The sequence below is a fragment of the Demequina muriae genome (genome assembly GCF_030418295.1).
GTDB classification, from domain to species: Bacteria; Actinomycetota; Actinomycetes; order Actinomycetales; family Demequinaceae; genus Demequina; species Demequina muriae.
This window is the reverse complement of the sequence record NZ_JAUHQA010000001.1, coordinates 626,714-740,830: the sequence shown is the minus strand read 5'-3', so window position 1 is coordinate 740,830 and position 114,117 is coordinate 626,714. Positions and strand designations below refer to the sequence as shown.

Sequence of the window (114,117 nt, the reverse complement as noted above, 5' to 3'; positions counted from 1 at the left end):
TCGCGCTGCTCGGGCGCTCGCGCCCGCTCGGCACCGTGATGGCCGCGATCCTGTTCGGCGGCCTCCAGGCCGCAGGCCCGACCCTGCAGGTGCAGGCAGGCCTCCCGGTCGACATCGTGTTCGTCATCCAGGCGCTGATCGTGCTCTTCATCGCGGCGCCGCCGCTCGTGAGATCGATCTTCCGCCTGCCGGCACCTGCCAACGAGAAGGAGGTGGCGGCATGACCACCACCCTGGTCGGAGCCCCTACTCCGAAGCAGCCCGCGGGCCCCGCCGCGCCCATGCCGCGCACCAAGTCGTGGCGCTCGTCGATCGGCCTGGGCGTCGTCGCCCTGCTGTCGCTGCTGATCTTCGGGCTGACCACGCAGGCCGGCTCGCAGACGAACTTCGTCATCGCGACCAACTCCGACTTCGTGACCCTCCCGGGCCTCGGTCTTCCGTCCAAGCTCGCGGCGGTGTCGTTCTCGATCGTCGCGCTCCTGCTCGCAGGCTGGACCGCGTTCCGCGCGAACCAGTACCGCAAGGTGGGTCTCTGGCTGCCGATCGTGTTCGGCATGGCTGTCATGGGCGCGCTGCTCACGTGGGCCGGCGCGGGCCGCGACAACACCACGATCCAGCTCACCGGACTGCTCACGAGCGCGCTGTTTCTGGCGGTGCCGCTCGTGTTCGGTGCGCTCGCCGGCACGCTGTGCGAGCGCTCGGGCATCATCAACATCGCGATCGAGGGTCAGCTGCTTGCAGGCGCCTTCCTGGCGGCGCTGGTGGGCTCGATGGCAGGCAACGCCTACGTCGGTCTCATCGCGGCGCCCATCGCCGGAGCGCTGGTGGGTCTGTTGCTGGCGATCTTCGCCACCAAGTACTGGGTCAACCAGATCGTCGTCGGCGTGGTCCTCAACCTGCTGGTGGTGGGGCTCACGAGCTTCTTCTTCAGCACGGTCATGACGGACAATCCCAACCTCAACCAGTCGCTCGGCCTGCCACGGATCGACATCCCGATCCTCTCGGGCATCCCCGTGCTGGGCCCGGTGCTGTTCAACCAGAACCTGCTGGTATACATCATGTACGCCGTCGTGATCGTCCTGCAGATCATGCTGTTCCGGTCCCGCTGGGGCCTGCGCGTGCGCTCCGTCGGCGAGCACCCCAAGGCGGCGGACACCGTGGGCATCAAGGTGAACAGGACCCGCATCCGCAACACGGTGCTCGGCGGCGCGGTCGCCGGTCTCGGCGGTGCCTTCTTCACGGTGGCGTCCGGACTGGCATTCGGCAAGGAGATGACGGCGGGCAAGGGCTATATCGCGCTTGCTGCCATGATCCTGGGCCGGTGGAACCCCAAGGGTGCCCTCGCCGCCGCGCTGCTGTTCGGATTCGCGGACGCGCTGCGGGTCCAACTGGGCATCATCGGGTCCGACATCCCGTCGCAGTTCCTCGCGATGACGCCGTACCTCGCGACCATTCTCGCCGTCGCCGGCCTCGTGGGCCATGCGCGCCCCCCGGCCGCCGAGGGCACGCCGTACAAGAAGTAGGAGGGCCATGCCCGACATCGACTGGGAGTCTCTGCGGGCGGCGGCACGCGAGGTCTCCGCGCGTGCCTACGTGCCGTACTCGCACTTTCCCGTGGGCGCAGCTGCGCTCACGGACTCCGGCGAGGTGGTCGTCGGCGCCAACGTGGAGAACGCCAGCTACGGCCTGACGCTGTGCGCCGAGTGCGCGCTCGTCTCCAAGCTCCACACGGACTACGCCGGCGGCCGGCTCGTGGCGTTCACCTGTGTGGACGCCCACGGCAGCCTGCTCGCCCCCTGCGGCCGGTGCCGCCAGCTGCTGTTCGAGCACGGGGGCCGCGCGCTGCTGGTCGACACCGCCGAGGGCATCATGACCATGAACGAATTTCTGCCCGGCGCGTTCGGGCCCGACGACCTGGGAAGGGTGTCATGACTGAACGACACGATGCCGTCGACGTGATCCGCGTCAAGCGCGACGGAGGCACCCTGACCGACGACCAGATCGACTGGGTCGTCGACGCCTACACCCGGGGCGTGGTCGCCGACGAGCAGATGAGCTCGCTGGCCATGGCGATCCTGCAGCGTGGCATGAGCCGCGAGGAGATCGCGCGCTGGACGGCCGCCATGATCGCCACCGGCGAGCGGCTCGACTTCTCCGACCTGGGCAAGCCCACCGCGGACAAGCACTCGACCGGCGGCGTGGGCGACAAGATCACCCTCCCGCTGGCCCCGCTGGTGGCCGCGTATGGCGTCGCGGTGCCGCAGCTCTCGGGCCGCGGGCTCGGTCACACCGGAGGCACCCTCGACAAGCTCGAGTCGATTCCCGGGTGGCAGGCCTCGCTCTCCAACGAGCAGATGCACCGTCAGCTGCGCGACGTCGGCGCCGTGATCTGCGCCGCAGGCTCCGGACTCGCGCCGGCCGACAAGAAGCTGTACGCACTGCGCGACGTGACCGGCACCGTCGAGGCGATTCCGCTGATCGCCACCTCGATCATGTCCAAGAAGATCGCCGAAGGCACGGGCACCCTGGTGCTCGACGTCAAGGTCGGCTCGGGCGCCTTCATGAAGGACATCGAGCAGGCACGCGAGCTCGCACGCACCATGGTCGAGCTGGGGACCGATGCGGGGGTCTTCACCTCCGCGCTGATCACCGACATGTCGACGCCGCTGGGCCTCACGATCGGCAATGGCCTCGAAGTGACCGAATCGGTCGAGGTGCTTGCCGGCGGCGGGCCTGCCGACGTCGTCGAGCTCACGATCGCGCTGGCGCGCGAGATGCTCGCGGGCGCCGGCGTCACCGGAGTCGATCCTGCCGAGGCGCTGAAGGACGGTCGCGCGATGGACGCGTGGCGCCAGATGATCTCCGCGCAGGGAGGCGACCCGGACGCGGTCATGCCGACCGCGCCGCACATCGAGGAGGTGCGTGCCGAGGCCGATGGCGTCATCACCCGCCTCGACGCGCTCGGTGTGGGCGTCGCCGCGTGGCGCCTGGGCGCCGGGCGCGCCCGCAAGGAGGACCCGGTGCAGGCATCGGCCGGCGTCACCTTGCACCGCACCCTGGGAGACACGGTCTCCAAGGGCGACGTCATCATGACGCTGCACACCGAGACCGAGGGACGCATGCCGCGAGGCATGGCGGCGCTCACCGAGGCCTGCGACGGCGCGGGAGCCGTCGAGATCTCGGACGGCACCGAGTACTCAGACGGCGGGTTCGACAGGACCATCGTGCTCGACCGCATCGGCACGGCCACCTGAGCGTGGGCTGGACAGCCACGTCGGTGGCCGCGTCCCTCGCGGCCACTGTCGGCCTGCGCGGACGCTGGGCGACGCCGTACTCGGCGGCGCACGCCGCCGGGCGTGCCCAGCGCGGTGGTCCGGACACGGACACCGTGTTCGCGCGCGCGTATGCGCGACGGCGAGCCAGCGCATCGGCCGCCGATGCGAAGGCCCTGGACACGGCCCGCGTGACGCTGGGGGACGACTCGACGATCATCGAGCGCGCCGTGGCGGCAGGCGCTCCCATCACCGCGGTGGCCGGATTCGCCGCCGCGTGGGACACGTTCCCCCGCACCGCGCAGGAGGCCATTCGACGGCCGCAGGGTGCCGGTCTCGGTCACGTCCGGTTCGGCGCAGTGCGCGCGACCCAGGTGGACGAGACCACGTGCGGCGCCGCCGTGATGGCGATGATGCTGATGATGGGCGATCCGCTCGTGGCCGCGTGGCTCATGACGGGTCGACACTTCGGGGACTATCTCCCGCGCGAGGTTCTCGCCGTCACGCTCGACGGGCCCGGCGCGCGCACCATTGACGAGCGCTGGCACGCCCTGCAGCGAGTCCTGCATCACCAGACCACCCGCACAGGGCTGTGGGTCGCGCCGTGGCCGCGCGCCCTGGGCACGCCGCCGTGGCGGCTCGACGATGAGACGCGCTTCGCGGGCGTGAGATTTCGCGGTGCCGTGCTGGATGATTCCGACGCCGGCGCCGTGACGGCCGCCGTCGCGCACGCATCGGCCGCCTTGCGAGACGGGATCCCGGTGCCGCTGTACACGTCCGGCGACTCGGATGCGGGCCTGGCGTCAGTGGTGCCGCGGCATGTCGTGCTGCTCACCGGGCGCACCGATCACGGTTTCCAGGTCTATGAGCCCGGCTCCGGACGCATCGTGCCGCTCGCGGAGGCACGGCTGTTCGGCCCCGGGCCCAAGGAGCCCGCGTACGGGCAATGGACGCGCGCGAGCTGGCTGGTGCTGCCTCAGGTGCGCCGGGGGCATTGACTGCGACTGCGGTCGGCGAGGTCACCGGTGCCCGGCTAGCCTGGGGGACATGAGCCTCACCCACGACGACATCGTCTCCCTGCCCAAGGTCCTTCTCCACGATCACCTCGACGGAGGACTGCGACCCTCGACGCTGATCGAGCTGGCCGCCGAGATCGGCCATGAGCTGCCCTCGACCGACCCCGACGAGCTCGCCCGGATCTTCGTCAACAACGCGAACTCGGGCGACCTGGTGCGCTACCTCGAGGCCTTCGCGCACACCACCGCCGTCATGCAGACGGAAGACAACCTGCGCCGCGTCGCTCGCGAGGCCGTGGTGGACCTCGCTGAGGACGGCGTGATCTACGCCGAGCTTCGCTACGCCCCCGAGCAGCACGTCGCGGGTGGGCTGGGCCTTCAGCAGGTCGTGGAGGCCGTTCAGGCAGGGATTCAGGAGGGCATCGGCGAGGCGGCCGAGGCCGGCCGTGTGATCCGCGCCGGGGCGCTGCTGGACGCGATGCGTCACCTGGACAGGTCCGAGGAGATCGCCGCACTGGCGATCGTCAACCGCGACCGGTGCTGCGTGGGATTCGACATCGCGGGTCCCGAGCTGGGCTTCCCGGCCTCGAACCACGCCGCCGCCTTCACCGCTGCGCGAGCAGCCCACCTGCCCGTCACCATTCACGCGGGCGAGGCCGACGGGGCCGACTCGGTGGGCGAGGCCCTGTTCCAGGGTGCGCGCCGCATCGGGCACGGTGCCCGCATCCACGAGGACATCGAGGGCTTCGGCACCGAAGAGCCGGTCCTGGGCCTCATCGCGCGGCACGCACTCGATCAGCAGATTCCGCTCGAGCTGTGCCCCACGTCGAACCTTCACACGGCGGCGGCGACGTCGATCGAGGACCACCCGATCCACGACCTTCGCGACCTCGGCTTCGCCGTCACGGTCAACACGGACAACAGGCTCGTCTCCGGCGTGTCCATGTCCGGCGAGTTCGGTGCGCTGGTGGAGGCCGGCTGGACCAAGGAGGACCTGCTCGAGGCGACGCTGTCCGCCGCATGGGGCGCGTTCCTGCCGTACGAGGCGCGCGGCGACCTCGCCGAGCTGATCCTCGAGGGCTACGGCGTCGACCTCTGACCCTGTCCGGCTCTGGTTGACCCCTCTGGCACCTGGACAGCCGCTGTCCGGCGCTCACTGCCGTCTAGGCGTCAGTGAGCGAGCTTGAGGCCCACGACGCAAGCAACGATCCCGAGGATCAGCAGCACCTTGACCACCGAGAAGGTCTCCGCGCCGGTGGCCATCGCGTAGATGACGGTCAGCGCTGCGCCGATGCCGACCCAGATCGCGTATGCGGTGCCGACCGGCAGGCTGCGCAGCGCATACGCGAGCCCTCCCATGCTGAGGATCAGCGCGACCCCAAAGATCACGGACGGCCACAGGCGCGTGAACCCTTCGCTGCGGCTGAGCGCGGTGGCCCACACGGCCTCGAGCATTCCGGAGATGATGAGGACGAACCATGCCATGAGGTGCTCCCAGTGAGACGTCTTGTCGCGCTCCGGGTACGTCACCTCGTCCGGGAGCCGGGATCCGGCTCTGACTCACGAGGATCGCACGCGCCTGCGCGGGTGGCAACTCGCACGCCCGCGTAGGCTGGAGGCAGCCCAGACCACCCCTTGGAGGAACCCCATGGCCCTTTCCCGCGACGAACTCGCCCGCTACGTCGACCACACCCTGCTGAAGCCGGAGGCCACGCCGGCCGACGTCAAGGCGCTCATCGCCGAGGGTGCCGATCTGGGCGTCTTCTCCGTGTGCGTGTCCCCGTCGATGCTCCCGGTCGACGTGCCCGAGGGTCTCGCCGTCGCAGTCGTGTGCGGCTTCCCGTCGGGCAAGCACCACTCGTCCGTCAAGGCCGCCGAGGCCGCGCTGAGCATCGCTCAGGGCGCCGACGAGGTCGACATGGTGATCGACATCGCCGCCGCGAACGAGGGCCGGTTCGACGACGTGGAGGCCGACGTGGCTGCCGTGCGCGGCGCGGTCCCCGAGGGCAAGATTCTCAAGGTCATCATCGAATCCGCCGCGCTGTCGGACGAGGCGATCGTGGGAGCGTGCCGCGCCTCGGAGGCCGCGGGCGCCGACTTCGTCAAGACCTCGACCGGCTTCCACCCCGCCGGTGGCGCCTCGGTCGAGGCGGTGCGGCTGATGGCTGAGACCGTGGGCGGACGCCTGGGGGTCAAGGCCTCTGGCGGCGTCCGGACGGCCGAGGCGGCGCTCGCGATGATCGACGCCGGCGCCACCCGCTTGGGCCTGTCGGGCACGCGTGCGGTGCTGGACGGCCTCGACGGCGACTCGGTGCCGGCCACGGCGCCGGAGCCCGCCGGCTACTGACCCCAGGTCCTCCGCCCCGCACCCTTCTCCCGCCTAAGCGTCCCAGTGGGCCTTGAGCGTCGGTTCTGGCGCGCCAGCGAATCCCGGCGGACGCTCAGTGTCGGCGACGCGACCCAGGTGAGACGATGACCGGGTGACGACCGCATCGGCCCTCCCGCGCGACCCCGCCGCCCGGCTCGACGAGCTCGCGCGCCTGCGCCGTGTGCGCGACCGCATCGACCGTGAGCATGCGCAGCCGCTCGACGTCGAGGCGCTCGCACGCGGCGCCCACGTGTCCGCGGGCACGCTCAGCCGGCGCTTCAAGGCCGCCTTCGGCGAGAGCCCGTACTCGTATCTCATGACCAGGCGAGTCGAGCGGGCCATGGCGCTGCTGCGGCGCGGCGACGTCACGGTGACCGACGCGTGCTTCGCCGTGGGGTTCTCGTCGCTCGGGACGTTCTCGACCCGGTTCTCGGAGCTCGTGGGGATCTCACCGAGCGACTACCGGGCGCGCGCCGCGGACTCGCCCGTCGACCTCCCGACGTGCGTCATCAAGCACGCCGCCCGACCGGTCAGGAATCGAGAAGCGGCGACCGCGCTCCCGGCGTAGTTTGAGCGGCATGGACCTCTCGATACAGCACGCATTCATTCCCCACACCGACCCCGAGGCCTCGCTGGCGTTCTATCGCGATGCGCTGGGATTCGAGGTCACCAACGACGTCGGTTCCGGCACCATGCGCTGGATCACCGTGGGGCCGCCCGCGGGTGGCACCACGATCGTCCTCACGCCCCCTGCAGTCGATCCGGGCATCACCGACCATGAGCGCCAGACCATCGCCGAGCTGATGGCCAAGGGCGCCTACGCCGCGATCGTCCTCGCGACGCCCGACGTCGACGCCGTGTTCGCGGCCGTCGAGGCCACCGGCGCCGACGTGGTGCAGGAGCCTGCCGATCAGCCGTACGGCGTGCGCGACTGCGCGTTCCGGGACCCGGCCGGCGCGATGGTCCGTATCCAGCAGCGGAACTGAGCACTCCCTCCGTGCCTGGCACGCGCATCGGCCGCCCGTAGGCGACAGTGAGTGCCGGACAGCGTGCCGCGAGCGCGCGTAGGCGTCCACCAGTGCCGGACGGGGATCGGGTGGCACAATCGATTCGCGGCGCCAGCCGCGCCCTGGGGAGGAGCTCCATGACCGAGCATGCTGCGGACAGCCACGACTACATCACAGTCCAGGGTGCTCGCGAGAACAATCTGAAAGACGTGAGCGTGACCCTCCCCAAACGGCGGCTGACGGTGTTCACCGGGGTCTCGGGATCGGGCAAGAGCTCGCTGGTGTTCGGCACCATTGCGGCCGAGAGCCAGCGTATGATCAATGAGACCTACCCCGCGTTCGTGCAGGGCTTCATGCCCAGCATGGACCGGCCCGACGTGGATGTGCTCGAGGGCCTGACCACCGCGATCATCGTCGACCAGGAGCGCATGGGGGCGAACGCGCGCTCCACGGTGGGCACCGCCACGGACACGAACGCGTTGCTGCGGATCCTGTTCAGCCGGCTCGGCCAGCCTCACGCCGGTTCCCCCAACGCGTATTCGTTCAACGTCCCCTCGGTGAAGGCCGCCGGCGCCATCACCATCGAACGCGGCGGCAAGAAGACAGAGAAGGTCGCCTTCACGCAGACCGGCGGCATGTGTCCGCGATGCGACGGCATGGGTCACGTCAGCGACATCGACCTCACGCAACTCTTCGACGAGGACAAGTCGCTGAACGATGGTGCCATCACCGTGCCCGGGTACACCGCCGACGGTTGGTACGTCCGCATCTTCACCGCGGTAGTGCCCGCCGACAAGCCCATCAAGGACTTCACCACGAAGCAGCGGGAGGACTTCCTGTACGCCGAGCCGCGCAAGATCAAGTTCGACAACATGAACATGACGTACGAGGGCCTGGTCCCGAAGATCCAGAAGTCGATGCTGTCCAAGGACAAGGAGTCGATGCAGGCACACATCCGGGCCTTCGTCGAGCGCGCGGTGACCTTCCAGACGTGCCCGGAGTGCGAGGGAACGCGGCTGTCCGAGGGAGCGCGGGCGTCCAAGGTCGCAGGCATCTCGATCGCCGATGCGTGCGCGATGCAGATCTCGGAGCTCGCTCAGTGGGTGGCCCGGCTCGACGAGCCGTCGGTTGCGCCGCTGCTCGCCGCGCTCGGCGACACGCTCGACTCCTTCGTGGAGATAGGCCTGGGCTACCTGTCGCTCGACCGGCCCACGGGCACGCTGTCCGGCGGGGAGTCGCAGCGCACCAAGATGATCCGGCACCTGGGGTCCTCCCTCACCGACGTGACGTACGTCTTCGACGAGCCGACCATCGGCCTGCACCCGCACGACATCCAGCGCATGAACGGGCTGCTGCTCCGGCTGCGGGACAAGGGCAACACGGTGCTCGTCGTGGAGCACAAGCCTGAGGCGATCACCATCGCGGACCACGTGGTGGACCTCGGGCCCCGGGCCGGGTCCGCGGGCGGCGAGATCGTGTTCGAGGGTGCGGTGGAGGCGCTCCGTGCCGCCGACACCCTCACCGGACGCCACCTGGGGGACCGCGCGGCGCTCAAGACGACGGTGCGCGAAGCGAGGGGGGCGATCGAGGTGCGCGGGGCCGATGCGCACAACTTGCAGTCGGTCGACGTGGACATTCCCACTGGCGTGCTGACCGTCGTGACCGGCGTCGCCGGGTCGGGCAAGAGTTCCCTGATTCACGGGTCAGTAGTCGGTACACCGGGCGCCGGGCGCGACGGCGTGATCGCGATCGACCAGACCGCGATCCGGGGCTCGCGACGCTCGAGCCCTGCGACCTACACCGGGCTGCTGGAACCCATCCGCAAGGCGTTCGCGAAGGCCAACGGGGTCAAGCCGGCCCTGTTCAGCGCCAACTCGGAAGGTGCGTGCCCCACCTGCAAGGGGTGGGGCGTCATCGAGACCGACCTGGGGCCGATGTCGACGGTCACGACCACGTGCGAGGAGTGCGGCGGCAAGCAGTTCCACGCCGCGGTGCTCGAGCTCACCCTCGGGGGTCAGAACATCCACGAGGTGCTGTCGATGTCCGTCGACGAGGCGGAGGCCTTCTTTGCCGAGGGTGAGGCCCGCACGCCCGCTGCGCACAAGGTGCTCGCTCGACTCGCGGAGGTCGGGCTCGGGTACCTGACGCTCGGGCAGCCGCTGACGTCCCTGTCCGGCGGCGAGCGGCAGCGTCTCAAGCTCGCGGTGTCCATGGCCGACGACGGCGGCGTCTACATTCTCGACGAGCCCACGTCAGGCCTGCACCTGGCGGACGTCGAGCAGCTGTTGGGGCTCCTGGACCGCCTGGTGGACTCCGGGAAGACCGTCATCGTCATCGAGCATCACCAGGCGGTCATGGCGCACGCCGACTGGATCATCGACCTGGGACCGGGGGCGGGCCACGACGGCGGACTGGTGGTGTTCGAAGGCACCCCGGCGCAGCTCGTCGCCGATGCGTCCACGCTCACCGGACAGCACCTCAAGGAGTACGTGGGCGGCTGATCCGACAGTGAGTGCCGGACAGGAGGCCTCTACGTGTCGTAGGCGACAGTGAGTGCCGGACAGGGGGTGGGGTCAGACGCCGAGGGCCTCTCGAACGTCCGCCTCGAGGCTCTGCATCGCCCGTTCGGCCGATGCGCGGGCCGAGTCCACGTCTCCGTCCACCGGGGCGACGACCTCCAGGTATGCCTTGACCTTGGGCTCCGTGCCCGACGGGCGAATGATGACTCGCGCCCCGGACTCCGTGGACAGGTGCAGCCCGTTGGTGGGGAGCAGGCCCCGGAAGCCATCGTTCATGTCGTCCGTCGAGGTCACGGGGGACCCCCCGAGTGACGCCGGCGGGTCCGCGAGCAGACGGGTCATCAGCGCAGGGATCTCGGCGACGTCGGCGAACCGCGCCGAGACCTGACGAGTCAGGTAGACGCCGTGCGCACGGGCGAGGTCGTCGATGGCGTCGGCCAGCGTGCGGCCCTCGGACTTGAGCTCGGCGACCAGGTCCGCGACCATGACCGCCGCAGTGAGGCCGTCCTTGTCGCACACCAGATCCGGCGCCACGCAGTAGCCCAGGGCCTCTTCGTAGCCATAGACCAGCCCTGGCTCGCGGGCGATCCACTTGAACCCCGTGAGGGTGTTCGCGTGCGCGAGGCCGTGCCGCTCGGCGATCCGGGCGAGCTGCTGAGAGGACACGATCGAGTTGGCGAGCACCGCCGTCGTCGAGCCGCCGTCACGCTCCACGCGCTGCGCCACCCGCTCTCCCAGGAGCGAGCCGACCACGTCGCCATGAAGCATTCGCCACTGACCGTCGATGACGGTGGCGACGGCCGCGCGGTCAGCGTCGGGGTCGTTCGCGATGACCACGTCGGCGTTCAGCTTCTCCGCGAGCGCGAGCGACAGATCGATCGCTCCGGGCTCCTCGGGGTTGGGGAAGTCGACGGTGGGGAAGTCGGGGTCGGGCTCCGCCTGCTCGGCCACCGTGTGGAGGTCCGTGAAGCCCGCGGCGCGCAGCGTGGCCTCGACGGTGTCCCCGCCGACTCCGTGGAGCGGCGTGAGAACGATGCGGATGGCGGCGCGTGCTGAGGCATCCGCATCGTCGGGAGCGCCAGCGACGGCGGCAGCCGCCGCCACGTAGTCAGCGACGACGTCGTCGCCCAGGGTCGTCCATCCGGCCTCGGCCCGCGGCACCGATGCGACGGACTCGACGGCAGCGATGCGGGTGGCGATCTCCGCATCGAAGGGCGGCACGATCTGCGCGCCCTGGCCGTCGCCCGTGACGGCGCGGCCGCCCAGGTAGACCTTGTAGCCATTGTCCTGCGGCGGGTTGTGGGATGCCGTCACCATGACCCCGGCATCGGCGTCGAGGGCGCGCGTGGCGTACGCGAGCACGGGCGTGGGCAGGGTCCGGGGCAGCAGCATCGCCTCGTGACCGGCTCCGGTCATGACCGCGGCGGTGTCGACGGCGAACTGGCGCGACCCGTGGCGGGCGTCGTAGCCGATCACCACGCGGGCCGGGCCCTCGATGCCGATCTCCACCAGCGCATCGGTCAGGTACCGGGCGAGGCCGGCGGCGGCGCGGATCACGACGGCGCGGTTCATGCGGTTCGGTCCGGCCCCGATGCGGCCGCGAAGGCCAGCGGTGCCGAACTCCAGGGGGCCGCGGAAGCGGTCAGCGAGGTCGGCGCTCGCCTCAGCGTCGCCCGCCCGATGCGCGGCCACGACGGCTTCCAGCTCGGCGCGTGCGGTGGCGTCGGGATCGTCGGCGATCCAGGCCTCGGCGAGGTCGACCAGGTCGGTCATCGCATGCCCTCCACGATGTCGGCCAGCAGGCGCGAGATGCGCGGTCCCGACGAGGACCCCACGTCCAGCACCTCCTGATGATTCAGGTTCTCGCCGCCGATGCCCGCGGCGAGGTTGGTGACGAGCGAGAGTCCGAGGATCTCGAGACCGGCCTCGCGTGCGGCGATGGCCTCGAGCGCTGTCGACATCCCCACCAGGTCGGCGCCCAGCGTGGTCGCCATGCGCACCTCCGCCGGGGTCTCGTACTGCGGGCCCGAGAACTGAATGTAGACGCCGCTGGGCAGCTCGGGGTCGATCGCCAGTGCGAGGTCGCGCAGTCGCGGCGAGTACGTCTGTGTCATATCGACGAAGGTGGCGCCCTCGAGGGGCGTGGCGCCGGTCGCGTTGATGTGGTCCGCCATGAGCACCACGGAGCCCGGTCCGACCTCGGGCCGGGTCGAGCCGCAGCCGTTGGTGATGACAAGCTGCGTGCAGCCGGCGGCCGCGGCCATGCGGACCGCGTGCGCCACCTTGCCCGCGTCGCGCACCTGGTAGTAGTGCTGACGGGCGCCGAGCACCAGCACGTGACGGCCGTCCTCCGTGCGCAGGGCGCGCATCTCCGCGGAGTGGCCCGCGACGGCGTGGGCGTCGAATCCGGGGAGATCCGCAGCGGGAACGGAGGCGACCTCTTCCCCGATCAGGTCGGCGGCGCCGCCCCATCCGGAACCCAGGATCAGGGCGATGTCGAAGTGGTCGACGCCGGTCGCGGCGCGCAGGGACTCGGCGGCCTCGGAGGCTCGCGTGGATGCATCAGTCATGACTCGAGACTATCGCCGGATCGGGGCCATGACCTGCCGGTGAGTGGCCGCTGTCGGGGGCGCGAGAACGATCGCGCAGTTTGGGCCCTTCGGCGGTGTGGGTGAGAATGGGCGGATGGCGACTCGCATGGTGATCATCGGCGGCGGACCGGGCGGATACGAGGCGGCTCTCGTCGCCGTCAAGGAGGGGGCCGAGGTGGTGCTCATCGAGCGCCAGGGCCTCGGCGGCAATGCCGTCCTGACGGACGTGATGCCCTCCAAGACCGTGATCGCGACGGCGGAGTGGCGCACCATCGCTGACCGTGCACCGCAGCTGGGCATCCGCGACGCCGACGGCTCGGGCACACACGAGTTCGCCGAGCATGTCGTGGACCTGGCCGCCGTGAACGAGCGCGTCCGCAAGCTCGTGCTCAAGCAGTCGCACGACATCGCGACGCGCCTCGCCACCAACGACATCCAGGTGATCGACGGCGAGGCGCGCCTGCTGAGCCCCACGCAGGTCGAGGTCGACGGGGAGGTCATCGAGGCTGATGCGGTGCTGATCGCCACGGGCGCGCGGCCGCGCACGCTGCCCACGGCACAGCCCGACGGGAAGCGCATCCTGACCTGGACCCAGCTGTACGACATCGACGCGCTCCCGGAGCACCTCATCGTGGTCGGCTCCGGCGTGACGGGGGCGGAGTTCGCTGGCGCCTACCGCCTGCTCGGCTCGGAGGTGACGCTGATCTCCTCTGGCGACCGGGTCCTGGCGACCCAGGACCCCGAGGCGGCCGACCTGATCCAGGAGATCTTCGCGGCGCGTGGCATGACGGTGATGGGCAATTCGCGTGCTGAGTCAGTGGAGAACACCGGAGACGGCGTGCGCGTCACTCTCACGGACGGCCGTGTGGTCGAGGGATCGCATTGCCTGATGGCCGTCGGCTCCGTCCCGAACACTCACGGCATGGGGCTCGAGGAGGCTGGCGTCGAACTCGACGAGCGCGGGTACGTCCGGGTCGACCGCGTGTCACGCACCACCGCTCGCGGCGTGTACGCCGCGGGAGACTGCACGGGCGTCCTTCCGCTCGCCTCGGTCGCCGCAACCCAGGGACGCATCGCGATGGCGCACGCCCTCGGCGATGCCGTGCAGCCGCTCGACCTCAGCACCGTCGCCGCGAACGTGTTCACCGCCCCCGAGATCGCGTCGGTCGGAGCCACCGAGGCCGAGCTCATCGAGCGGGGCATCTTCTACGAGGTCTCGCGGCTCGATCTGGCCCGCAACCCGCGCGCCAAGATGCTCGGCATCGACACCGGCTTCGTGAAGATCTTCGGGCACACGGTGACCGGTCAGATCCTCGGTGCTGTGATCGTGGGCTCGCGAGCAGGCGAGCACATCTTCCCGCTGTCGATCGCCGTCGCGCACCACCTCACCGTGGACGACGTCGCCTCCGCCTTCACTGTCTACCCGTCGCTGTCGGGCACCATCTCCGAGGCGGCCCGCCGGCTGCACCACATGGAGGAGCCGGGGCAGCACTGAGTGGCGTCGCTACTCGCTCGCTGACGGGGAAGGGGTGGGCGAGGCCGATGCGCTCGGCGACACCGAGGTGGATGGGGTCGGTGCCGGCTGGAGCTCGTTCAGATCGGCCTCCGGGTCGGTGGGAGCCAGGGCTCCCGTGGCGGCCCTCGCCGTCAGTGGCCAGTGGTCCGACCACGGCAGCGCCCGCAGCTCGAACTCCGTGAACTCGACGCCGCGGCCGAACAGATAGTCGATCAGCGTCGCCTGCTCGCCGGTCATGTCGGGGCCGACGTACGTGGGGCCGGTGACGCCGAGCTGCGTTTGGGCGCTCACGAACCCGGCGTCCACCATCGCCTGGTGGGCGGCGTCTCCCGGCTCCGCGTTGAAGTCGCCGCCGACGACGGTGGGCTGGGTGCCGGCGACCCAGTCGAGGAGCGCCTGCGACTGCGCGAGCCGAGTCTCGTCCGCCTCGTCCGTGGACTGCAGGTGCGTGGACACGAAGGTCGCTCCCATGAAGTCGACGGCGAGCGCACTGCGCTCCTGAGGTCCCTCGCCGAAGGGCAGCTCCAGGGTGCGGGGCTCAGCGTGCGGGCGAGACGTGAAGATCGCGTTGCCGAACTGGCGGTCGTGCGCGGGAGCGTACGAGTACGGAAGATCCAGCTCTCCCGCGAGGTACTCGAGCATGTCGGTGCCTCCGCCGAGCAGCCATCCGCGCTGCACCTCTTGGAGCATCGCGACGTCGGTGCCGCTCAGCGCGGCGGCCAACTCATCGAGATCCACGCGCGGCCCGGCACCGGCCTCGTGGGTGACTCCGAAGTGGAGGTTCCAGGACGTGACGTACGGGGCCTGGATGAAGTCGGCCGAGTAGACACGGGGCGCCTCGTACGTCGCCTGAGTCCACGCGCCGACCGCGACCGCGGCTGCGACCCCGAGCGCTGCGCCGACCGGCACTCCGGGGGCGATCCACGATCGCGGGGTGCTCGCATCGGCCACCGTCGTGCCGTCGGTCGCGGCCGTGCCGTCGGACGTGACAGTGCGGCCCCCGGAGTCGGGTCGGTGCGCCACCCACGCGCGCCACGTTCCGTAGAGGAGCACGGCGACGCCGACGGTGACCGCGATGCTGAGGGGTGGGATGCCGAGAGGGCGCTCGTAGTCGAGCTGGATGACCAGCACGGGCGCGATGAGGGCGAGCCCGAAGACGATCGCGGCCGTCAGGCGACGCGCGGCGCTGCTGGGGGCGGGGCGCAGAGCATGGGCCGCCGCGAGCGTGGTGGCGGCGGTGGCGACGGGGAGTGCCAATGCCGCATCCATCCCAGGCCGCAGCATCACGACGGCGAGCGCCACGGCGCCGGCGACGGCGATCACCGTGCTCACCACACGTGAGATTCGGTGGGCCTGGGCCGCGAGCCCGGCGGCCAGGCACAGGGAGACCACGGTGACCGCGACGCCCGCGGACATGCGCAGCTCCGTCTGGGCATTCACCCACGCGATGTTGGCGAACGCGAATCCGAGCAGCGACCAGTGCAGTCCGAGGGCCCACCAGCCTCGCGACGTGGGCGCAGGCTCGAGAGTGCGGCACAGCGCTCCGACGAGGATGGCGAGCGCCGCCACGGTTCCGAGTGCGATCCATCCCAGCAGGTCCTCGCGCCAGACCGCGTCCCACGTGCGCAGGACTGTGTGCTCGAGCACTGCGGCGGCGGCGCCGAGGGAGGTTCCCGCGAGAGCGGTGCCGGAGCCGCCGTTGCCGATCGCGACGCGAGTGGTCATCACGACGCCTGCGATCGCGAACGCGACCAGGTAGAGGCCGGCGGCGATCAGCCAGCCCCCTGTGATGAACGGGAGACCGAGTCTCAGCACGGCCAGCACGCCGACGAGGTAGAGGACCACGACGCCGTGGCCGAAGTGCCGACCCACCATCGCGGCGAGCCACGCCAATACGCCTCCGCCCGCGAAGGTGCCGAGCGCTGCCGCGACGACCAGCGTCAGCGAGTCGTCGTAGAGCGCCGAGAGCAGAGGGCCGGCGGTGCGGACCGAGTCAAGCAGGAGCCATGACGCGACCGCCACGAGGAAGAGCGCACGACGCTGAGCGGAGACCATAGAGGACACGCTACCTGGCAGGGCGGGTGCTCACTGTGCGTCGGCGATATCGCAGATGAGGGTGCCAGAGCTGACGGAGGCGCCGACGGCGTGCTGAAGTCCCGTCACGACGCCGTCCTTGTGGGCGAGGAGGGGCTGCTCCATCTTCATCGCTTCGAGCACCACGATGAGGTCGCCTTCCGCCACGGTGTCGCCGTCCGCGACGGCGATCTTCACGATGGTGCCCTGCATGGGTGACGTGAGAGTGGAGCCCGACGCGGGGCGCGCGGAGCCGTTGCCTGATCGGCGGGCGCCACGGCGTGCAGGGGCGCCCCGGCGTGCTCCTGCGCGGCCGGCCTGGGCGAGCGATGCGGGCAGCACGACCTCGAGCCGCTTGCCTCCCACCTCGACGATCACGCGCTCCGTGGCCTCGGACTCGGGTGCATGATCCGCGCCGGCGCCGGCAGCGCCCAGCTCGGCGACCGCGTCGGCGAACTCGGATTCGATCCACGTGGTGTAGACGCCGAACGCGCCCGACGCGGCGGTGAACTCCGGCGCGTCCAGGACGGCACGGTGGAAAGGGAGCACGGTGGGAATGCCCTCGACGGCCATCTCGGCCAGGGCGCGACGCGCCCGCGCGATCGCCTGCTCGCGCGTGGAGCCGGTGACGATGACCTTCGCGATCATCGAGTCGAAGTTGCCCGACACGGTGTCGCCCTCGCGCACGCCGGCGTCGATGCGCACGCCTGGCCCGCTGGGGAACCGCAACGTGTGGAGCCGTCCGGGGGAGGGCATGAAGTTCATGGCCGGGTTCTCGCCATTGATGCGGAACTCGATCGAGTGGCCGCGCACGGTGGGCGCGAGGTCCGAGATCGCCTCGCCTGCCGCGATGCGGAACTGCTCGCGCACGAGGTCCACGCCGGTGACCTCTTCCGTCACCGGGTGCTCGACCTGCAGCCGGGTGTTGACCTCGAGGAACGAGATGGTGCCGTCCACGCCGACGAGGAACTCGCACGTGCCAGCGCCCTCGTAGCCCGCCTCGCGCAGGATCGCCTCGCTCGAGCGGACGAGGGTGGCGTTCTGCTCGTCGGTCAGAAACGGCGCCGGGGCCTCTTCGACCAGCTTCTGGTGGCGGCGCTGCAGCGAGCAGTCGCGCGTCGAGACCACGACCACGTTGCCGTGACGGTCCGCGAGGCACTGCGTCTCGACGTGACGGGGGCGGTCGAGGAATCGCTCGACGAAGCACTCGCCGCGTCCGAACGCCGCGACGGCCTCGCGCGTGGCCGAGTCGAACATCTCGGGGATCTCCTCGCGGGTGCGGGCCACCTTGAGCCCGCGCCCGCCGCCCCCGAACGCCGCCTTGATGGCGACGGGGAGGCCGAACTCATCCGCGAACGCGATGACCTCGTCCGCGTTGGCGACCGGGTCCTTGGTGCCCGGGACCAGCGGGGCGCCGGCCCGTTGGGCGATGTGACGCGCGGACACCTTGTCTCCCAGAGCGTCGATCGCATCGGGAGAGGGACCGATCCACGTGAGTCCCGCCTCGATGACCGCACGGGCGAAGCCGGCGTTCTCCGCGAGGAAGCCGTACCCGGGGTGGATCGCCTGCGCGCCTGAGCGGAGCGCGACGTCGATGAGGCGCGCGATGTCGAGGTAGGTCTCGGCGGCGGTGGAGCCACCGAGTGAGTAGGCCTCGTCGGCGAGGTGCACGTGGGGGGCGTCGCGATCGGGCTCGGCGTACACCGCGATGGAGGTCAGCCCCGCGTCCGCGCACGCGCGGATCACTCGGACGGCGATCTCGCCGCGATTGGCGATCAGGACAGAGGAGAAGGCAGACACGTCCCTCACCGTAGCGCCTGCCTGCCGGGGGTCCGGGGTCGCCGGGGCGGCGTACCGAGAACTTTGGTGTGCGGACTAAGGTCCTGGGGGCGTCATTGTGGACTATCCACAATGAACTTGGTGATTCCTTGGGTTACGGCCGCGTAGGTTGTGCCGTGTCCACAATCATCCCGAGTGTCGCAGCTCGTGAATGTCGACGCCGAGGCCTCGCAGCAGCCGGCGCAGGAGCGGCAGTGAGACACCCACCACCCCGTGGAAGTCGCCGTCGATGCGTTCGACGTAGGGGCCTCCCAGCCCGTCCACGGTGAACGCCCCGGCAACGCCCAGCGGCTCGCCGGTGGCGACGTACGCGTCGATCTCGTGATCCGACAGGTCGGCGAAGTGCACGACGGTCGACGAGGTGTCGCCTGCGAGCGTCGGCTGACCCGTCTCCTCGCGCCGCTCGAGCCGGTTATCGACCAGTGCGTGGCCGCTGTGCAGCACGCCGTTGCGCCCCCGCATCGCGCGCCACCTCTCCCGAGCCACCTCCGGCGTGCCGGGCTTGCCCAGGATCTCTCCGTCGAACTCCAGCATCGAGTCACAGCCGAGCACGATCGCGTCGGGCGCGTGGCGCGCCACCACATCGTCGGCCTTGGCGCGCGCCAGCAGGTAAGGCTGGTCGGCGAGGGCGAGAGGGAGCCCGATGCCGGCACGTGCCCGCTCCTCGAACGTCGTGCGCGCGTGTGCCAGCACGGCGTCCTCGTCGACGTTCGAGACGATGACCTGGGGCTCGATGCCCGCTGAGCGCAGCGTCGCGAGGCGAGCAGGGGACTGAGAGGCGAGGACGAAGGGGACCACCATGGAGACAGGCTAACGGCGGCTGCGCGGCGCTTGAGAAAGTTTCGCGCGAGGTGCTGGCGGATGCGCGCTCGCCGGCCCGGGCATCGGCCGTCTCGCGGCTAGCCTGTCCCCGAGAGCGCCGCAGGGCGCTCGGCACCGAGCACAGGCACGCAGGGCGAAGGAGCAACCGTGGCGCAGGCGAACCTCAGCATTCAGGCGGACGCGGGCATCGGCCCTGTGCGACGCCGCCTCTTCGGAGGGTTCGTCGAGCACCTCGGACGGCATGTCTATACCGGCATCTACGAGCCCGGGCACCCCACGGCCGATGCGGACGGGTTCCGGGCAGACGTGATCGACCTGGTGCGCGAGCTCGGCGTGAGCGCCATCCGGTACCCGGGGGGAAACTTCGTCTCCGGGTATCGGTGGGAGGACGGGGTCGGGCCGCGAGAGGAGCGTCCGCGTCGGCTCGACCTGGCGTGGCATTCGATCGAGACCAACGAGGTGGGTCTGCACGAGTTCTCCACGTGGCTCGAACACGTGGGCAGCGAACTGATGCTGGCCGTCAATCTCGGCACGCGTGGGGTGCAGGAGGCGCTGGATCTCCTCGAGTACTGCAGGATCCGGGGTGGCACGGAGCTGTCTGAGGCCAGGCGAGCACATGGCCGCGACGAGCCGTTCGACATCCGCATGTGGTGCCTGGGCAACGAGATGGACGGCCCCTGGCAGCTGGGGCACCGGGACGCGGACTCGTACGGAGAGCTGGCCGCGAGAACGGCGCGCGCGATGCGCCAGGTCGACCCCGACCTCGAGCTGGTGGTGTGCGGATCCTCCGCCCGCAGCATGCCTACCTTCGGCGCATGGGAGCGCACCGTGCTCCGCCACGCGTACGACGAGGTCGACTACATCTCGTGCCACGCGTACTACGAGGAGGTGGACGGAGATGCTGCGAGCTTCCTGGCGTCTGCCGTCGACATGGATGCCTTCATCGAGGAGGTCGCACAGATCGTCGACGAGGCGCGCGAGGCCGCCGGCTCCGATCGCACGGTCGGCATCTCATTCGACGAGTGGAACGTCTGGTACATGCGGCGGTTCATGAGCCAGGAGAAGATCACCGACATCGAGCACTGGCCCGTCGCTCCGCGCCTGCTCGAGGATCGCTACAGCGTGCTCGACGCGGTGGTGCTGGGGTCGCTGCTGATCTCTCTGGTGCGCCACGCGGACCGGGTGACGAGCGCCTCTCTCGCGCAGCTCGTCAACGTGATCGCGCCCATCATGACGGAGCCCGGCGGCCTGGCCTGGCGCCAGACCACGTTCTTCCCGTTCGCCCTCACGTCGCGGCTTGCGCAGGGAGAGGCAGTCGACGTGGCCGTGGAGTGCCCGTCGATCTCCACCGAGCGCCACGGCGACGTCCCGGCGGTGACTGCGGTGGCGACGCGGGATGGCGACTCGGCGGCGATCTTCGCCGTCAACCGGGCGCTTGACGAGTCGGTCGAGGTGACCGTCGATGTGGCGTCTCTCGGGGCCTCCCGCGTGTCCGAGGCGCACGTGCTGTCCGACCCCGACATGTACGCCGCCAACTCGCTCGAGGAACCCGAGCGCGTGACGCCGCGCCGGCTCGAGACCCGGCTGGACGGGAGCGTGCTGACGTTCACGCTCCCGCCCGTGTCGTGGGTCGCGGTCTCCCTCGAGGCCGAATGAGTCCTGACGTTCCTCCAGGTGGCCCGCAATCGCGAAGAGGAGTCCTGACCTTCCTACTGTGACGGAGTAGTCGAGTGCGAGGCGGCGGCCGATGCGGGGGCGGGTTCCTCCGCGTCGGCAGCTGAGCGGTCCTCGTGGGGTGCGCTGCCCGGCTCAGCGGACAAGGACTTGTCGCCTCGCGGCAGCGCGATCAGCATGAGGATCGCGGTGCCGATCGCGATCACGGCGGAGATGGCCATGGCGTACTGGTTGGCGTCCATGAACGCCTCCTGGGCCGCGAAGGCGATCTGGCTCGCACCATCGGCGGCCGTGCCGCCTCCCGCGCTCATCTGGTCCGTCACGGCGACCGCTCCCGCGAGCGAGTCGCCGACGGCGGCGCCGGCCTCCCCGGGCAGGTCCTCAGCGACGGGGGCGATGTTCGAGGCGTACTGGTTCGCGATCAGCGAGCCGAGCACCGCAATGCCGAGCGACGCGCCCAGCTCACGGGTGGTGTCGTTCATCGCCGACCCCATGCCGGACCGGTTGCGCGGCACCGAGGCCATCATCATGTTGGTCGCCGGGGTCATCACCAGCGCCATGCCGAACGTGATGAGCGACATCGCGATGAGGAAGTCCCAGTACGCCGGGACGGTGGGCCACGTGGTCATCAGTCCGAATCCGCCCGCGATGAGCAGGAGGCCGGGGATCACGGTCCAGCGGGTGCCGACCTTCTCGACGATGGTGGGGACGAACGGCCCCACGATCATCATGGGCAGCATCGCAGGGATGAAGGCCAGCGAGGTGATGAGCGAGTTGTAGTCCATCACCAGCTGGAAGATCTGGGTCATGCCGAAGAAGGCGCCCATCATGGCGAAGAACGTGAGCGTCACCGAGATGACGGACAGCGTGAAGCGCGAGCTGCGGAACAGGCTCAGGTCGAGCATGGGGTGCGTGGCGCGCAGCTCCCACCAGATGAAGGCGGCGAGCGAGGCCGCGCCCACGACGGCGGCGACGATGGTCATGGTGTCGTCGAAGCCGTGCGACGGCGCTTCCATGATCGTGTAGACGATGCCGGCGAGGGCCATCGTGATGAGGGCGCCGCCGGTCCAGTCCACGGGGGTGACCTTCTCGTCCACCGACTCCGGCACGATGCGCGCGGTGACCACGAGAGAGACGACGCCGAACACGGCGCCGAGCAGGAACGCCGAGTGCCAGTCGAAGAAGTGCAGGAGGACGCCCGTCAGCACGGAGCCGATCATCATGCCTACGCCGGCGACGGCCGCCCAGATCGCGATGGCCCGCGGGCGTTCCTTCGACGGGAACACGACGTTGACGAGCGACAGGGTCGTGGGCATCACGAGCGCGCCGCCGATGCCCATGACGGCGCGGGACGCGATGAGCTCCGCGCCGGTGGACGCGAAGAACGGTGCGTACAGGGACGCGAGCACGAAGATGACGAGGCCCACCATCATGGTGCGCTTGCGGCCGTAGCGGTCGGCGATCGCGGCGGCGATGAACAGCAGCGCGGCGAACACCAGCGCGAACGCCTCGACCACCCAGGTGAGCTCGAGCTGCGTGAGCGAGAAGTCCACCGCGAGATCCGGCAGAGCCAGGTTGAGGCTCATGTTCGCGATCATCGCGGTCATCAATCCCAGGCACAGCGTGGCGAGGATCGCCCAGCGGCGACGGAACGTGCGCTCGGAGATGCCTTCGGCGAGGGCGTCGTCGAGCGTGACGGGCGTGGTGGCAGGGGTGGACAAGGCGCGCCTCCAGGAGGAAAGGGGTGGGGACCCCGTCGGCGGGGACGTGGATCAGAATACTTCGTGTCAGGCGAACTATCAAGCCCCGAGTCAACACGGACGGATGCGCGGCGACTTCCTGCGTGAGCCCGTGCCCGGTAGGTTCGGTGCACGTCGCGCAGTCATGCGCAATAGGGACCGAGGGGGGGGCGGAGGTGGCGGGGATGGTGCAGCAGCACGGGGACCGCGCGGCTCTCGAGCAGCGCATCGTCGCCCTTCAGGGATCGCTCATGCGAGCGCAGATGCGCAGCCAGGCCGAGGCCCTGATCGACCAGCACCTCACGCTCGCCCAGTTCCGCGCGATCCTCTTCATCCACGCGCACCCGGGCCGCCCCACGGCCGAGGTGGGGGCGTTCGTGGGGGTGCGGCCCAACATCGCGACGGGAGTGGTGCAGCGGCTCGTCGACCGCGGGTGGGTCGCCCGCGAGCGTCACCCCGACGATGGGCGCGTGCGCCTGCTGAGGCCCACTCCCGCGGGCAGGGCGTTCGTGGACGCTGTGGTCGCCGAGGTGGAACGCGACTTCGTGACGCGACTGGCGGCGCTGTCAGTCGAGCAGCTCGCCGCGCTTGAGGGGATTCTCACGACTCTCGGCGTGGCGGCCGCGCCAGAGGATGGCGCCGCTGCGCCGGTCGCGCCTGCACCGGGGGCCGATGCGGGGGAGGCCTAGGCCTCGACCTGCGCCTCCAGGTCTGCGTCCAGGCTCGAGCACTGCTCGGCGACCTCCGTGGGGAGGAGCGCTGTCAGCAGGTGCGTCAGTGCTTCGCGATGCTCGGCGGGCACGCGATCCAGCAGGGTCGAACGGATGATCCGGGTGTACTCGCCGCGCGAGCGCTCGACCACCTCCGCACCCTTGTCCGTCAGCACCGCCCAGCTGGCGCGGCGATCGTGATCGCACGTGGTGCGCTCCACGAAGCCCGCATTCTCGAGGCGCGTGATCGAGTGCGACAGTCGTGACAGCGATGACTCGTGCGCGCGAGCGATCTGCGCGAGCTGCAGGCGCCGGCCCTCCTGGTGCGAGAGCGCATCGAGCACCGTGTACTGGAAGTGGTTGAGACCCGTGGCGGCGCGCAACTGCTCATCGAGCGATGCGGGAACGGTGGACAGCACTGCCGAGAACCGTCGCCACAGCAGCTCCTCGGCGGCAGGGAGTGCCGTCGAGGGTGCGGGCGCGACCTCGGCTGTCATGGACCGATTCTAACCGGTTGAGGCTTCAACGGATATGCCGAGCGTGGTCGGCGCCGCCATCGGGCCGGACGTCCTCGTGCTCGTCACCGGTGTCCGCGGCCTCAGTGCCCGGATCTAGGCGTCCGCGGGCGCCACCCGGTCGCGCATGATCTCGATGGCGGCCTTCCACGTCGCGGGAAGCTCGCGGGCGTAGCCGAACGCAGTGTGTCCGCGCAGCATGACGGCCGGGTGGGCGCCCTGCGCGTTCAGGCCGACGCTGCGGCACAGCCACATGGCGCGCGGGAGGTGGAACTCCTGCGAGCACACGATCACCGACTCGAGCCCCAGTCGCTCGCGCGCATTCAGCGCCGACGCGCGGGTGTCGTGTCCCGAGGGGTCGCGAATCAGATCACTGGCGGGCACGCCGAGTTCGAGCGCGGTGCGCTCCATGGCGGCTGTCTCGTCGAGTCCTTCGCGGTTCGATACGGCTCCGGTCAGGACCAGCGTCGGCACCAGCCCACGCTCGTAGAGCGTGACCCCCGCCTCGACCCGCTGACGCAGGAACAGGGACGGACGCCCGTCCTGCCAGACCCGCGCACCCAGCACGAGTGCCGCATCGGCCGTCCGAAACTCTCCCGAGGTCGCGGGCGCGCGGTCACCGATCGTCGCGGCGCGCGCGTAGAGCTGAGGTGCGGCTCCCGCGAGTGCGCCGATGGCGCCGAGCGCGAACAGCCGGCCGCTCACCGCAGCGAAGTGCGCCACGCCGCCCCGCCCCGCGCGAGGGGCAAGGAGTGGTGCTGGCCGCGCATGGTGCGCGAGCGATCCATCCAGGCCGAGGTGGGGGCGCCTGGCTCCGGCTCCTCGTCCGCTGCCGACGCGATCGCAGCCATGCCGGCGACGAGCGCCGCGACCTCCGAGTCGTCGGGCGACCCGCGCAGGACCCGCAGGCCCGCGCCCGGATTCTGGTCGTTCACAGCGGCACGTTCCCGTGCTTCTTGGGCGGCAGGGAGGCGCGCTTGGTGCGGAGCGCCCGCAGGGATCGCACGATGTGCGCGCGCGTCTGCGATGGCTCGATGACGGCGTCGACGTACCCGCGGTCGGCGGCGTCGTAGGGATTCACGATCTGGTCTTCATACTCGGCGGTCAGACGGGCGCGCTCGGCCTCGACGTCCCCGCCCTCCTCGGCCACCTTGGCAAGGGCGCGTCGCTGGAGGATGTTCACCGCTCCTCCGGCCCCCATGACCGCGATCTGCGCGGTGGGCCACGCGAGATTGACATCCGCGCCGAGCTGCTTGGAGGCCATCACGATGTACGCGCCGCCGTAGGCCTTGCGGGTGATGACGGTGACGAGCGGCACGGTCGCCTCCGCGTAGGCGTAGATGAGCTTCGCGCCGCGGCGGATGATGCCCTGGTGCTCCTGGTCCACGCCGGGAAGGAACCCGGGCACATCCACGAACGTCAGCACCGGGATGTTGAAGGCGTCGCACGTGCGCACGAACCGGGCGGCCTTCTCGGACGCGTTGATGTCGAGAGTGCCCGCCATCGACTGGGGCTGGTTCGCCACGATTCCCACCGAGTGGCCCTCGACGTGGCCGAAGCCCACGATGACGTTGGGGGCGAACAGCGGCTGGATCTCGAAGAACTCACCTTCGTCGAGGACGGTCTGCACCACCGTGGACATGTCGTACGGCTGGTTGTCGGAGTCCGGCACGATCGAGTCCAGTGCGGTGTCGTCCTCGGTGAGCTCGAGGTCCGCCTCGTGGTCCCACGACGGCGGGTCCGAGAGGTTGTTCTGGGGCAGGTACTGCAGCAGGTGCTGGACGTACTCGATCGCGTCGTCCTCGTCCGAGGCGAGGTAGTGCGCGACGCCGGACTTCGCGTTGTGGGCGTGCCCGCCGCCCAGGTCCTCGAACGTCACGTTCTCGCCGGTGACGGACTTGATGACGTCCGGACCGGTGATGAACATCTGGGACGTGCCGTCGGCCATCACGATGAAGTCCGTGAGCGCGGGGGAGTAGACCGCGCCACCCGCCGACGGGCCGAGAATGATCGAGATCTGCGGGATCACTCCCGAGCTGGCCACGTTGCGGCGGAAGATCTCGGCGAACTGGGTAAGAGCCGCGACGCCCTCCTGGATGCGGGCGCCGCCGCCATCCAGGATTCCGATCATCGGGACGCCGGTGCGCAGTGCGAAGTCCTGGATCTTGGCGATCTTGCCGCCGTGAACCTCGCCCAGCGACCCGCCGTACACGGTGAAGTCCTGCGAGTAGACCGCGACCTGGCGGCCGTCGATGGTGCCGTAGCCCGTGATCACGCCGTCGCCGTGAGGGCGGTTCGACTCGAGCCCGAAGTTGCGGCTGCGGTGGCGAGCGAGGGCATCGAGCTCGACGAACGAGCCGTCATCGAGCAGCTGCTCGACGCGCTCTCGTGCCGACTTCTTGCCACGCGCGTGCTGCTTGTCCCGCGCCGTCGCCTCGCGCTGCCCGACGGCCTCGTCGAGCTTGCCGCGCAGGTGATCGAGGGCGCCTGCCGTGGACTTGGTGGGCTGCTGGTCCGACACGTTCCTCCTTCAGGAAGTCTGCCCGTTAGCCTAGCCGGGTGATTCTCCCCTCGCCCGCAGCCGTGGCCGCATCCCGCGAGCCGCTGACGGCGACGCAGTTGGCCGGCATCGTGGGCCCCACCCGACAGCTCTCGCGGCTCGACGTCGTCGCGTCCTCACCGTCCACCAACACCGCCCTGCTGAAGGCCGTCGCGGAGTCCCCCGAGCACTGGCCGCACCTGAGCGGCATCGTCGCGGACCACCAGACTGCGGGACGGGGCCGCGCGGGACGCGAGTGGGCCACGCCCCGCGGCGCCGCGCTGACGGTGAGCCTCGTGCTGAGGCCGCAGGCGATCGCGCCAGACGCGCTGGGCTGGGCGCCGCTGGTGGCGGGTCTCGCGACCGTGCGCGCGCTGCGCGACTGCGGGGTCGGTGCCTACCTCAAGTGGCCCAACGACGTCGTCGTCGAGGCGGGCGCCAAGGACATCCCCGGATGGGGCCGGTGGCGCAAGGTCGTCGGCATCCTGTGCGAAGGAGTGCCCGGTGAGCGCGCTGTGGTCGCGGGCATCGGCATCAACGTCTCTCAGTCGCCCGCCGAGCTGCCCGTCCCGCACGCCGCCTCGCTTGCGACGCTCGGCGCGACCGAGCTCGACCGCGTGCGGCTGATGCGAGCGCTCGCGGCACACCTGCGCGATGCGGCCGCCGCGTGGGAAGGCGAGGCGGACGGCGACAGCGTCCGCGCCGAGGTCGAGCGCGTGTGCGCGACGATCGGCTGGGATGTCGCGGTGGACGTGCCAGACGGCGTGCCCATCAGCGGCACCGCGGTCGGGCTGTCAGCGGGCGGCGCGCTGCTGGTCGACACCGGTGCAGAGGTGCGCGAGGTGCTCGCCGGCGACGTGCGGGTGCGTCGCGCCTGACCCGCGTCCTGGCCACACCGCGTCGTATTCGCCACACGTACGGAGGCGGGGGAGGTGTGGCACCAGGAGACTGACCTAGGCTCGAAGCCAGGGAACGGGCCCAGCCAACTCCGGGAGGCGCGCGTGATTCACGTCATGACTGCGACGTCCCTCGTCGGCGCCGTGCTGGCGGTGATGCTCGGTACTTACCACTGGCGGCGACGGGCGAGCAACGCGCTCTCGGGGCCCCTGGCCCTCGCCATGTTCTGCGGCGCGTGGTGGGCAGTCATGCAGGCTGTGGTCGTCTGGGGCGCATGGGAGCCCGCGCGCGTGGCGGCCGCCTACGCGATCCTCCCGGGTCTGGCCGTGCTCGTGGCGTGCACCGTGGTGTTCGTGCTCGTCCTGGCCGGTCTCGAGCGCAGGGTGACGCGCCGCCTGCTGATCCTGCTCGCCATCCACCCGGTGGCGATCCTGCTCGCGATCGCCGCCGACCCGTGGCTGCGGCTGGTGTTCTCGGCGATCGGCGAGGACGCGGCCGGGCGCTTCGTCATGGAGTTCGGGCCCGTGTTCTGGATCCACTCCACCTACTCGTACGGTCTCACCCTCATGTCGGCGGCGCTCCTGGTGCGTGCGCTGCTGCGGTCGGTCCGCGGTCACCGGGCCGTGTTGGCGATCGCGCTCGCCGCGCTGCTGCTGCCGTCGTTCGGCAACACCCTGATGCTCATCGCGGCGGAACGGGGCCAGGTCGATCTTGGTCCACTGCTGTTCCTCATCACCGCTGGGCTGTGGTCGTGGGTCGCGGTCTATCGTGCCCGTCTGGGAGTCGTGCCGGTCTCGACCCGCGATGTGCTGGCCGCGCTCAGCGACGGGGTGGTGGTGGTGGACGCTGCCGGAGTGGTGATCGACGCCAACCCCCGTGGCCACGAGCTGCTGTCGCGCCTGCGACCGCGTGGCGCAGCGGTGAGCGCGGTGCTGGGACGGCCGTGGGAGCAGTTGGTCGACGACCGCTATCTGCGCCTGCTCGCGGACGGTGACCAGCACTTGCTGGTGCTCGACGATCGCACCGTGCTCGACCTCCGGCTCGAGCGCATGCGCTCGGCGGAGGGTCGCTCACGGGGCGCTGTCGTGGTCGCCCGTGACGTCACGGAGCTCGAGCGGCTCCGAGAGGAGCTTGCCGAGCTGGCGGTCCGAGACTCGCTCACCGGACTGTTCAACCGACGGTACCTGGGTCCGTCGCTGGAGGCCGGGGTCGCCGCGGCGGACGCGACGGCGACGCCGCTCAGCGTCGTGATGCTCGACGTCGATCGCTTCAAGCAGGTGAACGACACGCATGGACACGCTGTCGGGGACGCCGTACTCGAGCAGCTGGCGCGGATCCTCGCGGCCGGGATCAGGGATGGCGACGTGGTGGCGCGCTCCGGGGGCGAGGAGTTCATCCTGGTCCTGCCGGGGGCGACGAAGAAGCAGGCGGCTGTGCGCGCGGAGGAGCTGCGCGCGCGCTGCAGCACGCACGAGTTCGCGACCGAGGCGGGACCCCTGCACGTGACGGTGAGCCTGGGAGTGGCAGAGCATCGTCCCGGCGTCACCGCCGACGGCCTCCTCATTGACGCGGACAGGTCCCTGTATCGAGCCAAGGCTGGCGGTCGCGACCGCGTCGCTGTCTGAGCGCGCGGCCGCTCCGTCCCACCGCCCCGCCGCCCTGCCGCCCCTTCGGCGACTCCCGCGCTGCGTCGTCGTTGGCGCGACGGGCGGTGAGCCTCGGCGCCGCCCGTATGTCACGGAATGGTCACAGTGCTGTCACAGCGCCGAGACCTTTGGACAGAACATGCGGCCGTCCGCACAGGTTGTGCGATCCCGCAGTCGCGCTCGTCTCGTGATGGCGACACTTCCCCTGACACGTTTCCCGCTCCGCCGCTGGCGGTGGGGACACGGGGCGGGCCCGCTTACCGGGTGCCAGCCCGTCGACACAGCGTTCGCGGGCAGTCAACGATGACGAACAGGAAGGGACAGGCCAATGAAGGTCATGCCTATGAGAGGGATCGCCGCGCTCGCGGGCGTGGGTCTCGCGATCTCAGTCGCCGGGTGCAGCTCGGACGAGACGGACGATCCGCAGCCCAGCGAGACCGCGGTCGCCACCGGCGACTACACCGAGCGCGAGGTCTCCGACGGCACCACGGACTTCGTGATTGTCGAGAACCCGAACGACGGCGCCCAGCTGTCGTACAGCGCTGAGGGCGGCATGACGCTGCTCGAGGAGGAGGTCGACGGCTCCACGTACGCGTTCAAGGACATGAACGCCAACGGCGAGCTCGACGCCTTCGAGGACTGGCGCCTCGAGCCCGCTGAGCGCGCCGCCGACCTGGCCGACGACCTCACGACCGAGCAGATCTCCGGACTGATGCTGTTCAGCTCCCACGAGAGCTCGCCTGGCGACGGCCTGACCGAGCCTCAGGAGACCTACCTGTCCGACTCGCACCTGCGCAACGTCCTGAATGCCGGTGGCTCCGACACCGAGGAGAACGTCACCTGGGTCAACGAGATGCAGGCCTACGTCGAGACCCTCGCGAGTGCCGACGCCCCGTACGTCCCCGCGAATTTCTCGTCCGACCCGCGCTCTGAGGCGCAGTCGGGCTCGAGCTACGTCGAGACCGGTGCCGGAGTGTCGCTGTGGCCATCCGTCCTCGGCCTCGCCGCCACGTTCGACGCCGAGACCATGGAGGACTTCGCTCGCGTCGTCTCGAAGGAGTACCGCGCACTGGGCATCTCCAACGCGCTGAGCCCGCAGATCGACCTGGCGACCGAGCCGCGGTGGTTGCGCGTGTCCGGCACGCTGGGCGAGAACCCGGAGCTGGCCTCCGAGCTTGCGGCCGCTTACGTCAAGGGCTTCCAGGGCACGTACGACGAGAACGGCGAGCTGATCGGCTTCGGGCTTGACTCGGTGCCCACCACCATCAAGCACGCACCCGGCGATGGCGCGGGCGAGGGTGGACGCGAGTCGCACACCAACGTCGGCAAGTACGGCGTCTTCCCGGGCGGCAACCTCGACGAGCACGCGTCAGTGTTCGCGGCTGCCTCCGACTCCCTCGCGATGATGACCAACTACTCGATCATGCTCGACGGCGACGGCGAGCCCGTGCTCGGCGGCGACGCTGTGGGAACGGCGTACAGCCCGGAGATGCTCTCGCTCATCCGCGACGAGATCGGCTTCGAAGGCGCGATCGTCACCGACTGGGGCGTCATGACCGGAGCCAACGACGAGGGCGCCTTCATCGCGACCGCGTGGGGCGCCGAGGACATGGAGCCCGCCGAGCGCTTCTACCAGGTGCTGGCCAACGGCGTCGACATGTTCGGCGGCGTGAACGACTCGACGCTGATCCTCGAGGCCTACGAGCTGTGGGCTGAGCGTTTCGAGGCCGGCGAGGTCGACGTCGACGCGGACACCCGCTGGCAGGAGTCCGGGACCCGGATCCTCACCAACTACTTCGCGCCGGGCCTGTTCGACAGCCCGTTCGTGGAGCTGGAGAAGTCCCTGGAGACCGTGGGCAGCGAAGAGGCCGTTCAGGCCGGCTTCGACGCTCAGCTGAACTCGGTGGTGATGCTCAAGAACGACGGCACCATCGCCGAGGGCACCGACTGGTCGGACTCCACCGTGTACATCCCGCACACCTACGACACCGGCCACGCCGGACTGTTCGGCCCCGCGGCATACACGGAAGGCCCCACCCTGAGCATCGAGGTCGCCGACGAGCTGTTCGGCACCGTCGTCACCGACACGGTGGAGCTGGATGACGAGGGCCAGGTCACGTCGATCACGGCTCCCGATCTGTCTGACGTCGACGTGGCGCTGGTGGGACTGCGCTCCCCGAACAACGGAGAGCCCTTCTCCGCGTCCGGTCAGGACATGGAGACCGGCGAGTGGTACCCCTTCTCGCTGCAGTACGCGCCCTACACCGCTGACGGCGACACCGTGCGGCAGACCTCGATCGGTGGAGACATCCTCGAGGACGGCAGCAAGGAGAACCGCTCGTACTTCGGCAACACCTCGCGGATCTCTAACGAGGCCGACATCGACGCGTTCAACCGCACGGTCGACGCTGTCGAGGCCGCTGGCGGAGACATCCCTGTCATCACGATCGTGAAGGCCAACAACCCGGTGGTTCCCGCCGAGTTCGAGGCTGGATCGAACGCGGTGCTGGTGGGCTTCGGGGTCAGTGACCTCGCCACCCTCACGGTGGCCTCCGGCCAGCACGAGCCGCAGGGCCGTCTGCCGATCGGCTTCCCGGTCGACATGGCCACGGTCGAGGCGCAGCAGGAGGACGTCGGCGAGGACATGGACACCTACGTCGACGCCGCAGGGAACGACTGGAAGTTCGGGTTCGGCCTGAACTACTCAGGCGTGATCGCGGAGTAGTCACCCCGTGTCACCCTGGCCGTGGCCGGCAGCAGCTGCCGGCCACGGCCAGGGTCTCGGAGCACGACCAGAGTTGGGGGCCGACCCCGGCTCGACAACCCACGAAGGAGCAGTCATGAACAAGAACACGATGCGAGCCGGCGGCCTCGCCGTGCTGATCGCCGCCACCGGTGCATTCGGTCTGACCGCATGCTCCAGCGACGCCGAAGGCGACGCAGGAACCGAGACGGAAGCCACCGAGCAGACCACCGTCGACGTCGCGACCGACCTCGAGAACGCGCGCGCCGCCGTCGAGGAGGCGCTCGCCGAGGACGACAGCTGGACTCAGGTCATGCTCGCGGGCGACGTCGAAGCCCCGACGCAGAAGTACGGCCTGCTGGTCATGCCCTTCGTCGCGTCCGACGCGGCCGAGAGCGTCACCGGCACGGTCAACATCGATGGTGGCAACTACACGATCGAGGCCGAGTCCGCCGCCTCCGGCGACACCTGGCAGATCGACCAGGACGGCGAGATCACGCCGGTCACCGAGTAGCGCTGGCCCGCACGCGGCGAGCCCGCCCGGCCGATGTTCTGGCTGGGCGGGCCCCCTGGCCGCGAGGGCCTCACCGAGAGCACGACCCAGGAGCACGACCCAGGAGCAGGCGCATCAGCCCTCCACCCCGCAGACTTTTCCCCCAGCCCCACCCGCTTCACCTCACTGAAGGAGACAAGCCGTGAACGCACGAGCGCGTCAGGACAAGGCCGCCGCGAAGGCGCCGATGTCCAACAAGAAGTACCTGTCGATCTGGATCCCCCTCGTGGCGCTGGTGACCCTCCTCGTCATCGTGGCGAACGCGGCGCTCGTCGTCGCGGGCGGCTGGGTCTCCTCTCAGCTCGGCTCCGGCACGTACACCTTCACCAACTCCGAGGAGTCCGCCGACTGGGACACGGAGTACTACGAATCCGACTATGAGGACATCGACGCGGTCGACGCGGCCGCCCGCGAGCTGGTCGAGGAGATCGGCGCCGGGGGAGTGGTCCTGGCCAAGAACGAGGGCCAGGCCCTCCCGCTGGACGCGTCGTCGCAGGTCACCATGCTGGGACGCGCGGCTGCCGACCCGGTCTACGGCGGCTCCGGCTCCGGATCGGTCGACACGAACTCTGCGGTCACCGCACGCGGCGGCCTCGAGAACGCCGGCTTCACCATCAACGAGCAGGTGTACTCGGTCATCGAGGCCTTCACGGTCGACAACCCGCGCGGATACATCGAGATGGACAGGCCCGACATCTCGACCTACAACATCGGTGAGCTGCCGGTGGGCGACTACGAGGCCCAGGCCGACTCCTTCGAGCAGTACTCCGACGCCGCGGTCATCTACATCGGCCGCCCGGGCGGCGAGGGCGGCGACCTGTCGCGCGACATCTCCGACGCCGAGGAGGGCGCCGAGCCCGGGCAGCACCAGCTGGAGCTGAACCAGGACGAGAAGGACCTCATCGCGCTCGCGAAGGACAGCTTCGAGACGGTGGTCGTGGTCATCAACGCCTCGACGACCCTCGAGCTGGGCGAGATCCAGGACGACGCCGGCATCGACGCGATCCTGCTGGCAGGATCCCCGGGCGCCTCCGCGTTCAACGGGCTGGGCCGCATCCTCTCCGGCGACGTCAACCCGTCGGGCCACACCGTCGACCTGTGGGCCTCCGACTTCACGGCCGACCCGACCTTCGCCAACTTCGGCGAGTTCGTCTACGACAACGTCGAGGCGTCGTTCCCCGTCTCCGCGACGGAGAGCGCCACCTCCAACGCGACGGTCACTCCCGACGCGCCCTTCGTGAACTACGCCGAGGGCATCTACATCGGCTACCGCTACTACGAGACCGCGGCGGTCGAAGGCTTCATCGACTACGACGAGGCGGTCGTCTATCCGTTCGGCTACGGCCTCAGCTACACCGACTTCTCGTGGGAGATCGCGGGTTCGCAGATCGGTGAGACGGACGGCGAGATCTCGGTGGACGTCACGGTCACCAACACCGGGGACGTCGCGGGCAAGGACGTGGTCCAGGTCTATGTGAACGCGCCGTACACCGCGGGCGGCATCGAGAAGGCCGAGGTGGTGCTGACCGACTTCGTGAAGACCTCCACCATCGAGCCCGGCGCCTCGGAGACGGTCACCGTGTCCTTCGCAGTCGAGGACATGGCGTCCTACGACTACCTGGACGCCCAGGCCTACGTGCTCGAGCAGGGCGACTACGAGATCCGCGTTCAGACCGACTCGCACACCATCGCCGACGGCACCGAGCCCCTCGCCTACACGGTCGACGAGACCGTGGTCTACGACGAGTTGAACCCGCGCCAGAGCGACGAGGTCGCGGCGACCAACCAGTTCGACGACGTCTCGGCGGAGTTCTCCACCGAGGGCGACGAGGGCAAGATCCCCGTGATGTCCCGCGCGGACTTCGCCGGCACCTTCCCGACCGCTCCCACCGCCGATCTGTTCGTGGCGGACGAGGCCATCATCGAGGGCTTCCAGGCCTGGGACGCCGAGGCCGCGGCAGAGGCGTTCGAGGGCGACATGCCCACCACCGGTGCCGACTCCGACTTGGCGCTGATCGACATGCGCGGGCTGGCCAAGGACGACCCGCAGTGGCAGGAGCTGCTCGACTCCCTGACGGTCGGCGAGATGACGGACATGCTGCTCAACGGCGCCTACCAGACCGCGGCCATCGGCTCGATCGCCAAGCCGCAGACCCTGGAGCCGGACGGCCCCGCGGGCTTCTCGTCCTTCATCAACGCCTCGATCAACGGCGTGGCATACCCGTCAGAGGTGCTGATCGCCCAGACGTGGGACGTCGACCTCGGCAGCGAGATGGGCGTGATGCTCGGCAACGAGGCGCTTCAGAAGGGGATCAACGGCTGGTACGCCCCCGCCGTCAACCTGCACCGCTCGCCGTTCGGCGGCCGCAACTTCGAGTACTACTCGGAGGACCCGGTGCTGTCGGGCCAGATGCTCACCGCGGTGGCCAATGGCGTCGCGACCAAGGGCGTCTACACGATGGTCAAGCACTACGCGCTCAACGAGCAGGAGACGAACCGCGTCAACAACGGCATCGCGACCTGGGCGAACGAGCAGACCATCCGCGAGCTGTACCTCAAGCCGTTCGAGATGGGCGTCAAGGGCATCACGATGGACGTCACCTATCTCGCTGACGACCAGGGCACGGTCGAGGAGACGACCATCGGTGCGGGCGGAATGATGAGCTCGTTCAACCGGATCGGGTCGACCTGGGCCGGCGGTTCGGTGGCGCTCATGGACACCGTGCTGCGCGAGGAGTGGGGATTCGAGGGCTTCGCCATCTCGGACTTCAACCTGTACCCGTACATGAACCCGAATGAGGGCATCCACGCGGGAACCGACCTCACGCTGACGTTCCAGCCGTCCAAGTCGTTCGACGACACCAGCTCGGCCAAGGCGGTCACCGACATCAGGGACTCGACGCACGACATCCTGTACACCGTCGCGAACTCGAACGCCATGAACGGGCTGGCCCCTGGCGCCACCGTCGACTACACGCCGCCCACCTGGGTGTACGTCCAGATCATCGCCACGGTCGTGGTGAGCCTTGCCCTCCTCGGAGTCATCGTCATGGTGATTCGTCGCGTGCGCCGCCACCGTTCCGGCGGGCCCGCGACGTCCGGGCGGAAGAAGGCCGCGGACTCCGCTGTGTAAGCGGCCCCGCACGCCTTCGCGGTGCCGGACGGGACCCCCCGCCTCGTCCGGCACCGCACCCCGCGCATCGTCGCGGCACCCGACCCCCCGCACCTGTTCGACCAGTCCGGAGCACTCACCATGGCCCACCCGCTCACCGTCCTCGAGAAGGCCGCGCTGCTGAGCGGCGAGAACATCTGGCAGTCCCGCGCGTTCCCGCACGCTGACATCCGCTCGTTGTTCTTCGCCGACGGCCCGCACGGCGTGCGCAAGCAGACCGGCTCGGGCGACCACCTGGGGATCGCGGCGTCACAGCCGGCGACGTGCTTCCCCACGGCCGCGACGGTGGCGAACAGCTGGGACCCCGCTCTGGCGGAAGAGGTGGGCCGCGCTCTCGGCGCCGAGGCCGCCGAGCAGGGGGTCGACGTGCTGCTCGGCCCGGGACTCAACATCAAGCGCAGCCCGCTGTGCGGACGCAACTTCGAGTACTTCTCCGAGGACCCCTACCTGGCGGGGACCCTGGCGGCCGGCTACGTGCGCGGCATCCAGTCCCAGGGCGTCGCCGCGAGCCCCAAGCACTTCGCCGCCAACAGCCAGGAGCTGCGCCGCATGGCGAGCGACTCCGTGGTCGACGAGCGCACGCTGCGCGAGATCTACCTCACCGCCTTCGAGATCGTGGTGCGCGAGTCGAGCCCGCGCGTGATCATGTCGAGCTACAACCGCATCAACGGCGAGTACGCCCATGAGAACGCGCACCTGCTCACCGGCATCCTGCGCGACGAGTGGGGCTTCGACGGAGCGATCATCACCGACTGGGGCGGCGGCAACGACCCCGTCGCCGCGGTGCGCGCAGGTGGCGGACTCGAGATGCCGTCCCCCGGCCTCGACTCTGCACGACGCATCGTGGCCGCGATCGAGTCCGGTGAGCTCGACATGGCCAGCCTCGACGCTCGTGCCGACGAGCTGCAGGCGCTCGCCCACTGGGTCGAGGGCGGCGAATCCGGCGGCGCGGAGGCCAGCGACCACCACGAGCTCGCGCGCCGGGCGGCGCAGCAGTCGATCGTGCTGCTCAAGAACGATGGCGCAGTCCTGCCGCTGCGCGCGGGCGAACGCATCGCCGTCGTGGGCGACTTCGCCGCGAAGCCCCGCTACCAGGGAGCCGGCTCGTCGCTGGTCAACGCGACGCGCCGCACGACAGCCCTCGAGGCCATCGGCGCATCGGAGCTCGACGTCGTGGCCTACGCCCCGGGGTTCGTCCGCACCGGGGGTGAGGACGAGGCCCTCGCGGAGGAGGCCGTCGCGGCCGCCAGCGCCGCCGACACAGTGCTGCTGTACCTGGGCCTCGACGAGGTCAGCGAGTCCGAGGGCAAGGATCGCGATCACTTGTCGCTCAACGACAACCAGGTCGCTCTGCTGGCGCGACTGCACGAGGTGAACGAGCGCATCGTGGTGGTGCTGTCCGCCGGCGCCGTCGTGGAGATGCCGTGGATCGACGAGTGTGCGGCGCTGGTCCACGGCTACCTCGGTGGCCAGGCGGGCGCCGCCGCGATGGTCGACGTGCTCACGGGCACGGTGAACCCGTCCGGTCGCCTCGCCGAGACGTACCCGCTGCGGCTCGAGGACACCCCGACCCACGGCACGTACCCCGCCACCGGCGACGCGGCGCAGTACCGCGAGGGGCTGTTCGTCGGCTACCGCTACTACTCGACGGCCGACGTGCCCGTGCGCTTCCCGTTCGGGTTCGGCCTGAGCTACACCCGGTTCGACTACAGCGATCTCACGGTGTCCGATGCGGGGGCCACCTTCTCCCTCGAGAACACTGGCACCGGCGCGGGCGCCGAAGTCGCGCAGATGTACGTGCGGCGCCTCTCCGACGGCGCCATCCGCCCCGTCATCGAACTCAAGGGCTTCTGCAAGGTCTACCTCGAGCCCGGCGAGCGTGCACGCGTCACGATCCCGTTCGACCGCCACACGTTCCGCACCTTCGATGTGGCCGGCGACCGGTGGGTCAACGAGACGGGCGAGTACGAGATCGTGGTGGGCTCGCACGCGGACGATGCGCGGCTCACCGCCGCGCACTCGCTCACCGGCGACGCGCCGCAGCAGGTTCCCGCCGGGCTGCCTCACTACGCCACCGGCGACATCGCGTCCGTGCCCGACGAGGAGTTCGCTCGCCTGCTCGGACGCGCGCTCCCCGAGCCGCGCCCCGAGCGCAGCGATCTGGGCATGAACGATCCGCTGCGCGCCATGCACGGCGCGCGAAGCCCGCTGGCGCGGTTGGCGGCCCGTGTGCTCCGCTCGCTGATCGACCGCTCGGAGCGCAAGGGCGCCCCTGACCTGAACCTGTACTTCCTGTACAACATGCCGTTCCGCGCCACCGCCAAGATGACCGGCGGCGCCGTGAGCGCGCCCATGGCCGAGGCGATCACGGTGATCGTCAACGGCCACCTGTTCCGCGGCCTCGGGCGCCTGGTGCGCACGTTCTTCCGCAACCTGTCCGACGCCAAGCGCTTGCGGTCCGCCCTCGCGGCCGACGCCGAACGCGCACTGAACCACTAGGAGAATCCGATGCTGACACGAATGAAGAACGTTTGGGCTCGGTTCGTCGAGCGACGCCCCGGCTTCGCGCAGTTCCTGCTCTTCACGGTGTTCTCCCAGGCGGTGACGGTGCTGCAGCTCGCGCTCATGCCGCTGTTCCGCGCATGGTTCAACACCACCTCCCTGCTGGAGACGTCGTTCCAGGTCTTCCCCATCGGGTCCGATGTGGACGGCTCGCAGTACTTCATGTTCGACTACCCGGCCGGCGCGCTGCCCGAGGGCGGCGGCGGGCTCGCGTACTTCCTGGCAGTCCAGATCACGCTCGCGATCGCGCAGATCATCAACTTCTTCCTGCAGCGCAACATCACCTTCAAGTCCAACAGCTCGCCGTGGATCGCGGCCATGTGGTACTTCATCGCGTACGTCGCGATCACGTTCATCGCCGCAGCCGCCCAGGGCTTCTACAAGGCGCCTGTGTACGACTTCTTCATCGACACTCTCGAGTGGGGCTCGACGGGTGAGACGGTCGCGGACGTCCTGACCATGATCATCTACGCGATGATCTCGTTCTGGGTGTTCTTCCCGATCTTCAAGATCATCTTCAAGCGCACGCCCGAGGACGAGGGCGACGGCACCGCCGCCGCTGGTGATGCAGCCCCCGCGACGGCCGGTACGGTATCCACCGGCGCGCACGCTGATGGCATCGGCTCCGACAAGGGCGCACCAGGACAGTGAAGGAGCCGGGGATGACCACCCTGAGTGTCGTCGTGCCTGCGTACAACGCGGCCGAGTGGATGGAGCGCTGCGTCGATTCGCTGCTGGTGCTCGGCGCGAAGGACCTCGAGGTGCTCATCGTCGATGACGGCTCCACGGATGCGACGGGCGCGATCGCGGATCTCTACCAGGCGGCTCACCCCGAGGTGGTGCGAGCGATCCACAAGCCCAACGGCGGCCATGGCTCGGCCATCAACGTGGGACTGGAGCAGGCTCGCGGGGCGTACATGAAGGTCGTCGACAGCGACGACTGGGTGGACGTCGACGCCTTCGCGGCGCTGCTCGACACGCTGCGCGGCTTCCTCGCCGGCGGCGAGTCGGTGGACCTCGTGGTCAGCAACTTCGTCTACGAGAAGGTGGGCCGCCGGCGCAAGCGCGCGGTGCGCTACCGCAACGTGCTGCCGCAGGGGCGCGTGTTCTCGTGGGAGCAGGTGGGGCGGTTCCGGACCAGCCAGTTCCTCATGATGCACTCGCTCGTGTACCGCACCGCCGTGCTGCGCGAGTGCGGACTGCGACTGCCGGAGCACACCTTCTACGTCGACAACCTCTATGTCTACGAGCCCCTGCCGCACGTACGGACGCTGTTCTACCTGGATGTGGATCTGTACCGATACTTCATCGGACGGCCCGACCAGTCGGTGAACGAGCAGGTGATGATCCGGCGCATCGACCAGCAGCTCAAGGTCAATCGCATGATGATGGACGTCGAGGTGAGCCCGTACGAGGTCACGCCGTCGCTGTACCGCTACATGCTCCACCACCTGCAGATCGTGTGCGTGATCTCGTCCACGATGCTCCTTCGCTCGGGCCGGGACGAGGACTTCGCCCGTAAGGTGGAGCTGTGGCGAGCGATCCGGTACGACGACCCCGCCGTGTACCGGCGTCTGCGTCGCACCACGCTCGGTCACCTCGTGAATCTGCCGGGCCGCCCGGGCCGCAAGGCCTCCGTGGCGGTGTACCGCGGCGCCGCCTGGGCGCTCCAGCTGAACTGAGCGCTGCCGCTGTGCCTGACGCCCGCATCGGCCGCATCGCGACAAGGGGCGTGCGATGACTGACCTCGTCGTGGTGGGCGCGGGCCTGTTCGGACTCACCGTCGCCGAGCGCATGGCCGAGCGCGGCAGGCAGGTGCTGGTGGTGGACCGTCGCGACCACATCGGCGGCAACGCCCACTCCTACGACGACCCCGCGACGGGCATCGAGGTGCATCGCTACGGCGCCCACCTGTTCCACACGTCGAACGAGCGGGTGTGGGACTACGTGAACCGCTTCACCGCCTTCACCGACTACACCCACCGGGTCTACACGACGCACCGCGGCGAGGTGTTCCCGATGCCCATCAGCTTGGGCACTATCAATCAGTTCTTCCACGCCGCGCTCACGCCGGATCAGGCCCGCGGACTGATCGCGGAGCAGGCCGCGGAGATGGCGGGCCGCACCCCGGCCAACCTGGACGAGCAGGGCGTCGCGCTCATCGGACGCCCGCTCTACGAGGCCTTCATCCGGGACTACACCGCCAAGCAGTGGCAGACGGACCCGCGCGAGCTGCCCGCATCGGTGATCGCGCGGCTGCCCGTGCGCTACACGTATGACAGCCGCTACTTCAGCGACACCTACGAGGGACTGCCGGCGCAGGGCTATGCGGCCTGGTTCGCGCGCATGGTCGATCACCCGCGCATCGAGGTCCGCCTGGGCGTGGACTTCGTGCCTGGCGGCGCCGGCACGGCCGATGCGGGCGTCACCAGGGACGCAGTCGCGGGCCAGGTGCCGGTGGTCTACACCGGGGCCGTGGACCGCTACTTCGACTACGCCGAGGGCGAGCTGACGTGGCGCACGCTGGACTTCGAGCTCGAGGTCCTCGACACCGGGGACTTCCAGGGCACGCCGGTGATGAACTATGCCGACGCAGACGTGCCCTTCACGCGCATCCACGAGTTCCGACACTTCCACCCGGAGCGCGACTACGTGCGCGACCGCACCATCATCGCGCGCGAGTACTCGCGCTTCGCGGCGCGCGAGGACGAGCCGTACTACCCGGTGTCGACGCCCGACGATCGCGCGCGACTGGCGGCCTACCGCGAGCTGGTCGCGGGGGAGAGGGGCGTTCACTTCGGCGGGCGCCTGGGCACGTACCAATACCTCGACATGCACATGGCGATCGCCTCGGCGCTGTCGCTGGTCGACAACTCCCTGGCCGACGACTAGCGCGTCCGGCCCCCATGCGCCCGCGTCCGCAGCATGACCGGATCGCCACGATCGTCGCTGCCGCCTCGCCGCGCGCGCAGGCATCCCCCGTCCTAGGTTGGAGTCAGGAGCGGTGGTTCGCGCCCCGCTTCCTCTGCGCTAAAACCACACAAACGGAAGCCCGTACCGGTTGACACATGCCCGTGTCGGTGGTTTTATGTGGGAAACGGCCCTGTGCGGTGCCGACGGCCACGACAAGAGGAACCGATGTACGCGACGGAGCGACAGCAGCGAATCCTTCGGGAGGCGCGCGCCGAGGGTCGTGTCGATGTCGCGTCGCTCGCCCAGGATCTGGGCGTGGCGACCGAGACGGTTCGCCGCGACCTGACCTCTCTCGAACGCCGCGGCTCGGTCCGGCGGGTCCACGGGGGCGCGATCCCGGTCGAACGTCTCGAGGTCGAGCCCAGCCTGGCCACTCGCTCAGGTCGCCTCACGGGCACCAAGCGCCGGATGGCGGCCCTCGTCATCGACCAGATTCCGGTCGGTGCCACCGTCGTCCTCGACTCCGGCTCCTCCGCCCTGGCGGTGGTGGAGCTGCTCCCGCCCGACAGGGAGCTCGTGATCATCACCAACTCGATCGCCGCGGCGAACGTGCTCGTGACCTATCCGGGCGTCAGCCTCTACATGCTCGGCGGCCGCGTGCGGGGACTCACGGGAGCGTCCGTGGGCGAGTGGACGGCCGAGGCGCTCACGAGCGTGGTCGCCGACGTCGCCATCATCGGCACCAACGGAATGTCCGTCAACCGCGGTCTCACCACGCCCGACCAGGCGGAGGCGCAGGTCAAGAGCGCCATGATCGCCTCCGCCCGCCGCGTGGTGCTGGCTGCCGACTCGAGCAAGGTCGGTGACGACCACCTCCATTGCTTCGCTGAGCTCGGCGACGTCGACGTCATCGTGACGGACACGGATCTCCCCGACGACGTCGCCGCCGAGATGCGCGCGGCCGGACCCCAGGTGGTCACCTCATGATCGTCACCGTCACCCCCAATCCGTCGATCGACCGCGCGGTCATGATCGACGTGCTGCGTCGCGGCGAGGTTCATCGCTCGACCGCCAACCGCGTGGACCCGGGCGGCAAAGGGGTCAATGTGTCGCGGGCGCTCGCCGCCCAGGGCGCCGAGTCCGTGGCGGTCGTGCCGATCGGCGGGCCCGAGGGTCACCTGCTCGAGGAGCTGCTCGACACCGACGGCGTCACCCGTCGCAGCGTGCCCGTGCTCGGCGCGGTCCGCATGAACATCAGCATTCTCGAGCCCGACGGCACCACCACCAAGCTCAATGAGCCGGGACCGACGCTCGACGAGAACGAGGTCGCGGCGCTGCTCGACGCCACGCTCGACCTCGCCGCCGGCGCCGAGTGGATCGTCGGGTGCGGCAGTCTTCCTCCCGGCGTTCCCGCCGACTTCTACGCCTCGCTCGTCGTGGCCGCGCGTGACAGTGGAGCGCGAGTCGCCATCGACTCGTCGGGACCGTCGATGGCGGCCGCGATCGGAGCACGCCCGCACCTGATCAAGCCGAACGCTGAAGAGCTCGCGGAACTGGTGGGCGCCGACCTGACCACCCTGCAGGACGTGCGCGACGCCGCCATGACTCTGGTGGATGCCGGGATCGGGATCGTCGCCGTGAGCCTGGGTCAGGACGGTGCTCTGCTCGTCTCGCGCGAGGACACCGTCCATGCGCACGCGACCGCGTCGACACCTGTCTCCACGGTGGGCGCGGGCGACTGCATGCTCGCAGGCCTGCTCCACTCGCTCACGACCGGACTTTCGGCATCGGCCGCCCTCGCCGTCGCCGTTCGCTGGGGAACAGCCGCCGTCGCCCTTCCTGGCAGCGGCGTCCCCACACCGGAGGATCTCCGAGACATCGACGTCACTGTTGATACCTCTCCCTCCCTCACCTACCGCCTGGGTCACTGACCCGAAAGGACTTAACTCATGTCCCTCATCAATGAGAGCCAGGTCGTGCTCGACCTGACCGGAGCGGATCGCCACGCGGCGACGCGTGTCCTCGCTGAACGACTCGTCGAGTCCGGCCGCTGCACCGACCTCGACGCCTTCCTCGCCGACGTCCGGAAGCGCGAGGAGACCATGGCCACCGGACTGCCGGGCGGCATCGGCATCCCGCACGCGCGCAGCGCCGCGATCACCGAGCCGTCACTCGTCTTCGGCCGCGTCTCGGACGGCATCGACTGGGGCGCCAAGGACGGCCCCGCCACCCTCGTCTTCCTGATCGCCGCACCTGAGGCCGGGGGAGACGCGCACATGCAGATGCTGCCCAAGCTCGCTCGCGCACTGATGAAGTCCGAGTTCAAGGCGGCACTCGCAGGCGCCACCACCGAGGCGGAGGTCGTGGAGATCGTGAGCGCGGAGGTGGCGCTCGACCCCGCCCCCGCCGACGCGTCCGAGTCGACCGCCGCGTCCGCTGAGCCCACGAAGGACGCGGAGCCAGCGCCCGCATCGGCCGAGAAGAAGCCCCTCTCGATCGTCGCGGTCACCTCGTGCCCCACGGGGATCGCCCACACCTACATGGCGGCCGAGGCCCTCGAACGCGCGGCGAAGGACGCGGGCCACACGATCACGGTGGAGACGCAGGGCTCGGCGGGTTCCGACCCGCTTGACCCCGAGGTCATCGCCTCAGCAGACGCAGTGATCTTCGCGCACGATCTCGAGGTCAAGGACAAGGGCCGCTTCGCTGGCAAGCCGACGGTCGACGTCGGCGTCAAGAAGGGGATCTCCGACGCGCCGGGCCTCATCGCCCGCGCGGTCTCCATGGCAGACGAGTGGGCCAAGGATCCGTCGCTCGCGGCGAAGGCCACCGGCCCTGCCGCCGCATCGGGCGGCCTCACGACGAAGGTCGACAGCGGCATGAGCACCGGGGTCAAGATCCGCCAGTGGCTCATGACCGGCGTCTCCTACATGATCCCGTTCGTTGCGGCGGGCGGCATCATGATCGCCATGTCCTTCATGCTCGCGCAGATCGCCATCGGCGAGCAGGGCGCGATCGAGATCGTCAAGTACGGCCTCGGCGCCGAGGGCGAGTACGACATCACTCAGAACTTCGACGTCCTGAGCCTCACCTCCTGGGCGGCCCTGCTCTTCGTGATCGGCGGGGCATCGTTCGGGTTCCTGGTCCCGATCCTGTCCGCCTTCATCGCCTTCGCGATCGCCGACCGGCCCGGGCTCGTCCCCGGACTCGTGGGCGGGTCGATCGCCTTCACCATGGGCGCCGGGTTCCTCGGCGGGATCGCCACCGGATTCCTGGGCGGCTTCCTTGCGAAGTGGGTCTCGAGCTGGAAGGTCCACAAGGGTGTGCGTGGCGTGATGCCTGTCGTGGTGATCCCGCTCATCTCGACGTTCCTGACCGCGGGCCTCTTCATCACGCTGCTGGGACGCCCGATCGTTGCGCTCACGGAGGCGCTCAGCGACGCGCTGGGCAGCATGGGCGGCACGAGCGCCGTCATCCTGGGAGCCATCCTGGGAGCCATGATGGGCTTCGACCTCGGCGGCCCCGTGAACAAGGTCGCGTACACGTTCGCCACCACCGGTCTGGTCGCTGCCGGCGCCGTGACCGATGCGCCGGAGCTCAAGATCATGGCCGCCGTCATGGCGGCCGGCATGGTCGCCCCCCTCGCGATGGCCCTCGCCACCACCCTGCGCCCGCGGCTCTTCTCCGAGCCCGAGCGCGAGAATGGCAAGGCTGCGTGGCTCCTCGGAGCGTCCTTCATCTCGGAGGGCGCGATTCCGTTCGCGGCCTCCGACCCGGTGCGCGTGATCGCGTCCTCGGTGGTCGGCTCGTCCCTCACCGGTGGCCTCGCGATGCTGTTCGGAACGACGCTGCGCGCACCGCACGGAGGGATCTGGGTGCTGCCGCTCATCGGCAACTTCCTGCTCTTCCTCGTCGCGCTCGCGGCTGGTGTGCTGGTGACGACCGCGATCGTCCTCGCACTCAAGTCCCGCGACCGCAAGGGCGTTCACGACCCGCTGCTGTCCGAGACCGCGCCCGCGGTCGCCTGACCCCCACCTCAACGAAGGAGCACCACCATGTCGCAGAAGACCGTCACCATCGCCTCATCCGTCGGACTGCACGCGCGTCCCGCGTCCCTGTTCGTCGAGGCGGCATCCGCCACGGGCCTCGATGTCGAGATCGGCCGCCCGGGCGAGGACCCTGTCGACGCCACCAGCATCCTCGGTGTGATGGCTCTCGGCGCCAAGCACGGCGAAGAGGTCGTGCTGACCGCCGAGGGCGAAGGCGCCGACGAGGCGCTCGACTCACTCGTCGCGCTGCTGTCGCGCGACCTCGACGCGGAATAGGAGCCACGGTCATGGTCAGCCCGGAGAGTCGTCACGGCATCGGCGTCAGCCCCGGCACCGCGTCTGGTCCGGTGGTGCAGGTCGCGCCACCGGTGCGGCCGCCCGCCGACGAGCCCGCCCCCGCGGATGCCGAGGCGGCGGTCGCCGAGATCCGTGCTGCCCTGGAGTCCGTGGCCGTGTCGCTCGAGGAGCGGGCCGCCACGGCCGATGCGCACGCGCAGCAGATCCTCAAGGCCACCGCGCTCATCGCGCGGGACAAGGGGCTGATGAAGATCGCGACCGCGCAGGTGGGCGATGGGCTCGGACCTGCGCATGCCATCAGCGCGGCCGTCGAATCGTATGCGGCGCAGTTCGAGAAGCTCGGCGGATACTTCGCGGAGCGCGTGACGGACCTGCGTGACGTCGGCGCCCGCGCCATCGCGGCGGTCCTGGGGATGCCCGCACCCGGGGTGCCGGTCTTCACCACCCCCAGCGTCATCGTCGCCCACGACCTCGCACCGGCCGACACTGCGGTGCTCGACCCGGCGCTCGTGGTGGGCATCGTCACCGAGGGAGGCGGCCGCACCAGCCACACCGCGATCCTCGCGGCGCAGATGGGCATCCCTGCCGTGGTGCAGGTGCCACGAGCCTCGGACATCGCGACCGGAACCCTGGTCGCGCTTGACGGGGACTCCGGCGCCGTGACCCTCGACCCGGATGAGGGCTTTCTCGCCGCACAGGCGCAGAAGCGGGAGCGCCGGGCCGAGGCGTTCAGCCACGCGACCGGGCCGGGCGCGACCCGCGATGGCCATCCCGTGGCGCTGCTCGCGAACATCGGCGGCGTCGACGACGCCGACCGTGCGGGGGAGCTGGATCTCGAGGGCGTCGGTCTGTTCAGGACGGAGTTCGTCTTCCTCTCGGCCTCGACCGCGCCCACGGTCGAGGAGCAGACCGAGATCTACCGCCGCGTGTTCGCCCCGTTCGAGGGCCGCCGTGTGGTGGTGCGCACGCTCGATGCGGGCGCTGACAAGCCGCTCGCGTTCGCGGACCTCGGCGAGGAGGAGAACCCCGCTCTCGGCAGGCGCGGGCTTCGCATGTCTGCGGAGCGGCCCGACCTGCTGGATGCGCAGATCGAGGCGCTGGCGATCGCCGCCCGCGAGACCACGGCGGACGTGCGCGTCATGGCGCCCATGGTCGCGACGGCGGAGGAGGCGGCGTGGTTCGCCCGTCGCGTCCACGAGAATGGGCTTCCGAAGGCCGGCGTGATGATCGAGGTGCCGGCGGCCGCCATGCGCGCCGAGCATGTGCTCGGCGAGGTCGAGTTCGGCAGCCTCGGCACCAACGATCTGGCGCAGTACACGATGGCCGCGGACCGCATGCAGGGAGAGCTGGCGGACCTGCTGGACCCGTGGCAGCCCGCGGTGCTCGACATGATCGCCGTCGCCGGCGAGGGCGCAAATCGCGCGGGACGCCCGCTCGGGGTGTGCGGGGAGTCGGCAGGAGACCCCTTGCTCGCTCTCGTGCTGGTGGGACTGGGCATCAGCAGCCTGTCCATGGCGCCCAGCAAGGTCCCTGCCGTGCGGGTGGCGCTCAGCATGCACGACCTCGCTGACTGTCAGCGCCTGGCCCACGTCGCTCGCACGGCTCGCGAGGCGGGCGAGGCCCTCGAGGCGGTGCGTGAGGCGGCCAACGCGGAGTTCACGCAGATCCTGTAGCCCGGCGGCTCAGGGAGTGCTGGCCGCGCTCGACCCTGCCACCGCATCGTCCTTCACGGGGATGAGCGCGCGGAGCGAGAACCACCGGTCCTCGGCCCGCGCGGTGAGCGAGCCGCCGTACTTCTCTGCCGTCTCGCGCATGTTCTTGAGCCCGTAGCCGTGATGCGACGCCTGCGCCTTGGTGGTCTGCGGCAGGCCGTCGACGAACGTCACGGGGCCCTCGAAGTAGTTCTCGATCTTGATCATCGTCAGCAGGTCGTGGCGGTAGATCGCGACGCGGATGAGTCGCTGCTCCGGGTCCTCCAGACGGCCGGTCGCCTCGATCGCGTTGTCGAGCGCGTTGCCGACCAGCGTGACGAGGTCCATGGGGTCCATGCTGTTGACCGCGGTGCCGTCCGCCACGCACGTGAGGGTGATCCCGGAGCGATCGCACTGCTGCTGCTTGGCGGTGAGGATCGTGTCCAGCACCGTCGAGCCGGTGTCGAGCATCGAGCGCTCGTAGCCGCGGATCGAGTCCTCCAGCTGGTCCACGAAGTCCGCCCGGCGCGTGGGGTCCGCCTCGGCACGGATCGCATGGATGTAGTGCTTGAGGTCGTGGTATTTGCGGTTCACCGCGTCGATGTCGTGCTTGGACTGCAGGTAGTGCTCGCGCTGGTGGCGCAGCATCATCCCGACGGCGCTGACCTCCGCAGCGCGCTGGAGCGCGAGACGCTGGCCGCGCAGCGCGAACAGGATCACGAAGCCGCAGAGGTCCACGAGGGTGCGGATGTAGAAGATCTCGGGGTCCAGCCGGCCCGAGAACGGCGTCGACGTGGTGAAGAAGCTCAGGTTCGACATCAGGAACGTGACGATCGCGACGGCGGCGGCGCCCACGAGGCCACGGGTGTCGATCGGCAGGCGCTGGTCGCGCGGGAAGTGCCGGGTCTCCGCCCAGTACGCCCCCGCGAACCCTGCGGCGTAGACGAGGCCGAGGAGGATCAGCCAGCCTGCCCCCTCGGTGCGCTCGCCGTAGAAGAACACGTGCAGCTGCCACTCGAGGGACGCCACCAGTTCCGCAAGCACGAAGGCCCGGGCCAGCAGGTCGCCTCCTTCGCGCGGGCTGGCGTCGGCGCACAGCATGATGAGTCCGTACATGGCCGCCACCGCGAGAGCCATGCCCAGCGTCCACAGCTCGATGGGCAGCTGGCCCGCGATCCATTGCACCCCCAGCAGCACGGCGAGCCCGCCGGCGAGAGCGCCGACGAGAGGCACGCGCGACAGCCGCTTGCGCATCAGCATGATGTAGACCACGCACGCGGACCACTCCGCGAGAGCCGTGACGGCGCGCGGGATGTCGGGAAGGGCGTCCTCGATCACTGGGTCCCCTCACCTGCGCGCGGCACCGTCACAGGACTCGCCCGCCGACGTGGTCAGCCAGAGCGTCGAGGAATGCGCGCCTGCGGGGGCGGCTCACCGTGAGCACGTCGCCATCGACCATGGTGCAGGAGGTGGAGTCGACGCTGGTGACATGGCTCATGTTGACCAGGTAGCAGTTGTTCGAGCGGAAAAATGCCTTGCCGTCGAGCTCGGCCTCCATCGCCTTCAGCGTGCCGCTGAACGTGTACTCGCCGTTCAGCGTGTGAATGGTGATGCGGTGCTTGATGGACTCGACGTAGACGATCTGGCTGGTGTCGAGCCGCGTGAGAGTGCCGGCCACGTTCACCACCACCGTCTCCGGCATCGACTGGCGCACGCGGCCAAGGGACCGGCGCAGCTCCTGGGCGAACGCGAAGTAGGGCACCGGCTTCACGAGGTAGCTGAGGGCGTCCACCTCGTAGCCCTTGATGGCGTACTGCGCCATGTTGGTCACGAAGATGATGACCACGTTCGGGTCCGCCTGACGCACGCGGCGCGCGGCCTCGAACCCGTCCATCCGCGGCATCTCGACGTCGAGGAGCAGGATGTCGAACTCCGGGCGGTACGCCTGGACCAGGTCCGCGCCGTCCGCGAACTCCTGAGTGGAGAACTCGACGCCCTCCTCCTCCGAGTACCGCGCCAGGTGGGTGAGCAGGTCCTCGCGATTGGACCGCTGGTCCTCGACGATGCCTACGCGGATCACGTCGCCCTCCGGCTCGATAAGTACGCTCGGGACGATTGCCCTCGGTGCTTCGCGGCAGGCGCGGCACCCCTGCGATGCTATCAACGCGCACGCGGCTCCCCGCGCATGAGTGGGGCGCTCGACCCGCCGGTCAGATGCTCGGTGAGCGTGCGCTGGGGGCGGACTGGGGTCCGCGGCCGCGGACCGGTGCTTGCGGTCAGTCGCCGCTCATCGCGAGGCGGGGATCGAGCGCCGGGTGGGAGGTGACGGACACGGCCTCGAGGTCGCGCGGCCCCGGGACGGCCGAGCCCGGCAGGGCCACCGCGGCGCTGCCCCAGCGCACCGCTCTCTCGATGGCATCGCGCGCAGTCGCACCCTCGCTCACGGCGTGGAGCCAGCCTGCGAGGAGGCAGTCGCCGGCGCCCACCGTCGACAGCGGGGAGGCCACATGCGCGACGGCGTGCGCGGCACCGTCGCGGGACACTGCCACCGCCCCCTGGGCGCCGAGGCTGACCACCACCGTGGCGACTCCCGCGTCGACGATCTCGCGGGCGGCCTCCACCACGTCGGTCAGGAGGGGCAGCGGACGTCCCGCGTGCTCGGCGAGCTCGTGGTGGTTGGGCTTGATCAGATCGGGGCCCGCACCGATGACTGCGGTGAGCGCGACGCCCGACGTGTCGATCGCGACTGCCACACCGCGGCGGCGCGCGCGGGCGATCAGCTCGACGTAGACCTCGCCGCCGAGGCCGGGCGGCAGGGATCCGCAGCCCACCACCCAGGAGGCCCCCTCCAGGTGGGACTCGGCGGCATCGAGCATGAGCGCGGCGTCGGCCGCAGTGGAGTCGCGGCCGAGCTCGTTGACTTTGGTCGTGGTGCCGTCGTCCTCGACGAGCGTGATGTTGGTGCGGACCGCGCCCGGCAGGTTCACCAGGTCATGGGTGACGTGCGCGTCGTCCAGCAGCGCGGAGAAGCGGGGCGCGATCTCCCCTCCTGCGGGCACCACGGCGATGGTCGCCGCGCCGTTGGCCGCGAGCGCACGGGAGACGTTGACGCCCTTGCCGCCCGGGTCCTCGCGCAGGCTGAGAGCGCGATGGACCCCGCCGGGGCGCAGCTGCTCGAGCGCGATCGTGCGATCCAGGCTCGGGTTGGGCGTGAGGGTGACGATCACGTGCGTGCCACTTCGACGCCCACGTCCTCGAAGTCCTGCACCGTGTCGTCGTCGAGCGAGTCGTCGCTGATGATGAGCGCGACGTCCTCGGTGGAGGCGAAGCGGTGCAGGTGGACCTGGCCGGCCTTGGACGCATCGGACACGCACACCAGGCGCCGCGCCGCCGTCGCCATGGCGCGCTTGGCCGCGGACTCTGCCTGGTCGGGAGTGGTGAGACCGTGCTTCACCGTGAAGCCGTTGGTGCCCAGGAAGGCGACGTCGACGGTCACATCGGTGAGCGCGCGCGTGAGCCATTCGCCCACCGCGGCTCCCGTGCGCTGACGGACGCGGCCGCCGAGCATCATCAGCTCGGTGCGCTCGCGGTTCGCGAGGTGCGCCGCGACGTCGATCGAGTTGGTGATCACGGTGAGCCGCATGCCCGGGGGGAGCGCGTGCGCGATTGCGAGCGTGGTGGTGCCGGAGTCGAGCAGCACGGTGTCGCCCTCGTGGAGCTCCATCACCGCGCGCGAGCCGATGCGACGCTTGCGGTCGGCGAACTGGGTCTGGCGGGCCTCGAGGCTGGGCTCGAGAGTGAGCCTCTCGACGGGCAGCGCGCCGCCGTGCACCCGCCGCAGCACCCCCAGTCGCTCCAGCGCCGTGAGGTCACGGCGCACCGTCTCGACCGTCACGCCCAGCTCCTCCGCGAGCAGTCCCACCTCGACTCGCCCGCGCGAGCGCGCGGTGGCGAGGATGGACTGCTGGCGTTCCTGGGCGTACATGACGGGGCTCTCCTCGAGACGGTCCGGTGCGGTGGGGGTGCGGCGAGAGCTCACGGCTCGATGGTGACCTTGATAGCCTCGCCCCGCTTGACAATACCGAAGGCATCGAGCACCCGATCCAGTGGCACTCGCTCCGTGATGAGGTCCTTGACGGGGACCTCGCCGGAAGCGATGCGCCGCAGCGCCTCCTTGTTGTGGTGCGGGGCCGAGCCGTTGGCGCCGAAGATCCGCAGCTGCCGGTAGTGGACCAGGTTCGAGTCGCACGTGATGGTGGGGTTGGTCTTGGGCAGGCCGCCGAAGAAGCTGATGCGCCCGTTGCGCGCCGCCATCTCGATGGCCTGCTCCTGCGCCACGTTCGCGGCGGTCGCCGTGATGATGCAGTCCGCGCCACGGCCGTCCGTGAGCTCGCGCACGCGCTCCACCACGTCGACCACGGAGCCGTCGATGACCTCCTCAGGATGGACCGCATCGGCCGTCATCTTGAGGCGCTCAGCGTTGACGTCGATGAGGAACACTCGTCCCGCGCCGTTGGCGCGGGCGAGGCGGATGTGCATGGCGCCGATGGGTCCGGCGCCGAACACCACCACGGTGTCGCCCTCCTCGATGCCGAGGATCGACTGCGCGTTGATGGCGCAGGCGAGGGGCTCGGCGGCGGAGGCCTCATCGAAGCCCACGCCGTCGGGGATCCGGTTGAGGCCGTCGACCTTCATGACCTCGCGGGGCACGATCATGTACTCGGCGAAGCCGCCCTCGTACTGGTAGCCCATCGAGGTCTGGTTCTGGCAGACCTCCATCCAGCCGCGCGAGCACTCGTAGCAGTCGCCGCATGGCACCGCGGCGATGACCTGCACGCGGTCGCCCTCGGCCCACCCCTCGACGCCCTCGCCGAACCCGACCACCTCACCGGCGATCTCGTGGCCGATGATGCGCGGCGGGGACAGGTTCTGGTGCCCGTTGTGGAAGATCTTGACGTCGGTGCCGCACGTCGAGCAGTTCCGCACGCGGATCTTGACCTCGCCGGGGCCGGGCTCAGGCTCCGGGACGTCCTCGATGCGCACGTCCTCGGGGGCGTAGAAGACCAGGGCTTTCATGGGGCTCACTCCTCAGTGTTTCGGGGGGACAGCAGGTCGAGCACGCCTTCGGGGGTGGTGGCGCCGCGCAGCGCGGCGGCCTTCTCGGGGTCCATCAGGACCCGGGCGAGGGAGGACAGGATGTCCACGTGCTCCTCGGATTTGGATGCGATCGCGACGCAGACGGTCACGTCGTTGCCGTCCCAGTCGACTCCGTCAGGAAACTGGAGCACGGCGAGCGCCGCCCGCGCGATGTGCTCGCGCGATTCGTTGGTGCCGTGCGGGATCGCCACGCCTTCGCCCACGTAGGTGGAGACGGACTTCTCGCGTTCGTGTAGCGCCGCCGCGTACTCGGTGGTGGCGGCGCCGATCTCGACGAGCACCTCGCCGCACTGGCGCAGCGCGTCCGCCTTGTCCTGGGCTGTGAGGCCAAGGCGGACGGCGCCAGCGTCGAGCAGGGCCCGGTCAGGACTCAAGGGTCTCGCCGTTCTTGATAGCCTGCTCGACCTTGGTGAATGCGGGATCCCCCATGAAGATCGCGAAGGGCACGACCACGGCCTGCGGGGCCGTCGACTGGGCCCGGGCGGCAAGGCCCTGGTGGCACAGCACGACCGTCGCATCGCCGGGGATCTCGTTGACGGGGGTGTGGACCACCTCGACGCCGAGAGGCGAGAGCTTGGACCGGAGTGTGCTGGCGACCATCACCGAGCTGCCCATTCCCGCGTCGCACGCGATGACGACCTTCTTCACGTCTGAGCCGTTGATCGATGGCATCGGACCTGTCCTTTCGTGGGGAGGTGCGGTCGCCGTCAGACGGTCGCGGGGGTGGTGGATGCGGCCGATGCGTCGGCTGCGGAGTCGTCCTCGGGTGCGTCCTCGCGGCGAGCCTCACGGCCGAAGCCGAGCAGCATGGCGGCCACGAAGAACGAGACGGTCGCCGCCAGAATCACCTGGGCGAACATCACCACGAAGTTGCCGATGCCAGGAGGCGTGAACGCGATCCACGCGAAGATGGATCCGGGCGAGGGCGGGGCGACGAGGCCACCGTTGAACATCACGCCGATGAGGACACCCGTCATGCCGCCGAGGATCGCCGCGGCGATGAGCTTGGGCTTGGCCAGCACGAACGGGAAGTACACCTCGTGGATGCCACCGAAGAAGTGGATGATGGCGGCGCTCGGTGCCGCGGCCTTGAGCATGCGGGGCCCGAACAGCATGAACGCGAGGAGGATGCCCAGACCGGGTCCGGGGTTCGACTCGATCATGAACAGCAGCGACTTGCCGGTCTCCTCGGCCTCCGCCGTGCCCAGCGGCGTGAACACGCCGTGGTTGATGGCGTTGTTGAGGAACAGGATCTTCGCGGGCTCGACCACGATCGAGGCGAACGGCAGCAGCGAGTTCTCCACGAGGAAGTCCACGCCTTCGCCGGCCCACTCGACGAGCTGGCTCACGATGGGGCCGATGATCATCTTGCCGAGCACCGCGAGCAGACCGCCCAGGATGCCGAGCGAGAAGTTGTCGACCAGCATCTCGAAGCCCGGCTTGATCTTGCCCTGCCAGGTGGACTCGAGGCGCTTGAGGCACCAGGCGGCGAACGGACCGATGATCATGGCGCCTAGGAACATCGGCACCTCAGAGCCGACGATGACGCCCATGGTGGCGACGGCACCGATCACGGCGCCGCGCGTCTCGTAGACGAGCTTGCCGCCCATGTAGCCGATCAGCAGCGGGAGCAGGTAGGTGATCATGGGGCCGACGAGCACCGCGACGGTGGCCGTCCACTCCATGACGCCGTCATTGGGGGCCCCGTTGAGACCCTCCGCGATCTTGTTGACCCAGCCCGCCTCGATGAACAGGGCCGTGATGAGGCCCCACGCCACGAAGGCGCCGATGTTGGGCATGATCATGGCCGACATGAAGCGGCCGAGTCGTTGCACCTGGGTGCCGAATCCGGCTCCGGTGCGGTTCTTGTTCGCCTTGGCCTTGGCCTGGGCGTCGCTGAAGGACATCAGTGTCCTACCCTTCCCCCCCGCTTCTTTGCGGAGGACTACCATCCTGTGCCCGTTTGGGCCCGTTCCGTTGGAACTAATTCCGCACGCTAGCGCTGAAGGGCGGGGCTGTCAACAGATAAACGGGTAGAACCGGGCAGGCACGGGGGTCGAACGGAGGAGATCGGGTCCGTCAGTGCTCCAGGCCGTCCTGGGGCGGGTTGGGAGCCACGCCGCCTTCCGGGGCGAGCGCCGCGTAGTGATCGGACAGCGCCGGGTAGTAGTCGTCCCAGTCGATGTCGCTCGCGCTCTCTCCTCCGAGAACGGCGGACAGACGGTCGAGGTAGTAGTCCCAGCCGGGGCCGACGCTCCCGATGTCGTCCGCGCCCAGGCGCTGGGCGAAGGTGAGCACGGTGCCGTGCGGGGTGGTCTGGATGCCGAGGCTGAGGTGCCAGGTGCCAGTGGGCGTGCGCGTGTCCACGACCAGCCGATGCGGGGGAGAGCAGTCGCGCACGAGGCACTCCTCGGCCTCCGCCTCGTCCGATTCGGCGGTCATGTAGAAGAGCACGCGACCGGTCGACTCCTCGGTCTCCCAGCGGCCGATCCAGGTCTCGAGCTTGTCCGACTCGGCGACGTGCGCCCACACCGTGGTGACGGGCACGTCGTACACCCGCTGGAAGACCAGCTCGGGGCCGTGCTCGCCCTCGGCCACCGTTCCTGTTGCCTCGACCATGGTCGTCGCTCCTCTCGGGGGTTGGGCTTCGTGCGGGCGTTCGCTAGTCGATGGCTTCGACCGTGGAGGGATCGTTGTTCCGGGGATTGCCCACGGCCTTCGCGACCTCGTGCCACGCGAGCTCGGGCGCCGGCGCGGCGATGACGTCGAACAGCGTGCCCTGGTCGCTGTCGCCGTCGAGCCACGCGTCCACACCCTCGGGCACCAGCATTACGGGCTGGCGGTCGTGGATGTCGCGCATCTCGTCGCGTGCGGCGGTGGTGACGATGGTGGTCGAGACGAGCCACGGGGCATCGTCGCCCAGGGCCTTGTCCTTCCAGAACTCGTACAGCCCCGCGAAGGCGAGGGGAGCGTCGTCCGCCGGGTGGATCCAGTACGGCGTCTTGACGCCGTCCTCGGTGTGCCACTCGAAGTAGCCGTTGGCGGGCACGATGCACCGGCGCTTGGCGAAGGCCGTACGGAACGACGGCTTCTCGGCAAGGGTCTCGGAGCGCGCGTTGATCATCCGAGCGCCGATGCTGGGGTCCTTCGCCCACGACGGCACCAGTCCCCACTTGGCCGCCTCGAGCCGACGGCCGGGGTCGCCCTCGCCGGACTCCTGTGCCTTGCCGGGAGCGACGATGGGCACCAGCTGCGTGGGCGCCACGTTCCAGTTGGGTGGCAGCAGCCGGACGTCGTCCGCGACCGTCGCGATCGCGAAGTGGTCGATGAGGTCCTGCTCCGCGAGGAAGTTCGCATACCTGCCGCACATAGAAGCCATTGTGCATCCGGGGAGCGACGTGCGCCCAGCCAGCCCGCGCATCGGCCGCCCTTCCGCCCTATGAGTGCATCAGTGCACGTTGCGCGCAATTTCGTACGCTCATGCACTCGTGGGGCGTGTGCGCAGCTCACGAGCACCCCACGCGAGCACGACCGCGCGGCCCCCGAGCAGGGCGGCGGCCACGAGGCACGCGTAGGCGAGGCCTTCCGAGGGTTCCATGAGCTGCAGGGGCCATGACGGTGCCACGATGAGCAGCACCCCGCCGCACGCGGCGGCGACGGCCGTGATGAGTGCGTCCTGAGCGGCGACGCCGAGCACGATCGCGCCCGCAGCCACCCACGTGAGTGGTGCGAGCCACAGGGACCAGATCGGCACGGCGAACCCGGTCAGCCCGATCACCGCGAGAGCGGCCACGCTCACCTGCCATCCGCGCGGGAAGGCGGCGATCCAGCGTGCCGAGCCGGTGCGGCCCAGGAGCGCGGCGGTCGTCGCCCACAGTCCGCCGAAGGCGACCAGAGGCGTCGCCGCGCCCGCCCATGCGGCAGCGTTCCCCGGGCCGAGGAGCAACGGGAGCGCAGTTCCGGCGGCGCCGATGGCGAGCATCGCAAGAATGGCGATGCGGCGGTCCCGTGCCTCGGAGGTCACGCCAGAATCCTAGGGGGCTGACGGGGCGAGGCGGTGGGACCTCGGCGGTGGTCTCGCGCGAGTCGTAGGCCGGCCACTCGGGCATTCCGCACGCCGTGGGTTCGGCTCAGTGTTCGCCGTTGTACTGGTCGAGCGTCGTCCGGTAGTAGGCCAGGGTCTCCTCGAGCATCCGTCGCGTCCCAGGCGTCAGTCCGACCGCGGTCGCCGTCCCGGGCCACGTGTCGATCTCGGCCTCGACGTCGTCGCACCAGGAGAGCACGAGGCGCGCGAAGCCTGCGGAGAAGTGCATGAAGAGCACGTTGAGGTGCGCTCGCTCGGGGAAGGGCGGAGCGTGCAGGTAGTCCTCCGCGATCACCACCCCCTCCTCGAGCCGCTCGAGGATCTGCTGGCGGGTCTCGGCGATGGTGCGACGCAGCTGGTCGACCGTGCCCTGGTCGGCCAGGAACAGGCGCAGCAGAGCCTCGAACTCGACCTGCGGCGGAGCGGGCGGCTGGCTCTCGAGCCAGGCCGACACCTCCTCACGACCGCGGTCGGTCACCGCGTACTTGGTGCGGGATCGGCGGCCAGTCCCCTCCTCGGTGGCCGTCGCGAACCCATTCGGGACGAGGCGTTTGACCTCCCTGTAGAGGTTCGCCTCGGAACGCGGCCAGGCCCATCGCAAGGCCCGACGCATCTGACGAGTCAGGTCGTAGGCGGTCCATGCGCGGATCGAGAGCAGGCCGAGCAGGGCCCGCTGGGTGGTCGAGGCAGGCGAGGGCATGGGGTTGACACTACTCCATGTTGGAGTAATCTAAATACTCCAACATGGAGTAAAGAGAGGCAGGAATGATGACAGTCGAGACGATCGACGCGACGAAGCTCGAGGCCTTCATGGGCCGTGCGGTGACCGACCTGGCCGCCGCGGAGAGCTCGGCCGCGACCTACCTAGGAGACCGCCTCGGTCTCTACCGGGCGATGGCGTCCGGGCGGCAGATGACCGCAGGCGAGCTCGCCGCACTCACCGGGACGCACGAGCGGCTTGTGCTCGAGTGGCTGCGGAACCAGGCGGCGGGCGGCTACATCGAGCATGAGGACGGCCGGTTCACCCTCCCTCCCGAGCATGCCGCAGCCCTCGCGGACGAGGAATCGCCGTATTTCCTCGGAGGCTTCTTCGAGATCATCGCCGCGGTCTGGGCCGATACCGAGCTGCTCGAGGGAGCATTCCGCGGCGACGGGGCGCTCGCATGGGGTGCGCATGACCCTCGCCTTTACCGAGGAGTCGAGCGCTTCTACGGCGCCACCTACCGCTCGAGTCTCGTGCAGGCGTGGCTCCCCGCGCTCGACGGGGTCACTGAGCGTCTCGAGGCAGGCGCAACGGTGGCCGACATCGGGTGCGGATATGGTCTGGCCACCACACTGATGGCCGCGGAGTTCCCGCGCTCGACCTTCGTCGGCTATGACAGCCACGGCGCCTCGATCGAGGCGGCCCGTGACCGCGCCCATCAGGCAGGGGTGACCGACCGGGTGCGGTACGAGGAGCTCGATGCCGTCGACCTTCCAGCACGCGGATTCGACCTGGCCTGCTTCTTCGATGCCCTGCACGACATGGGCGACCCGATCGGGGCCGCGGCCGCGGCACGCCGCGCGCTGGCCGAGGACGGGGTCCTCATGGTGGTCGAACCTCGGGCAGGTGACCGGCTCGAGGACAACGTCGGCCCTATCGGCCGCGCGTACTACGCGGGCTCGACCTTGCTGTGCACTCCCGGTGCTCTCGCCCAGGGCGGGCAGCACGTCCTCGGCGCGCAGGCCGGGCCTGCCGCGCTCACCGAGGTGCTCCGCGCCGCCGGCTTCAGCCGGGTGAGGGTGGCCGCGGAGACGCCGTTCAACCTCATCCTCGAGGCACGGGCCTGACCCAGGGGTAGACGTGCTGACCCGCGTGCACGTCCGGCCAGACGGAGGCCAGGCCCGTCCCACAGGGGCGGGTCTGGCCTTTGCGGCGACGGGCCGCGCACGCCGACCTGACGCTCCGAGCCCCCGCATCGGCCGTGTGCGAGGCCGTTGTCTTTCCACAGGGGGTACCGCGGTCGCGGGTTTCCCTCTACTCTCAAGGCGCATGAGCGGGGGGACCCTGGAGCGCATCGAGGCCCAGGTGCGCGAGAGCATTCGCAGCGCCGGGCTCGATCCCGTGCGCGAGGCCGATGCGGTCCGCGGCCTAGTCGACGACGCTCTGTCCGCGTGGGAGCACCGCGCGCTCGCCGGGGCGGTGCCCGCGATCACGGACCCCGGGGCGGCGGCGCAGGCGCTGATGGACAACGTCTCCGGCCTCGGCCCCCTGCAGCGCTACCTCGACGACCCCGAGGTCGAGGAGATCTGGATCAACGCGCCCACGCAGGTGTACATCTCGCGGCGCGGCGCCCCGGAGCTCACACCGACGCTGCTGAGCGAGGACACGGTGCGCGATCTCGTCGAGCGCATGCTCAAGCAGTCCGGCCGCCGCCTGGACCTCTCGAGCCCGTTCGTGGACGCGACGCTCCCCGGTGGCGAGCGTCTTCACGTCGTGATCCCGGACGTGACGCGCGAGCACTGGAGCGTCAACATCCGCAAGTTCGTGGTGCGAGCGCGTCACGTGAACGACATGGTCGCGCTCGGCGTGCTGCCTCAGCAGGCGGCGGACTTCCTCGCCGCGGCAGTCGACACGGGCCTGAACGTGCTGATCTCGGGCGCGACTCAGGCGGGCAAGACCACCATGCTGGGCGCGCTCGCGGGAGCGATTCCTGCCCGTGAGCGCGTCATCTCGTGCGAAGAGGTGTTCGAGGTCGCCGTGCCGACCCGGGACTGGGTGGCGCTCCAGTGCCGTCAGCCCTCGCTCGAGGGCACAGGCGAGATCCCGCTGCGCAGGCTCGTCAAAGAAGCGCTGCGCATGCGGCCGAGCCGCATCATCATCGGCGAAGTGCGTGAAGCCGAGGCGCTCGACATGCTGATCGCACTCAACGCGGGAGTTCCTGGGATGTGCACCATCCACGCGAACAGCGCTCGCGACGCGATCACGAAGATGTGCACGCTGCCACTGCTCGCGGGCGAGAACGTCTCCGACCGCTTCGTGGTGCCCACCGTCGCATCGGCCATCGATCTGGTCGTGCACCTGGGGCTCGATGCTCGGGGCGTACGGCGTGTGCGAGAGATCGTGGGCGTCTCCGGGCGCACCGAGGGAGGCGTCGTCGAGCTTGCGACCCTCTTTCAATGGGGCCAGGCGGGGCTCGAGCGCGCGGGAGGGTATCCGCCGCACCAGGAACTCTTCGAGCAACGCGGGCACCGGCTCGACGAGCTGCTGCGAGGTCCGTGACATGGATGCGCTGTGGGGGGCGGTGCTCGGACTGGGACTGTTCATGGTGTGGTGGTCGTTCTGGCCGCCGCCTCAGCGTCGAGAGCGCACACGTGACGGGTGGTCGGCGCGCACGCAGGACCATCTGGTTCGAGCCGGCGCTCCGTCAGTCACGCCGGCCGCCCTGGTGGGAGTCGCCGCGGGGCTGGGGATCGTGACGTTCATCGTCGTGGCGGGCCTGTCGGACGCTGCCCCGATCGCCGCGTGCTTCGCAGTCCTTGCGGCGAGGGCGCCGTTCGCACTCGTCTCAGCGCGTGCCCGCGCACGGAGCCAGGCGACCCGCGAACTGTGGCCCGAGGTGGTGGACTCGCTCGCATCGGGCATTCGCGCTGGGCTCGCGCTGCCCGAGGCGGTGGCACAGATCGGCGACCGGGGCCCTGTGGCGCTGCGCGAGCCTTTTGCGCTGTTCGCGGAGGACTACCGTGCGTCTGGCCGCTTCCACGACTGCCTCGACGCCCTCAAGGGCAGGCTCGCGGACCCGGTTGCGGACCGCCTGGTCGAGACATTGAGAATCACGCGGGACGTGGGCGGCACGGACGTGGGGCGGGTGCTGAGGACCCTGGCCGAGTTTCTGAGGGACGACGCCCGCACACGCGGCGAGCTCGAGGCTCGACAGTCGTGGACGGTCAACGCCGCACGGCTCGCGGTGGCCGCTCCGTGGGCGGTGCTCGCCATGCTCGCGACTCAGGGCTCCAACGCGGCCGCCTACAACTCACCGGCGGGGGTGGTGGTGCTCGCGCTGGGCGGCGCCAGCACCGTGGTCGCATACCGACTGATGATGCGCGTAGGACAGCTGCCCGAGGAAGCGCGGGTGCTGAGATGAACGGGGGGCGGCGATGACGTGGGTCGAGGTCGTCCTCGGAAGCACCCTTGGTATGGGCGGTGTGCTGGTGCTCGCGTGGGCTGGGGCGCGCCGTGCGACGCTCGATGCGCGCATCGCGCCGTTCCTGCGGACCACCCTGGGCGACGAGGTGCGGCGTCGCGATTACTCCGTGACGCCGGTGCCCGCGCTCGAACGACTCCTGGCGCCCGTGGTGCGCGACATCGGGACGGTGATCAGCCGGTGGGGCTCGCCGTCGTCCGACGTCGCGCGACGGCTTCGGCGTTCGGGGTCAGGCCTCTCCGTCGAGCAGTTCCGCGCGCAGCAGGTCGTGTGGGGAGCGGTCGGTCTCGCGGTGGGCGTGGTGCTGGCGCTCGTGCTGACCGCCACCAGAGGGGCACCGGTGCTCGCGTCCACCGTACTGGCGCTCGTGCTCGCGATCGGCGGAGTGCTCGGACGTGACGCCGTTCTCACACAGTCAGTGAAGCGCCGTCAGCGTCGGCTCGTCGCCGAGCTGCCGACCATCGCGGAGCTCCTCGCGCTGTCCGTGGGCGCCGGCGAGAGCGCGCTGGCCGCCCTCGAGAGAGTGGCGCGCACCACCTCAGGGGAGCTCACCGGGGAGATCGCGCTCGCTCTGGCCGACGCGAGAGCGGGCCAGCGCCTGCCCGCGGCACTCACACGGATGGCCAGGGAGCTGGGGGTGCCAGCTCTCGAGCGGTTCGCCGAAGGCATCGCCACCGCAGTCGAACGTGCGCAATAGTCACTCGCGGGCGGAGCCTGCGTAGGCCAAGCGGGGCTCAGTGACGCGCCGGAGTCTCGAATTACGCCACTGCGCGGTTCGCGAACCTACGCAACACCGATGGTTGAGGCAGCGTCACAAGCACATTGCGACCGCTGATCGTGGCGTCGACTTCGAAGCCGTCCGCCGGGAACGTCGCGAGTATCGGGCTGTGCGCCTTGGCCTTCGCCTTCGTGAGGTAGCCAATCTTGCGGCAGTCGAGGTAAACCGCGACTGCGTCAGAGTCATAGGGGTTCTCCGGTTCCCGGTGCAAGACAAACCAGCCCGGGCGGAGCAAGTCACGCTCGCGGTCACTGAGCCAATGCCCCGCGCCGACGACCTTCCACGGTGTGCCGCCGAGAGGTCGCAGATCGACAACGCGTTCGGGATCAATATCGAGGGTGCGCGTTCTCTCGCGCCAGCCACTTCGTCGATCCCTCTCCGCGCCTGCTTCCCGGGCGCGAATAGCGTCTAGTTCGGCATAGACCGCCGCCGAGGGGATGCCCGCAATCTCGCACTCGCGTTCAACTGTTGCCCGGTCGGGTGTCAGTGTCTTTGACGAGTGGATCGACCGCGCGACCTTCTTTGGGTTCGGAGGGCGCTCAGGGTGGCTTGGGTCACGGTAACGCCGGACCGCGTCGCGCCAGTCTGGTGAAGCCTTCCCGGTCGTGACCGTCGATTGAGGCAATGGCAGGGGCTCACGGGCCTTCCGCCTCCAACGATCGAGTATCCCCATCTCGCACCTCTCGCTCTCGTTGGCCTGGTTTGGACGCTACCAGCGCGCCGATACTCTGTGCGGCATGACGCGAGACGAGGCCCTGAGCGCGATCCTGGCGCGGCCTGAGAACCATCTAGGCTCCGCCGTCGCGCACGCCTGCTATGAGTCGGTGCTCGCGCTCCAGGAGGCCGGAGCGTCGGACGCGGAGAAGGTCGCCGCTATCTCCGAGTTCGCGGCCGCGAAGCGCTACCTCCTGGCGGAGTCGGCGGACCTCGCGCTCCTCCCGTGAAGTGTCCACGCGTGAGGCGCCTCACGCGTAATGCCTGGTAAGTAGTGCATCGAGGCTTGCGAGGATCGTCGCGGCGTGCCATGCTCGGGGTATGAACACACCGAACACACACCGCCAGGAAGCCCTCGCCGCCATCCTCGACCCGCTCCTTGGAGACGCCGTCTCCGATCTGGAGTTCACCGAGATGGTCGACCTACTCTCCGCCCCGGCACGCGACGCCGCATAGTCCGAGAAACGACGAAAGCCCCCGCCCTCTCAGAGGAGGGCGGGGGCTTCGGTGTGTCAGTCCAGCGCGAGCGGATCGCGGCCGTCGCGCAGACGAGCACGCATCGCCGCAAGCGCCAGCGGCGGGACATAGTGGGCATCGGGCGGCATCGACGACGGGCGCGGATGGGCGTACACCGCGATCGCCCGGAACGCCGAGCGGGCAGCGCTCTCGCCGAGCCCGTTCTCGTGCGCGTACGCGCGGGCGGCCTTCGCGGCACGATCCAGAGTCCAACCGCCGCGACGCGGAGGCGAGAGGGTCAGGGGCGGGAGAGTCTCGCCCGAACGCCAGTGACGGGGCGAGATCTCCACCGCGCGCGCCGGGAGCGGGACAGAGCGAACCCGCTTCATCGGGCCCACCGCTTGCGGGCCAGGGCACGGCCAGCGGCCGAGCGGTCGGTCTGAGCGTTGACGTCGACCAGGCGGCCGAGGATCGCCGCCGCCGACGCGCGAGCCTGGCGAGCCTCGGCAGCCGCGCGGTGCGGGACCTCGGCGCCGGAGTCGGAGCGCGAGACCCATCCGGCGGCGCTCGCGACGTCGCGAAGGGCGTCGGCCTGGGAGATCAGTTCGGCGGCCTGCTCCAGCGCGCCGAGATCGGCGCCGTCAAGGTCCGGGCGGACGGAGAGGACCTCCTCGACGGTCTCGCGCGCGGCGGTAGTCCAGTGGTCGGGCAGGTCGAATATTGGTTCAGTCATCAGGGGTCCTCCGTGTCAGGGATATGAGGGTGCAGCGCGACGCTGAGCGCCGGGCGCGAGTGTGGGAAGTGGGTCAAGGTGGACTCGCCGGGGAACCGGGCCGTGCGCACGCATCACGGCAGCCGCTATGCGCTCCGGGAGACTGGCCGACCCCCGGGGAGGGGGGAGCCCCCACCCCGCGAGCAGTTGAGCGCGGTCCGCTAGGTTGTGGACGTGATCTCGCCCCCAGTCGACCCATGGCCTACCCCGGCAGCCTCGTTCGTCCCCACGGTGCCGGTCGATGCGGGCGCCGGAATAGGACTAGGAACCTGGCCCGAATGGGTAGCGGCGATCCTCACGGGCCTCGCTTTCCTCATTGCTGCGGTGTCGCTCGCGCTCGAAGTGTCCCGACGGCGCAAAGCGCAAGCGCGCTTGGTCTACTCCGAGACGAGGCATGTCAGGACCGTCATCAAGGGCGCCAAGTTCCCGGCGCTCGCGGACGGTGCGACGGTTCGGTTTGATGGGCGTACCTTCGCCGCAGGTGGGAGTGCTCCGCTCGACGTCCAAGACAAAGAGGGTCGGGACCTCTTCATCGCCGCCGAGGACCAGGTGATCTATACAGTCGCAGTGTGCAACGTTAGCGACGAACTCGTCTCCAAAGTCAACGTCCGGATTTACCTCGACAATGATGTCGCCGCAACGGGCGTGATCGGAATCGTGCCGCCGCACTCGGAGACCGTCGCTGAGTTTCTTGCTCCACTACGCTCGCGCTTCATGGTCATCGGGACCTGTCACGAAGTAGTGTTTCGCGACGCGGCCGGACGCTGGTGGCTCCGCGAGGAAGCCGAGCCGATCGAGCGCGTGCACGAAGACCCCGCGAGTTTCGTGTGGGACTTCGCGCCGCAGGAGGATCAGATCAGCATCCGCGTACGTGCCGGGCGACTGTGGCGCCGCCTGCGTGGAAGGCGTCCGATTCCATAGGTGTCGCTACGTGTCTTCGCCGTCCGGTTCGGAGTGCGCGGGAATCGACACTGCGGCCGGGTACAGGCTGACTAGCACCTCGCGAGCGAATGCCCGTCCCTGGTGGCGGTCCATGCCGACGCCGTCGAGCAGTGACCACACCGCCGGGAGATCGTCACCATAGGCGAGCGTCGCCACGTTCGCGGCCAGGCCCAACACGTCCGCGTGGGGCCAGTCGCGAAGTAATGGACACTTTGTGCATACGGTCGCGATGAACTCGGCATTGGTCGCATTGGTCTGGTCTTTGGGTTCGAGCATGGGCATGGGTCAGTCCTCCAGGTGGGTTGAGTGGTGCAGGTGGTCGCGGGCATCGGCCGCCAGCGGGGCAAGCGGGCCGGAGTAGTAGCGAGCGGTGAGGTAGTCCGGGCGCCGTGCTGCGAGACGATCCAGCGTCGGCGCCGCCAGGCGGGCAGCGATCGAGGCGGCCTCGTTCGCGCGGTCAGGGTCGTCAACGATCGCCGACAGGCGGCGCTGATCCGCACGGCGGGCGTTGGTGCACTCGGCGGCGCGAGATAGGCGGGCCGCCTGCGGCGAGTGCGCCGGGACGCGCACCGCCCAACCGATGCCGTCGAGCGAGTGGCCTCGGATCTCGATCGTGTCGGGCTCGGTCATCGGGCGCGCCGCTCGGCACGGTTGCGAGGACGATCGTGGGCGGCCAGCGCAGCGGCTTCGCTCGCCTTGTTGCGCCAGGGTGCCGCCTTGCGGTCGTGGGCGATGGTCGGTGCCAGCCAGCCGTGACCTCGGTTCTTCATACGGCCCTTCTTGCCATTCATGTCGGTTCCTCTCTTGTGGCTTGGGGTTCAGGACAGGCGCAGCGCCGGGCGGCGTGAGCGGGTGCCCGAGATCGGGCGCCAGAGCGGGTAGCCGGAGGACTTCACAGAGCGGCCCCAGCGGTCATCCGCGAGGGCATAGAGCGCAGGTCGATCGAGGGCCCCGGGCGAGCCCTCGGTCTCGTATGCGTCCCAGACCGTTGAGCGGCGGACTGTGGCCTCGCCGTCGAAGCGCGCCAGGAATGCGGCCGCCTCGTCAGGCGAGGGCGCGGCGTCGGGTGCGAGGTGGTCGCGGACCAGCGGGAGCAAGGTGCGCCGAGCGGCGGCCGACGTTCGCAGCGACAGCGCCGTCGCGTCGAGGGCGCGGGCGAGGCGCGCGATCGTGTCGGCGCGGTCTTCGATGAGTCTTGCCGAGCCGGGAGATCGGAGTGCGCGTTCGGCGCCCGTGGTCCAGCCGACGGCCTCGTGAATCTGCCGCATGGTCTCCCGCACGTCTTCGTCGGGCTCTGCGACGTCGAAGAAGTAGCCCGCGATCATGCGCCGCTCCCCGTTGAGCGCTTCGACGGTCTCCTCCTCGGCGCGGAGGATCGCAGCGGCGTCGTCGAGCACGTCGGCAAGGAGCGACGCGGCGGACGCGGCAGAGACGGCGCGACCGTCGATTGCGTAGGCGCGGCCCGCGCCCCCGGAGAGGCCCCGGGCTCGGGCGTCGGCGGTGAGGTGTCCCACAGGGAGCAGGGCGACCGGGAGAGCGCCGTCTCGGCGGGCGGTCGATGGTTCAGGCAATGCGGCGACGGGGTCGGCGTGAAGAGCGGCGAGGAGGCCGTCCTCGGGGCCGGTAGGCAGGGGGTCGAGGCCGAGGCGCTCGCGCGCGTCGGCCATGGCGGGGCGAGTCATGGCGCGGATCCTTTCGGCGGCCCGTGGGCGGGCTCTGGGAGGTGTGGGGCTCGGGCGGTGCCCGGAGTTGCAAGTGCGCTGTAATACGGCGCGCAGTGGCTCAGCGGCGTGTAAACGGCCTCCGGCCGATCAAAGAGCCGGAGGCTCTCCCGGCGCGCTTACACAGCACTTCAGCGCCATTTACATAGGGACGCTCAGTGAGGCTCCAGGGAGGAAAGGCGCACTGGCAAGGCCTGCTAGATCGCTGTTAGGGAGGCAGGGAGCCGGTGACGCTAGGGAGAGATGAACTGGAGACCTGAATCAGAAGTACCTTCAGAACTACACTTCCTACACTCACTCGCCGACGAGGGCGCGAAGGCGCTTCAGTTCGGCGGCACGGCGCTCGCGGTAGCGGCGGGCACGGCACGCATCGGAACACGTGAGGCGGCGGGGGTCAGCGTCCTGCGGTAGCGCGCGGTCGCAGGTCAGACAGCGCGAGGGCGGGGCGGGGGTGAGGGGCATCGTGGTTCCTTTCGTGACGTCACAGTGAGAGGGCCAAGAGAACGACCCGCGCCGGGGCGGTGGCAGCGGGTCGATCTCTTGTGATGTGGAAGGAGTGGGCCAGCGTTCGCGGATCTGCTCACTGCCGCGTAGGCGGCGCTCTCGCGCGGCCAATCGGCCGGGGCAGGGCGACGTAGGGCCAGGGCCTTTCAAGATTTGTGAGGGGCGCTCACGATTTGTTCAGCTGGGGGTCTCCGGGGCGTAAGCGGAGGGCGTGCGGACCGTGCCGACGAAGCCGCCGACACGACCGGTCGCGGCGCGACGGATCGAGCGCTTCTCGGGCTCGGTCAGGTAGACGCCGGACGCGAACGCGATTGTGACGCCATGCTCGCCGACGGTCTCCGAGCGCAATCCCTGCGGATTCTCGTACTCGCGGCGGGCCGCCTTCAGGATGATGACGTGGACGCTCGCCGGGGCGCCGAGAGACCAGTCCGCCGCGACGTGCGGCGCGACCTCATCCAGCGCGAGGGCCGTCGCATCGGCCAGGGCGGCCGAGGCCCGGGCCCGCTCCACCCCGGACAGATCCGAGAGGAGCAGGCCCAGGCGCGTCGCTAAAGCGTCGACGTCCGGGGGGAGAGCCAGGCTCACGCGCCGGTCGTGTTGACGGCCACCACGCCGCCGCCGTCGACGAGGTCGACCGAGCCGCTTTCATAGTTCGCCACCGCAAGCGGAAGCGGCGCCACTCCGACGAAGGCGGTCAGGACCGAGGACGAGACGCCATTGGCGATGTTGAGCCCGATCATGTGCGTGAGAGCCATGCCGCTGGCAGTGACGCTGGCAGCCGTGACCGCGCCATGCGGGGGGACCGGCGCACGGACAGCCGCCACGAAGGCCTCCTTGACCATCACGTAAAGGGCGTAAGGGCTCACGAGAGTGTTCTCGACCACCGCCATACCGGCGACGTGGTACGTGCCGTTCGCGGCCGGTTCGAGGACGTTCGCCTCGGCGAGGTCGGCGAAGACGTTCGCTCCGACGATCGCGGTCAGGGCCCGGTTCGCATTCACGCCACGGGCGCGCAGGACCGCACGGGCACGGATCAGACTGGCACGCGGATTAGTGCTGTCGTAGACGATCGACGCCTCGGGCGAGGTCGCTGCCATGGCGTCCGCCACGGCCTTATCGATCTGGTGGGCGACGGACTGGCCCTGCGGGCGCAGGACCTGGGCGCCGAAGTCCTTCAGTTCGAGGTCTGCCTCGTCGAGGGTGATGGGGACCGAGGAGTAGATCTCGTTCTCAAGGGTCACGGGGATCGACGTTTCCGTCAGGGAGCCCTGGACGTAGTTCTCGGTCGAGCCCACGGGACGCGAGCCGGTCGTGGTCACGCCGGGCACGCGGATCTGGACGGTCTTGCCAGACACGCCCTGACCGAAGTCTGAGGCGACGTCGCGGTAGACGTGCTGGGTCAGGCCGAGGTCAGCGGCGGCGAGGGTCGCAGCGAGGGCCGCGACCTTTTCGGGGTTGAGGAACTCATTGGGCATGGGTACTCCTTGGGGAGCCGAAGGGATAGGGGGAGTCACCACCTGGGTGCGAGCCGCAAGCCGGGACCACTGGCTCCGGAGGGCTCTGGGGATCTCTCACGGGGCGCGCCTTGGCGCCGGAGTGAGCGGGGGAAAGACAGAAGGGGCATAGGCCGCCCCGCGCTGCTCGCGCAGCCGGGCGGCGCGCAGGGGCGGCCTATGCGTGCGTGGCGAGCCGAGGGGCCACGCGTTGCCGCGCCGGGCACCAGTAGAACCAGTGCGAGGCGCAGGTGCGGCGCATGTTGGAAGCCATCGCCGCGACCGCGCGGACCCTACCCGCACGGGGCGTGCCGCGCGCGCCAGGAGAGCGGACGGCACTCAAACGACGCGGACCAACGCGCCGAGGATGAGACAGGTGCGCGCTCGGACCCCGACACGGGATTTGGGCGGGCGCGCACCTGAAACTAGGAAGTGGAGAGGGCTTCGCGGCCAGCGAGCATCTCGCGGCGCCGCCGGGCCCAGCGGGCGCGCTCCTGGCATCGAGTGGCGCAGAAGCGGGCATCGGAGCGCTTGGTCGGCGCGAGCGGGGCGGCGCATACGGCGCAGGGACGAGGGTCAATCACGGGGACCTCCATAAGAGCAGACACGGATAGAGCCGGAGCCGCCCCTCGTAGTAGGAGTGTGCCGAGGTGCTCGCTACGGCGTGGAGGGTCCTGTCGCCCAACGAATCTCCAGACGGCTAGCGGCATCGAAGACGCCGCCGTTGCGCGTTCCCTTGCGCACCCGCACGTGATCGATCACCAGTGCCAGAAAGTCCCGTCGCTCTGCTACGTCCCACTTCGCCCAGATCGACCCATCGCCTAACGGTCCCTCGTTGGGGTCCTGAGTCGTAGAGAGCGCGTCCAGCCAAGGGACCAGGCCGTTTCCAGTCGCGACCGGCACCTGCTCTAGCGCCTCGGTCGCCTTGGCATACTTGGCGCTCAGCGTCGCCGATTGGCGGCGGTATCTCTCCGTACCGAGAGCGCCGTCGTAGAAACCCTCTTGGCGGTCATCATCCAGACGATACAACGCACCTTCGAGTTGTGCGATCGTCTCGCGAAGCCTCGCACGAAGCGCCGTAGTTTCGGGATCCTCCTCCCGGGCCGCGAAACGCTCCGTCAGCGTGAGCAGGAGCGCCGCATCTTCATCGCGAAGTGAATCGTCATCGTCTGGGCCCATAGGCGTAGGCGCGAGGGTCGCCAGGCGTGAGAAGACCGCCAGCGCCACGAAGTCGTCAGTGGGATCGAGTGCCACGGAGACGCCCGGGCATTCGAGGCGAGTACGTCCCGTTCGGTGCCAACTGCACCGATACGCCGCCCGGGTTCTTGCCCGATCAGCGAACATCGGGCCGCCACACTCAGCGCAGCGCAGAAGACCGTTTCCACCCAACAATGAAGGGGTCTTGGTCTTGCCGCGCAGCCGGGGTCTCTTGTCGAGGGCATCCTGCAACTCATGCCACTGGCCGGGGTCCACGATGGGCGCCCACGGCTGAAACAGATTGTTGTCCGCGTCTCGCGCGATAGCGATACGTCCACGTTCGTCGCGCGGCGTGGCGCCGTCGCGCGAGGCCCTACCCGATCCCGCAGGTTGGGAACGCGTCTCGGGCATGTAGCCCGCGATGGTCGGATTTCGGAGCAGACGTGAGAGCGCCGAAGTCGTCCATTCGGCGCCGTCAGGGCGCTTGGACGTCGGCCGCGTGCGTAGGCCTCTAGCGTTCATCTCCCGCGCCACCTCGGCTATCGACCGTCCGTCGCGTACCGCGCTGAAGGCATCGCGAACGTGCTTCGCTTCTGCCTCGTAGGGCTCTAGCATCCGCACAACAAGTCGGCCATTCGCAGCACGAACGGCGCGCATACCGTACGGAGGTTGGCCGCTCATGTGGGAGCCCGCGAGGCGCAACTCGGCCTTGGTCTTGCGGGTTCGGGTCGAGATGTTCTCAGACTCTTGCTTGGCGAATGCGGAGAGCATCGCGAACTGCATGGCGCCCATCGACGACGACACGTCGATATCGGACTCGGTCGCGGAGACCAGGCGTCCGCCCGCATCCGTGATGCGCTTCAGGAGCGACGCCGCCTCCATGAGCCCCTGGCGAGTGAGGCGGTCCAGACGGTAGACCACGAGCGTGTCAGCCGTCCGGTCCTCTATCGCCGCGAGGGCAGCGTCCAGGCCGGGGCGCGGTGCCTCCTTGTCCCAGCCGGACCGGCCGAGGTCCTCGAAGTGTTCGACGAAGTCCCACCCCTTCTCTTCGACGAACCTTCGCGTCTCCCGCTTCTGCATCTCGGGCGAGCCCGCGCTCTTGTCTTCGCGCTCGCGTGACTGACGGCCGAGTGTGATCGCGCGCCTGGTAGTTGCCATGGTGAGTAATCTACTCGTTCCGTGGAGCGCGGCACCCCACTGGCCGAGGTGCTGCGCGCCCAGGCGCAGGATGCACGGTCTCAGGGGCGGCAGGCACTCGTCGAGGAGGGTGGGCGGCGCGAGATCGCGATGATGGTGCCCGTCGTGTTCCTGATCCTCCCCGTCACGGTGGCATTCGCAGTCTTCCCGGGTCTGGTCGCAATCGACCTCGGGGGTTAATCGATGGCGCAACATCACGATGAGACGGGGGAAGCACGATGATCCGACGATTGATGACACGCGTGGGGGCTGAGGAACCGGAGCGCGGTGACGTGCCTGGCTGGGTGCTCATCACGCTGATGACTGCCGGACTGGTCGCCGCGATCTGGGCGCTCGCCGGGCCGGCGTTGGAGGGCCTGTTCACCGATGCGATCGATTCCGTCACGGGGGGCTGAGCACGACCGGGGGTCGGCGGCAGTCGAGTTCGTGCTCGTCGGCACTCTGGTGGTGCTGATCGGGCTCGCGGTGCTGCAACTGGTGCTTGCTCTCCACGTGCGCAACATCTTGGTGTCGAGCGCGTATGAGGGCGCACGTCACGGGGCACGCGCTGACAGGACGCTCGACGACGGCGTCGCGCGCAGCGAGGAGGTCGCTCGCTCGGCGCTCGGCAACCGGGAGATCCTCGCGCGCGCCTCTCGCGACTCGGTGGACGGCGCCGGCGTGGTGGTGGTCACGCTCGAGGCCGCGGTGCCGATCGTCGGGCTCTGGGGTCCGGGCACGATGCGGGTGGAGGCCAGGGCGTTCGACGAGGCCAGCGATGGCTGACGTGTCGGCAAGGCGTCGTGACGACGCGGGCGCGGCCATGGTCGAGTTCCTCGGGGTCACCGTGCTGGTGCTGGTACCGGTGGTCTACCTCGTGATCGCGGCCGCCCAGTTCCAGGCTGCGGCGTTCGCCGTGGAGGGCGCGAGTCGGTCGGCCGCCCGTGGCGCCGTCGTGGCAGGCCTCGACGCGCTGGAGAGCGGGGGAACGGCGGCCGATGCGCGGGAGGCGGCGGTCGCTCGGGCGCAGGCGGCGGTGGCGCTCGCGCTCGAGGACTTCTCGGTGCGCGGCGAGCCTTCAGTGACTCTCGAGTGCGATTCGTCGCCGTGCTTCGAGCCCGGATCCACGGTCACGGCCGAGGTGGTGGTGGCGGTGCCGCTGGCGGGTGTGCCCGGACCGGTGGTCGAGGTGGTGCCAGTTGCCGTCGACGTCTCCGCGACCGGGCGTTCGCCTGTCGAGGGGTTCTCGCCGTGAGGCGCTCGCGGGCGTGGCTCAGGACGGACGTGCGAGACGACGACGGGAACATCACCCTGTTGACTCTCGGATGGGTGGTGCTCACCTTGCTGGCACTGCTCGTGATGGCGGCAGCCACCCAGGTGCACCTCGACCGCATGCGGCTGACGAGCCTCGCTGATGAGCTCGCGCTCGCGGCCGCCGACGAGCTCGATGCGGGGGAGTACTACTCCGCGGGCGGCGACACCGTGACTCTCGACGACACGGTGGCGCTCGACGACGACGCGATGGCCGGGGCCGTCGCCGCCTGGCTGGCAGCAGACGCACGCGAGTGGGCGGGGGAGGTGGCCGTGGTACAGGTGACGGCGGCGCCGGACGGAACGGCGACCGTGACCATTGCGCGCCGTGTGCTCCCGCTGTTCGACATCGACGCACTCGCGTCCTTCTCGGACGGCATCACCCTCACGGCCGAGGGTCGGGCGCGCGCGGGCTGACGATGCCCGGGCCGGCTGCGATCCCGTAAGTGTCAGCTGCCGTGCGCCGAGCGGGTCGAAAGCGCACACGTCTCGACACTTGCGCTGACGGGGACGCGGGTGCGGGTGGGCAACCGGGTGCGGGTGGAAAGGCGGGAGACGGGTCAGGTGGTGAGCCGGGCCGGGTCGAGCACCGCGATGATGCCCGAGACCAGCGATCCGTACGCACGGTCCTCGACGGTCCCGTACGTCAGCAGCGACGGGTGCGGCGCGAGCCGGGCCACGTGCTCCCGGGTCTCCTCGATGGCCTCGCCCTGCACGGGAGCTCCCGTGCGGTAACCGTCGCCCACGAACGGCGGGTCCTGGACCACGAACATGCCGAGCTCGTCGCACACCTGGTAGAACTCGGGCGACTCGTACACGCCCACGCCGTCGACGTGCAGCACTCCCACGCCCGCATCGCGCTGCCGCTCGACGACGGCACGCACCTGTTCCACCGTGACGCGAGCGAGCACCGTGTCGAGGGGAGTCCAGAGCGCGACCGTCAGGTCGACCTGCCGATCGTTGACCGTCACGCTCACCCGCTCGGTGCGCGGCGAGACCTGAGGTGGATCCGCGAACTCCTCGCCCGCATCGGCCGTGGTGTGCTCCGTGGCGGGCAGCGCGTTGACGGCGCCGTCCAAGGTGACCGAGCGGAAGCCCACCCGGCGTGCGTGCGTGTCCAGGCGCTCGTCGGTCGAATGCAGGTCCACGACGAGGTCGTAGAGCCGCGCGGGGCCGTGGCCGTGAGGCCACCAGGCCTCGATCTGGGGCGCTTCGACCGTCACCACGCCGGTGACCTCGCCTGGCGGGATCTGCGCGCTGGCCTCGGCGCCCGCGACGGAGGCCCACACCGTCAGCGGCTCGCCCGAGGCGCGCTCCACGCGCACGTGCACCTGCACCCGACCGGTGTCGCGGTCGAAGCTGACCAGTGGCCGCACCTCGTCCAGCCGTGCCACGCGCCACCGCTCGATGCGCACGCCGCCGCGGATGCCCGCCGAATGGGCGGGTGCGCCTCCGAAGGGTCCGAAGCCCCACGCCATCTTGCGCACGCCTCGGTAGGCGCGCGTGACGTCGCCGCGCCGCGCATCGGCGTCCACCCCGCGTGCATACGCGAGAGCGGAGGCGAAGTCGACGGTGAGCCTGTTGGCGCCGCCGGTCACCAGCTCGCGCACGTCGAACCGGTAGGAGCGGTGCATGTTCTTGGTGCGGGCGATCTCGGTGTCGTTGAGCCTCACGGTGGCGACCGTGTCGAGGCCGTCGAACACCAGGTCGACGCGTTCGCCCTCCGTCGCGGGGGTGGCCGCGAAGACGGTGGCGTATCGCCACTCGCACCACGCCATCCAGTCGGCGGCGGTGCCGTCCTCGCGCGGGCCGTCGGGGAGCAGCCCGGCGCGGTCGAGGTCCAGCGGGGCCGACCCGGGCACCTGTGCGGGGATGGTCGCGCGCTCGACTTGGGACGGTGCATCGCCCCCGGCATGCGTCAGCGTCCAGCCCTCGTGGATGGGATTGGCGACGAGGGTGACGGCGGACAACGGCGGCTCCGGAAAGGGTCGACGCGAGCAGGGGGACGAGCGACAGTCTGGCATGTCGAAGCCGGGTACGGCAGACTGACCCCAGAGGGCAGTGACGAGGGTCATTGGTCCCATGGCGAGGCCTTTCCCCGGGGGTAGCGTCGAGTTATCGCCGATGGCACCTGATCAGGTCGCCACGGTGCAGTACATGGCTCGGCTCGATCCGCTACCTACGGAGACGGCCCCACCAGGGAGGAAACACCCATGACCGCCACCGATATCCCCACCACCTCAGCCGCAGACTCCGCCGCCCACGAGGCCGAATGGCGCTCCTTCGAGCGCGGCCCGTGGTCCGATGCGATCGACGTCCGCGGCTTCATCCAGGCCAACTACACGCCGTACGAGGGCGACGCCTCGTTCCTCGAAGGCCCCACCGAGCGCACCGTACGCGCCTGGGAGTCCATCACCGCACTGTTCCCCGAGGAGCGTGAGAAGGGCGTCTACGACGTGGACGCCACGACCCCCTCGTCGATCACCGCCCACGCCCCCGGATACGTGCGTGAGGGCGAGGATGTCATCGTCGGCCTCCAGACCGATGCGCCGCTCAAGCGCGCGATCATGCCGTACGGCGGCTGGCGCATGGTGGCCAACGCCCTGGAGACCTACGGCTACGCGGTCGACCCGCAGCTCGAGAAGATCTTCAGCGAGTACCGCAAGACCCACAACGCCGGCGTGTTCGACGTCTACCCGCCGAACGTCCGCGCCGCTCGTCGCTCGCACATCGTCACCGGACTGCCGGACGCCTACGGCCGTGGCCGCATCATCGGCGACTACCGCCGTGTGGCGCTCTACGGCGTCGACGCACTCATCGCCGCCAAGAAGGCAGAGCGCGGCATCCTCGACATGGAGCGTTCGACCGAAGACGTGATCCGTGACCGCGAGGAGAACGCCGAGCAGGTCCGCGCGCTCCAGGAGCTCAAGCAGATGGCGGCGAGCTACGGCTACGACATCTCGGGTCCGGCAGGCAACTTCCGCGAGGCCGTGCAGTGGCTCTACTTCGCTTACCTGGGCGCGGTCAAGGAGCAGAACGGCGCCGCGATGTCGCTGGGTCGCACCTCGACCTTCCTCGACGTCTACGCCGCCCGCGACCTCGCCGAGGGCACGTTGGACGAGTCCGACATCCAGGAGGTCGTCGACGACTTCGTCATCAAGCTCCGCATCGTCAGGTTCCTGCGCACCCCGGAGTACGACGCCCTGTTCTCTGGCGACCCGACCTGGGTCACCGAGTCCATCGGCGGCATCGGCGATGACGGCCGCCCGCTGGTCACCAAGACGTCCTTCCGCTTCCTGCAGACCCTGTACAACTTGGGCCCCGCACCGGAGCCGAACCTGACCGTGTTCTGGTCCGAGAAGCTGCCTCAGGGGTTCAAGGACTTCTGTGCGCAGGTGTCCATCGACACCTCCTCGATCCAGTACGAGACCGACGAGCTGATCCGCTCCCAGTGTGGCGACGACGCAGCCATCGCGTGCTGCGTGTCCGCCATGGAGGTCGGCAAGCAGATGCAGTTCTTCGGGGCTCGCGTCAACCTCGCCAAGGCGATGCTGTACGCGATCAACGGCGGCCGGGACGAGATGTCCGGTGCGCAGGTCGCGCCGGTGAGCGCCCCGCTGATGGGTGAGGTGCTCGACTACGACGAGACCCTCGAGGCGTTCGACGGGCTGCTGGACTGGCTCGCCGAGACCTACGTCGACGCGCTCAACTGCATCCACTACATGCACGACAAGTACGCCTACGAGCGTCTGGAGATGGCGCTGCACGACGGCTCCATCCTGCGCACCATGGCGTGCGGCATCGCCGGGCTCTCCGTCGCAGCCGACTCGCTGAGCGCGATGAAGTACGCGACCGTTCGCCCCATCCGGGACGAGACCGGCCTCGCGATCGACTACGAGGTCGAAGGGGAGTACCCGACCTTCGGCAACGATGACGACCGCGTGGACGACATCGCGATCGAGCTCGTGCACCGCTTCATGGCCAAGGTGCGTCAGCAGCCCACCTACCGCGGTGCGAAGCACACGCAGTCGGTGCTGACCATCACGTCGAACGTGGTCTACGGCAAGCACACGGGCAACACCCCCGACGGTCGCCGTCTGGGCGAGCCCTTCGCCCCGGGCGCGAACCCCATGAACGGGCGCGACACTCACGGCATCGTCGCCTCGGCGCTGTCGGTCGCGAAGCTGCCCTACGACGACGCACAGGACGGCATCTCGCTCACCACCACGGTGGTGCCGGCGGGCCTGGGCCGCGACAAGGCGGAGCAGATCAAGAACCTGGTCGGCGTGCTCGACGCCTACTCCGTCTCTCACGGCTTCCACATGAACGTCAACGTGCTGAACCGCGAGACGCTCGAGGACGCGATGGAGCACCCGGAGAACTACCCGCAGCTGACCATCCGGGTCTCGGGATACGCCGTCAACTTCGTACGGCTCACCCGCGAGCAGCAGCTCGACGTGCTGTCGCGCACGTTCCACGGCGGCCTGTAAGCGCACGACCCGGCGGCCCCGTCCCCCACGTGGGGACGGGCGCCCCGGCCCCGGAGAGTTCGCTCGCGCACCAGGAGGTGCACAATGTCCGACCACACTGTCTCGGTGGACCTGAAGCCCGGTCCGCCCATGGAGATCGCCGACGCCGAACTGGCGGAGTCCGAGAGAATCGTCGACCACACCGCAGGCTCGGTGCACTCGTGGGACCTCGTGACCGGCGCCGACGGCCCTGGCACCCGCATGACGCTGTTCATGGCGGGATGCGGACTGCGCTGCCAGTACTGCCACAACCCCGACACGTGGCGCATGAAGAACGGAGTGCGCCACACCGTCGAGGAGGTGATGGAGCGGGTCACCCGCTACCAGAAGGTCATGGAGGTCACCGGCGGCGGCCTCACCATCTCCGGCGGCGAACCGCTGCTCCAGTCGAAGTTCGTGACCCACGTGTTCCACCAGGCGCACGCGCTCGGCATTCACACGGCGCTCGACACCGCGGGCCTGCTGGGCGCGCGGCTCAGCGACGAGGACCTCGACGACATCGACCTGGTGCTGCTCGACATCAAGTCGGGGCTCCCGGAGACCTACAAGCGGGTAACCGGTCGACCGCTGCAGCCCACCCTCGACTTCGCTGAGCGGCTCTCGCGCCTGGGCAAGAAGATGTGGGTGCGATTCGTGCTCGTCCCCGACCTCACTGACGCCGAGGACAACGTGGACGCGGTCGGCGCGTTCGTGTCGACGCTCGACGGCGTGGAGCGGATGGAGATCCTGCCCTTCCACCAGATGGGCGAGTACAAGTGGGAGGCGACGGGGGAGCCGTACCTGCTGGCAGACACCAAGCCGCCCACGGACGAGCTCATCGAGCGGGTCAAGGGGCAGCTGGAATCGTATGGACTGCCGGTGACGGTGGCCTAGCCGCCGTACCCGCCGCGGGTTGTGCCTATCGATACCCCTAGGGGTATAGTGGTCGGCATGAGAATCCGCACTCTTCGCGCAGCCATGATCGCTGCCCTTGCCGCCGTCGCCCTCTCCGCGTGCTCGTCCGGACAGGATGACGCCGCCGACGCCGGCCCTGTCGCCTTCGATGGCGCCCACGTGGGCGGCGAGGCGTTCACCGAGGCCACCGAGGCCGAGGGCGTCACCATCATCGACGTCCGCACCTCCGGCGAGTTCGCCGAGGGTCACGTCCCGGGAGCCGTCAACATCGACGTGTCCTCGCCCACCTTCGCCGATGCGGTCGCCGAGCTCGACGCCGACGGCGCCTACGCGGTCTACTGCCAGTCCGGCAACCGGTCGCGGGTGGCGATCGACCAGATGGCTTCAGCCGGACTCACCCGCACGGTCGGGCTCGAGGGCGGAATCGGCGCCTGGCCCGGCGACGTCGCGACCGGCTGATGCCTCGCTCTGCTTGTCGCGCCGTGGTCTAGGGCTCGGGCAGGAGCAGCTCGCCGGTGGCGAAGCCGCGCGCCGTGCGCACCGCCAGCGCCACGACGAAGCCGCTCGCGAGTGCCAGCGTGACGCCGCCCGCCCACCCGTAGAACGCGCCGGATCCGTCGTGGAAGGCGGAGACGAACGCCACCGCGGCCGCCGCCAGCGGGAACGTGTACGCCCACGCGGGGAGTGCGAACGGTGCCGCGCGGAGTGCCCCGGCGTGGGCCACCAGCGCGACCAGGTTGAACAGCGCCACGGCCAGCAGGATGCGGCCCAGCGGGTCTGACCACTGCCCTCCGAGGCGCACCCACGAGATCGCGGCGACCGCTGGCGGCGCCACCATGATGGCCAGGGTGGGCGCCAGCCGCGGAGGGATGACCCCGTAGACGAACAGTCGGGTGAGCACGATCGGGAGCAGCCCGAGCCAGTACAGGATTCCCACGCCGAAGAAGAACCACGAGATGTCCACGGGCGCATGCTCCACCCCCGCGAGGGGCACGACGAGGTTGCCGACCACCGGGATGAACCATGCCGGATGCACGTGGACGTGCTCGAGCTGGGCATCGGTGGACCACGTGCGGATGACCCACACGGAGACCGTGAGCATCGTGGCCGCGCCGGCCCACCACAACGCCGCGGAGGTCGGCCCGTGGTGCGGCACCAGCGCCGCAGACGTGATGAGCGCGGCGATCGGGATGGTGGCGGTGAAGGCCGTGCGGATGGGGTGTCGCCACTCGGCGGCCACGGCCTGAGGATGCCTCGCGGCCTTCACGGCATACGCGGCGAGCAGCACGCCGAGCACCGCGAGAGCGGCCCATGCCAGGACGGCGCCCACCGCGCTGGGCACGGGCCAGGCCACGGCGGCGTGGTTCCAGGCGGCGGACAGCCCCCCGATGCCCATGACGATGGCGAAGGCGCCCACGGGCAGGTGCGCGACGGACGGGCGGGGTGAATCGGTCATCGGGTGTCCTCGCGTGCGGTGCTGAGCGTTCGGGGTGGGGACCAGTCCCAGACTATGCGCCCGAGGGTCGTGGCGAGCGGGAGGCCATGACACGCGATCCGCGCGGAGTGTCGGGTGCGGAACGATCGGGCCGTGGCCGCCCACTTTGCGCTGAGGTGACCTAAGTCCCTGGGAAGGGGTTCTTTCTCCCGGAACGATAGTCAGCATCGAAACTCGATTCCCCGGAGGGAGAACGATGATGTCCATCCTGAGCCGTGAGCGCACCATTGCGCCGCCTGGATACAACCGTTGGATGGTGCCGCCCGCGGCACTCGCCGTCCACCTGAGCATCGGTCAGGTGTACGCGTTCAGCGTCTTCAAGGACGCGCTGATCGAGAGGTTCGACGCGAGTCACACCCAGATCGGCATGATCTTCTCCATCTCGATCGTGATGCTCGGCCTGTCTGCCGCGTTCGGCGGGCGCTGGATGGAGCGCACCGGGCCGCGCGCCGCGATGGTGCTCGCCGCCTTCGCGTGGGCGGGTGGCTTCGCAGTCGCCTCGTTCGGCGTCTCCATCGGACAGCTGTGGCTCGTGTACCTGGGCTACGGCGTGCTCGGCGGCATCGGCCTGGGGATGGGCTACATCTCGCCGGTGTCGACGCTCATCAAGTGGTTCCCTGACCGCCCGGGCCTCGCGACCGGCCTCGCCATCATGGGCTTCGGCGGTGGCGCGATGGTCGCCGCACCTCTGTCCCAGTTCCTGCTCAGCAACTACGCGGACACCCCGGCCGATGCGCTCGTGCCGTCGTTCCTGACGCTCGGCGGAATCTACTTCCTCCTCATGCTGGCCGGCGCCGCGGTGGTGCGAGTGCCGCACAAGGGCTGGCTGCCCGAGGGCTACGTGCCCTCGGCGCACCGATCGAAGGTCTCCAGCGGCGGCCAGGTGAGCGCGACGAACGCGATCAAGACCGCGCCGTTCTGGCTGCTGTGGATCGTGCTGTTCACCAACGTCACCGCCGGCATCGGCATCCTCGAGAACGCCAAGCCCATGGTCGAGGATTTCTTCCCCGCCATCACGGCCGCCGCGGCCGCCGGGTTCGTGGGGCTGCTGTCGCTGGCCAACATGGCCGGGCGCATCGGCTGGTCGAGCCTGTCCGACGTGATGGGCCGCAAGATCACCTACGTGATGTACCTGGGCGTCGGAGCCCTCGCATACGTGTCGATCGCGCTGTTCGGCCCCTCGGCGATGGTGGTGTTCGTGCCGCTCGCGGTGCTGATCATCAGCTTCTACGGCGGCGGCTTCGCGACCATCCCGGCGTACCTCAAGGATGTGTTCGGCGAGTTCGAGGTGGGCGCGATCCACGGCCGGCTGCTGACCGCCTGGTCCGCCGCCGGAGTGGCCGGCCCGCTGATCGTGAACTCGGTGCTCGACAACCTTGAGGCGCAAGGGCTCGAGGGCGCCGACCTCTACCGCCCGTCGCTGCTCATCATGGTGGGCGTGCTCGTGGTCGGCTTCATCGCCAACCTGCTGATCAGGCCCGTCGCCGCGAAGTGGCACGAGCACGTCGACGCGGTGCCGCACCACGAGCTCGACGCGACGCAGGATGCGGTCGAGGACGCTGCGGACCTGCCCACTCTCGCCGAGACGAAGGGATGATCATGACCGACAAGAACACGGCCCCGCGCCGTACCAACCCCCTGGCCATCGCGCTGTGGGTGGTGGTGGGCTCCGGCCTCGTGTACGGCGTGACGCAGACGGCCATCAAGGCCGCGGCGCTCTTCACGGGCTAGGCCTCCATCGGCTGGCGACAGTCACCTGTACGACACCAGGGCGGCACCTCCGCAGGCGGGGGCGCCGCCCTTGTGCGTGCCCTGCCGCCGCCGCGGTCCCCGAGCCCCGCGCGCATCGGCCGTGGGCCCTTGGTCCCCGGGACCATCGCCCCTGAGAAACCGCCTCGGACGGGCATACCTTGGTCACATCAGGGCGCACCCCGCGTCCTCCCTCGGAAGGAATCGAGATGACTGCCACCACCGAGTCGCCGGCCACCGCAACCGCGGTCTCCGACGAGATCGACCGCCTTGTCGCCAACGCCCAGAAGGCGCTCGCGGACTACTCATCCCTGACGCAGGACGACGTGAACCTGCTCGTCAAGAAGGCGTCGGTCGCGGCGCTCAACCAGCACGGCGCCCTCGCCGTCATGGCGGTCGAGGAGACCGGCCGCGGCGTCTTCGAGGACAAGGCCGTGAAGAACATCTTCGCGTGCGAGCACGTCACCCACTCGATGGCCACCATGAAGACCGTGGGCGTCATCAACGAGGACCCGATCCTCGGCATCACCGAGATCGCGGAGCCCGTGGGCGTGGTCGCAGGCCTCACGCCGGTCACCAACCCCACCTCGACCGCCATCTTCAAGTCGCTCATCGCGCTCAAGACCCGCAACCCCATCGTGTTCTCCTTCCACCCGAGCGCACAGAAGTCCTCCGTGGCGGCGGCGCGCGTGGTGCGCGACGCGGCGATCGAGGCGGGCGCCCCCGAGAACTGCATCCAGTGGGTCGAGACCCCCTCCCTCGAGGCCACCAGCGCACTCATGAACCACGACGGCGTCGCGATGATCCTCGCGACCGGCGGCAACGCGATGGTCAAGGCCGCGTACAGCTGCGGCAAGCCCGCACTGGGCGTCGGCGCGGGCAACGTGCCCGCCTACGTGCACGAGTCCGCGAACCTCAAGCGCGCCATCAACGACATCGTGGTCTCCAAGGCCTTCGACTTCGGCATGGTGTGCGCGTCCGAGCAGGCCGTCATCCTCGACGCCTCGATCTACGACGCCGCGCTCACCGAGTTCGACCGTCTCCACGCGTACCGCGTGACGCCGGAGGAGAAGGTCATGCTCGAGGAGCTGATCTTCGGAGTCCAGGCAGGCGGCGAGAACTGCGCCGGCGCCAAGCTCAACCCGAACATCGTCGGCAAGTCCCCCAACTGGATCGCCCAGCAGGCTGGCTTCGAGGTGCCCGAGGAGACCTCGATCATCCTCGCCGAGGTGTCCCACGTGGGCGAGGCCGAGCCGCTGACGCGCGAGAAGCTGGCCCCCGTGCTGGCCGTCCTGCGCGCCGAGAGCACGGAGCAGGGCCTCACGCTCGCCGAGCAGATGGTCGAGTTCCACGGACTGGGTCACTCCGCCGCGATCCACGCTGAGGACCTGGATCTCATCCAGGAGTTCGGCCGCCGCGTCAAGGCCGTCCGCGTGATCACCAACTCGCCCTCCAGCCAGGGTGGCATCGGCGACATCTACAACGCCCTGATGCCGTCCCTCACGCTGGGCTGCGGCTCCTACGGCAAGAACTCCGTGAGCAGCAATGTCACGGCGCTCAACCTGATCAACGTCAAGCGCATCGCCCGGAGGAACAACAACATGCAGTGGTTCAAGGTGCCGGCGAAGACGTACTTCGAGCCCAACTCGATCCAGTACCTGCGCGACATGCCGAACGTCGAGCGCGTCACGATCATCACGGACGCGACCATGACCCGCATCGGCGTCGTGGACAAGATCCTGGACGTGCTCCACCGTCGCGGCAACGGCGTGTCGGTTCAGATCATCGACAACGTCGAGCCCGAGCCGTCCATCAACACGGTCAAGGCCGGTGCCGAGGTGCTGCGCGCCTTCAAGCCCGACACCCTGATCGCCGTGGGTGGTGGGTCGCCGATGGACGCCGCCAAGGTGATGTGGCTCATGTACGAGCACCCCGAGGTCGTGTTCTCTGACCTGAAGGAGAAGTTCTTCGACGTGCGCAAGCGCGCGTTCACCTTCCCCAAGCTGGGCGAGCTCGCACAGCTGGTGTGCATCCCGACCACGTCGGGCACCGGCGCCGAGGTGACCCCGTTCGCGGTGATCACCGACACGGACACGGGGCGCAAGTACCCGCTCGCCGACTACGCGCTCACGCCCACCGTCGCGATCATCGACCCGGTGCTGACGGCGAACCTGCCCTCACGCGTCGCGGCCGACTCCGGCATGGACGCCCTCACCCACGCGACCGAGGCCTACGTCTCCGTCTACGCCAACGACTTCACCGATGGCATGGCGCTGCAGGCGATCCGGCTCGTGTTCGAGAACATCGAGGAGTCCGTCACCGTAGGCGGCACCGCGGTGAAGGCTCGCGAGAAGATGCACAACGCCGCGACGATCGCCGGCATGGCGTTCGGCAACGCGTTCCTGGGACTCGTCCACGCGATGAGCCACACGACCGGCTCGATGTTCCACATCGCGCACGGCCGCACCAACGCCATCTACCTGCCGCACGTGATCCGCTACAACGGTCGCGTTCCCACCAAGCCCACCTCGTGGCCCAAGTACGAGACCTACGTGGCGCCCGAGCGGTTCCAGGAGATCGCCAAGATGCTCGGTCTCGCACACTCGACCCCGGAGGAGGCCGTCGAGGCCTATGCCGTGGCCGTCGAGGAGCTGCGCGACAAGCTGGGCATCGAGCGCTCCTTCCAGGAGGTGGGAGTCGACGAGGCGGAGTTCATGTCCTCTCTCGACACGCTGGCCATGAATGCCTACGAGGACCAGTGCGCACCGGCGAACCCGCGCGTGCCGATGCTCGCGGACATGAAGGTGATGATGGAGGCCGCGTACTACGGGGTCAAGTACGAAGAGGTCAAGGGTCGCGCGGTCACCGAGGCCGCTGCTCCCGAGGCGTCCGAGGCTCCCGCCAAGAAGTCGCGGTCTCGCAAGGCCGCCAAGTAATCGGAGCGCTGGCGGGGCGGGAGGCCGCCCCGCCAGCGTGACCCACCACCGTCGCCGGTCAGGACACACCCGGCGCACATGAGAGCCCCGGTGCCTGCGCGCCGGGGCTTTCGTGTGCCCGCATCGGCCCGCGCTCGCTCGGAATGCTCGCACGGCCGATGCGGTTGTCGGGGGCGTACCGACGAGAGGAGTGCAGCATGATCGCGTATCGCAAGCACGCAGCCGTTCTCATCGGCGCCGGGGTGCTGACCCTGGGCCTGACGGGATGCGGCGACGCCGACGCCGGCGACGTCGTGGACGAGACCACCGCAGAGATCTCCGAGGGAGCCGAGGAGGTCGAGGACTCCGTCGAGGAGGGCCTCGACGAGGCCTCCGAGGAGGCGAACGACGAGGACTAGCGTCCTCCTGGTCGTGCCGCCGGGAGCGGGGCCTCCTCGCCCCGGCGGCACGGGTCGCATGGGTCGCCACTAGACTTGACCGTCGTGGCTACTGACTTCCCTGCAGAGATCTCCGCGCTGCGGTCGACCTTCGAACAGATCGAGGCCGTGACCGACCCCGACACGCTGCGCTCGCAGCTGAGCGAGCTCGAGGACCAGGCCGGGTCGCCCGACCTGTGGGACGACCAGGACCATGCCCAGGCGGTCACGCAGAAGCTCAGCAACACCAAGGCGGAGCTCGACCGGCTGGGCTCCTTCCGCCAGCGCATCGATGACCTCGAGGTCCTCGTGGAGATGGCGGTCGAAGGCAACGACGCCGAGACGCTCGCCGAGGCGGACGCCGAGCTCACCAAGCTGCGCGCCGACCTCTCGGCGATGGAGGTGCGCACCCTCATGACGGGGGAGTGGGACGAGCGCAACGCCGTCGTCACCATCCGTTCCGGCGCTGGGGGAGACGACGCGACCGACTTCGCCGAGATGCTGCTCCGCATGTACCTGCGCTGGGCGGAGCGCCACGGCTACGCCACCAAGGTGCTCGACACCTCCTACGCCGAAGGCGCCGGGATCAAGTCGGCCACGTTCGAGATCCAGGCGCCGTACGCGTTCGGCATCATGTCGGTCGAGGCCGGCACCCATCGCCTCGCGCGGATCAGCCCCTTCGGCTCCGCCGACAAGCGTCAGACGAGCTTCGCCGCCGTCGAGGTGATCCCGCTCATCGAGGGCACGGACCACATCGAGGTGCCGGAGACCGACATCAAGGTCGACGTCTTCCGGTCCTCCGGCCCAGGCGGTCAGTCCGTCAACACCACCGACTCCGCGGTGCGCATCACGCACCTGCCGACCGGGCTCGTGGTGTCGATGCAGGATGAGAAGAGCCAGATCCAGAACCGCGCCGCCGCGATGCGGGTGCTGCAGTCGCGGCTGCTCCTGCTCAAGAAGGAGCAGGAGGCCGCGCAGAAGAAGGAGCTCGCAGGCGACATCAAGGCGAGCTGGGGCGACCAGATGCGCTCCTACTTCCTCTACGGTCAGCAGCTGGTCAAGGACCTGCGCACGGGACACGAGGTGGGGAACCCGCAGGCGGTGTTCGACGGCGACCTCGACGGGTTCATCGACGCGGGCATCCGCTGGCGACGTCAGCAGGTCAGCGACAGCTGAGGACGCCCCGCCGGCGCGTCAGCGCCGGTGATACAGCAGGGCCGAGCGGATGTGCTCCCGCAGTTCGTCCCGAGGGATCGGCCCGCCTGCGGGAACCACGATCGCGCGCGTGCCGTCGTGAGCGAGCAGGTCGCCATGAGCGGCGCGGAACTCGTCGACGAGGCTCGTCTGACAGTGGGTGAAGAGCGCGACGTCCGTGCCGCGGCCGATGCGGTCGATCCTCACCGTCGTCCCGATGCGCGGCCGTGCGGGCAGGTAGCTGGGCTGCCCCCACTTCAGCGTCTCGAGCACGGGCTCGATCGCGGGGTCGGCGGCAGCAACCTCCCACACCAGGCGGCGAAGCTCGAGGATCCGGTCGCGCACCGCGTCCGGGTAGTCGGCGATGGCCGCCTCGACGTCGGGAGGCACCGGTGGTGCCTCAGTCCGCGCGCTGTCCGGCACGGTGCCCCCTCTCCTGGTGCTTCGATGCTAGCCATGACTCGTCGCCCCGCGCCGCCCTGCGTCGCCACGGGGCGCAAGCGCTCCGTCGGGGGCCCAGGGTGTGATCCATATCGCATCGGCGCCCCCGGCGCGCCTACTGCCGCGCCGACGTAGGCTTTCTTACCCTGCAAGAAGCGCGAGTCCAACCCCTCGCGTCCGGTGGCATGATTCGACTCGATAACGTCAGCAAGGTCTACACGCGCGGAGCGAGGCCTGCCCTCGACAACGTCTCCGTGGAGATCGAGCGCGGCGACTTCGTCTTCCTCGTGGGATCGTCGGGGTCCGGCAAGTCGACCTTCCTGAAGCTCATCCTGCGCGAGGAGCGCTCGACCGCGGGCGACGTGTTCGTCGCGGGCAGGCACCTCAACAAGCTGTCGAGCTGGCGCGTGCCGCACCTGCGCCGCGAGATCGGCGCGGTGTTCCAGGACTTCCGCCTGCTGCCCAACAAGACCGTGTATCAGAACGTCGCGTTCGCGCTGCAGGTGATCGGCAAGTCCAAGCGCGACATCCAGACCAACGTGCCCGAGATGCTCGAGCTGGTGGGACTGGCGGGCAAGGAGCGCCGGCTGCCGCACGAGCTGTCGGGCGGTGAGCAGCAGCGCGTCGCGATCGCGCGCGCATTCGTCAACCACCCGCCGATCCTCCTGTGCGACGAGCCCACGGGCAACCTCGACCCCGGCACGTCCGTGGGCATCATGCGCCTGCTGGACCGCATCAACCGCACCGGCACCACGGTGCTGATGGCGACGCACGACGACGAGATCGTTGACCAGATGCGCAAGCGCGTGATCGAGCTCAAGGGCGGTCACCTCGTGCGCGACCAGGACCGTGGCGTGTACGGCCTGGAGACGGTGTGAGGCGCGCGGCATGAGAATCCGGTTCATCCTCGGCGAGGTCGCGAGCGGCCTGCGCCGCAACTCGACCATGGCGCTGTCCGTGGTGCTCGTGACGTTCGTGTCGCTGACGTTCGTGGGCGCCGCCGCGCTCACCCAGATGCAGGTGCAGCAGCTGCGCGACGCCTGGTACGGCGAGGTCGAGGTGTCGATCTTCCTGTGCCCCGAGAACTCTCTGTACGAACAGTGCGCCGCCGGGCCCGTCTCGCCTGACCAGGAGGACGACATCCGTGGCGTGCTCGAGGAGGGCTCCGTCGCGGACATCGTCGACGAGGTCTACTACGAGACCCGCGAAGAGGTGTTCGAGAACATCGTCGGCGCCGATGAGACCGGCGTGTACTCGCAGCTGGAGCCCGCAGACCTGGGCCCCGTGTTCCGCGTCAAGCTCACCGACCCGGAGCAGTTCCAGGTCGTGGCGGACGCCACCGAGGGCCTGCCGGGCGTCGAAGAGGTCAACGACCAGCGCGAGGTGTTCGACGAGCTGTTCCGCTTCCTCAACGCCGCCACGTTCATCGCCGCCGGGCTGGCCGCGGTCATGATGCTCGCGGCCGTCCTGCTCATCACCACCACCATCCGGCTCAGCGCGCTCAGCAGGCGGCGCGAGACCACCATCATGCGCATGGTCGGCTCCTCGAAGAGCCTGATCCAGATGCCGTTCATGCTCGAGGGCGCCGTCGCCGCCACGCTGGGGGCCGTCCTCGCGATCGGTGGGCTGTATCTCTCGGCCCGCTACTTCATCGAGGACTGGCTGCACGGCTCGATCGCGTGGGTCGACTACGTGGGCCGCGATGACGTCTGGACCGTGGCGCCATGGCTGCTCGCGATCGCCGTGGGCCTCGCTGCCCTCGCCTCGTTGGCGACGCTGGGAAGGTACACGCGCGCATGACTCGGACTCGCAGGCTCTCGGCCCTCGTCGTGGCGATCCTCGTCGCGGCGATCTTCGGCGGCTATGCCGTGGGCGCATCGGCGCTGTCCCCGCAGGGGCTCCCGCAGGCGTCCTCCGACGACTACCAGGACGACATCGATGCCACCGAGCGCGAGCGCAGGGCGGCGGAGCGTCGCGCCGAGCAGCTCGAGCACGAGCTCGAGAACACCGACGCGCGCATCGTCGAGGCCGACGAGGAGCTGCGTGCTCTCGAGGGCGAGCTCCCCGCGCTCGAGGAGCAGCTCGAGGACGCCGAACGGCGCGTCGAGGCCGCCATCATCGAGCAGGGCATCGTCCAGGACAAGCTGGACTCCGCCGAGGCGCAGGACCGCGCCATCTCCGAGCAGATCGCGGAGGACGAGGAGCGCACGGCCTCTCTCGAGGCGCTCGTCGCCGCGATCGCGCGCGAGACCTACAAGGGCAATGACAACTCGGCGGGGCTCGCCATCGTCTTCGGCTCGTCCGACACCCAGGACTTCGTGGACGAGTACACGGCCCAGCAGTCTGCGACACGGGTGCAGAGCAACGCGCTCGGCGAACTCGAGGAGATCGCGGCCGTCAACCGCAACCGCGGCGCGCGTCAGGACGCGGTGCGCGAGTACATCGGCGAGCTCAAGGCGGAGATCGATGCGCTCGTCATTCAGCTCGACGAGGCGCGCGAGGTCGCCCAGGAGGCGCGTGACGAGGTGCAGGCGCTGCTCGACGAGCAGGAGGAGCTGCGTGCGTATCTCGAGTCTCAGCGAGCCGCGTTCGTCGCACAGCAGGAGGAGAACGAGGCGCTGCAGCAGCAGCTCCGCAACGAGGTCCTGACGCTGTACTCGAAGAAGCGCGAGGCGGAGGAGCAGGAGGCAGAGAGGGCCCGCAAGCGCGCCGAGGCCAACAACTCCAAGCCCAGCAGTGGGCTCACCAAGGGCTCGTTGGCCTTCCCCACCAAGGTGCCGTACAAGACGTCGTCGTTCGGCATGCGTCAGCACCCGATCTACAACTACATGCGCCTGCACGCCGGCACCGACCTGCGCGCCTACTGCGGCACCCCGATCTACGCCTCCGCCGCCGGCACCGTCGAATGGGCCACCTACAAGCCGGGCTACGGCAACCAGGTCCTGATCGATCACGGGATCATCGGCGGCAAGTCCGTCATCACGAACTACAACCACTTCTCGCGGTTCGCCGTGGGCGGTGGTCAGCGGGTGGCCCGAGGGGACCTGATCGGCTACTCGGGCTCCACCGGCTCCTCGACGGCGTGCCACCTGCACTTCGAGGTGTACGTGAGCGGCAGTGTCGTGAATCCCGAGACGCTGCTCCCGAACTTCCCGTAGCGGCCGCCACGGCCCGGTGCCTCTATACTCGAACGTCCCTGTCCCCACACAGACGGCACTCGAGGAGGTGAGTCATGGCAGACGAGCAGAAGATCGTCGCGACCAACAGGTCGGCGCGCCACGACTACTTCATCGACAAGACCTACGAGGCCGGCATCGTGCTCCAGGGCACTGAGGTCAAGGCACTCCGCGCGGGCCGTGCGGCCATCGGCGAGGGCTACATCTACGTCGACAACAACGAGGCCTGGCTCGAGAACATCCACATTCCCGAGTACGCGCAGGGGACGTGGACCAACCACGCGCCGCGGCGACGTCGCAAGCTGCTGCTGCACCACACCGAGCTCGACGAGCTGATGATCAAGACGCGCGAGAAGGGCTTCACGATCGTGCCGCTGCGGCTGTACTTCGTGAAGGGCCGCGCGAAGGTCGAGATCGGCATCGGGCGAGGCAAGAAGCTGTACGACAAGCGCCAGACGCTGCGCCAGAAGCAGGACGACCGTGAGGCTCAGCGGGCCATGAGCCTGCGCCGCAACACCTAGGACTCCCCGTGGAAGTGGCCCGCCGCTGGCCGTGACCTCGGCACAATGGAGGCATGCCCTCCCTTGCTCTCGCCGCCACGGCGCGGTCGACCGTCGCCGCCGCCATTCGTGTCGTGATGGTCGCATGCGTCTGCGCGCTCGTGCTGGCCGTGTCCGCCCTGCCCGCCGCCGCATCGGCCGGTGACGGTGCCGGTTCAGACGACTACCCGGGTCGCGAGGTGCTCCAGTGGGACGCGACCTACGCGCTCCAGGTCGACGGCTCGGTCGACGTCCGCACGGAGATCGACTTCGACTTCGGCGATGACCCCGGCCACGGCGTGGTGTTCACGCTGCCCACCGCTCAGCCGATCGAGGACGGGTACGAGCGTCTCTTCGACATCACGGACGTCACGGCGGAGAGCCCTTCCGGGGCGCCCGACGACCTGGCCACCGAGGCGCAGGGCGGCAGCCTGGTGGTGCGGATCGGCGATGAGGACGTCGACGACGTGTCCGGCACGCAGACCTACGTCATCACGTACTCGGTGGCGCGCGCCATGAACTCCACCGAGGCCAGTGAGACCGAGAGCGGGATCGCAGGTGACGAGTTCTTCTGGAACCCGATCGGCACGGGATGGGAGACCCCCATCCGCGACGTGACCATCACGGTCGAGTCGCCGGTCGCGGCCACCGAGGTCGCGTGCTTCGCGGGGCCGCAGGGAACCACCGACGCATGCGACGCCGTGGGCGACCCCGCACCGTCGGTCACGTTCGAAGCGTCGGGCCTCGAGCCGGGCGAGCCCGTCACGATCGCCGCGCTGTATCCCGCAGGCACGTTCGACACCACTGCGCGCACCCGCATCGAGAACGACATCGTGCGCGCGTTCGCGATCACGCCGTGGACGGTGGGCATCTCGGTGGCCATGCTCGCGGCAGGTCTGGGAGCGCTGGCGCTGTACTTCCGCCGCACTGCCGTGGACCGGCAGTACGCGGAGCTCACCCCTGGCCTCGGGCCGGTGTCAGGAGCCGATGCGGGCACGCGACCGGTGGCCGGCGGCCAGCCCGTGGCGGTGCAGTTCGAGCCCCCTGCGGGACTGCGGCCAGGTCAGCTCGGCACCCTTCTCGACGAGAAGGCCGACGTGCGCGACGTCACGGCCACGATCGTGGACCAGGCCGTGCGCGGCTACCTGCGCATCGACCCCGTCGGCGACGAGCAGGAGCCGGAGGGCACGGCTCCGCGTGACTACACGCTCGTGAAGCTGCGCGAGGGGGACGACGCGATGCCCGCCTACGGGCGCACCCTGTTCGACTCGATCTTCGACGGGCGCGAGCAGGTGACGCTCACGGACCTGAAGGCCACGTTCGCGGCCGATCTCGCGAAGGTGCAGAAGGAGCTCTATGCGGACGTCACGGACCGAGGGTGGTTCCATCGGAACCCGCAGACGGCGCGGGTGACGTGGGCATCGATCGCGGTGGTGGGGCTCGTGGTCGGTGTGATCGGCACGCTGGTGCTGGCGGCAAACTCCCGGTGGGCCCTCGTGGGGCTGCCGGTCGTGATCGTCTCGATCGTCGCACTGGCGCTGACGGGCGCGGCGCCGGCGCGGACCGCCGAGGGCACCAAGGTGCTGGCGCAGACCAAGGGCTTCAAGCTGTTTCTCGAGACGGCCGACGGCTATCGCCTCCGTTTCGAGGAGGGGCACGACATCTTCAGCCAGTACCTGCCCTACGCGATCGCGTTCGGCATCGCCGACAAGTGGTCGGCGAAGTTCGCCGCCCTCGCCCAGGAGGGCTACGACGTGCCGACGCCCACCTGGTACGGCGCGTACTACGGAGGCGGCTTCTGGCTGGCCCACCAGAACTTCGGGGCTCAGATGCAGGACTTCACCTCGCTCGCGGACGCCGCGATCTCCACGCCGACGGCGGGCGCCAGTGGGGGATCGGGGTTCTCCTCGGGCGGTGGGTTCTCCGGTGGCGGAAGCTTCGGCGGCGGTGGCGGGGGCTGGTGACTCTCGCGGCGGTCTAGCAGCGATCGGCCTCGGCACGCAGCCTCGCGAGCCCCGCGAAGCCGTCGCGGTCCAGGCTCGCGGCCGTGGCGGACACGAGCGCGAGCCCCACGCCCGCGTCACGATCCACGCCCACCCACGACGCGAACCCTCCGGTGCGCCCGTTGTGCCACGTCACCGACGCGTCTCCTGTGCGCGTCGTCAGCCACGCGGCGCCGATGCGCGACGCTCCGGGCGCATCGGCTGCCGGGTCGAGCGCGCTGATGCCCGGGGCGCGGCGCTCGATCAGGCCACCGAGCAGCGCCGCCAGGTCAGCGGCGGTCGCCCGGACGCCGCCGGCGGGCCCGATCGCCTCGCCCGTCCACGGCTCGTGGGGGCGTCCGCCCTTGGACCGTCCTGTGAGGGCAGTGGGCCCCAGGCAGCGCGGAGTCGAGGGGACGGATACCCCGGTCATTCCTAGGGGCTCGGCGACGCGAGCCAGCAGCAGTCGCTCGTACGACGTGCCGGCCGTCCTCGCGAGCGCCGCCCCGAGAAGTGCGAAGCCAAGGTTCGAGTACACGAAGCGGGGCTTGCCGAGCCGGACGTCGGCCGCCTCGTCGAGCAGCTGATCGACCGAGTCGCCGTAGGGATTCTCCCCGTGTCGCCACATGCGCCACGTGCGCCGGAGCATGGTGCGGGGGCCGCCGTACGGAGGCTGCGGGGGCAAGCCCGATGCGTGCGTGGCCAGTGACCCGAGCGTCGCCTGGGCGTAGGCCCCCTCGGGCCGGTCCAGCGCCTCTCCCAGCGTGGTCTCCGGTGTGACCTCACCCCGGTCGACGGCATCCTGGTAGAGCAGGCCCGTGAGGCCTTTGGAGACCGAGCCGATCTCCGCGTCGGCCGCCTCGGGCGCGCCGTAGGTGCGATGAGCGGTGTCGCCGCCCGCCACGGCGGCGATCAGCACGCGGTCGTGGCGGTGGTGGAGTCCGGAGCGGAGGGGGTCGAGGTCGAGCGTCATGCGCACCACGCTAGGCGGGCGGGCGCGGGCGTGGCATCGGCCGCGAGGACGGTCTGGGGTCAGGGGGAGCCAGGGCGTCGCGAGACGCCCTGGCCCCTGAGATCAGGCGCGGTCGGCGGTCGCCGCCGACGTCGTGGCTTCCGCGCTGTGCGCGTGCACCACCGGGTGTGAGCGCTCGAGCGCCGATCCCTCGACGTCGACGTTGGGCAGGATCCGGTCGAGCCACCTGGGCAGCCACCAGGCACGCTCTCCGGCCACGTGGATCAGCGCGGGAACGATGACCATGCGGACTACGAAGGCGTCGAGGAGCACGCCCATGGCGAGCCCCAGGCCCATGGGCCGGATCATCGCCGTGTGCGAGAAGATGAACCCGCCGAACACCGAGGCCATGATGATGGCCGCCGCGGTCACGACGGCGCGGCCGTTGCGCATGCCGGCCACCACCGCCTGGCGCGCGTTCGCCCCGTGGACGTAGGCCTCCCTCATCCCGGACGTGAGGAACAGCTGGTAGTCCATGGCCAGCCCGAACAGGATGCCCGTCAGCAGGATGGGCAGGAAGCTCAGGACCGGACCGGGGGAGTGGACGCCGAAGATGTCGGACAGCCAGCCCCACTGGTAGACGGCAGTGACCACGCCGAAGGCGGCGAACAGCGACAGCACGAACCCGGCCGTGGCGATGATCGGCACCAGCAGCGAGCGGAACACGATGATCAGGATCACCAGCGACAGCCCGACCACGACCGCGAGGTAGAGCGGCAGTGCCTCGTCGAGCTTCTCGGACACGTCGATGTTGCCGGAGGCCGAGCCGGCCACTCCGATCGGAGTGCTGCTCAGGTCGGCGCCCTCCACCGTGAGGTCGACCGGCGACAGCTCGCGCAACGCGTTCACCAGCTGCTCGGTGGACTCGCTGGATGGTCCCTCGCGGGGGATGACCTGGAACGCCATGAAGTCGCGGTCGTCGGAGACGGCCGCGGGTGCGGCGGCGGCCACGTCGTCCTCGGCCGTGATCACGTCGATGATGGCGACCTGGGTCGCGAGGACGTCCTCCTCGGCCACTGCCTGGGGGAGATCCGCGGTGACGAGCAGGGTGCCGTTGAGTCCCTCGCCGAACCGCTCGTCGATGGTGGTGTACGCCTGGTACTGCGTCGAATCCTCGGGCTCCTGGGTGCCGTCGGGCAGCCCCAGCCGCATGGACGCCGAGGGAATGGCGATGACGGCGAGGGCCACGGCGGCGACGACCAGTGCGAGCACGGCGCGGCTCGTGCGCATGGGCGTGAGGGGCTTCTCCGCCTCCTCAGGGTGGCCGATGCGCGCACGCGAGCGCTTGGAGATCGCCCGCATGCCGGTGAGGCCCAGCAGCGCCGGCGTCAGCGTCACCGCGACCAGCACGGCGATCGCGACGCAGAACGCCGCGACGGAACCCATGACGCCGAGGAACGGCACGCCGGTCACGTTGAGGGCGAGCAGAGCGATGAGCACCGTCGAGCCGGCGAACACCACCGCGTTGCCGGAGGTGCCGTTGGCGAGCCCGATCGACTCGTGGACGTCCATGCCCCGCTTGAGCTGCATGCGGTGCCGGTTGACGATGAACAGCGAGTAGTCGATGCCCACGGCGAGGGCGAGCATCACGCCCAGCACCGGGGTGACAGCAGACATCTCGGTGACATCCGAGAAGGACAGGGCCGTCGCGACGCCCACGCCCACGCCGATGATCGACGTGATGATGGGCTGGATCGCCGGCAGCCAGGTGCGCATCATGACGAGCAGCACCACGAGGGCGAGGGCCACGCCCACGATCTCGCCCACGCCGAGGATGCCGCCCACGGTCGTGGCGATCTCGGCGGAGAAGTAGACGTCCACGCCGTCGATCGGGGTCGACTCGACCGCGTCGATCACGCCGTCCTTGTCCTCCTGCGGGAGGTTGAAGCCGCTCTCTTCGAACTGCACGACGCCCAGCGCGGTGGAGCCGTCCTCGGACACGGTGCGGATGCCAGACGCGGCGTCGGCGAGCTCACGTCCCAGCTCGACCTGGGTCGACTGAGCCTCCAGCTCGGCGAGTCCGGCGTCGAGCTCGCCCTGCTGGGCGGCGATCTCCTCGAGTCCCGCGTCGATCTGCGCCTGCTGCTCGTCGAGAGCGGACTGCTGGGCGTCCAGCTCTGCCTGCTGGGCCTCGAACTGGGCCTGCTGCGATTCGTAGGCGCCCGCGTCCTGCGCCTGCTGGACGGCGGCGTCGAGCTGCGCCTGTCCCTCGTCCAGCTGCGCCTGCCCGGCGTCGAGCTGTGCCTGACCGGCCTCGAGCTCGGCGAGCCCGGCGTCGATCTGCTGCTGACCCGCCTCGATCTCCGCGCGGGCACCCGCGATCTGCTCGGCGCCGGCTTCGAGCTGCGCGACCTGCTCAGCGCGCTCCGCGGCCGTGGCGAAGGGGTCGACGATGCCCGAGACGGAGCCGACCTCGGTGGCCGAGGCGAGCGCCTCACTGATCTGCCCCTGCTGGTCCTCGTCGAGCGCCGAACCGTCCTGGGATTCGAACACCACCCGCGCGGATGCGCCGTCCAGCCCGGAGATCTCCTCGGAGAGCTGGTCGGAGACGCGCTGGGTCTCGGTGCCCGGAATCGTGAAGCTGTCGGTGAGCGTGCCGCCGAAGGTGAGGAACGCGCCGGCGGCCGCGGCGAGCGCCACCAGCCACGCGACGATCGCGATGAACGGTTTGGCTGCGGAGCCACGGCCGATGCGGAACAGGAGGTTGGCCACGTCAGTGCCTTTCTCAGGGGAGGGGACGATTGAGCGGCGACGATGCCTGAAAAAAGTGTAACCCGCATCTGTGATTTACACGACAAGTGTCGGTTATCGATTGGTGAATGCCTGGACGAGGGTGCACAATCGAATGGTGGACGCACGCATCGCGAGAACTCGGCGCCGCCTCCAGGAGGCGCTGTTCGACCTCGCGCACGAGCAGGGGCTCGACCATGTCTCGATCAGTGCCATCGCGAAGCGGGCCGGCGTCAACCGGACGACCTTCTATCAGCACTACGCGGACAAGGAGACGCTGCTGGCCGATGCGCTTGATCTGGTCGCGCAGGAGGCAGGCGCCGAGCTGCATGGGATCAACGAGTGGTCGACGGAGCCGCCCGCGCCTCTGGTGACGTTCCTCACTCATATCGATGCGCACGCAGAGCTGTACCGGAGGGTCTTCTCCGAGCCGGGCTCGGGCGCGGTGCTCGCGCGATTGCGCCACCACGTCAACGATGCGGTGTCCGCGTCGGCCGCGACCGTGGTCGAGCGGGACCGAGACGTACCCCTCGACGTGATCGCCGCAGGTGTGACCGGGTCGATCATCGGCGTCATCGGGGCGTGGCTCGACCACGATCCCCGCGCGCCCGTCGACGACGCCGCACTGTGGGTGTGGCGCATCATCATGGGCCCGCCCGACGCCTACGCGACGAGGTGACGATGCCGGCCGCGCGCCGCCCGCGCATCGGCCGTTGATCGTTGTCGGTGCACCGGCGTACACTGAAAGCACAACTGCACAGGGGATGATCGGTTTCGACGTGTGTGCTTTCCTCAGGGGAAGCGGGCCGAGGACGTCACGTTATCTCGTTAACGATCGTGGCAAACCAATAGGTGCCGATTCCAAGCGCACCGACTTCGCCCTCGCTGCTTAAGCGAGCCTAGAAGTCCGTCAGCCCAGGCTTGTTCCCGTCCTGGTTCCTGGCGTCATTTAGGGAACTTGCTCCACCTCCTCGTCACCAGGGGGTGGGGGACTCTTAGGTGACTGGGGCTATCGCACAGTTTGTCTGAAGACAGTGCGGGTCCGAGATACTGAGCATTCAGACTGCGCCCGGAGAATACCTGTCGTCGTGCACGCGGACGCGGGTTCGATTCCCGCCATCTCCACGCTTTCATCCCTGGTAGGTGACCGAAAGGCCACTGCGCTCCCTTGCGGAGCGCGGTGGCCTTTCGTGCGCCCGGGTCACGCCGGTCCAGCGGCCGATGCGCTCGTCGAGGCTGCGGGCGGCTAGCGTGAGACGCATGGAACAGCGCACCCTCGGATCCGCCCCGTTCGCCGTCAGCGCCATCGGACTGGGCTGCAACAACTTCGGCCGCCAGGGCACGGCGTCGCAGACGCAGGAGGGCACGGACGCGGTGATCCACGCCGCACTCGATGCCGGCGTCACCTTCTTCGACACCGCGGACCTGTACGGCGGCGAGTGGGGACTCTCCGAGTCGCTCATGGGGCACGCCTTGAAGGGCCGCCGGGACGAGGCGATCGTCGCGACAAAGTTCGGCTTCACCGAGGTCGCCACACCGCTCGACGAGCGCGGCGCGAAAGGCTCCCGTGCGTACCTGCGGGCCGCGTGCGAGGCGTCGCTCGAGCGGCTCCAGACGGATCGTCTCGACCTCTTCCAGCAGCATCAGCCCGACCCTGCCACGCCCATCGAGGAGACCATCGGTGCGCTGTCCGAGCTGATCGACGAGGGCAAGATCCGCGCCTACGGCGTCTCGCAGTTCACGGCGGAGCAACTCACGCAGGCCGATGCGGCGGCGACGGGCCTCGGCGTGCCCGCCATCGCCTCGAGCCAGGACGAGCTGAGCCTGGTCGCACGTGCCGTGGAGACGGATGGTCGGTTCGCCGCCGCTGAGCGCATCGGCGCGGGGTTCCTGCCATTCTTCCCGCTGGCCAATGGGCTCTTCACCGGCAAGTTCACGCGCACCGACATGCCTGCCGACTCGCGGATCGCGCGCCAGCGCCCCCACATCGCCGAGCAGGCGGACTGGGACGCGATGGAGGCCTACCAGCGGCTGTGCGACGAGTGGGGCGTGACCATGCTGGAGGCGACGTTCGGGTGGTTCCTGTCACGCGCCGCTGTGTCCTCGGTGATCGCCGGCGCCACCCGACCCGAGCAGATCCGCCAGAACGCCGCCTCCGCCTCGTGGCGCCCAGCGCCGGATCACGTGACGCTGATCGAGGCGCTCTTCCCCGCCTGACGGGCGCCGCAGACGCGCCGGAGAGGGCAGTCCACCGCGTGTCCGATTGCCCCGTCGAACAGCGCATGTTAACGTTCACGCCATGACGCTCGATGATGGCGGCAGCGACGCCGCACACGACCCCTCGCCCGGCGACGCCCATGTGATCGGCATCGACTTCGGAACCCTGTCCGGACGTGCCCTGGTGGTCCGGGTCTCCGACGGCGCCGAACTGGGCACCGCGGTTCACGAATACAGCCATGCGGTGATGGACTCCACGCTGGCCGCCACCGGCGAGAAGCTCCCGCCGGAGTGGGCGCTGCAGGTCCCGAACGACTACCGCGACGTCCTGCGCCATGCAGTTCCCGCCGCCGTGAAGGCCGCAGGAATCGACCCCGCCTCCGTGATCGGCATCGCCACCGACTTCACCGCGTCGACGCCGCTGCCGGTGCTCGCCGACGGGACCCCGCTGTGCGAGGTTCCCGGCTTCGAGGACCGCAGGCACGCCTATGTGAAGCTGTGGAAGCACCACGCCGCCCAGCAGCAGGCCGACAGGATCAACGCCGTCGCCCACGAGCGCGGCGAGTCCTGGATCTCGCGCTACGGCGGCTTCATCTCCTCCGAGTGGGAGTTTGCGAAGGCGCTGCAGCTGCTCGAGGAGGACCGCGAGATCTACGACCGCATGGACCACTGGGTCGAGGCGGCCGACTGGATCATCTGGCAGCTCTCCGGCACCTACGTGCGCAATGCCTGCACGAACGGCTACAAGGCCATCTACCAGGACGACGCCTACCCGTCGCGCGAGTATCTGGGCGCGCTGAACCCCGACTTCGCCGACTTCGCCGAGACCAAGCTCACGGGCGACATCGGCCAGCTGGGCCACGCCGCGGGAACGCTCACGGCCCAGGCCGCCGAGTGGACCGGGCTGCCCGCCGGCATCGCCGTCGCGGTGGGCAACGTCGACGCACACGTCACCGCCCCGGCCGCCAAGGCCGTCGAGCCCGGCCAGATGGTCGCCATCATGGGCACCTCGACCTGTCACGTGATGAATGGCGAGCAGCTCGCCGAGGTCCCCGGCATGTGCGGGGTGGTGCCCGGCGGCATCGTCGAGGGACTGTACGGCTACGAGGCCGGTCAGTCCGGCGTGGGCGACATCTTTGCGTGGTACGTGAAGAACCAGGTGCCCGCGTCGTACTACGCGGATGCCGAGGCAGCGGGGAAGTCGATCCACGAGCACCTCACGGACCTGGGCTACGCGGAGCCTGTCGGCGCCCACGGCCTGATCGCCCTCGACTGGCACTCCGGCAACCGCTCTGTGCTCGTCAACACCGAGCTCTCCGGGATGGTGCTGGGCGCCACGCTCACCACCCGCCCCGAGCAGATCTACCGCGCGCTCCACGAGGCCACCGCGTTCGGCACGCGCGTGATCGTCGAGACCTTCAACGCGTCCGGCGTGCCCGTCACGGAGTTCGTGGTCGCCGGCGGGCTCCTCAAGAACCGCGACCTCATGCAGGCGTACTCGGACATCCTGCGCCTGCCCATCTCCACGATCGCCTCCGACCAGGGCCCCGCGCTCGGCAGCGCCATCCACGCCGCCGTGGCCGCCGGCGCCTATCCGGACGTGCGCGCCGCGGGTGAGGCCATGGGCAAGGTGAACCGCGCCGTCTACACCCCGAACCCCGCATCGGCCGATGCCTACGACGCCCTGTACGCCGAGTACCTGCACCTGCACGACTACTTCGGCCGCGGAGGCAACGACGTCATGAAGCGTCTCAAGCAGATTCGCCGGGAGGCACACCAGTGAGCCAGTTCAGTTCCGCCGTCCAGGAGACCATCGACCGCATCCGCGCGGATGTCTCCCGCCTGCACAGCGAGCTGACGCGCTACGAGCTGGTCGTGTGGACCGGTGGCAACGTGTCCGGCCGCGTGCCGGGCGAGGAGCTGTTCGTGATCAAGCCCTCGGGCGTGAGCTACGACGAGCTCGCACCGGACAACATGATCCTGTGCACCCTCGACGGGCGAGCGGTTCCCGGTTCGCCGGGGTCCGACCGCAGCCCCTCGTCCGACACCGCCGCGCACGCATACGTGTACGAGCACATGGCCCACGTGGGCGGAGTCGTCCACACCCACTCGACGTACGCGACCGCCTGGGCGGCACGCGGCGAAGAGATCCCGTGCCACATCACCGGCATGGCCGATGAGTTCGGCGGACCCATCCCGGTGGGCCCGTTCGCGATCATCGGCGACGACAGCATCGGCCGTGGGATCGTCGCGACCCTCGACGGCCACCGCTCGAAGGCCGTGCTCATGCAGAACCACGGCGTCTTCACCATCGGCAAGGACGCCAAGGACGCGGTGAAGGCGGCCGTCATGTGCGAGGACGTGGCCCGCACCACCCACATCGCGCGCCAGGGCGGAGACCTCATCCCCCTCCCGCAGGACAAGATCGACGCCCTGTTCGATCGCTACCAGAACGTCTACGGACAGCGCGGCGGCGCCGCAGAAGGAGAATCCAAGTGAGCACCCGTTCCGTCATCCCCGATCTCGCTCAGTACGAGGTCTGGTTCCTCACCGGCAGCCAGGACCTCTACGGAGACGAGACGCTGCGACAGGTCGCCGAGCAGTCGCAGACGGTCGCGGCCGCGCTCGACGGCGCCAGCGCGGTGCCCGCGCGCATCGTGTGGAAGCCGGTCGTGAAGTCGCGCGACGGCATCCGCCAGGCCATGCTCGACGCGAACGCTGACGACAAGGTCATCGGCGTCATCGCCTGGATGCACACGTTCAGCCCCGCGAAGATGTGGATCGCCGGCCTCGGCGCCCTCGACAAGCCGCTGCTCCACCTGCACACGCAGGCGAATGTGGACCTGCCGTGGGACCAGATCGACTTCGACTTCATGAACCTCAACCAGGCCGCGCACGGCGACCGCGAGTTCGGGTACATCGAGACCCGCATGTCGATCCCGCGCACCACGGTTGCGGGTCACGCGTCACACGCCGCGACGCAGGAGCGGGTGGGCACGTGGGTGCGTGCCGCCGCCGGGCGTCACGCGACCCGCAACCTGCGCCTCGCGCGGTTCGGCGACAACATGCGCAACGTGGCGGTCACCGAGGGGGACAAGACCGAGGCCGAGATCAAGCTGGGGGTCCAGGTCAACACCTGGGGCGTCAACGAGCTCGCCGAGGTCGTGCACGCGCAGTCCGAGGCGGACATCGACGCGCTGGTGGCCGAGTACGTCGACACCTACGACGTCGACGAGAACCTTCGTCCCGGCGCGGAGCGCGCGGACTCGCTGCGCTACGGCGCCGCGATCGAGCTGGGCCTGCGGTCCTTCCTCGAGGAGGGCGGATTCACCGCCTTCACCACGACGTTCGAGGACCTGGGCGAGCTGCGTCAGCTCCCCGGCCTCGCCGTCCAGCGCCTGATGGCCGATGGCTACGGCTTCGGCGCCGAGGGCGACTGGAAGACCGCGATCCTGGTGCGCACCGCGGCCGTCATGGGCGCCGGCCTGCCCGGAGGTGCGAGCCTCATGGAGGACTACACGTACCACCTGGAGCCAGGCAACGAGCTGATCCTCGGCGCCCACATGCTCGAGGTGAACCCTGCACTGTCGAGCGAGAAGGCGCGGCTCACGGTCGCGGAGCTCGGCATCGGCGGCAAGGAGGACCCGGTGCGCCTGGTCTTCACGGCCGATGCGGGGGACGCGATCGTGGTCGCCATGAGCGACATGCGCGAGCGGTTCCGCCTGGTCGCCAACGTCGTCGAGAACGTGGCGCTCCCGGCTCCCATGCCGAAGCTGCCCGTCGGTCACGCCGTGTGGAAGCCGCAGCCCGACTTCCACACCTCCGCGACGGCCTGGATCCAGGCGGGCGCAGCCCACCACACAGTGATGTCGAACCAGGTGGGCCTCGAGGTGTTCCGCGACTTCGCGACCATGAGCGAGATCGAGCTGCTCGTGATCGACGAGTCGACCACGCTGCCGGCCTTCGCCGCTGAGATGCGCGCGAACGCCGCCTACTACCGGCTGGCCCAGGGTCTGTAGAGAGCGCTGGCGCTGGAGGCGGCCCGCAGGCCGGTGTGGGACGGGGCTCTGCCGCGCGATCAGCGCGGAGGAACCGTGGTCTCCCGGACCCGCAGGGACGGCGTGATCACGACCCGGTGAAGCGGGCGGTTCCGATCGGCGATCCGCGCGGCCAGCAGGTCGATCGCCCCGTGACCGATCGACTGCCGGGGCGGGCGAACGGCCGTGAGGCGTGGCGTGAAGATGTCGGCGAACTCGTCGTCGTACGCGATCACCGAGAGGTCGCGGGGCACGGACATCCCGTGATGGACGCAGCGCTGCACGAGCGCCGCAGCCGCCGCATCGGCGTGGACCAGGAGCGCGGTGGTGCCCGTCTCCCGACAGGCGGAGAGCACCGCGTCCGCGACCTCGGCCCAGCCTGGCTCCGATGGCTCCGGCACGTCGACGTCGATGTCTCGCGACGATCCGAGACTCAACTCGGCCAGCGCGTTGTGCCAACCCCGCCGCAGGTGCTGGCTCGTGGGGCTCGCGGTGGACGTCACCATGCCCATGCGGCGGTGTCCGAGCTCCACGAGGTGCCGCAGCGCGATGCGCGCACCCTCGGCATGGTCGGTGGTGACCGATTCCAATGCGCTTGCGAGGGCGCCGTTGCGGGCTCGGCGCTCGACCAGCACGACCGGCGTGTCCGTCCCTGCCAGCCACTCGAGGGTCTCGGTGGTGTGCTCCGCGGCCATGTTGGGGGCGAGCACGAGACCGGAGACGGCGTTGCCGTCGAGCAGCCGGTCGATCTGAGCACGCATGTCGTCGGCCTCGTAGGACGATCCTCGCAGCACGAGCCGCATGTGCCGCGCCTCGGCCGCCTTCTCGGCTCCGCGGATGACGCTTGGCCAGTAGTAGTCCAGGGATGGCACCAGCATGCCCAGGGTGATGTCGGAGGAGAAGGCGGCGTTGGTCGACGGGACCTGCTCGGTGACGTCGTCCGTACGGCGCTCGGCGAGCACGGCGCCGCCGTGGACGCGCCGCACGACGCCCTCATCGCTCAGCGCGCCGATGTCGCGCCTGAGCGTGACCTGCGTGACCCCCATGCGCTCGGCCATGTCGCTGATCCGCACCACGCCTTCCCGCTCGAGCGTGGTGATGAGGATCGCCCGCCGCTCCTCGCCCAGCATGGATCTGCGTTCAGATGCGCTCATGGTTCCTCCCGGATCGTCAGCGCGAACGACGCGCTCGTTTGGGCGTGCGGCACACGGACGGTGAGACGCGACAGCGAGTCTCCCCAGACACGGGTGAGCATGGGATCGTCAATGACTCGATGGTCCCACGTGCTCGTCAGCGTGGCGTCCCAGTCGAGCACGACTGTCCGGCCGGCGAGGGTGCGGACGCGGACGGGGCCACGTCCGTGGCCGTGGTCGACCTCTCCCGCGATGATCACCCGCCAGAGGGTGGGCGACTCCGCAGCGAACGCGGGCCATGCGTCCTCCAGGGTCACCGTCCCGGCCGCGTGGTCGACCCGGAGCGTGCGGCGCCACCACGGGGCCGGGCAGTCGGGGTACGCGCCAGCAAGGTCGATGGACAGCTCGCCGTGCTCCTCGGTGCTGGACATCCGTGCCTCACCCGCCCGCCAGGAGGCGCCCTGCCCCTGGCCGATGCCCGCGATCGCGGGCACCGAGTGCCACGCGTCCTGCATCGTCCAGATGTCGTACCGGCGCGGGGAGAACGTCTCGCGCGTGTACGTGGGGCGGCCCGGGTCCACGATGACAGGCACGCCGTCCAGGGCGATGATGCACGAGCCCACGTCGAGGTGGTTGTGATGCTCGGCATTGTGCCCACCCTTGAGCACCGCAGTGAGGCGGTGATGCCCCCGGGGCCGCAGGATGCCGAGCTCGATGGACGGCAGCCACACGTCGGCCGCGGCCGGAGGCGCGGAGCCCATCGCGCGGTGCCACGCGGTGTCGGTGAGGGCGAGCAGGGTGCGTCCGCACCCCTGGTCCTCGGTGGCGACTGCGGTCGCGGCCTCGACCCTGCTCGCGGCGAAGCGCGCGCTCGACGTGAGCCCCCACTCGGAGGCCGCCCGGTGCAGGCTGTGCCAGGGCGCAGATTCGTGGGGGCGAGCGGACGAGTCGGAGACGCTGACGAACCACGGTCCCGCGAGGTTCATCGCGGCGGGGAACTCGATGCTGGCGCGCAGCGCGCCGAGGGCCGTCAGGTCGAGCGGCCCGAAGCACTGCTGCAGCAGGTGGATCGCCTCCAACGCGCGGCAGGCTCCGTTCCACCAGTACCCGTAGCCTTCGTCGATCGCCCCGTCGTCGGGCAGGCGGGAGAGGTAGAGGTCGAGCCCGGCCACCGCGAGCGCGAGCACCTCATCGCGCTCTGCTCCGTCCAGCAGTGCCAGCGCACCGCAGATGACGTTGCCATGGATCCACGGGTTCCAGTTGTGCACGTCGCCGTCGAGGCCGATCCAGTGCCAGTCCCGGCGGCGAACGAAGGGCGCGAACGCGCGGGACCGAGCCTCATGCCGCACTCGTCGGCGCAGCCCGGGCGCGTGCGCGTCGAGTTGTTCGCCCAGGAGTGCATCGATCCAGGCGAGCTGCGCGAGCACCTCACCGGCGCCCAGGTCCAGGTACGGGCGGGTCATGTCCGGCACGTGGTCGCCTCGATCTCCCACCTCGTCGTGGGCGGGCCAGCACCAGGAGGACTGCTCGCACAGTGCGGTGACGCCATCGACCACCTCGTCGATCCAGCGGGGCTCGAGCGACACGGCTGCCGTCACCGCCGCGCGGGTGAGGCGCTGGTGGCGGGCGTGAACGTAGTCCTCGTAGAGCGTGCGGTCGCCGTCGCGGTGGTACCGCGCGTACAGCGAGGCCGGGACGACGGGCCAGTCCGTACCGAGGTCGTCCTGTGCGCGCGCCATGATCGCGTCCACGCTGGGACCGTGCAGCGCCTGGGGATTGCCCCAGGTCGACCGGTCGGATGCCGGCGCCACCGGCAGCGGCGCGGGTTTGCGTTCGCGCACGGTCGACCACGCCTGCATCAGCGGGCCCTCGGGTGGGGGCTCTGCGACCACGGTGTCCTCCTCGTTTCGCCCCAGACTACTGTGCGCTTTTGTTCGTTTCAAGCACCTTTGGTCTCGAAATGGTGACAGTAGTTGACAATTACGAAACTTAAGCGCTTGACTGTGGGCGAAGTCAGACACGCAGCACCCGTTCCCCATCTCATCGACGAGAGGCCCGCACATGCGCCGGAGCACCGAGGACGCCACACCCGGCGTGGTGCCTCTTCGCACACGCGATGACCTGGAAGCGCTCGCGCTCAGAATGCTCGCGGCGACGGAACGGCATGCGGACGATGCGGCCTCACACGTGCGCCTGCCGGGACCGACCGGTGGCTACGGCGCCGCGGTCGACGGCCTCGAAGGGTTTGCTCGGACGTTCCTCATTGCGGGCTTCGTGCTCGCCGGCCGCGAGGGTGACGATCCGGCAGGACTGCTGGAGCGGTTCGGGCGCGGCCTGTCCGCGGGCACCGACCCTGCTGGCTCCCACCGGTGGCCCCGTCTCGAAGAGCACGCCCAGGCCAAGGTCGAGGCCGCCTCCATCGCTCTGATCCTCGACATGACGCGGCCGTGGCTGTGGGAGGGGCTCGACAGCACCGTCCAGCGCCGCGTGATCGACTACCTCGCCGCCGCCGTCGGCGACGACACCTATCCCCGCATCAACTGGGTGTGGTTCCGACTGGTGGTCCAGACCTTCCTGCGCTCCGTGGGCGGCCCGCACTCCGAGGCGGAGATGCGCGAGGATCTGGCCACTCACGACACGTTCGTCCGCCCGGGCGGATGGCTCTCCGACGGCGCCGAGCGTGCCTTCGACCACTACTCGGGGTGGGCGCTGCACCTGTACCCGGCGCTGTGGTCCCGCATGGAGGGCGCACGCGACCTCGCGGCGGGCCGTGCCGCGCAGGATCGCCTGCTGCTCGACCGCTTCCTCACGGATGCGCTGAGCCTCGTCGGTGCGGACGGGTCCCCCCTGATTCAGGGGCGGAGCCTCATCTACCGGTTCGCCGCCGCAGCGCCGATGTGGGCCGGGGTCCTGTCGGAGGTGCCGTCGCACGATGCGGGCACGCTGCGGGCTGCCGCGATGCGCATCGTCCAGCACTTCGTCGACCGTGGAGCACCGGACGAGGACGGGCTGCTCACCCTGGGGTGGCATGGCCCGTGGCCCGCGCTCGCCCAGCGCTACTCCGGCCCCGGGTCTCCCTACTGGGCAGCCAAGGGACTCCTCGGACTGGCGCTTCCCGCGCATCACGAGGTGTGGGGAGCTCCCGCGGCGCAGCTTCCGATCGACTCGGGTGACGTGATTCGTCTTGCCCAGGCGCCCGGCTGGATCATCTCAGGCACCTCAGACGACGGCATCGTCCGGGTCGTCAATCACGGCACCGACCACGCGGTGGAGGGCGCACTCACCGGCGACTCGCCGTTGTACGCACGCCTCACCTACAGCACCCGCACCTCACCGCTCCTGGACGAAGCCAGCTGGCGCTCGCCGCTCGACGGGTCGGTGACCCTGGTGGACGCCGACGAGGAGTCCACGCATCGCGCGGGGCTCACGCCGCTGGCCCTCGAGATGGACACGGACGGAATCGCGGCCGTGGGTGCCTCACGCGCACAGGTGCACTGGATCACGCCTGACCTCATCCAGCAGCGTCACGGCTCGGGGCTCACCGGAGACGCGGTCGTCGCGGCCAGCGTGACCACGCTGTCGCTGGTGCGCGGCGCGTGGGAGGTGCGCTGCGTGCGCATGGACCACGTCACCGAGGCGGGCCGCGAGCGTGCCGTCACGATGCGCATCGGCGGCTGGGCCGTCGCGGCGGGCGTGGAGCACGTGAACGGCGGCAAGGCCAGCGTGGCCGGCGACCACGGCGTCAGCACCGTCGAGTGCGCACACCCTCACGCCCACGCGCACGTGCACCATCGACGTGACGCCACACCGCTCGGCGACGCCACCGACATCCCCGTGATCGACATCGACGTCGCGCACATCGTGCCGGGCGAGTGGATCGCCGTGACGGTCGGACTCGTCGGGGGCCTCGCTGGCGTCGGCCAGGCGCCGCGCGTACGGCTCGACGGCGATGTGCTCGCCGTCGTCTGGGCGGACGGACAGCAGTCCACGCTCACCCTCGACCACCACATTTCTGAAGAGGGCGCCGCCCTCTCCAGTGAAACCAGGGTCGCATCTGACCCGACCACCACCCCCACCAAGGAGGCGCAATGAAGCACCACGTGATGAGAAGCGCGGGAGTCGCGATCGCAGCGGCCCTCACGCTCGCTGCCTGCTCGAGCGACGATGGCTCGAGCTCGACCCCCGATGACACCGGTTCCGGCTCGGGCGACGAGCCCGTCACCCTCACCATGTCGGCCTGGAGCCTGGACAGCACGCCCGAGTTCCAGCTGCTGGCAGACGAGTTCAACGCCATCAACCCGAACGTGACCGTCGAGCTCCAGGAGTACGACGCCGCGGAGTACGACACGCAGATCACGGCCGACCTGTCCGCAGGCGCGGCGCCTGACCTGTACATCCTCAAGAACCTCAAGTACTTCGCCACCTTCCAGGACGGCGAGCAGCTCGTGGACGTGAGCGACGTCGCTGACGGCGTGGGCGAGGGCAACGGCGCCCTCGACTTCTACGAGGTCGACGGGGCGACGTGGGCGGTGCCGTATCGCCAGGACACCTGGTTCACCTACTACAACAAGTCCCTGTTCGACGAGGCCGGCATCGCGCACCCGGAAGGCGCCATCACCTGGGATGAGTACGCGGACCTCGCCAACCAGCTCAACGATGGGCTCGACGCGACCGGGTCGTACCAGCACAGCTGGCAGTCGACCCTGCAGGGCTTCGCGCTCGCGCAGACGCCTGGCGCCGACCTCTTCAGCGGCGACTTCTCATTCCTGGCTCCGTATTACGACCGGGTGCTCGCGATGCAGGAGTCGGGCGCTCAGACCGACTTCGCGACCGTCCAGACCAACCAGCTGACCTACCAGGCGCAGTTCGGCACCCAGGAGGCCGCGATGATGAACATGGGCTCCTGGTACGTCGCCACGCTGATCGCACAGCAGGAGAGCGGCGAGGCCGAGGACTTCGAGTGGGGCTTCATGCCCGCACCGCAGTACGACGACTCGACTCTCGAGACCCCCGTGTCGTTCGGTGACCCGACCGCGGTCGGTATCAACCCGCAGATCGACGAGGCGAAGATGGACGCCGCCAAGGAGTTCCTGGCGTTCGTGGGGTCCGAGGACGCGGCTTCGGCTCTCGCGCAGATCGGCATCAAGCCGGCCTTCGCCTCTGACGCCGTCACCGAGGCCTACTTCTCCGTTGCGGGCCTGCCCCAGGACGAGCTGTCGCAGTTCGCCTTCGGCACGCACGAGACGCTCCCTGAGAACCCGGTGTCGCTCGACACCGCGGCGATTCAGAACATCCTGAACGACGCTCACTCCGCGATTCTCACCGACTCCGTCAGCGTGGAGGACGGCATCGCTGAGGCCCAGGAGCGCGTGGCCAACGAGGTGGGCTAGCCCCCACACGCCGATGGCGGGGTCGGTCCTCACCGGCCCCGCCATCGTCTGGGGTGCTCCTCCTCGACCCTGACCGTCACTGCAACGGAACGAGAGACACGATGACAATGGCAACAGACGCGCCAGCGGTGCGGGAAGTGCAGCCGGGCGGCTCGCGCAAGCCCCGCAACGCGATGCGCCGGCGCAACACCCTCATCGGCTGGTCATTCATCCTCCCGAACTTCCTCGGGTTCGGGCTGGTCACGCTGATCCCCGTGGTGTTCCTGTTCTATATGGCGTTCACGGAATGGAGCGCCTTCGGTGACCCGGAGTTCCTCGGGTTCGACAACTTCACCCGCCTCATCGGGGACGGATCCTTCCAGACCTCGCTGGGGAACACGCTCTACTACAGCGTCTTCCACATTCCGCTGACATTGGTCGCGGCGCTGTCGCTCGCGATGCTGCTGAACACCAAGCTGCGCGGCGTGGCCTTCTTCCGCACCGCCGCGTTCTTCCCGTACATCACCGCCGTGGTGGCCATCGCCGCCGTGTGGAGCCAGCTCTTCAGCGCTGACGGCGTCATCAACCAGATCCTGGGCGTCGTCGGACTCGACCCCGGCGTCGGCTGGACCGCCGACAGCACGCTCGCCATGCCCGCCGTGATCCTCGTGAGCGTCTGGCGCGACACCGGGTTCTTCATGCTGCTGTACCTGGCCGGACTTCAGACCGTGCCGCGCACCCTGTACGAGGCCGCACGCGTCGACGGAGCCAGCGCGTGGCAGCGCTTCTGGAACGTCACGTGGCCGTGCCTGCGTCCCACCACCTTCTTCGTCACCGTCATGCTCACCATCCAGTCGCTCAAGGTGTTCGACCTGGTGTTCCTGCTCACGGCGGGCGGCCCCGGCCAGTCCACGTTCGTGCTGGCCCAGTTCATCTATCAGAAGGGCATCGTCGAGTTCGAGTACGGCTACGCGTCAGCGGGCGCCATCGTGCTGTTCTCGATGTCGCTCGTCGTCACCATTGTCCAGTTCCTTGTCAACAAGAGGATCGAACGATGACCACTTCCTCCCTGACGTCGTCCAGCCCGTCGGGCTCGCGCACGAGCCTCGAGCGCAGCCCCCTGTACCCGCTCTACCGGGTCATCGGCTACATGGCGCTCATCATCGCCGCCGCGGCCGTGATGCTTCCCTTCGCGTGGATGATCATCTCCTCGCTCAAGATGAACAACCAGGTCTTCACCGTCCCCGTGCAGTGGATCCCGGACCCAGTCCAGTGGAGCAACTACATCGAGATCTGGCAGAAGTCGGACATGTTCCTGTGGACGCGCAACACGCTGTTCCTGTCGGTCGTGATCACGTTCCTGCAGTGCCTGACTGGATCGTTCGCGGCGTACGGATTCTCGAAGATGCGGTTCCCCGGGCGCGACACGCTGTTCCTGATGTACGTCGCGACGATCGCGGTGCCGTGGCAGGCGTACATGGTGCCGCAGTTCCAGATCTTCACGGAGATCGGGCTCAACAACACGTTGTGGGCCATGATCGCGCTGCAGGCCTTCGGTGCGTTCGGCGTGTTCCTGATGCGTCAGTACTTCGAGTCGATTCCGCCGGAGCTCAGCGAGGCGGCCAGGGTGGATGGGCTCAACGAATACGGCATCTACCGCAGGATCATGCTGCCGCTCGCGATTCCCGGCATCGCATCACTCGCGCTGCTGACCTTCGTGAACACCTGGAACGACTTCCTCGGGCCGCTGATCTACCTGCGCGACCGTGACATCTGGACCATCCAGATCGGACTGAACTCGTTCATCGACCAGTACAACGCGGAGCACGCGCTCATCATGACGGGCTCGGTGCTGTCGGTGCTGCCCATCGCGCTGATCTTCGGATTCGCTCAGCGCTACTTCGTCGAGGGCGTCGCCACGACCGGGCTGAAGGGCTGACCGATGAACGACTCCTTCCAGCGCGCCTTCGAGACCGTCACGGGGATGGCGTACGTCATCCTCATGACCAACATCCTGGTGGGCATCCCCGTGCTGCCGATCGTGCTGCTGTACGCCACCACCGACCTCGGCTTCAGCTGGCACGCGCTGCTGGTCCTCATGCCCTTCGTCGCTCCGTTGTTCGCTGCGGCGTTCGGCGTCATGACGCGGTTCAGCGACACGGGTCAGACCACCGTGATCCGCACGTTCATCGCGACGCTGCGGGCCACGTTCCGGCCGGCCCTGATCGTGGGCGTCACGGCCACCGCGGTGCTCGCGATCGTGATCATCGACGTGGGCATCGTGTGGGAGTCGCGGTGGGGCGCGCTGGTGATCCCCATTCTCGCCACCATCGGTGTCGTGACGCTCATCACGTCCCTCACCGTCCTGGTCGCGCTGGCCGTCGAGCCCGAGGCGCGTCTGCGACTCGCATGGAAGGCGAGCCTCGCGCTGGCGGTGCGCCGGTGGTACCTCTCGGCCCTGTCGCTGGTGGTGCTCAGCGTGTTCGCGGGCTTCGCGATCCAGCAGCCCGCGCTCGGCCTCGGCCTGGCCCTCACCCCCGCCCTGTACCTGGTGTGGGCGAACGCACGCTATTCGCTGCGTCCCGTCCTGCCCCCCGTCATGGCCCCCGCGGCATGACCCGCAACCCACCCCTAGGAGAGAAGACAATGCCCCTCACGTCGCAGGCGAGAGCCGATGCCACAGACATCGACGCTGCGCTCGCTGCCGCGATCCGCACCGTGCGCGCGAACATCGCCGCATTCGGAACGGCATACCCCGACGACACCACGACGGATGATCGCTACCGTCCGCGGCAGCGCGAGGGCCTTCCCGAGGGATCGAATGTGGGGTGGACCACGGGCTTCTGGCCGGGGATGCTGTGGCTGGCGTACGAGCACACGGACGACGAGCAGTTCGCGACGGCCGCGAGCGCGCACGTGCAGTCCTTCCGCGAGCGCGTCGAGGGGCGCATCGACACGGAGACGCACGACCTCGGCTTCCTCTATCAGCTGTCCTGCGTCGTCCCGTCCGATCGCCTGGGCGACGCCCTCGCCCGCCGGGCGGCCCTGGATGCGGCCGATGCGCTCATGGAGCGGTACATCCCTGCGGCGGGCATCATCCAGGCCTGGGGGGCGCTCGACGATCCGACGCAGCGCGGACGGACCATCATCGACAGCCTCATGAACACGCCGCTGCTTCACTGGGCGTCTCGCGAGAGCGGCGACCCCGCGTATGCCGCGGCGGCGCTGACCCACGTCCAGCAGCTCAGCGAGAACATCTTCCGGCCCGATGGGTCGACGTTCCACACCTTCTATTGGGACGCCGACAGCGGGCGCCCGATGCGCGGAGCGACGGAGCAGGGCAGCGCCGACGACTCCTGCTGGGCGCGGGGACAGGCGTGGGGGATCTACGGATTCGCCATCAACTACCGGCTCACGGGTCGCTCCGAATTCCTCGACGCCGCCCGCACGTGCGCCGCGTACTTCGAGTCTCGCCTCGACGAGCGCCGCGTGCCGCCGTGGGATCTTGCCGAGGCCGGCCAGCCGGGCACGCTGCGTGACTCGTCGGCCGCTGCGATCGCCGCTGCGGGACTGATGGAGATCGACGCCGCCAGTGGTGGCGACCCGGCGGCACGCGCGACCGCGCTCGCGATCATGGACACCCTCGTGGCGCATTACACGCCCGGCCCCGATGACGACTCGAACGCACTCCTGGTGCACGGCGTCTACGACATGCCCAAGGACGTGGGCATCGATGAGGGCACGCTGTGGGGCGACTACTTCTACCTCGAGAACCTCGTGCGTCTGAGCCATCCCGACCGTCCGTCGTTCTGGTGACGGGCGGGGAGAGGAGGCGCGCAGCATGAGGCTGGTGAGCTTCGCAGGCGACGCGGGAGCCCGACTCGGTGCACTCACGGAGGATGGCTCCGCGCTCGTCGACATCGGCGCGCGCGACCGCGCCCCGGCGTCGATGTCGCGCCTGCTGTGGGGCGGCTCCGAGGCCTGGTCCGCGGTGCGCGCCGAGTCATCGGCCAGCGCGGCGGTGCGCCTCTCTCTCGAGGAGGCCAGGCTGCTGGCTCCCGTGCCGGACCCCGGGATGCTGGTGTGCATCGGCTACAACTACTTCGGCCATGGCGACGAGGACGGCGCCGTGCCCGACCACCCGGACGTGTTCGCGAAGGCGCCCCAGTCGATCATCGGTCCCGGGGACGCCATCAGGCTGCCTCCCGAGTCGAACGAGGTGGATTACGAGGGCGAACTCGCCGTCGTGATCGGCAGCCACGCGTCGCGGGTGCGTGAGGCCGATGCGCTCTCCCATGTCGCTGGCTACACCATCCTCAACGACGTCAGCGCCCGGGACGTGCAGGCGTGGGGATCGCAGTGGACCCTCGGCAAGTCGTTCGACACCTTCGGGCCGATGGGCCCGTGGCTCACCACGGCCGACGAGGTTCCCGATCCCCAGGCGCTCGACATCACGGTGGAGTGCCACGGAGAAGTGACGGTGAGGTCTCACACCTCGCGCATGATCCGCTCCGTGGCGTGGCTGGTGTCCCACGTGAGCCGAGCCATCGCCTTGCGTCCCGGCGACGTGATCGCGACCGGCACACCGGGAAAGCTCCCCGGGCCCGCGGCCTCCGGCCGTTCGCTGAGCCCCGGCGACACCGTATCGATCACCTACGGCCACCTCGGCACTCTCACGTCCCCGGTGGTCTCCCATTCCTTCCGGCCCGAGTCCATGTCCCAACCCCAAGAAAGGTGACACCATGACCGCCAAGTACCACAGCGAGATCGGCACGGAGCAGGGGCTGAACACCCTGCCGCACAACCCCTGCGAGCTGCTCGACTTCTCGACCGTCAGGCTCGCCAAGGGCCAGAGCCACGAGGGCCACTCGGGCGATCGCGAGATTCTCGCCGTCGTCCTGGGGGGCAAGGTGGACGTCCGCGTGGGCGACAGCTCGTTCGCCGCCGTCGGCGGGCGCCCGAACGTCTTCGCGGGCAAGCCGCACTCGGTCTACATTCCCGCGGGCCGCGACTACTCGTTCACCGCAGTGACGGACGTGCAGATCGCGCTGCCGTCGGCGCCGAGCGACCTGGACGTGGATCCGTACGTCATCGCTCCCGATCGCGTCGCGAACGGCCGGTGGGGCGCGGCGAACTTCTCGCGCAACTTCCACCAGATCCTCACCGAGGTCGCACAGCCCGACCTCCCGGCACGCCGCCTGATCGTGGGGGAGACGTTCACCCCCTCCGGCAACTGGGCGACCTACCCGCCGCACCGCCACAAGGTGGATGACCTGCCCCGCGAGGCGCGCCACGAGGAGATGTACTACTACCTCGTGAACCCCGGCGACGGTTTCGGCATCTCGCGCGTCACAACTGACGAGGGCGACGAGGAGAACTACACGATCCGCAACAACGTGATGCAGATGATGCCCGAGGGGTACCACACGCTCGTCTCGGCTCCCGGCTACGAGACGTACTTCCTGTGGTTCCTCGCAGGCGAGCAGCGCACGCAGGGCGCGATCGACGATCCCGATGTGGGCTGGGTCGCGCGCACCGTCCCGATGCTGCGCGCACTGGGCCACTAGGAGGTCATGATGATCCTCGACTCGTTCCGTCTGGACGGCACGGTCGCGCTCGTCACGGGGGCAGGTCGCGGCCTCGGTCGCGGCCTCGCCCTCGCGCTGGCGGAGGCCGGTGCGGACATCGCCCTCCTCGACCGCTCGGGCGCTCCCGAGGTGGCCGAGGAGGTCACGGCTTTGGGCAGACGCGCCATGCCCGTCGCGTGCGACTTCCTGGAGGCCTCGCCGAGTGACCTCCGGGCAGTGGTCGCATCGGTGGTGGCCGAACTCGGCTCGCTCGACGTCCTGGTCAACAACGCCGGCATCATTCGCCGGGCGCCCGCGCTCGAGCACTCCGCTCAGGACTGGGATGACGTGATGCGCGTGAACCTCGACGCCGTCTTCCACCTGTCGCAGGCCGCCGCCGCGGGCATGGCCGAGGCCGGTCGCGGGTCGATCGTGAACATCGCGTCGATGCTGTCGTATCAGGGCGGCATCAACGTCCCGTCCTACACCGCCTCCAAGCACGGGGTGATGGGGCTGACGCGCGCCTTCGCGAACGAGTGGGCCGCGAGCGGGATCACCGTCAACGCGATCGCGCCCGGATACATGGCCACGGACAACACGGCGCCCCTGCGGGCCGATGCCGAGCGCTCGGCGTCGATTCTTGCGCGCATTCCTGCCGCCCGGTGGGGAGTACCCGAGGATCTGCAGGGCGCCGTCGTCCTGCTCGCCTCGCGAGCGGGTGCATACATCAACGGTGCGACCATTCCGGTTGACGGCGGATGGCTGGCGCGATGAGCGCGGCGGGCCACCCCGTCCTCGCGGAGCTCGCCCGGCATCGGCTGGTGCCCGTGATCGTCATCGAGGACCCGTCCGCGGCAACGCTGCTCGGCGACGGTCTGGTGGGTGGCGGGCTGCCGGTGGCGGAGGTCACCCTCCGGACTCCCGGGGCCCTGGACGCCATCGCGACGCTCGCGGCACGCGGCGACCTGCTGGTGGGGGCGGGCACCGTCCTCACCGTGGACCAGGTGGACCGTGCGGTCGACGCCGGGGCGCAGTACATCGTCAGCCCTGGCACCTCGGCCGAGGTCATCGCGCGCTGCCACGAGCGGGGTGTGGCCGCGCTGCCCGGTGCCGTGACGGCGACGGAAGTGCAGGCCGCGCTCACGGCTGGCGTGACCACGGTCAAGTTCTTCCCGGCGAGCACCTCGGGAGGCCCCGCCGCGATTCGTGCGCTCGCCGCGCCGTTCGCGGGGGTCTCGTTCGTCCCGACCGGGGGCATCGGCGCCGATGACGTGGCCCAGTACCTCGCGATTCCCGCCGTCAGCGCGGTCGGAGGCTCGTGGATGGTGCCCCGGGAGGCGCTCCGGAACGGCGATGGCGAAGAGATTCGACGACAGGTCGCGGCGGCGGTGTCGGCGGCGACGAAGGAGGAGTGATGGCGAAGGATCTGGCAGTGCGCCCCGCGCAGGAGTGCGCCTACGACGTGGTGTCCCTCGGTGAGGTGATGCTGA

107 protein-coding genes, 1 other RNA gene, 1 pseudogene and 1 riboswitch (2 of these 110 only partly in view) are annotated in these 114,117 nt (G+C 69.5%); of the genes and pseudogenes, 69 read left to right on the top strand and 40 right to left on the bottom strand.

What is annotated here, in order from left to right:
* The 6 genes in view from QQX02_RS03400 to QQX02_RS03375 are tightly spaced (at most 49 nt apart) and all read left to right on the top strand, a layout consistent with a single transcriptional unit that may run on beyond the window.
* Positions 1-224, top strand: the 3' portion of a protein-coding gene (locus QQX02_RS03400) for an ABC transporter permease (protein ID WP_301141224.1). Its footprint begins 1,003 nt before the window's first position; only the last 224 of its 1,227 coding nucleotides appear in the window; its start codon lies off the left edge, out of view; its stop codon occupies positions 222-224.
* Positions 221-1,522: an ABC transporter permease gene (locus QQX02_RS03395; protein WP_301141223.1), complete on the top strand. Its 1,302-nt coding sequence runs from the start codon at positions 221-223 to the stop codon at positions 1,520-1,522. Before QQX02_RS03400 ends, QQX02_RS03395 begins: the two co-directional genes overlap by 4 nt.
* A gap of 7 nt (positions 1,523-1,529) precedes the next feature.
* Positions 1,530-1,931 carry a cytidine deaminase gene (locus QQX02_RS03390; RefSeq protein WP_301141222.1) on the top strand — a complete coding sequence of 134 codons (402 nt, stop codon included), beginning with the start codon at positions 1,530-1,532 and terminating at the stop codon, positions 1,929-1,931.
* Positions 1,928-3,253 carry a thymidine phosphorylase gene (locus QQX02_RS03385; RefSeq protein WP_301141220.1) on the top strand — a complete coding sequence of 442 codons (1,326 nt, stop codon included), beginning with the start codon at positions 1,928-1,930 and terminating at the stop codon, positions 3,251-3,253. Before QQX02_RS03390 ends, QQX02_RS03385 begins: the two co-directional genes overlap by 4 nt.
* 2 nt (positions 3,254-3,255) lie before the next feature.
* Entirely contained in the window at positions 3,256-4,269 is a 1,014-nt protein-coding gene (locus QQX02_RS03380; protein WP_301141219.1) for a hypothetical protein, read from the top strand.
* 49 nt (positions 4,270-4,318) lie between these two features.
* The gene (locus tag QQX02_RS03375) at positions 4,319-5,386 is read left to right on the top strand and encodes an adenosine deaminase (protein WP_301141218.1); all 1,068 of its coding nucleotides are present in this window, start codon (positions 4,319-4,321) and stop codon (positions 5,384-5,386) included.
* A gap of 71 nt (positions 5,387-5,457) precedes the next feature.
* Here the strand turns inward: QQX02_RS03375 and QQX02_RS03370 are convergent, their stop codons facing one another.
* On the bottom strand, positions 5,458-5,772 hold the full coding sequence (locus QQX02_RS03370) for a DMT family transporter (RefSeq protein WP_301141217.1): 315 nt from the start codon (positions 5,770-5,772) through the stop codon (positions 5,458-5,460).
* 11 nt (positions 5,773-5,783) lie between these two features.
* Positions 5,784-5,846, bottom strand: a riboswitch (guanidine-III (ykkC-III) riboswitch).
* A gap of 89 nt (positions 5,847-5,935) precedes the next feature.
* Between QQX02_RS03370 and deoC the strand changes: the two genes are divergently transcribed.
* The 4 genes from deoC to QQX02_RS03350 all read left to right on the top strand — a co-directional run bounded on the left by deoC (position 5,936) and on the right by QQX02_RS03350 (position 10,163).
* On the top strand, positions 5,936-6,634 hold the full coding sequence (gene deoC, locus QQX02_RS03365) for a deoxyribose-phosphate aldolase (protein WP_301141216.1): 699 nt from the start codon (positions 5,936-5,938) through the stop codon (positions 6,632-6,634).
* Positions 6,635-6,767: 133 nt separating this feature from the next.
* On the top strand, positions 6,768-7,223 hold the full coding sequence (locus tag QQX02_RS03360) for a helix-turn-helix transcriptional regulator (protein WP_301141215.1): 456 nt from the start codon (positions 6,768-6,770) through the stop codon (positions 7,221-7,223).
* 10 nt (positions 7,224-7,233) lie between these two features.
* Positions 7,234-7,641 carry a VOC family protein gene (locus tag QQX02_RS03355; protein WP_301141214.1) on the top strand — a complete coding sequence of 136 codons (408 nt, stop codon included), beginning with the start codon at positions 7,234-7,236 and terminating at the stop codon, positions 7,639-7,641.
* A gap of 158 nt (positions 7,642-7,799) precedes the next feature.
* Positions 7,800-10,163 carry an ATP-binding cassette domain-containing protein gene (locus QQX02_RS03350; protein WP_301141213.1) on the top strand — a complete coding sequence of 788 codons (2,364 nt, stop codon included), beginning with the start codon at positions 7,800-7,802 and terminating at the stop codon, positions 10,161-10,163.
* Positions 10,164-10,235: 72 nt separating this feature from the next.
* Here the strand turns inward: QQX02_RS03350 and QQX02_RS03345 are convergent, their stop codons facing one another.
* A complete protein-coding gene (locus QQX02_RS03345) occupies positions 10,236-11,954 on the bottom strand; it encodes a phospho-sugar mutase (RefSeq protein ID WP_301141212.1) in 1,719 nt (572 codons plus the stop codon).
* Positions 11,951-12,751, bottom strand: a complete 801-nt coding sequence (locus tag QQX02_RS03340; RefSeq protein ID WP_301141210.1) for a purine-nucleoside phosphorylase — start codon at positions 12,749-12,751, stop codon at positions 11,951-11,953. Before QQX02_RS03340 ends, QQX02_RS03345 begins: the two co-directional genes overlap by 4 nt.
* Positions 12,752-12,866: 115 nt before the next feature.
* Between QQX02_RS03340 and QQX02_RS03335 the strand changes: the two genes are divergently transcribed.
* Positions 12,867-14,267 carry an NAD(P)H-quinone dehydrogenase gene (locus tag QQX02_RS03335; protein ID WP_301141209.1) on the top strand — a complete coding sequence of 467 codons (1,401 nt, stop codon included), beginning with the start codon at positions 12,867-12,869 and terminating at the stop codon, positions 14,265-14,267.
* Between the two features lie 9 nt (positions 14,268-14,276).
* Here QQX02_RS03335 and QQX02_RS03330 read toward each other — a convergent pair whose 3' ends face one another.
* From QQX02_RS03330 to QQX02_RS03320, 3 genes are all read right to left on the bottom strand, one after another.
* Positions 14,277-16,343: an endonuclease/exonuclease/phosphatase family protein gene (locus QQX02_RS03330; protein WP_301141208.1), complete on the bottom strand. Its 2,067-nt coding sequence runs from the start codon at positions 16,341-16,343 to the stop codon at positions 14,277-14,279.
* A 30-nt stretch (positions 16,344-16,373) separates the two neighbouring features.
* Positions 16,374-18,161: an acetyl/propionyl/methylcrotonyl-CoA carboxylase subunit alpha gene (locus QQX02_RS03325; RefSeq protein ID WP_301141207.1), complete on the bottom strand. Its 1,788-nt coding sequence runs from the start codon at positions 18,159-18,161 to the stop codon at positions 16,374-16,376.
* A gap of 165 nt (positions 18,162-18,326) precedes the next feature.
* Entirely contained in the window at positions 18,327-19,001 is a 675-nt protein-coding gene (locus tag QQX02_RS03320) for a Maf family protein (protein WP_301141206.1), read from the bottom strand.
* A gap of 168 nt (positions 19,002-19,169) precedes the next feature.
* On the opposite strand from QQX02_RS03320, the gene arfA reads away from it, so the two are divergent.
* On the top strand, positions 19,170-20,678 hold the full coding sequence (gene arfA, locus QQX02_RS03315) for an arabinosylfuranosidase ArfA (protein WP_301141204.1): 1,509 nt from the start codon (positions 19,170-19,172) through the stop codon (positions 20,676-20,678).
* Between the two features lie 53 nt (positions 20,679-20,731).
* On the opposite strand, the gene QQX02_RS03310 is transcribed toward arfA, so the two are convergent.
* Entirely contained in the window at positions 20,732-22,417 is a 1,686-nt protein-coding gene (locus QQX02_RS03310) for an MFS transporter (protein ID WP_301141203.1), read from the bottom strand.
* 203 nt (positions 22,418-22,620) lie between these two features.
* Here QQX02_RS03310 and QQX02_RS03305 point away from each other — a divergent pair, with 203 nt between their 5' ends.
* Positions 22,621-23,124, top strand: coding sequence for a MarR family winged helix-turn-helix transcriptional regulator (locus QQX02_RS03305; RefSeq protein WP_301141202.1), 504 nt, complete (start codon positions 22,621-22,623; stop codon positions 23,122-23,124).
* Here the strand turns inward: QQX02_RS03305 and QQX02_RS03300 are convergent.
* The 4 genes from QQX02_RS03300 to QQX02_RS03285 form a co-directional block, all read right to left on the bottom strand.
* Positions 23,121-23,642: a MarR family winged helix-turn-helix transcriptional regulator gene (locus tag QQX02_RS03300; protein ID WP_301141201.1), complete on the bottom strand. Its 522-nt coding sequence runs from the start codon at positions 23,640-23,642 to the stop codon at positions 23,121-23,123. The two genes, QQX02_RS03305 and QQX02_RS03300, sit on opposite strands and share 4 nt — an antisense overlap.
* Before the next feature lie 114 nt (positions 23,643-23,756).
* The gene (locus QQX02_RS03295; RefSeq protein WP_301141199.1) at positions 23,757-24,383 is read right to left on the bottom strand and encodes a SanA/YdcF family protein; all 627 of its coding nucleotides are present in this window, start codon (positions 24,381-24,383) and stop codon (positions 23,757-23,759) included.
* Positions 24,362-24,595, bottom strand: a complete 234-nt coding sequence (locus QQX02_RS03290) for an acyl-CoA carboxylase subunit epsilon (protein ID WP_301141197.1) — start codon at positions 24,593-24,595, stop codon at positions 24,362-24,364. The genes QQX02_RS03295 and QQX02_RS03290 overlap by 22 nt, the downstream gene beginning before the upstream one ends.
* Complete coding sequence (locus tag QQX02_RS03285; RefSeq protein WP_436968495.1) at positions 24,592-26,181, bottom strand: acyl-CoA carboxylase subunit beta; 1,590 nt, start codon at positions 26,179-26,181, stop codon at positions 24,592-24,594. Before QQX02_RS03285 ends, QQX02_RS03290 begins: the two co-directional genes overlap by 4 nt.
* A 38-nt stretch (positions 26,182-26,219) precedes the next feature.
* Between QQX02_RS03285 and QQX02_RS03280 the strand changes: the two genes are divergently transcribed.
* The 14 genes from QQX02_RS03280 to ptsP all read left to right on the top strand — a co-directional run bounded on the left by QQX02_RS03280 (position 26,220) and on the right by ptsP (position 46,704).
* A complete protein-coding gene (locus QQX02_RS03280; protein WP_301141196.1) occupies positions 26,220-27,077 on the top strand; it encodes a biotin--[acetyl-CoA-carboxylase] ligase in 858 nt (285 codons plus the stop codon).
* 135 nt (positions 27,078-27,212) lie between these two features.
* Positions 27,213-28,721, top strand: a complete 1,509-nt coding sequence (locus tag QQX02_RS03275) for a histidine kinase N-terminal 7TM domain-containing diguanylate cyclase (protein ID WP_301141195.1) — start codon at positions 27,213-27,215, stop codon at positions 28,719-28,721.
* A gap of 349 nt (positions 28,722-29,070) precedes the next feature.
* Complete coding sequence (locus QQX02_RS03270) at positions 29,071-31,467, top strand: glycoside hydrolase family 3 N-terminal domain-containing protein (protein WP_301141194.1); 2,397 nt, start codon at positions 29,071-29,073, stop codon at positions 31,465-31,467.
* Positions 31,468-31,582: 115 nt separating this feature from the next.
* Positions 31,583-31,999 carry a hypothetical protein gene (locus tag QQX02_RS03265; RefSeq protein WP_301141193.1) on the top strand — a complete coding sequence of 139 codons (417 nt, stop codon included), beginning with the start codon at positions 31,583-31,585 and terminating at the stop codon, positions 31,997-31,999.
* 181 nt (positions 32,000-32,180) lie between these two features.
* A complete protein-coding gene (locus QQX02_RS03260; protein WP_301141192.1) occupies positions 32,181-35,171 on the top strand; it encodes a glycoside hydrolase family 3 C-terminal domain-containing protein in 2,991 nt (996 codons plus the stop codon).
* A gap of 21 nt (positions 35,172-35,192) precedes the next feature.
* Positions 35,193-37,709 carry a glycoside hydrolase family 3 C-terminal domain-containing protein gene (locus QQX02_RS03255; protein ID WP_301141191.1) on the top strand — a complete coding sequence of 839 codons (2,517 nt, stop codon included), beginning with the start codon at positions 35,193-35,195 and terminating at the stop codon, positions 37,707-37,709.
* A gap of 21 nt (positions 37,710-37,730) precedes the next feature.
* Positions 37,731-38,423, top strand: coding sequence for a GtrA domain-containing protein (locus QQX02_RS03250; RefSeq protein ID WP_301141190.1), 693 nt, complete (start codon positions 37,731-37,733; stop codon positions 38,421-38,423).
* Between the two features lie 11 nt (positions 38,424-38,434).
* The gene (locus QQX02_RS03245) at positions 38,435-39,454 is read left to right on the top strand and encodes a glycosyltransferase (protein WP_301141189.1); all 1,020 of its coding nucleotides are present in this window, start codon (positions 38,435-38,437) and stop codon (positions 39,452-39,454) included.
* Between the two features lie 55 nt (positions 39,455-39,509).
* Positions 39,510-40,664, top strand: coding sequence for a UDP-galactopyranose mutase (gene glf / locus QQX02_RS03240; RefSeq protein ID WP_301141188.1), 1,155 nt, complete (start codon positions 39,510-39,512; stop codon positions 40,662-40,664).
* Positions 40,665-40,910: 246 nt separating this feature from the next.
* Positions 40,911-41,672, top strand: coding sequence for a DeoR/GlpR family DNA-binding transcription regulator (locus QQX02_RS03235; protein WP_301141187.1), 762 nt, complete (start codon positions 40,911-40,913; stop codon positions 41,670-41,672).
* Positions 41,669-42,616, top strand: coding sequence for a 1-phosphofructokinase (pfkB, locus tag QQX02_RS03230; RefSeq protein ID WP_301141186.1), 948 nt, complete (start codon positions 41,669-41,671; stop codon positions 42,614-42,616). The genes QQX02_RS03235 and pfkB (QQX02_RS03230) overlap by 4 nt, the downstream gene beginning before the upstream one ends.
* Before the next feature lie 18 nt (positions 42,617-42,634).
* A complete protein-coding gene (locus QQX02_RS03225; protein WP_301141185.1) occupies positions 42,635-44,713 on the top strand; it encodes a PTS fructose transporter subunit IIABC in 2,079 nt (692 codons plus the stop codon).
* Positions 44,714-44,740: 27 nt separating this feature from the next.
* A complete protein-coding gene (locus QQX02_RS03220; RefSeq protein ID WP_301141184.1) occupies positions 44,741-45,010 on the top strand; it encodes an HPr family phosphocarrier protein in 270 nt (89 codons plus the stop codon).
* Positions 45,011-45,021: 11 nt separating this feature from the next.
* Complete coding sequence (gene ptsP, locus QQX02_RS03215; protein ID WP_301141183.1) at positions 45,022-46,704, top strand: phosphoenolpyruvate--protein phosphotransferase; 1,683 nt, start codon at positions 45,022-45,024, stop codon at positions 46,702-46,704.
* A gap of 9 nt (positions 46,705-46,713) precedes the next feature.
* On the opposite strand, the gene QQX02_RS03210 is transcribed toward ptsP, so the two are convergent.
* The 12 genes from QQX02_RS03210 to QQX02_RS03155 form a co-directional block, all read right to left on the bottom strand.
* Positions 46,714-48,060, bottom strand: coding sequence for an ATP-binding protein (locus tag QQX02_RS03210; protein WP_301141181.1), 1,347 nt, complete (start codon positions 48,058-48,060; stop codon positions 46,714-46,716).
* 28 nt (positions 48,061-48,088) lie between these two features.
* A complete protein-coding gene (locus QQX02_RS03205) occupies positions 48,089-48,802 on the bottom strand; it encodes a LytR/AlgR family response regulator transcription factor (protein WP_301141179.1) in 714 nt (237 codons plus the stop codon).
* Positions 48,803-48,998: 196 nt separating this feature from the next.
* Complete coding sequence (gene pfkB, locus QQX02_RS03200; RefSeq protein WP_301141177.1) at positions 48,999-49,949, bottom strand: 1-phosphofructokinase; 951 nt, start codon at positions 49,947-49,949, stop codon at positions 48,999-49,001.
* Complete coding sequence (locus tag QQX02_RS03195; RefSeq protein WP_301141176.1) at positions 49,946-50,761, bottom strand: DeoR/GlpR family DNA-binding transcription regulator; 816 nt, start codon at positions 50,759-50,761, stop codon at positions 49,946-49,948. Before QQX02_RS03195 ends, pfkB (QQX02_RS03200) begins: the two co-directional genes overlap by 4 nt.
* Entirely contained in the window at positions 50,758-51,798 is a 1,041-nt protein-coding gene (locus QQX02_RS03190) for a zinc-dependent dehydrogenase (protein ID WP_301141174.1), read from the bottom strand. Before QQX02_RS03190 ends, QQX02_RS03195 begins: the two co-directional genes overlap by 4 nt.
* A 5-nt stretch (positions 51,799-51,803) precedes the next feature.
* A complete protein-coding gene (locus QQX02_RS03185; RefSeq protein WP_301141173.1) occupies positions 51,804-52,253 on the bottom strand; it encodes a PTS mannitol transporter subunit IIA in 450 nt (149 codons plus the stop codon).
* The gene (locus tag QQX02_RS03180) at positions 52,243-52,551 is read right to left on the bottom strand and encodes a PTS lactose transporter subunit IIB (RefSeq protein ID WP_301141172.1); all 309 of its coding nucleotides are present in this window, start codon (positions 52,549-52,551) and stop codon (positions 52,243-52,245) included. The genes QQX02_RS03185 and QQX02_RS03180 overlap by 11 nt, the downstream gene beginning before the upstream one ends.
* 35 nt (positions 52,552-52,586) lie before the next feature.
* Positions 52,587-53,786: a PTS transporter subunit EIIC gene (locus tag QQX02_RS03175; protein WP_301141171.1), complete on the bottom strand. Its 1,200-nt coding sequence runs from the start codon at positions 53,784-53,786 to the stop codon at positions 52,587-52,589.
* A gap of 172 nt (positions 53,787-53,958) precedes the next feature.
* Positions 53,959-54,498 carry an SRPBCC domain-containing protein gene (locus tag QQX02_RS03170; protein ID WP_301141170.1) on the bottom strand — a complete coding sequence of 180 codons (540 nt, stop codon included), beginning with the start codon at positions 54,496-54,498 and terminating at the stop codon, positions 53,959-53,961.
* Between the two features lie 43 nt (positions 54,499-54,541).
* Positions 54,542-55,249 carry an SOS response-associated peptidase gene (locus tag QQX02_RS03165; RefSeq protein ID WP_301141169.1) on the bottom strand — a complete coding sequence of 236 codons (708 nt, stop codon included), beginning with the start codon at positions 55,247-55,249 and terminating at the stop codon, positions 54,542-54,544.
* Between the two features lie 108 nt (positions 55,250-55,357).
* A complete protein-coding gene (locus QQX02_RS03160; protein ID WP_301141167.1) occupies positions 55,358-55,903 on the bottom strand; it encodes a hypothetical protein in 546 nt (181 codons plus the stop codon).
* A 106-nt stretch (positions 55,904-56,009) separates the two neighbouring features.
* Positions 56,010-56,663 carry a helix-turn-helix transcriptional regulator gene (locus tag QQX02_RS03155; protein WP_301141165.1) on the bottom strand — a complete coding sequence of 218 codons (654 nt, stop codon included), beginning with the start codon at positions 56,661-56,663 and terminating at the stop codon, positions 56,010-56,012.
* 68 nt (positions 56,664-56,731) lie between these two features.
* On the opposite strand from QQX02_RS03155, the gene QQX02_RS03150 reads away from it, so the two are divergent.
* The 4 genes from QQX02_RS03150 to QQX02_RS03135 all read left to right on the top strand — a co-directional run bounded on the left by QQX02_RS03150 (position 56,732) and on the right by QQX02_RS03135 (position 60,844).
* A complete protein-coding gene (locus QQX02_RS03150; RefSeq protein ID WP_301141164.1) occupies positions 56,732-57,793 on the top strand; it encodes a class I SAM-dependent methyltransferase in 1,062 nt (353 codons plus the stop codon).
* Between the two features lie 202 nt (positions 57,794-57,995).
* Positions 57,996-59,225 carry a TadA family conjugal transfer-associated ATPase gene (locus QQX02_RS03145; protein ID WP_301141163.1) on the top strand — a complete coding sequence of 410 codons (1,230 nt, stop codon included), beginning with the start codon at positions 57,996-57,998 and terminating at the stop codon, positions 59,223-59,225.
* Position 59,226: 1 nt separating this feature from the next.
* Positions 59,227-60,087, top strand: coding sequence for a type II secretion system F family protein (locus QQX02_RS03140; protein WP_301141162.1), 861 nt, complete (start codon positions 59,227-59,229; stop codon positions 60,085-60,087).
* A 13-nt stretch (positions 60,088-60,100) separates the two neighbouring features.
* Positions 60,101-60,844, top strand: a complete 744-nt coding sequence (locus QQX02_RS03135; RefSeq protein WP_301141161.1) for a type II secretion system F family protein — start codon at positions 60,101-60,103, stop codon at positions 60,842-60,844.
* A 61-nt stretch (positions 60,845-60,905) separates the two neighbouring features.
* Here QQX02_RS03135 and QQX02_RS03130 read toward each other — a convergent pair whose 3' ends face one another.
* On the bottom strand, positions 60,906-61,598 hold the full coding sequence (locus tag QQX02_RS03130) for an HIRAN domain-containing protein (protein WP_301141160.1): 693 nt from the start codon (positions 61,596-61,598) through the stop codon (positions 60,906-60,908).
* 64 nt (positions 61,599-61,662) lie between these two features.
* Here QQX02_RS03130 and QQX02_RS03125 point away from each other — a divergent pair, with 64 nt between their 5' ends.
* A complete protein-coding gene (locus tag QQX02_RS03125; protein ID WP_301141159.1) occupies positions 61,663-61,869 on the top strand; it encodes a hypothetical protein in 207 nt (68 codons plus the stop codon).
* Positions 61,870-61,960: 91 nt separating this feature from the next.
* Positions 61,961-62,095, top strand: a complete 135-nt coding sequence (locus QQX02_RS03120; RefSeq protein WP_301141158.1) for a hypothetical protein — start codon at positions 61,961-61,963, stop codon at positions 62,093-62,095.
* 56 nt (positions 62,096-62,151) lie between these two features.
* Here QQX02_RS03120 and QQX02_RS03115 read toward each other — a convergent pair whose 3' ends face one another.
* The gene (locus QQX02_RS03115; protein ID WP_301141157.1) at positions 62,152-62,484 is read right to left on the bottom strand and encodes a hypothetical protein; all 333 of its coding nucleotides are present in this window, start codon (positions 62,482-62,484) and stop codon (positions 62,152-62,154) included.
* A complete protein-coding gene (locus QQX02_RS03110) occupies positions 62,481-62,828 on the bottom strand; it encodes a hypothetical protein (RefSeq protein WP_301141156.1) in 348 nt (115 codons plus the stop codon). Before QQX02_RS03110 ends, QQX02_RS03115 begins: the two co-directional genes overlap by 4 nt.
* A gap of 270 nt (positions 62,829-63,098) precedes the next feature.
* Between QQX02_RS03110 and QQX02_RS03105 the strand changes: the two genes are divergently transcribed.
* A complete protein-coding gene (locus tag QQX02_RS03105) occupies positions 63,099-63,788 on the top strand; it encodes a hypothetical protein (protein ID WP_301141154.1) in 690 nt (229 codons plus the stop codon).
* 6 nt (positions 63,789-63,794) lie between these two features.
* Here the strand turns inward: QQX02_RS03105 and QQX02_RS03100 are convergent, their stop codons facing one another.
* The 7 genes from QQX02_RS03100 to QQX02_RS03070 form a co-directional block, all read right to left on the bottom strand.
* Entirely contained in the window at positions 63,795-64,091 is a 297-nt protein-coding gene (locus tag QQX02_RS03100) for a hypothetical protein (protein ID WP_301141152.1), read from the bottom strand.
* A 3-nt stretch (positions 64,092-64,094) separates the two neighbouring features.
* A complete protein-coding gene (locus QQX02_RS03095) occupies positions 64,095-64,439 on the bottom strand; it encodes a hypothetical protein (protein ID WP_301141150.1) in 345 nt (114 codons plus the stop codon).
* On the bottom strand, positions 64,436-64,600 hold the full coding sequence (locus QQX02_RS03090; protein ID WP_301141148.1) for a hypothetical protein: 165 nt from the start codon (positions 64,598-64,600) through the stop codon (positions 64,436-64,438). Before QQX02_RS03090 ends, QQX02_RS03095 begins: the two co-directional genes overlap by 4 nt.
* A gap of 27 nt (positions 64,601-64,627) precedes the next feature.
* On the bottom strand, positions 64,628-65,491 hold the full coding sequence (locus QQX02_RS03085; protein ID WP_301141146.1) for a hypothetical protein: 864 nt from the start codon (positions 65,489-65,491) through the stop codon (positions 64,628-64,630).
* Positions 65,492-66,211: 720 nt separating this feature from the next.
* Positions 66,212-66,619, bottom strand: coding sequence for a hypothetical protein (locus QQX02_RS03080; protein ID WP_301141144.1), 408 nt, complete (start codon positions 66,617-66,619; stop codon positions 66,212-66,214).
* Positions 66,616-67,509, bottom strand: a complete 894-nt coding sequence (locus tag QQX02_RS03075; protein ID WP_301141141.1) for a major capsid protein — start codon at positions 67,507-67,509, stop codon at positions 66,616-66,618. The genes QQX02_RS03080 and QQX02_RS03075 overlap by 4 nt, the downstream gene beginning before the upstream one ends.
* 675 nt (positions 67,510-68,184) lie before the next feature.
* Positions 68,185-69,882 carry a recombinase family protein gene (locus QQX02_RS03070; protein ID WP_301141140.1) on the bottom strand — a complete coding sequence of 566 codons (1,698 nt, stop codon included), beginning with the start codon at positions 69,880-69,882 and terminating at the stop codon, positions 68,185-68,187.
* Positions 69,883-69,900: 18 nt separating this feature from the next.
* On the opposite strand from QQX02_RS03070, the pseudogene QQX02_RS03065 reads away from it, so the two are divergent.
* The 5 genes and pseudogenes from QQX02_RS03065 to QQX02_RS03045 form a co-directional block, all read left to right on the top strand.
* A pseudogene (locus tag QQX02_RS03065) lies at positions 69,901-70,101 on the top strand (type II secretion system F family protein); the annotation flags it as partial.
* A 53-nt stretch (positions 70,102-70,154) separates the two neighbouring features.
* Complete coding sequence (locus tag QQX02_RS03060) at positions 70,155-70,316, top strand: hypothetical protein (RefSeq protein WP_301143766.1); 162 nt, start codon at positions 70,155-70,157, stop codon at positions 70,314-70,316.
* Positions 70,288-70,686: a TadE/TadG family type IV pilus assembly protein gene (locus QQX02_RS03055; protein ID WP_301141139.1), complete on the top strand. Its 399-nt coding sequence runs from the start codon at positions 70,288-70,290 to the stop codon at positions 70,684-70,686. Before QQX02_RS03060 ends, QQX02_RS03055 begins: the two co-directional genes overlap by 29 nt.
* On the top strand, positions 70,679-71,155 hold the full coding sequence (locus QQX02_RS03050) for a pilus assembly protein (RefSeq protein ID WP_301141138.1): 477 nt from the start codon (positions 70,679-70,681) through the stop codon (positions 71,153-71,155). The genes QQX02_RS03055 and QQX02_RS03050 overlap by 8 nt, the downstream gene beginning before the upstream one ends.
* 29 nt (positions 71,156-71,184) lie before the next feature.
* Complete coding sequence (locus tag QQX02_RS03045) at positions 71,185-71,628, top strand: pilus assembly protein TadG-related protein (protein ID WP_301141137.1); 444 nt, start codon at positions 71,185-71,187, stop codon at positions 71,626-71,628.
* 143 nt (positions 71,629-71,771) lie between these two features.
* Here the strand turns inward: QQX02_RS03045 and QQX02_RS03040 are convergent, their stop codons facing one another.
* Positions 71,772-73,181: a glycosyl hydrolase 2 galactose-binding domain-containing protein gene (locus QQX02_RS03040; RefSeq protein ID WP_301141135.1), complete on the bottom strand. Its 1,410-nt coding sequence runs from the start codon at positions 73,179-73,181 to the stop codon at positions 71,772-71,774.
* Between the two features lie 243 nt (positions 73,182-73,424).
* Between QQX02_RS03040 and pflB the strand changes: the two genes are divergently transcribed.
* The 3 genes from pflB to QQX02_RS03025 all read left to right on the top strand — a co-directional run bounded on the left by pflB (position 73,425) and on the right by QQX02_RS03025 (position 77,093).
* A complete protein-coding gene (pflB, locus tag QQX02_RS03035) occupies positions 73,425-75,701 on the top strand; it encodes a formate C-acetyltransferase (RefSeq protein ID WP_301141134.1) in 2,277 nt (758 codons plus the stop codon).
* Between the two features lie 84 nt (positions 75,702-75,785).
* Positions 75,786-76,613, top strand: a complete 828-nt coding sequence (gene pflA, locus QQX02_RS03030) for a pyruvate formate-lyase-activating protein (protein ID WP_301141133.1) — start codon at positions 75,786-75,788, stop codon at positions 76,611-76,613.
* Positions 76,614-76,670: 57 nt separating this feature from the next.
* Positions 76,671-77,093, top strand: coding sequence for a rhodanese-like domain-containing protein (locus QQX02_RS03025; RefSeq protein WP_301141132.1), 423 nt, complete (start codon positions 76,671-76,673; stop codon positions 77,091-77,093).
* A 28-nt stretch (positions 77,094-77,121) separates the two neighbouring features.
* Here QQX02_RS03025 and QQX02_RS03020 read toward each other — a convergent pair whose 3' ends face one another.
* A complete protein-coding gene (locus tag QQX02_RS03020; protein WP_301141131.1) occupies positions 77,122-78,090 on the bottom strand; it encodes an SLAC1 anion channel family protein in 969 nt (322 codons plus the stop codon).
* 238 nt (positions 78,091-78,328) lie between these two features.
* Here QQX02_RS03020 and QQX02_RS03015 point away from each other — a divergent pair, with 238 nt between their 5' ends.
* The 5 genes from QQX02_RS03015 to prfB all read left to right on the top strand — a co-directional run bounded on the left by QQX02_RS03015 (position 78,329) and on the right by prfB (position 84,406).
* On the top strand, positions 78,329-79,726 hold the full coding sequence (locus tag QQX02_RS03015) for an L-lactate MFS transporter (RefSeq protein WP_301141130.1): 1,398 nt from the start codon (positions 78,329-78,331) through the stop codon (positions 79,724-79,726).
* Positions 79,727-79,728: 2 nt separating this feature from the next.
* Positions 79,729-79,860, top strand: coding sequence for an MFS transporter small subunit (locus QQX02_RS03010; protein ID WP_274519730.1), 132 nt, complete (start codon positions 79,729-79,731; stop codon positions 79,858-79,860).
* Positions 79,861-80,087: 227 nt separating this feature from the next.
* Entirely contained in the window at positions 80,088-82,814 is a 2,727-nt protein-coding gene (adhE, locus tag QQX02_RS03005) for a bifunctional acetaldehyde-CoA/alcohol dehydrogenase (RefSeq protein WP_301141126.1), read from the top strand.
* Between the two features lie 197 nt (positions 82,815-83,011).
* Positions 83,012-83,212 carry a hypothetical protein gene (locus QQX02_RS03000; RefSeq protein WP_301141125.1) on the top strand — a complete coding sequence of 67 codons (201 nt, stop codon included), beginning with the start codon at positions 83,012-83,014 and terminating at the stop codon, positions 83,210-83,212.
* An 84-nt stretch (positions 83,213-83,296) separates the two neighbouring features.
* Positions 83,297-84,406 carry a peptide chain release factor 2 gene (gene prfB / locus QQX02_RS02995; protein ID WP_301141124.1) on the top strand — a complete coding sequence of 370 codons (1,110 nt, stop codon included), beginning with the start codon at positions 83,297-83,299 and terminating at the stop codon, positions 84,404-84,406.
* An 18-nt stretch (positions 84,407-84,424) separates the two neighbouring features.
* Here the strand turns inward: prfB and QQX02_RS02990 are convergent, their stop codons facing one another.
* Entirely contained in the window at positions 84,425-84,814 is a 390-nt protein-coding gene (locus QQX02_RS02990) for a DUF1801 domain-containing protein (RefSeq protein ID WP_301141123.1), read from the bottom strand.
* Between the two features lie 236 nt (positions 84,815-85,050).
* Here QQX02_RS02990 and ftsE point away from each other — a divergent pair, with 236 nt between their 5' ends.
* The 5 genes from ftsE (at position 85,051) to QQX02_RS02965 (ending at position 90,544) form a co-directional block, all read left to right on the top strand.
* The gene (gene ftsE / locus QQX02_RS02985; protein ID WP_301141122.1) at positions 85,051-85,743 is read left to right on the top strand and encodes a cell division ATP-binding protein FtsE; all 693 of its coding nucleotides are present in this window, start codon (positions 85,051-85,053) and stop codon (positions 85,741-85,743) included.
* A gap of 10 nt (positions 85,744-85,753) precedes the next feature.
* Positions 85,754-86,665 carry a permease-like cell division protein FtsX gene (gene ftsX / locus QQX02_RS02980; protein ID WP_301141121.1) on the top strand — a complete coding sequence of 304 codons (912 nt, stop codon included), beginning with the start codon at positions 85,754-85,756 and terminating at the stop codon, positions 86,663-86,665.
* The gene (locus QQX02_RS02975) at positions 86,662-88,023 is read left to right on the top strand and encodes a peptidoglycan DD-metalloendopeptidase family protein (protein ID WP_301141120.1); all 1,362 of its coding nucleotides are present in this window, start codon (positions 86,662-86,664) and stop codon (positions 88,021-88,023) included. The genes ftsX and QQX02_RS02975 overlap by 4 nt, the downstream gene beginning before the upstream one ends.
* Positions 88,024-88,097: 74 nt before the next feature.
* Entirely contained in the window at positions 88,098-88,562 is a 465-nt protein-coding gene (smpB, locus tag QQX02_RS02970; RefSeq protein WP_301141119.1) for an SsrA-binding protein SmpB, read from the top strand.
* Between the two features lie 53 nt (positions 88,563-88,615).
* Complete coding sequence (locus QQX02_RS02965; protein WP_301141118.1) at positions 88,616-90,544, top strand: DUF2207 domain-containing protein; 1,929 nt, start codon at positions 88,616-88,618, stop codon at positions 90,542-90,544.
* A gap of 13 nt (positions 90,545-90,557) precedes the next feature.
* On the opposite strand, the gene QQX02_RS02960 is transcribed toward QQX02_RS02965, so the two are convergent.
* The gene (locus QQX02_RS02960) at positions 90,558-91,535 is read right to left on the bottom strand and encodes a serine hydrolase domain-containing protein (protein ID WP_301141117.1); all 978 of its coding nucleotides are present in this window, start codon (positions 91,533-91,535) and stop codon (positions 90,558-90,560) included.
* A gap of 102 nt (positions 91,536-91,637) precedes the next feature.
* Positions 91,638-94,286, bottom strand: a complete 2,649-nt coding sequence (locus QQX02_RS02955; RefSeq protein WP_301141115.1) for an MMPL family transporter — start codon at positions 94,284-94,286, stop codon at positions 91,638-91,640.
* Between the two features lie 136 nt (positions 94,287-94,422).
* Between QQX02_RS02955 and QQX02_RS02950 the strand changes: the two genes are divergently transcribed.
* The 6 genes from QQX02_RS02950 to araA all read left to right on the top strand — a co-directional run bounded on the left by QQX02_RS02950 (position 94,423) and on the right by araA (position 100,540).
* Entirely contained in the window at positions 94,423-94,983 is a 561-nt protein-coding gene (locus QQX02_RS02950) for a TetR/AcrR family transcriptional regulator (RefSeq protein ID WP_301141112.1), read from the top strand.
* 81 nt (positions 94,984-95,064) lie between these two features.
* Positions 95,065-95,432: a transfer-messenger RNA gene (gene ssrA, locus QQX02_RS02945) on the top strand.
* Between the two features lie 132 nt (positions 95,433-95,564).
* Positions 95,565-96,521: an aldo/keto reductase gene (locus tag QQX02_RS02940; RefSeq protein ID WP_301141111.1), complete on the top strand. Its 957-nt coding sequence runs from the start codon at positions 95,565-95,567 to the stop codon at positions 96,519-96,521.
* A gap of 82 nt (positions 96,522-96,603) precedes the next feature.
* Positions 96,604-98,304 (top strand): ribulokinase, encoded by a 1,701-nt coding sequence (gene araB, locus QQX02_RS02935; RefSeq protein WP_301141110.1) that lies wholly within the window; start codon positions 96,604-96,606, stop codon positions 98,302-98,304.
* Positions 98,301-99,020 (top strand): L-ribulose-5-phosphate 4-epimerase, encoded by a 720-nt coding sequence (locus QQX02_RS02930; RefSeq protein WP_301141109.1) that lies wholly within the window; start codon positions 98,301-98,303, stop codon positions 99,018-99,020. Before araB ends, QQX02_RS02930 begins: the two co-directional genes overlap by 4 nt.
* Positions 99,017-100,540: an L-arabinose isomerase gene (gene araA, locus QQX02_RS02925; RefSeq protein ID WP_436968494.1), complete on the top strand. Its 1,524-nt coding sequence runs from the start codon at positions 99,017-99,019 to the stop codon at positions 100,538-100,540. Before QQX02_RS02930 ends, araA begins: the two co-directional genes overlap by 4 nt.
* A gap of 59 nt (positions 100,541-100,599) precedes the next feature.
* On the opposite strand, the gene QQX02_RS02920 is transcribed toward araA, so the two are convergent.
* The gene (locus QQX02_RS02920; protein WP_301141107.1) at positions 100,600-101,712 is read right to left on the bottom strand and encodes a substrate-binding domain-containing protein; all 1,113 of its coding nucleotides are present in this window, start codon (positions 101,710-101,712) and stop codon (positions 100,600-100,602) included.
* Complete coding sequence (locus tag QQX02_RS02915) at positions 101,709-103,583, bottom strand: heparinase II/III domain-containing protein (protein WP_301141106.1); 1,875 nt, start codon at positions 103,581-103,583, stop codon at positions 101,709-101,711. Before QQX02_RS02915 ends, QQX02_RS02920 begins: the two co-directional genes overlap by 4 nt.
* 169 nt (positions 103,584-103,752) lie before the next feature.
* Between QQX02_RS02915 and QQX02_RS02910 the strand changes: the two genes are divergently transcribed.
* From QQX02_RS02910 to QQX02_RS02860, 11 genes are all read left to right on the top strand, one after another.
* Positions 103,753-105,783, top strand: a complete 2,031-nt coding sequence (locus QQX02_RS02910; RefSeq protein WP_301141104.1) for a DUF2264 domain-containing protein — start codon at positions 103,753-103,755, stop codon at positions 105,781-105,783.
* Positions 105,780-107,081, top strand: a complete 1,302-nt coding sequence (locus tag QQX02_RS02905) for an ABC transporter substrate-binding protein (RefSeq protein WP_301141103.1) — start codon at positions 105,780-105,782, stop codon at positions 107,079-107,081. Before QQX02_RS02910 ends, QQX02_RS02905 begins: the two co-directional genes overlap by 4 nt.
* A gap of 101 nt (positions 107,082-107,182) precedes the next feature.
* On the top strand, positions 107,183-108,118 hold the full coding sequence (locus QQX02_RS02900) for a carbohydrate ABC transporter permease (RefSeq protein ID WP_301141101.1): 936 nt from the start codon (positions 107,183-107,185) through the stop codon (positions 108,116-108,118).
* The gene (locus QQX02_RS02895; RefSeq protein WP_301141100.1) at positions 108,115-108,999 is read left to right on the top strand and encodes a carbohydrate ABC transporter permease; all 885 of its coding nucleotides are present in this window, start codon (positions 108,115-108,117) and stop codon (positions 108,997-108,999) included. The genes QQX02_RS02900 and QQX02_RS02895 overlap by 4 nt, the downstream gene beginning before the upstream one ends.
* A gap of 3 nt (positions 109,000-109,002) precedes the next feature.
* Positions 109,003-109,677: a ferredoxin-NADPH reductase gene (locus QQX02_RS02890; protein WP_301141098.1), complete on the top strand. Its 675-nt coding sequence runs from the start codon at positions 109,003-109,005 to the stop codon at positions 109,675-109,677.
* A gap of 29 nt (positions 109,678-109,706) precedes the next feature.
* A complete protein-coding gene (locus QQX02_RS02885) occupies positions 109,707-110,876 on the top strand; it encodes a glycoside hydrolase family 88 protein (protein ID WP_301141097.1) in 1,170 nt (389 codons plus the stop codon).
* Between the two features lie 25 nt (positions 110,877-110,901).
* On the top strand, positions 110,902-111,798 hold the full coding sequence (locus QQX02_RS02880) for a fumarylacetoacetate hydrolase family protein (protein ID WP_301141096.1): 897 nt from the start codon (positions 110,902-110,904) through the stop codon (positions 111,796-111,798).
* Between the two features lie 4 nt (positions 111,799-111,802).
* Complete coding sequence (gene iolB, locus QQX02_RS02875; protein WP_301141095.1) at positions 111,803-112,627, top strand: 5-deoxy-glucuronate isomerase; 825 nt, start codon at positions 111,803-111,805, stop codon at positions 112,625-112,627.
* Between the two features lie 9 nt (positions 112,628-112,636).
* The gene (gene kduD, locus QQX02_RS02870; protein WP_301141094.1) at positions 112,637-113,401 is read left to right on the top strand and encodes a 2-dehydro-3-deoxy-D-gluconate 5-dehydrogenase KduD; all 765 of its coding nucleotides are present in this window, start codon (positions 112,637-112,639) and stop codon (positions 113,399-113,401) included.
* A complete protein-coding gene (locus QQX02_RS02865; protein WP_301141093.1) occupies positions 113,398-114,042 on the top strand; it encodes a bifunctional 4-hydroxy-2-oxoglutarate aldolase/2-dehydro-3-deoxy-phosphogluconate aldolase in 645 nt (214 codons plus the stop codon). The genes kduD and QQX02_RS02865 overlap by 4 nt, the downstream gene beginning before the upstream one ends.
* Positions 114,042-114,117: the 5' portion of a sugar kinase gene (locus QQX02_RS02860; protein WP_301141092.1), read on the top strand. The gene runs 1,028 nt beyond the window's last position; 76 of the gene's 1,104 nt are visible here — the first part of the coding sequence; it begins with the start codon at positions 114,042-114,044; its stop codon lies beyond the right edge, outside the window. The genes QQX02_RS02865 and QQX02_RS02860 overlap by 1 nt, the downstream gene beginning before the upstream one ends.

Bases quoted from the DNA above. Each gene is read 5' to 3' on its own strand.
- QQX02_RS02920 (WP_301141107.1), bottom strand. From the start codon at position 101,712: ATGAGCGCATCTGAACGCAGATCCATGCTGGGCGAGGAGCGGCGGGCG.
- QQX02_RS02890 (WP_301141098.1), top strand. From the start codon at position 109,003: ATGAACGACTCCTTCCAGCGCGCCTTCGAGACCGTCACGGGGATGGCG.
- smpB (WP_301141119.1), top strand. From the start codon at position 88,098: ATGGCAGACGAGCAGAAGATCGTCGCGACCAACAGGTCGGCGCGCCAC.
- QQX02_RS03050 (WP_301141138.1), top strand. From the start codon at position 70,679: ATGGCTGACGTGTCGGCAAGGCGTCGTGACGACGCGGGCGCGGCCATG.
- ftsE (WP_301141122.1), top strand. From the start codon at position 85,051: ATGATTCGACTCGATAACGTCAGCAAGGTCTACACGCGCGGAGCGAGG.
- QQX02_RS03180 (WP_301141172.1), bottom strand. From the start codon at position 52,551: ATGCCATCGATCAACGGCTCAGACGTGAAGAAGGTCGTCATCGCGTGC.
- QQX02_RS03265 (WP_301141193.1), top strand. From the start codon at position 31,583: ATGAACAAGAACACGATGCGAGCCGGCGGCCTCGCCGTGCTGATCGCC.
- QQX02_RS03120 (WP_301141158.1), top strand. From the start codon at position 61,961: ATGAACACACCGAACACACACCGCCAGGAAGCCCTCGCCGCCATCCTC.
- QQX02_RS03355 (WP_301141214.1), top strand. From the start codon at position 7,234: ATGGACCTCTCGATACAGCACGCATTCATTCCCCACACCGACCCCGAG.
- QQX02_RS03220 (WP_301141184.1), top strand. From the start codon at position 44,741: ATGTCGCAGAAGACCGTCACCATCGCCTCATCCGTCGGACTGCACGCG.
- QQX02_RS03000 (WP_301141125.1), top strand. From the start codon at position 83,012: ATGATCGCGTATCGCAAGCACGCAGCCGTTCTCATCGGCGCCGGGGTG.
- QQX02_RS03155 (WP_301141165.1), bottom strand. From the start codon at position 56,663: ATGCCCTCGCCTGCCTCGACCACCCAGCGGGCCCTGCTCGGCCTGCTC.
- QQX02_RS03020 (WP_301141131.1), bottom strand. From the start codon at position 78,090: ATGACCGATTCACCCCGCCCGTCCGTCGCGCACCTGCCCGTGGGCGCC.
- QQX02_RS03370 (WP_301141217.1), bottom strand. From the start codon at position 5,772: ATGGCATGGTTCGTCCTCATCATCTCCGGAATGCTCGAGGCCGTGTGG.
- pflB (WP_301141134.1), top strand. From the start codon at position 73,425: ATGACCGCCACCGATATCCCCACCACCTCAGCCGCAGACTCCGCCGCC.
- pflA (WP_301141133.1), top strand. From the start codon at position 75,786: ATGTCCGACCACACTGTCTCGGTGGACCTGAAGCCCGGTCCGCCCATG.
- QQX02_RS03025 (WP_301141132.1), top strand. From the start codon at position 76,671: ATGAGAATCCGCACTCTTCGCGCAGCCATGATCGCTGCCCTTGCCGCC.
- QQX02_RS03115 (WP_301141157.1), bottom strand. From the start codon at position 62,484: ATGAAGCGGGTTCGCTCTGTCCCGCTCCCGGCGCGCGCGGTGGAGATC.
- QQX02_RS03330 (WP_301141208.1), bottom strand. From the start codon at position 16,343: ATGGTCTCCGCTCAGCGTCGTGCGCTCTTCCTCGTGGCGGTCGCGTCA.
- QQX02_RS03225 (WP_301141185.1), top strand. From the start codon at position 42,635: ATGTCCCTCATCAATGAGAGCCAGGTCGTGCTCGACCTGACCGGAGCG.
- QQX02_RS02910 (WP_301141104.1), top strand. From the start codon at position 103,753: ATGCGCCGGAGCACCGAGGACGCCACACCCGGCGTGGTGCCTCTTCGC.
- QQX02_RS02885 (WP_301141097.1), top strand. From the start codon at position 109,707: ATGCCCCTCACGTCGCAGGCGAGAGCCGATGCCACAGACATCGACGCT.
- QQX02_RS03175 (WP_301141171.1), bottom strand. From the start codon at position 53,786: ATGTCCTTCAGCGACGCCCAGGCCAAGGCCAAGGCGAACAAGAACCGC.
- QQX02_RS03165 (WP_301141169.1), bottom strand. From the start codon at position 55,249: ATGTGCGGCAGGTATGCGAACTTCCTCGCGGAGCAGGACCTCATCGAC.
- QQX02_RS03245 (WP_301141189.1), top strand. From the start codon at position 38,435: ATGACCACCCTGAGTGTCGTCGTGCCTGCGTACAACGCGGCCGAGTGG.
- QQX02_RS03395 (WP_301141223.1), top strand. From the start codon at position 221: ATGACCACCACCCTGGTCGGAGCCCCTACTCCGAAGCAGCCCGCGGGC.
- QQX02_RS03275 (WP_301141195.1), top strand. From the start codon at position 27,213: ATGACTGCGACGTCCCTCGTCGGCGCCGTGCTGGCGGTGATGCTCGGT.
- QQX02_RS03320 (WP_301141206.1), bottom strand. From the start codon at position 19,001: ATGGTGGTCCCCTTCGTCCTCGCCTCTCAGTCCCCTGCTCGCCTCGCG.
- QQX02_RS03070 (WP_301141140.1), bottom strand. From the start codon at position 69,882: ATGGCAACTACCAGGCGCGCGATCACACTCGGCCGTCAGTCACGCGAG.
- QQX02_RS03235 (WP_301141187.1), top strand. From the start codon at position 40,911: ATGTACGCGACGGAGCGACAGCAGCGAATCCTTCGGGAGGCGCGCGCC.
- QQX02_RS02880 (WP_301141096.1), top strand. From the start codon at position 110,902: ATGAGGCTGGTGAGCTTCGCAGGCGACGCGGGAGCCCGACTCGGTGCA.
- QQX02_RS02940 (WP_301141111.1), top strand. From the start codon at position 95,565: ATGGAACAGCGCACCCTCGGATCCGCCCCGTTCGCCGTCAGCGCCATC.
- QQX02_RS02900 (WP_301141101.1), top strand. From the start codon at position 107,183: ATGACAATGGCAACAGACGCGCCAGCGGTGCGGGAAGTGCAGCCGGGC.
- QQX02_RS03335 (WP_301141209.1), top strand. From the start codon at position 12,867: ATGGCGACTCGCATGGTGATCATCGGCGGCGGACCGGGCGGATACGAG.
- QQX02_RS03350 (WP_301141213.1), top strand. From the start codon at position 7,800: ATGACCGAGCATGCTGCGGACAGCCACGACTACATCACAGTCCAGGGT.
- QQX02_RS03145 (WP_301141163.1), top strand. From the start codon at position 57,996: ATGAGCGGGGGGACCCTGGAGCGCATCGAGGCCCAGGTGCGCGAGAGC.
- QQX02_RS03375 (WP_301141218.1), top strand. From the start codon at position 4,319: ATGAGCCTCACCCACGACGACATCGTCTCCCTGCCCAAGGTCCTTCTC.
- QQX02_RS02895 (WP_301141100.1), top strand. From the start codon at position 108,115: ATGACCACTTCCTCCCTGACGTCGTCCAGCCCGTCGGGCTCGCGCACG.
- QQX02_RS03135 (WP_301141161.1), top strand. From the start codon at position 60,101: ATGACGTGGGTCGAGGTCGTCCTCGGAAGCACCCTTGGTATGGGCGGT.
- QQX02_RS02960 (WP_301141117.1), bottom strand. From the start codon at position 91,535: ATGACGCTCGACCTCGACCCCCTCCGCTCCGGACTCCACCACCGCCAC.
- QQX02_RS03060 (WP_301143766.1), top strand. From the start codon at position 70,155: ATGACACGCGTGGGGGCTGAGGAACCGGAGCGCGGTGACGTGCCTGGC.
- iolB (WP_301141095.1), top strand. From the start codon at position 111,803: ATGACCGCCAAGTACCACAGCGAGATCGGCACGGAGCAGGGGCTGAAC.
- QQX02_RS03015 (WP_301141130.1), top strand. From the start codon at position 78,329: ATGTCCATCCTGAGCCGTGAGCGCACCATTGCGCCGCCTGGATACAAC.
- QQX02_RS03150 (WP_301141164.1), top strand. From the start codon at position 56,732: ATGACAGTCGAGACGATCGACGCGACGAAGCTCGAGGCCTTCATGGGC.
- QQX02_RS03010 (WP_274519730.1), top strand. From the start codon at position 79,729: ATGACCGACAAGAACACGGCCCCGCGCCGTACCAACCCCCTGGCCATC.
- QQX02_RS03090 (WP_301141148.1), bottom strand. From the start codon at position 64,600: ATGAATGGCAAGAAGGGCCGTATGAAGAACCGAGGTCACGGCTGGCTG.
- QQX02_RS03270 (WP_301141194.1), top strand. From the start codon at position 29,071: ATGAAGGTCATGCCTATGAGAGGGATCGCCGCGCTCGCGGGCGTGGGT.
- QQX02_RS03340 (WP_301141210.1), bottom strand. From the start codon at position 12,751: ATGACTGATGCATCCACGCGAGCCTCCGAGGCCGCCGAGTCCCTGCGC.
- QQX02_RS03300 (WP_301141201.1), bottom strand. From the start codon at position 23,642: ATGACAGCCGAGGTCGCGCCCGCACCCTCGACGGCACTCCCTGCCGCC.
- araB (WP_301141110.1), top strand. From the start codon at position 96,604: ATGACGCTCGATGATGGCGGCAGCGACGCCGCACACGACCCCTCGCCC.
- pfkB (WP_301141186.1), top strand. From the start codon at position 41,669: ATGATCGTCACCGTCACCCCCAATCCGTCGATCGACCGCGCGGTCATG.
- QQX02_RS03130 (WP_301141160.1), bottom strand. From the start codon at position 61,598: ATGGGGATACTCGATCGTTGGAGGCGGAAGGCCCGTGAGCCCCTGCCA.
- QQX02_RS03385 (WP_301141220.1), top strand. From the start codon at position 1,928: ATGACTGAACGACACGATGCCGTCGACGTGATCCGCGTCAAGCGCGAC.
- QQX02_RS02965 (WP_301141118.1), top strand. From the start codon at position 88,616: ATGCCCTCCCTTGCTCTCGCCGCCACGGCGCGGTCGACCGTCGCCGCC.
- ftsX (WP_301141121.1), top strand. From the start codon at position 85,754: ATGAGAATCCGGTTCATCCTCGGCGAGGTCGCGAGCGGCCTGCGCCGC.
- ptsP (WP_301141183.1), top strand. From the start codon at position 45,022: ATGGTCAGCCCGGAGAGTCGTCACGGCATCGGCGTCAGCCCCGGCACC.
- kduD (WP_301141094.1), top strand. From the start codon at position 112,637: ATGATCCTCGACTCGTTCCGTCTGGACGGCACGGTCGCGCTCGTCACG.
- QQX02_RS03140 (WP_301141162.1), top strand. From the start codon at position 59,227: ATGGATGCGCTGTGGGGGGCGGTGCTCGGACTGGGACTGTTCATGGTG.
- QQX02_RS03095 (WP_301141150.1), bottom strand. From the start codon at position 64,439: ATGACCGAGCCCGACACGATCGAGATCCGAGGCCACTCGCTCGACGGC.
- QQX02_RS02975 (WP_301141120.1), top strand. From the start codon at position 86,662: ATGACTCGGACTCGCAGGCTCTCGGCCCTCGTCGTGGCGATCCTCGTC.
- QQX02_RS03125 (WP_301141159.1), top strand. From the start codon at position 61,663: ATGACGCGAGACGAGGCCCTGAGCGCGATCCTGGCGCGGCCTGAGAAC.
- QQX02_RS03110 (WP_301141156.1), bottom strand. From the start codon at position 62,828: ATGACTGAACCAATATTCGACCTGCCCGACCACTGGACTACCGCCGCG.
- adhE (WP_301141126.1), top strand. From the start codon at position 80,088: ATGACTGCCACCACCGAGTCGCCGGCCACCGCAACCGCGGTCTCCGAC.
- QQX02_RS03345 (WP_301141212.1), bottom strand. From the start codon at position 11,954: ATGACCGACCTGGTCGACCTCGCCGAGGCCTGGATCGCCGACGATCCC.
- QQX02_RS03075 (WP_301141141.1), bottom strand. From the start codon at position 67,509: ATGCCCAATGAGTTCCTCAACCCCGAAAAGGTCGCGGCCCTCGCTGCG.
- QQX02_RS03390 (WP_301141222.1), top strand. From the start codon at position 1,530: ATGCCCGACATCGACTGGGAGTCTCTGCGGGCGGCGGCACGCGAGGTC.
- QQX02_RS03055 (WP_301141139.1), top strand. From the start codon at position 70,288: ATGCGATCGATTCCGTCACGGGGGGCTGAGCACGACCGGGGGTCGGCG.
- QQX02_RS03085 (WP_301141146.1), bottom strand. From the start codon at position 65,491: ATGACTCGCCCCGCCATGGCCGACGCGCGCGAGCGCCTCGGCCTCGAC.
- QQX02_RS03305 (WP_301141202.1), top strand. From the start codon at position 22,621: ATGGTGCAGCAGCACGGGGACCGCGCGGCTCTCGAGCAGCGCATCGTC.
- QQX02_RS03100 (WP_301141152.1), bottom strand. From the start codon at position 64,091: ATGCCCATGCTCGAACCCAAAGACCAGACCAATGCGACCAATGCCGAG.
- QQX02_RS03170 (WP_301141170.1), bottom strand. From the start codon at position 54,498: ATGGTCGAGGCAACAGGAACGGTGGCCGAGGGCGAGCACGGCCCCGAG.
- QQX02_RS03250 (WP_301141190.1), top strand. From the start codon at position 37,731: ATGAAGAACGTTTGGGCTCGGTTCGTCGAGCGACGCCCCGGCTTCGCG.
- QQX02_RS02865 (WP_301141093.1), top strand. From the start codon at position 113,398: ATGAGCGCGGCGGGCCACCCCGTCCTCGCGGAGCTCGCCCGGCATCGG.
- QQX02_RS02905 (WP_301141103.1), top strand. From the start codon at position 105,780: ATGAAGCACCACGTGATGAGAAGCGCGGGAGTCGCGATCGCAGCGGCC.
- glf (WP_301141188.1), top strand. From the start codon at position 39,510: ATGACTGACCTCGTCGTGGTGGGCGCGGGCCTGTTCGGACTCACCGTC.
- deoC (WP_301141216.1), top strand. From the start codon at position 5,936: ATGGCCCTTTCCCGCGACGAACTCGCCCGCTACGTCGACCACACCCTG.
- QQX02_RS03190 (WP_301141174.1), bottom strand. From the start codon at position 51,798: ATGAAAGCCCTGGTCTTCTACGCCCCCGAGGACGTGCGCATCGAGGAC.